This is a genomic window from Burkholderia sp. BCC0397, from assembly GCF_902832865.1.
Taxonomy (GTDB): domain Bacteria; phylum Pseudomonadota; class Gammaproteobacteria; order Burkholderiales; family Burkholderiaceae; genus Burkholderia.
This window is the reverse complement of the sequence record NZ_CADFDL010000015.1, coordinates 54,570-169,912: the sequence shown is the minus strand read 5'-3', so window position 1 is coordinate 169,912 and position 115,343 is coordinate 54,570. Positions and strand designations below refer to the sequence as shown.

89 protein-coding genes and 3 pseudogenes (2 of these 92 cut by a window edge) are annotated in these 115,343 nt (G+C 67.1%); 63 read left to right on the top strand and 29 right to left on the bottom strand.

Annotated elements, in window-relative coordinates:
* From HWX03_RS31535 to HWX03_RS31515, 5 genes are all read left to right on the top strand, one after another.
* On the top strand, positions 1-514 hold the 3' portion of the coding sequence (locus HWX03_RS31535; RefSeq protein WP_175873951.1) for an electron transfer flavoprotein subunit beta/FixA family protein. The gene continues 272 nt to the left of window position 1, outside the view; only the last 514 of its 786 coding nucleotides appear in the window; the start codon falls outside the window, past its left edge; the stop codon is at positions 512-514.
* Positions 515-566: 52 nt separating this feature from the next.
* Positions 567-1,808, top strand: coding sequence for an aromatic ring-hydroxylating dioxygenase subunit alpha (locus HWX03_RS31530; RefSeq protein WP_174385330.1), 1,242 nt, complete (start codon positions 567-569; stop codon positions 1,806-1,808).
* A 29-nt stretch (positions 1,809-1,837) separates the two neighbouring features.
* Entirely contained in the window at positions 1,838-2,986 is a 1,149-nt protein-coding gene (locus tag HWX03_RS31525; RefSeq protein ID WP_175873950.1) for a hybrid-cluster NAD(P)-dependent oxidoreductase, read from the top strand.
* A 134-nt stretch (positions 2,987-3,120) separates the two neighbouring features.
* On the top strand, positions 3,121-3,984 hold the full coding sequence (locus HWX03_RS31520) for a glycine betaine ABC transporter substrate-binding protein (protein ID WP_175873949.1): 864 nt from the start codon (positions 3,121-3,123) through the stop codon (positions 3,982-3,984).
* Between the two features lie 225 nt (positions 3,985-4,209).
* Positions 4,210-5,865: an APC family permease gene (locus HWX03_RS31515; protein WP_175873948.1), complete on the top strand. Its 1,656-nt coding sequence runs from the start codon at positions 4,210-4,212 to the stop codon at positions 5,863-5,865.
* A 189-nt stretch (positions 5,866-6,054) separates the two neighbouring features.
* On the opposite strand, the gene HWX03_RS31510 is transcribed toward HWX03_RS31515, so the two are convergent.
* Entirely contained in the window at positions 6,055-7,119 is a 1,065-nt protein-coding gene (locus HWX03_RS31510) for a LacI family DNA-binding transcriptional regulator (protein WP_175873947.1), read from the bottom strand.
* A gap of 204 nt (positions 7,120-7,323) precedes the next feature.
* Between HWX03_RS31510 and HWX03_RS31505 the strand changes: the two genes are divergently transcribed.
* Genes HWX03_RS31505 through HWX03_RS31480 form a run of 6 tightly spaced genes read left to right on the top strand, consistent with a single transcriptional unit; the run spans position 7,324 to position 13,530 of the window.
* Positions 7,324-8,316, top strand: coding sequence for a substrate-binding domain-containing protein (locus HWX03_RS31505; protein WP_175873946.1), 993 nt, complete (start codon positions 7,324-7,326; stop codon positions 8,314-8,316).
* Between the two features lie 52 nt (positions 8,317-8,368).
* Positions 8,369-9,931, top strand: coding sequence for a sugar ABC transporter ATP-binding protein (locus HWX03_RS31500; RefSeq protein ID WP_175873945.1), 1,563 nt, complete (start codon positions 8,369-8,371; stop codon positions 9,929-9,931).
* Complete coding sequence (locus HWX03_RS31495; RefSeq protein WP_175873944.1) at positions 9,924-10,937, top strand: ABC transporter permease; 1,014 nt, start codon at positions 9,924-9,926, stop codon at positions 10,935-10,937. The genes HWX03_RS31500 and HWX03_RS31495 overlap by 8 nt, the downstream gene beginning before the upstream one ends.
* Positions 10,934-11,986, top strand: coding sequence for an ABC transporter permease (locus tag HWX03_RS31490; protein WP_175873943.1), 1,053 nt, complete (start codon positions 10,934-10,936; stop codon positions 11,984-11,986). Before HWX03_RS31495 ends, HWX03_RS31490 begins: the two co-directional genes overlap by 4 nt.
* The gene (locus tag HWX03_RS31485) at positions 11,987-12,880 is read left to right on the top strand and encodes a sugar phosphate isomerase/epimerase (RefSeq protein ID WP_175873942.1); all 894 of its coding nucleotides are present in this window, start codon (positions 11,987-11,989) and stop codon (positions 12,878-12,880) included. It begins immediately after the preceding gene.
* Positions 12,877-13,530: a nucleoside/nucleotide kinase family protein gene (locus HWX03_RS31480; protein ID WP_175873941.1), complete on the top strand. Its 654-nt coding sequence runs from the start codon at positions 12,877-12,879 to the stop codon at positions 13,528-13,530. The genes HWX03_RS31485 and HWX03_RS31480 overlap by 4 nt, the downstream gene beginning before the upstream one ends.
* Before the next feature lie 47 nt (positions 13,531-13,577).
* Here HWX03_RS31480 and purU read toward each other — a convergent pair whose 3' ends face one another.
* Both purU and HWX03_RS31470 read right to left on the bottom strand, forming a co-directional pair.
* Positions 13,578-14,462 carry a formyltetrahydrofolate deformylase gene (purU, locus tag HWX03_RS31475; RefSeq protein WP_175873940.1) on the bottom strand — a complete coding sequence of 295 codons (885 nt, stop codon included), beginning with the start codon at positions 14,460-14,462 and terminating at the stop codon, positions 13,578-13,580.
* Between the two features lie 197 nt (positions 14,463-14,659).
* The gene (locus tag HWX03_RS31470) at positions 14,660-15,565 is read right to left on the bottom strand and encodes a LysR family transcriptional regulator (RefSeq protein WP_175873939.1); all 906 of its coding nucleotides are present in this window, start codon (positions 15,563-15,565) and stop codon (positions 14,660-14,662) included.
* Between the two features lie 252 nt (positions 15,566-15,817).
* Between HWX03_RS31470 and betC the strand changes: the two genes are divergently transcribed.
* The 4 genes from betC (at position 15,818) to HWX03_RS31450 (ending at position 21,274) form a co-directional block, all read left to right on the top strand.
* Positions 15,818-17,368, top strand: a complete 1,551-nt coding sequence (gene betC / locus HWX03_RS31465) for a choline-sulfatase (RefSeq protein ID WP_175873938.1) — start codon at positions 15,818-15,820, stop codon at positions 17,366-17,368.
* Positions 17,369-17,413: 45 nt separating this feature from the next.
* A complete protein-coding gene (gene choX, locus HWX03_RS31460; RefSeq protein ID WP_175873937.1) occupies positions 17,414-18,382 on the top strand; it encodes a choline ABC transporter substrate-binding protein in 969 nt (322 codons plus the stop codon).
* A gap of 260 nt (positions 18,383-18,642) precedes the next feature.
* Positions 18,643-19,782 carry a porin gene (locus HWX03_RS31455; protein WP_175873936.1) on the top strand — a complete coding sequence of 380 codons (1,140 nt, stop codon included), beginning with the start codon at positions 18,643-18,645 and terminating at the stop codon, positions 19,780-19,782.
* A 241-nt stretch (positions 19,783-20,023) separates the two neighbouring features.
* On the top strand, positions 20,024-21,274 hold the full coding sequence (locus HWX03_RS31450; RefSeq protein ID WP_175873935.1) for an MFS transporter: 1,251 nt from the start codon (positions 20,024-20,026) through the stop codon (positions 21,272-21,274).
* Positions 21,275-21,287: 13 nt separating this feature from the next.
* Here HWX03_RS31450 and HWX03_RS31445 read toward each other — a convergent pair whose 3' ends face one another.
* The 6 genes from HWX03_RS31445 to HWX03_RS31420 all read right to left on the bottom strand — a co-directional run bounded on the left by HWX03_RS31445 (position 21,288) and on the right by HWX03_RS31420 (position 28,940).
* Positions 21,288-21,650, bottom strand: coding sequence for a YbjQ family protein (locus tag HWX03_RS31445; protein WP_175873934.1), 363 nt, complete (start codon positions 21,648-21,650; stop codon positions 21,288-21,290).
* A gap of 132 nt (positions 21,651-21,782) precedes the next feature.
* Positions 21,783-23,036 (bottom strand): M20/M25/M40 family metallo-hydrolase, encoded by a 1,254-nt coding sequence (locus tag HWX03_RS31440; RefSeq protein ID WP_175873933.1) that lies wholly within the window; start codon positions 23,034-23,036, stop codon positions 21,783-21,785.
* 79 nt (positions 23,037-23,115) lie between these two features.
* A complete protein-coding gene (locus HWX03_RS31435; RefSeq protein WP_175873932.1) occupies positions 23,116-24,828 on the bottom strand; it encodes a M36 family metallopeptidase in 1,713 nt (570 codons plus the stop codon).
* A 490-nt stretch (positions 24,829-25,318) separates the two neighbouring features.
* Positions 25,319-26,263, bottom strand: coding sequence for a GlxA family transcriptional regulator (locus tag HWX03_RS31430; protein WP_175873931.1), 945 nt, complete (start codon positions 26,261-26,263; stop codon positions 25,319-25,321).
* A 280-nt stretch (positions 26,264-26,543) separates the two neighbouring features.
* Positions 26,544-28,322 carry a SulP family inorganic anion transporter gene (locus tag HWX03_RS31425; protein WP_175873930.1) on the bottom strand — a complete coding sequence of 593 codons (1,779 nt, stop codon included), beginning with the start codon at positions 28,320-28,322 and terminating at the stop codon, positions 26,544-26,546.
* A gap of 60 nt (positions 28,323-28,382) precedes the next feature.
* Positions 28,383-28,940, bottom strand: coding sequence for a hypothetical protein (locus tag HWX03_RS31420; RefSeq protein WP_175873929.1), 558 nt, complete (start codon positions 28,938-28,940; stop codon positions 28,383-28,385).
* A 533-nt stretch (positions 28,941-29,473) separates the two neighbouring features.
* Between HWX03_RS31420 and HWX03_RS31415 the strand changes: the two genes are divergently transcribed.
* The 6 genes from HWX03_RS31415 (at position 29,474) to HWX03_RS31390 (ending at position 35,212) form a co-directional block, all read left to right on the top strand.
* The gene (locus HWX03_RS31415) at positions 29,474-30,427 is read left to right on the top strand and encodes a choline ABC transporter substrate-binding protein (RefSeq protein WP_175822035.1); all 954 of its coding nucleotides are present in this window, start codon (positions 29,474-29,476) and stop codon (positions 30,425-30,427) included.
* A gap of 61 nt (positions 30,428-30,488) precedes the next feature.
* The gene (locus tag HWX03_RS31410) at positions 30,489-31,418 is read left to right on the top strand and encodes a 3-keto-5-aminohexanoate cleavage protein (protein ID WP_175873928.1); all 930 of its coding nucleotides are present in this window, start codon (positions 30,489-30,491) and stop codon (positions 31,416-31,418) included.
* Positions 31,419-31,504: 86 nt separating this feature from the next.
* Positions 31,505-32,470: an L-carnitine dehydrogenase gene (locus HWX03_RS31405; RefSeq protein ID WP_175822034.1), complete on the top strand. Its 966-nt coding sequence runs from the start codon at positions 31,505-31,507 to the stop codon at positions 32,468-32,470.
* A 10-nt stretch (positions 32,471-32,480) separates the two neighbouring features.
* Complete coding sequence (locus HWX03_RS31400) at positions 32,481-32,969, top strand: thioesterase family protein (RefSeq protein WP_175873927.1); 489 nt, start codon at positions 32,481-32,483, stop codon at positions 32,967-32,969.
* Positions 32,970-33,032: 63 nt separating this feature from the next.
* Complete coding sequence (locus HWX03_RS31395; protein ID WP_175873926.1) at positions 33,033-33,989, top strand: alpha/beta hydrolase; 957 nt, start codon at positions 33,033-33,035, stop codon at positions 33,987-33,989.
* Between the two features lie 23 nt (positions 33,990-34,012).
* Positions 34,013-35,212, top strand: a complete 1,200-nt coding sequence (locus HWX03_RS31390; RefSeq protein WP_175873925.1) for a TauD/TfdA family dioxygenase — start codon at positions 34,013-34,015, stop codon at positions 35,210-35,212.
* A 192-nt stretch (positions 35,213-35,404) separates the two neighbouring features.
* On the opposite strand, the gene HWX03_RS31385 is transcribed toward HWX03_RS31390, so the two are convergent.
* From HWX03_RS31385 to HWX03_RS31375, 3 genes are all read right to left on the bottom strand, one after another.
* Positions 35,405-35,701 (bottom strand): DUF4148 domain-containing protein, encoded by a 297-nt coding sequence (locus HWX03_RS31385; protein ID WP_175822030.1) that lies wholly within the window; start codon positions 35,699-35,701, stop codon positions 35,405-35,407.
* A gap of 215 nt (positions 35,702-35,916) precedes the next feature.
* On the bottom strand, positions 35,917-36,903 hold the full coding sequence (locus tag HWX03_RS31380) for an oxidoreductase (RefSeq protein WP_175873924.1): 987 nt from the start codon (positions 36,901-36,903) through the stop codon (positions 35,917-35,919).
* A 166-nt stretch (positions 36,904-37,069) separates the two neighbouring features.
* Positions 37,070-37,360 carry a DUF3331 domain-containing protein gene (locus tag HWX03_RS31375; RefSeq protein WP_174434306.1) on the bottom strand — a complete coding sequence of 97 codons (291 nt, stop codon included), beginning with the start codon at positions 37,358-37,360 and terminating at the stop codon, positions 37,070-37,072.
* Between the two features lie 666 nt (positions 37,361-38,026).
* Here HWX03_RS31375 and HWX03_RS31370 point away from each other — a divergent pair.
* The 10 genes and pseudogenes from HWX03_RS31370 to HWX03_RS31325 all read left to right on the top strand — a co-directional run bounded on the left by HWX03_RS31370 (position 38,027) and on the right by HWX03_RS31325 (position 48,652).
* On the top strand, positions 38,027-38,791 hold the full coding sequence (locus HWX03_RS31370) for an SDR family oxidoreductase (RefSeq protein WP_175822029.1): 765 nt from the start codon (positions 38,027-38,029) through the stop codon (positions 38,789-38,791).
* 113 nt (positions 38,792-38,904) lie between these two features.
* Entirely contained in the window at positions 38,905-39,747 is an 843-nt protein-coding gene (locus tag HWX03_RS31365) for an ureidoglycolate lyase (protein WP_175873923.1), read from the top strand.
* Positions 39,748-39,770: 23 nt separating this feature from the next.
* On the top strand, positions 39,771-41,048 hold the full coding sequence (locus HWX03_RS31360; RefSeq protein ID WP_175873922.1) for an L-fuconate dehydratase: 1,278 nt from the start codon (positions 39,771-39,773) through the stop codon (positions 41,046-41,048).
* A 79-nt stretch (positions 41,049-41,127) separates the two neighbouring features.
* Positions 41,128-41,904: an SDR family oxidoreductase gene (locus HWX03_RS31355; RefSeq protein ID WP_175873921.1), complete on the top strand. Its 777-nt coding sequence runs from the start codon at positions 41,128-41,130 to the stop codon at positions 41,902-41,904.
* Between the two features lie 12 nt (positions 41,905-41,916).
* On the top strand, positions 41,917-43,455 hold the full coding sequence (locus HWX03_RS31350; protein WP_175873920.1) for a sugar ABC transporter ATP-binding protein: 1,539 nt from the start codon (positions 41,917-41,919) through the stop codon (positions 43,453-43,455).
* A gap of 28 nt (positions 43,456-43,483) precedes the next feature.
* Positions 43,484-44,521, top strand: coding sequence for an ABC transporter permease (locus HWX03_RS31345; RefSeq protein ID WP_174434312.1), 1,038 nt, complete (start codon positions 43,484-43,486; stop codon positions 44,519-44,521).
* A 72-nt stretch (positions 44,522-44,593) separates the two neighbouring features.
* The gene (locus HWX03_RS31340) at positions 44,594-45,535 is read left to right on the top strand and encodes an ABC transporter substrate-binding protein (RefSeq protein ID WP_175873919.1); all 942 of its coding nucleotides are present in this window, start codon (positions 44,594-44,596) and stop codon (positions 45,533-45,535) included.
* Positions 45,536-45,601: 66 nt separating this feature from the next.
* Complete coding sequence (locus tag HWX03_RS31335; RefSeq protein WP_175873918.1) at positions 45,602-46,492, top strand: amidohydrolase family protein; 891 nt, start codon at positions 45,602-45,604, stop codon at positions 46,490-46,492.
* Positions 46,493-46,559: 67 nt separating this feature from the next.
* A complete protein-coding gene (locus tag HWX03_RS31330; protein ID WP_175873917.1) occupies positions 46,560-47,327 on the top strand; it encodes a FadR/GntR family transcriptional regulator in 768 nt (255 codons plus the stop codon).
* A gap of 181 nt (positions 47,328-47,508) precedes the next feature.
* Positions 47,509-48,652 (top strand): annotated as a pseudogene (locus HWX03_RS31325) (alpha-hydroxy acid oxidase).
* A gap of 49 nt (positions 48,653-48,701) precedes the next feature.
* Here the strand turns inward: HWX03_RS31325 and HWX03_RS31320 are convergent.
* The 4 genes from HWX03_RS31320 to HWX03_RS31305 form a co-directional block, all read right to left on the bottom strand.
* Positions 48,702-49,943: an FAD-binding oxidoreductase gene (locus tag HWX03_RS31320; RefSeq protein ID WP_175873916.1), complete on the bottom strand. Its 1,242-nt coding sequence runs from the start codon at positions 49,941-49,943 to the stop codon at positions 48,702-48,704.
* A gap of 120 nt (positions 49,944-50,063) precedes the next feature.
* Positions 50,064-51,407, bottom strand: a complete 1,344-nt coding sequence (locus HWX03_RS31315; protein ID WP_175873915.1) for an amidase family protein — start codon at positions 51,405-51,407, stop codon at positions 50,064-50,066.
* A 14-nt stretch (positions 51,408-51,421) separates the two neighbouring features.
* Positions 51,422-52,762 (bottom strand): MFS transporter, encoded by a 1,341-nt coding sequence (locus HWX03_RS31310; protein WP_175873914.1) that lies wholly within the window; start codon positions 52,760-52,762, stop codon positions 51,422-51,424.
* Positions 52,763-52,834: 72 nt separating this feature from the next.
* Positions 52,835-54,271, bottom strand: a complete 1,437-nt coding sequence (locus HWX03_RS31305; protein WP_175873913.1) for a D-aminoacylase — start codon at positions 54,269-54,271, stop codon at positions 52,835-52,837.
* Positions 54,272-54,418: 147 nt separating this feature from the next.
* Between HWX03_RS31305 and HWX03_RS31300 the strand changes: the two genes are divergently transcribed.
* Positions 54,419-55,471, top strand: coding sequence for an RNA-guided endonuclease TnpB family protein (locus HWX03_RS31300; RefSeq protein WP_175873912.1), 1,053 nt, complete (start codon positions 54,419-54,421; stop codon positions 55,469-55,471).
* A 132-nt stretch (positions 55,472-55,603) separates the two neighbouring features.
* Here HWX03_RS31300 and HWX03_RS31295 read toward each other — a convergent pair whose 3' ends face one another.
* Entirely contained in the window at positions 55,604-56,491 is an 888-nt protein-coding gene (locus HWX03_RS31295) for a LysR family transcriptional regulator (protein WP_175873911.1), read from the bottom strand.
* 89 nt (positions 56,492-56,580) lie between these two features.
* Between HWX03_RS31295 and HWX03_RS31290 the strand changes: the two genes are divergently transcribed.
* The 9 genes from HWX03_RS31290 (at position 56,581) to HWX03_RS31250 (ending at position 70,351) form a co-directional block, all read left to right on the top strand.
* Complete coding sequence (locus tag HWX03_RS31290; RefSeq protein ID WP_175873910.1) at positions 56,581-57,633, top strand: RNA-guided endonuclease TnpB family protein; 1,053 nt, start codon at positions 56,581-56,583, stop codon at positions 57,631-57,633.
* A 421-nt stretch (positions 57,634-58,054) separates the two neighbouring features.
* Positions 58,055-58,762 (top strand): YfiR family protein, encoded by a 708-nt coding sequence (locus tag HWX03_RS31285; protein WP_175873909.1) that lies wholly within the window; start codon positions 58,055-58,057, stop codon positions 58,760-58,762.
* Complete coding sequence (locus HWX03_RS31280; protein ID WP_175873908.1) at positions 58,759-60,027, top strand: diguanylate cyclase; 1,269 nt, start codon at positions 58,759-58,761, stop codon at positions 60,025-60,027. The genes HWX03_RS31285 and HWX03_RS31280 overlap by 4 nt, the downstream gene beginning before the upstream one ends.
* An 86-nt stretch (positions 60,028-60,113) precedes the next feature.
* Positions 60,114-60,623, top strand: coding sequence for an OmpA family protein (locus HWX03_RS31275; RefSeq protein ID WP_175873907.1), 510 nt, complete (start codon positions 60,114-60,116; stop codon positions 60,621-60,623).
* A 279-nt stretch (positions 60,624-60,902) separates the two neighbouring features.
* Positions 60,903-62,783, top strand: a complete 1,881-nt coding sequence (tssF, locus tag HWX03_RS31270; RefSeq protein WP_175873906.1) for a type VI secretion system baseplate subunit TssF — start codon at positions 60,903-60,905, stop codon at positions 62,781-62,783.
* A gap of 133 nt (positions 62,784-62,916) precedes the next feature.
* A complete protein-coding gene (tssI, locus tag HWX03_RS31265) occupies positions 62,917-65,037 on the top strand; it encodes a type VI secretion system tip protein TssI/VgrG (RefSeq protein WP_175873905.1) in 2,121 nt (706 codons plus the stop codon).
* A 21-nt stretch (positions 65,038-65,058) separates the two neighbouring features.
* The gene (locus HWX03_RS31260; RefSeq protein WP_175873904.1) at positions 65,059-65,481 is read left to right on the top strand and encodes a DcrB-related protein; all 423 of its coding nucleotides are present in this window, start codon (positions 65,059-65,061) and stop codon (positions 65,479-65,481) included.
* 7 nt (positions 65,482-65,488) lie between these two features.
* Entirely contained in the window at positions 65,489-70,078 is a 4,590-nt protein-coding gene (locus HWX03_RS31255; protein ID WP_244132827.1) for a DUF6531 domain-containing protein, read from the top strand.
* Between the two features lie 9 nt (positions 70,079-70,087).
* Positions 70,088-70,351 (top strand): hypothetical protein, encoded by a 264-nt coding sequence (locus HWX03_RS31250; RefSeq protein ID WP_174385288.1) that lies wholly within the window; start codon positions 70,088-70,090, stop codon positions 70,349-70,351.
* Between the two features lie 210 nt (positions 70,352-70,561).
* Here the strand turns inward: HWX03_RS31250 and HWX03_RS37105 are convergent.
* A pseudogene (locus tag HWX03_RS37105) lies at positions 70,562-70,853 on the bottom strand (glucarate dehydratase); the annotation flags it as partial.
* 554 nt (positions 70,854-71,407) lie between these two features.
* Between HWX03_RS37105 and HWX03_RS31245 the strand changes: the two are divergent.
* Positions 71,408-71,854, top strand: a complete 447-nt coding sequence (locus HWX03_RS31245; RefSeq protein WP_175873903.1) for a hypothetical protein — start codon at positions 71,408-71,410, stop codon at positions 71,852-71,854.
* A 223-nt stretch (positions 71,855-72,077) separates the two neighbouring features.
* Here the strand turns inward: HWX03_RS31245 and HWX03_RS31240 are convergent, their stop codons facing one another.
* The gene (locus tag HWX03_RS31240; protein ID WP_175873902.1) at positions 72,078-72,728 is read right to left on the bottom strand and encodes a hypothetical protein; all 651 of its coding nucleotides are present in this window, start codon (positions 72,726-72,728) and stop codon (positions 72,078-72,080) included.
* Between HWX03_RS31240 and HWX03_RS31235 the strand changes: the two genes are divergently transcribed.
* From HWX03_RS31235 to HWX03_RS31205, 7 genes are all read left to right on the top strand, one after another.
* Positions 72,700-73,089, top strand: coding sequence for a hypothetical protein (locus tag HWX03_RS31235; RefSeq protein ID WP_175873901.1), 390 nt, complete (start codon positions 72,700-72,702; stop codon positions 73,087-73,089). The two genes, HWX03_RS31240 and HWX03_RS31235, sit on opposite strands and share 29 nt — an antisense overlap.
* 425 nt (positions 73,090-73,514) lie before the next feature.
* Entirely contained in the window at positions 73,515-74,633 is a 1,119-nt protein-coding gene (locus tag HWX03_RS31230) for a branched-chain amino acid ABC transporter substrate-binding protein (RefSeq protein ID WP_175873900.1), read from the top strand.
* Positions 74,634-74,816: 183 nt separating this feature from the next.
* Positions 74,817-75,743: a high-affinity branched-chain amino acid ABC transporter permease LivH gene (gene livH, locus HWX03_RS31225; protein ID WP_175873899.1), complete on the top strand. Its 927-nt coding sequence runs from the start codon at positions 74,817-74,819 to the stop codon at positions 75,741-75,743.
* An 11-nt stretch (positions 75,744-75,754) separates the two neighbouring features.
* Positions 75,755-77,026 carry a high-affinity branched-chain amino acid ABC transporter permease LivM gene (locus HWX03_RS31220; RefSeq protein ID WP_175873898.1) on the top strand — a complete coding sequence of 424 codons (1,272 nt, stop codon included), beginning with the start codon at positions 75,755-75,757 and terminating at the stop codon, positions 77,024-77,026.
* Positions 77,023-77,796, top strand: coding sequence for a high-affinity branched-chain amino acid ABC transporter ATP-binding protein LivG (gene livG, locus HWX03_RS31215; protein ID WP_174430254.1), 774 nt, complete (start codon positions 77,023-77,025; stop codon positions 77,794-77,796). Before HWX03_RS31220 ends, livG begins: the two co-directional genes overlap by 4 nt.
* Entirely contained in the window at positions 77,796-78,497 is a 702-nt protein-coding gene (locus tag HWX03_RS31210; RefSeq protein ID WP_175873897.1) for an ABC transporter ATP-binding protein, read from the top strand. Before livG ends, HWX03_RS31210 begins: the two co-directional genes overlap by 1 nt.
* A 712-nt stretch (positions 78,498-79,209) precedes the next feature.
* Positions 79,210-80,529 carry a right-handed parallel beta-helix repeat-containing protein gene (locus tag HWX03_RS31205; protein WP_175873896.1) on the top strand — a complete coding sequence of 440 codons (1,320 nt, stop codon included), beginning with the start codon at positions 79,210-79,212 and terminating at the stop codon, positions 80,527-80,529.
* Positions 80,530-80,656: 127 nt separating this feature from the next.
* Here HWX03_RS31205 and HWX03_RS31200 read toward each other — a convergent pair whose 3' ends face one another.
* On the bottom strand, positions 80,657-81,289 hold the full coding sequence (locus HWX03_RS31200; protein WP_175873895.1) for a response regulator transcription factor: 633 nt from the start codon (positions 81,287-81,289) through the stop codon (positions 80,657-80,659).
* A 601-nt stretch (positions 81,290-81,890) separates the two neighbouring features.
* Between HWX03_RS31200 and HWX03_RS37285 the strand changes: the two genes are divergently transcribed.
* Complete coding sequence (locus HWX03_RS37285) at positions 81,891-82,022, top strand: hypothetical protein (RefSeq protein WP_279608038.1); 132 nt, start codon at positions 81,891-81,893, stop codon at positions 82,020-82,022.
* Here the strand turns inward: HWX03_RS37285 and HWX03_RS31190 are convergent.
* The 4 genes from HWX03_RS31190 to HWX03_RS31175 form a co-directional block, all read right to left on the bottom strand.
* Positions 82,019-83,845, bottom strand: a complete 1,827-nt coding sequence (locus tag HWX03_RS31190) for a hybrid sensor histidine kinase/response regulator (protein ID WP_175873893.1) — start codon at positions 83,843-83,845, stop codon at positions 82,019-82,021. The two genes, HWX03_RS37285 and HWX03_RS31190, sit on opposite strands and share 4 nt — an antisense overlap.
* A 320-nt stretch (positions 83,846-84,165) precedes the next feature.
* Entirely contained in the window at positions 84,166-84,573 is a 408-nt protein-coding gene (locus tag HWX03_RS31185; RefSeq protein WP_175873892.1) for a DUF2000 domain-containing protein, read from the bottom strand.
* Positions 84,574-84,617: 44 nt separating this feature from the next.
* A complete protein-coding gene (locus HWX03_RS31180) occupies positions 84,618-85,475 on the bottom strand; it encodes an AraC family transcriptional regulator (protein ID WP_175873891.1) in 858 nt (285 codons plus the stop codon).
* Between the two features lie 73 nt (positions 85,476-85,548).
* Positions 85,549-86,466, bottom strand: a complete 918-nt coding sequence (locus HWX03_RS31175; RefSeq protein WP_175873961.1) for an AraC family transcriptional regulator — start codon at positions 86,464-86,466, stop codon at positions 85,549-85,551.
* An 89-nt stretch (positions 86,467-86,555) separates the two neighbouring features.
* Between HWX03_RS31175 and HWX03_RS31170 the strand changes: the two are divergent.
* Both HWX03_RS31170 and HWX03_RS31165 read left to right on the top strand, forming a co-directional pair.
* A pseudogene (locus HWX03_RS31170) lies at positions 86,556-87,591 on the top strand (transposase).
* Between the two features lie 119 nt (positions 87,592-87,710).
* Positions 87,711-88,460 carry an SDR family oxidoreductase gene (locus tag HWX03_RS31165; RefSeq protein ID WP_175873890.1) on the top strand — a complete coding sequence of 250 codons (750 nt, stop codon included), beginning with the start codon at positions 87,711-87,713 and terminating at the stop codon, positions 88,458-88,460.
* A gap of 68 nt (positions 88,461-88,528) precedes the next feature.
* On the opposite strand, the gene HWX03_RS31160 is transcribed toward HWX03_RS31165, so the two are convergent.
* Positions 88,529-89,833 (bottom strand): aspartate aminotransferase family protein, encoded by a 1,305-nt coding sequence (locus tag HWX03_RS31160; RefSeq protein ID WP_175873889.1) that lies wholly within the window; start codon positions 89,831-89,833, stop codon positions 88,529-88,531.
* Positions 89,834-89,910: 77 nt separating this feature from the next.
* Here HWX03_RS31160 and HWX03_RS31155 point away from each other — a divergent pair, with 77 nt between their 5' ends.
* Positions 89,911-90,795, top strand: a complete 885-nt coding sequence (locus tag HWX03_RS31155; protein WP_175873888.1) for a LysR family transcriptional regulator — start codon at positions 89,911-89,913, stop codon at positions 90,793-90,795.
* A 13-nt stretch (positions 90,796-90,808) separates the two neighbouring features.
* On the opposite strand, the gene HWX03_RS31150 is transcribed toward HWX03_RS31155, so the two are convergent.
* The 4 genes from HWX03_RS31150 to HWX03_RS31135 are packed head-to-tail and all read right to left on the bottom strand — an operon-like array spanning position 90,809 to position 94,960.
* On the bottom strand, positions 90,809-92,242 hold the full coding sequence (locus HWX03_RS31150; protein ID WP_175873887.1) for an isochorismate synthase: 1,434 nt from the start codon (positions 92,240-92,242) through the stop codon (positions 90,809-90,811).
* Positions 92,239-92,544, bottom strand: a complete 306-nt coding sequence (locus tag HWX03_RS31145; protein WP_174430265.1) for an isochorismate lyase — start codon at positions 92,542-92,544, stop codon at positions 92,239-92,241. Before HWX03_RS31145 ends, HWX03_RS31150 begins: the two co-directional genes overlap by 4 nt.
* Positions 92,541-93,314, bottom strand: coding sequence for an alpha/beta fold hydrolase (locus HWX03_RS31140; protein ID WP_175873886.1), 774 nt, complete (start codon positions 93,312-93,314; stop codon positions 92,541-92,543). Before HWX03_RS31140 ends, HWX03_RS31145 begins: the two co-directional genes overlap by 4 nt.
* Positions 93,311-94,960: an AMP-binding protein gene (locus tag HWX03_RS31135; protein ID WP_175873885.1), complete on the bottom strand. Its 1,650-nt coding sequence runs from the start codon at positions 94,958-94,960 to the stop codon at positions 93,311-93,313. Before HWX03_RS31135 ends, HWX03_RS31140 begins: the two co-directional genes overlap by 4 nt.
* Before the next feature lie 216 nt (positions 94,961-95,176).
* Between HWX03_RS31135 and HWX03_RS31130 the strand changes: the two genes are divergently transcribed.
* The 10 genes from HWX03_RS31130 to HWX03_RS31085 all read left to right on the top strand — a co-directional run.
* A complete protein-coding gene (locus HWX03_RS31130) occupies positions 95,177-96,118 on the top strand; it encodes an AraC family transcriptional regulator (RefSeq protein ID WP_174385267.1) in 942 nt (313 codons plus the stop codon).
* 123 nt (positions 96,119-96,241) lie between these two features.
* Positions 96,242-100,621, top strand: coding sequence for a non-ribosomal peptide synthetase (locus HWX03_RS31125; RefSeq protein ID WP_175873884.1), 4,380 nt, complete (start codon positions 96,242-96,244; stop codon positions 100,619-100,621).
* Positions 100,618-106,095, top strand: coding sequence for a non-ribosomal peptide synthetase (locus HWX03_RS31120; protein ID WP_175873883.1), 5,478 nt, complete (start codon positions 100,618-100,620; stop codon positions 106,093-106,095). The genes HWX03_RS31125 and HWX03_RS31120 overlap by 4 nt, the downstream gene beginning before the upstream one ends.
* On the top strand, positions 106,092-107,144 hold the full coding sequence (locus HWX03_RS31115) for a Gfo/Idh/MocA family oxidoreductase (protein WP_175873882.1): 1,053 nt from the start codon (positions 106,092-106,094) through the stop codon (positions 107,142-107,144). The genes HWX03_RS31120 and HWX03_RS31115 overlap by 4 nt, the downstream gene beginning before the upstream one ends.
* Positions 107,141-108,862 carry an ABC transporter ATP-binding protein gene (locus tag HWX03_RS31110; RefSeq protein WP_175873881.1) on the top strand — a complete coding sequence of 574 codons (1,722 nt, stop codon included), beginning with the start codon at positions 107,141-107,143 and terminating at the stop codon, positions 108,860-108,862. The genes HWX03_RS31115 and HWX03_RS31110 overlap by 4 nt, the downstream gene beginning before the upstream one ends.
* Positions 108,862-110,625 (top strand): ABC transporter ATP-binding protein, encoded by a 1,764-nt coding sequence (locus tag HWX03_RS31105; RefSeq protein WP_175873880.1) that lies wholly within the window; start codon positions 108,862-108,864, stop codon positions 110,623-110,625. Before HWX03_RS31110 ends, HWX03_RS31105 begins: the two co-directional genes overlap by 1 nt.
* Before the next feature lie 113 nt (positions 110,626-110,738).
* Positions 110,739-112,955, top strand: coding sequence for a TonB-dependent siderophore receptor (locus HWX03_RS31100; RefSeq protein WP_175873879.1), 2,217 nt, complete (start codon positions 110,739-110,741; stop codon positions 112,953-112,955).
* On the top strand, positions 112,955-113,218 hold the full coding sequence (locus tag HWX03_RS31095; protein WP_175873878.1) for a hypothetical protein: 264 nt from the start codon (positions 112,955-112,957) through the stop codon (positions 113,216-113,218). Before HWX03_RS31100 ends, HWX03_RS31095 begins: the two co-directional genes overlap by 1 nt.
* A gap of 1 nt (position 113,219) precedes the next feature.
* Positions 113,220-114,731 carry a PepSY-associated TM helix domain-containing protein gene (locus tag HWX03_RS31090; RefSeq protein WP_175873877.1) on the top strand — a complete coding sequence of 504 codons (1,512 nt, stop codon included), beginning with the start codon at positions 113,220-113,222 and terminating at the stop codon, positions 114,729-114,731.
* A 22-nt stretch (positions 114,732-114,753) separates the two neighbouring features.
* A protein-coding gene (locus HWX03_RS31085) for a RhtX/FptX family siderophore transporter (protein ID WP_175873876.1) crosses the window boundary here: on the top strand, positions 114,754-115,343 show its 5' portion. The gene runs 658 nt beyond the window's last position; only the first 590 of its 1,248 coding nucleotides appear in the window; it begins with the start codon at positions 114,754-114,756; the stop codon falls past the right edge of the window.

Genomic DNA, 115,343 nt, shown 5'->3' with positions numbered 1-115,343 from the left:
TCTCGACGGCTACGACCTCGTGCTGACCGGCACGCGCGCCGAGGGCGCGTACGACACCGGGATGCTGCCGTACCGCGTCGCCGCGGCGCTCGGCTATCCGCTCGTCGGCTCGGCCGTCGACGTGACGGTCGACGGCGGCCGCGCGGCGGTGCGGCAATTTTTGCCGAAAGGGCTGCGGCGGCGTGTCGACGCGGCGCTGCCGGCCGTCGTCGCCGTCCATCCGCTCGCCGGTGTCGAGCCGCGCTATGCGTATGCGCGGCTGCGCGCCGGCGCGATCCGGCCGGCGCTCGCGGCGCCCGGCACGGACGCCGACGCGGCCGCGTGGACGGTCGGCCCGGTCGAGCGTAAACCCGTAAAACTGGTCGCCGCCGAGAAGCGCTCCGGGCATGCCCGGATGCTGTCCGCGACGACGACCGAAAGCCGCGGCGGCAACGTCGTAAATGAAGGGAGTTCGGTCGAAAAAGCACAAGTGATCCTCGCGTATTTGCGCGAGCATCAGCTCATCGACTACTGATTTTGATGCCTGTCGGCAAGAACCCAGGGATGCAAGGAATCCGGAGCAAACGATGAAAGTATCGGCAGACATTCGTGCATTGATCGAGCGGCGCAAGGAAGGGCACAGCCTCGACGCACCGTTCTACACGAGCGAGGACATCTTCGCGCTCGACATGGAGGCGATTTTCCGCCAGCACTGGATCCAGGTGGCGATCGAACCGGACATTCCCGAGCCGGGCGATTACGTGACCGTGCAGTTGGGCAGCGATTCGATCCTGATCGTGCGCGACGACGACATGGCGATCCGCGCGTTCCACAACGTTTGCCGTCACCGCGGCGCGCGCCTGTGCAACGAAGATAAGGGCTCGGTCGGCAACATCGTGTGTCCGTACCACAGCTGGACCTACAACCTGACGGGCCAGCTGATGTTCGCCGAGCACATGGGCGAGAAGTTCGACCGTTGCAAGCACAGCCTGAAGTCGGTGCACGTCGAGAACCTCGCGGGCCTGATCTTCATCTGCCTCGCGGACGAGCCGCCGGTCGATTTCGCGCAGATGCGCGCCGAGATGGAGCCGTACCTGCTGCCGCACGACCTGCCGAACACGAAGATCGCCGCGCAGATCGACATCATCGAGGAAGGCAACTGGAAGCTGACGATGGAGAACAATCGCGAGTGCTATCACTGCGTCGCGAACCATCCGGAGCTGACGATCTCGCTGTACGAATACGGCTTCGGCTACCAGCGTTCCGACGCGAACGCCGAAGGCATGGACGCGTTCGCGGAAACCTGCGTGCGCCGCGGCAAGGAGTGGGCCGAGATGGGCCTGCCGTCCGCCGAAATCGAAAAGCTGTCCGACGTGACGGGTTTCCGCACGCAGCGGCTGCCGCTGGACCGCCACGGCGAATCGCAGACGCTCGACGCGAAGGTCGCGTCGAAGAAGCTGCTCGGCGGCTTCGACAAGGCCGACCTCGGCGGGCTGTCGTTCTGGACGCAGCCGAACTCGTGGCACCACTTCATGAGCGATCACATCGTGACGTTCTCGGTGATCCCGCTGTCGGCCGGCAAGACGCTCGTGCGTACGAAGTGGCTCGTGAACAAGGACGCGAAGGAAGGCATCGACTACGACGTGAAGAACCTCACGGCCGTGTGGAACGCGACCAACGACCAGGATCGCGCGCTCGTCGAATTCTCGCAGCGCGGCGCGACCAGCAGCGCGTACGAGCCGGGCCCGTATTCGCCGTACACGGAAGGTCTCGTCGAAAAATTCTCGGCCTGGTACATCGGCCGGCTCGCCGAAAAAACCGGCGCGTAGTACCCAGCAGCGTATAAGCGGAGCAAGACATGATGCGAGATGCGGCCAATTTCGAGCCGGTGGACAGCCGGGTGACGCACCCGGCCTTCTGGAACGCGCTGCCCGAGCGCTGGACGAGCGACGTCGAGGAAACGCTGGTGTGCTGCCACGTGCGGCAGGAAACCCACGACGTGAAGAGCTTCTTCTTTCGTTCGCCGCAGGGCCGCACGTTCTCGTTCGAGCCCGGGCAGTTCATCACGCTCGAGCTCGACATCGACGGCGAAACGATCAACCGGTGCTACACGATCTCGTCGTCGCCGGCGCGGCCGCACACGATCTCGATCACGGTCAAGCGCGTGCCGGGCGGCAAGGTGTCGAACTGGCTGCACGACAACCTGCAGCCGGGCGCGTCGATTCGCGTGCTCGGCCCGGCCGGGGAATTCACGTGCGCACGGCATCCGGCGCGCAAGTACCTGTTCCTGTCGGCCGGCTCGGGCGTCACGCCGCTGATGTCGATGAGCCGTGCACACCATGATCTCGCGGAAGATCGCGACATCCTGTTCGTGCACAGCGCACGCACGCCGGACGACATCATCTTCGCGCGCGAGCTCGACCTGATCGCGTCGAACCATACGAATTTCCGCACGTCGTTCGTCGTCGAGCGCGTCGGCGCACGCACCAACTGGCCGGGCGTCACGGGCTTCCTGACGCTGCCGCTGCTGAAGCTGATCGCACCGGATTTCATGGAACGCGAGATCTTCACGTGCGGCCCCGCGCCGTACATGAAGGCGGTGCGCGACCTGCTCGACGAAGCCGGTTTCGATCGCAAGCAGTATCACGAGGAAAGCTTCTCGTTCGAGACGCTCGCGCAGACCGCGAGCGACGAACTGCTCGCCGAGCTTGCGCCGCCGGCCGAAGGCGGCGACGCCGGCACGAAGCAGTACACGGTCAGCTTCGCGAAGAGCAACCGCGAGATCTCGTGCGGCTCGGCGCAGCACGTGCTCGACGCGGCGCGCCAGTCGGGCGTGCGGCTGCCGGCATCGTGCACGCAGGGCATGTGCGGCACCTGCAAGGTGAAGCTCGTGTCGGGGCAGGTCGAGATGAAACACAACGGCGGCATCCGCCAGCGCGAGATCGATCAGGGGATGGTGCTGCTGTGCTGCAGCAAGCCGCTGTCGGATCTCGTGATCGACAAGTAGTCGAAACTCGCCATCGGCTGTCCGGGCGCGTCGCGTCCGGACAAGCATCCGTCGGAAAACAACGATACCGCGGATTTGTGGTTGAAGAACCTAGAGAGACAACGCGCACGGTGCGCAGACCCAGGAGATCGACCATGAAACTGTTTGGAAAACTGCTTTGGACCGGCGCCCTGTCGGCGATGGTGGCATTGAGCGCATCGGCGCTCGCCGATACGAAGCCGACGCTGAAAATCGGCTACGTCGAAGGCTGGGACGACAGCGTCGCGACGTCGAACGTCGCGGCCCGTGTCATCGAGAAGAAGCTCGGCTACGAGGTGAAGCTCGTGCCGGTCGCTGCCGGGATCATGTGGCAGGGCGTCGCGCGCGGCGATCTCGATGCGACGCTGTCCGCGTGGCTGCCCGTCACGCACGGCTCGTACTGGAGCGAATACAAGAGCAAGGTCGTCGACGTCGGCGCGAACTTTCCCGACGCGAAGATCGGCCTGATCGTTCCCGATTACGTGAAGGCGAAGAGCATCGAGGACCTGAACGCCGAGAAGAGCAGCTTCGGCGGCCGGATCGTCGGCATCGATGCCGGTGCGGGCGTGATGCGCAAGACCGACGAAGCGATCAAGAACTACGGGCTGAGCTACACGCTGATGCCGAGCTCGGGCAGTGCGATGACGGCCGAGCTGTCCCGCTCCGTCGGTGCGAACAAGCCGGTCATCGTGACCGGCTGGGCGCCGCACTGGATGTTCGCGAAGTGGAAGCTGCGCTTCCTCGAAGATCCGAAGAAGGTGTTTGGCGGCGCGGAGCACGTCGACAGCGTCGTGAATCCGGGGCTCGAAACGAAGGCGAAGCCGGTCGTCGCGTTCCTGAAGAAATTCCAGTGGAAGCCGGGTGAAATCGACAGCGTGATGCTCGCGATCCAGAACGGATCGAAGCCGGAAGCGGCCGCCGACGCGTGGATTGCGGCCCATTCGGATCGTGTGAATTCGTGGACTGAAGGCGTCCAGTAATCACCGAAAAGTACGTTATACGAATCGACAAAAAAATGCACCGAGAATGGCACGCAGGAATCCGAAACAATTGTGATTCACTGCGGCCATATCTCGGAATTGTTTTGCGAATTCTGCAAAAAAGCGCGTAAGTTGTTACACTAGCGCCCTTGTGCGGAGTCATCTGCTTTGCATCGGAACAGAGTAAGCGCTGAAGCGCTAACACTGATCGAGAGGAGGAATTGGATGAGTCAGGCAGGACTGCGTGCTAATCGCACCAGTGATGTTGAGGCAACCATCTCACATGATTCGACGGGCCATACGCTGCATCGTGGCCTCACTTGGAAAGACGCTTTTTGGGTGACGAGCGGCGTGCCGGCAGGCGTGCTGTTCACGATCGGCGGCGTATGCGCGACGATCGGCCAGCCCGCGTGGGCGATCTGGATCGCCGCGATCACGATGGGGCTGGTTCAAAGCGCGACTTATGCGGAAATATCCGGGCTATTTCCCCATAAATCGGGCGGCGCGTCGGTGTATGGCGCGATCGGCTGGGTGCGTTACAGCAAACTGATTGCCCCGGTTTCCGTGTGGTGCAACTGGCTTGCGTGGTCGCCGATGCTCGCGCTCGGCTGCGGCCTCGCGGCGAGCTATGCGCTCACGAGTCTCTTTCCTGCCAATGCGGCGGTGCTGCACTGGCAGCTCAGGATTGCGGATCTGGGGTTCATCAAGCCGGGTCTTTCCCTGCGAATCAACGCGACGTTCATCATCGCGACGATTCTGCTTCTCATCACGTTCAAGCTTCAGCACAGCGGTGCGTCGAAGGCTGCACGGACGCAGCGCATTCTCGGCATTGCATCGCTCACGCCGCTGTTGATCGTCGGCATCGTGCCGTTCGTCACCGGCGACGTGCCGATGTCGAACCTGCTCCCGCTGCTGCCGCTGGGTCACGACGCGCAGGGCAACCTCACGGCCGCGACCTTCGGCTCGTGGAACGGGCAGGGCGTGACGATGGCGCTCGGCGCGATGTTCATGGCTGGCTGGGCCTCGTACGGTTTCGAGACGGCCGTCTGCTATACGCGCGAGTTCCGCGATCCGCGGCGCGATACCGCCAAGGCGATCTTCTGGTCGGGTGCGCTGTGTCTGGTCGTGATGACGCTCGTGCCGATGGCGTTCCAGGGCGCGCTCGGCACGCAGGCGATGCTCGATCCGTCGATCGGCGACGGCACCGGCGTCGCGGCCGCGATGGCGAAGATCGTCGGCGGCGGTGCATGGGTCGCGAATGCGGTCGTCGTGATGCTGATGCTGTCGATCCTGCTGATCGTGATGACGTCGATGATGGGCTCGTCGCGCACGCTGTACCAGGCATCGGTCGACGGCTGGCTGCCGAAGTACCTGTCGCACGTGAACGAGCACGGCTCGCCCACCCGCGCGATGTGGACCGACCTCGGCTTCAACCTCGTGTTGCTGATGATGTCGGACTACATGACGGTGCTGTCGATCTCGAACGTCTGCTACATGCTGTTCGTATTCCTGAATCTTCAGTCGGGCTGGATCCACCGGATGGATCGCGGCAACTGGGATCGGCCGTTCCGCTGCCCGACCTGGCTGCTCGTCGGCGGCGCGATCTGCGGCTATGCGAACCTCGTCTACGTCGGCGCGGGCGCGAACCTGCAGGGCGAAGGCACGCTGCGCAACGGGCTGATCGCGATGCTGCTGATCGTGCCGGTGTTCCTGTTCCGCCACTACTGGCAGGATCGCGGCCGCTTCCCCGAGCAGATGCAGCGCGACATGGAGCTGGAAGTACCGAAGCGCGCGCTGTGGCTGAACTTGATGCCGTATGCGGCGCTGATCGGTGCGGGGTTGACGATCTGGTTGTCGTATTACTTCGCGTGGGTGAAGTGAGCCACTGAAGCGTCGACCGACGGGAGCGACCATCGCGTCGCAATCCCGGCGAAACGACGCGAAGTTGCGCGACACGGCGCAAGCCGGGCCGGTGCCGTGGCGTGTCCGCGTAGCCTCGCTCAACGAAGCCCGGTCGGCCGATGCCGCCGGGCTTTCGTCATTCGACGGTCGGCTTGCGGCATGCGGTCGTCATTCGGTGCGCGTGTCGTCGAGTGCCGTCGTGTCGTCGTCGAGCGTGCGCATGAAACGCGTCGGCACCATAACCGTCGGATGCGGCGTGGCGTCGGCGGCATCGAGCAGCGCGAACGCTTCCGCAATCATTTTCTGCACGTCCTGACGCAGCATCGTCACGTCGAACGGCAGGCGTGCGGCGAATGGATCCCAGTCGAAGCAGCCGACGGCGGTGCGCTGCCAGATGTCCCACGTCAGCTCCGACGCGAAGCAGACCAACCCTTCGAACGCCGTGATCGAGTTCATCAGCATGCCGGCCGGGAGCCGGCCGAGCGCCGCATAGCGTCGAGCGAGCGCCTGCCGCGCTGCGTCGGGGCTATAGCCGCAGCACTCGATCGCATGAGCGGGCGGCGGCTTCAGTTGGCGGGCTTTGAATGCGTCGCGAAATCCGGCGATGCGCATCTCCGTCGCGTATTCGTCGGCAATTCCGCCGAGCAGAATCAGCGCGTGAGGCGAATCGCCGCGCGCGAGCATCTTGTCGATCAGTCTGTCGGTCAGCGCGCGGGCGCCGCTGCGGTTGTCCGATACGACCGACGGCGCGCCGGGGCCGGGCAGATCGAGGTTGATCGACGGCACGCCAGCCTTGTCGCACAGCGCGTTCAGCGGCGCGGGGTCGTGCACGCCGGCGACGAACAGCCATTCAACCCGTTGCGCGAGCAGCGTTTGCGTAACGCTCAATTCGATGGCCGGATCGCGCTGCGTGCCGACGACGATCGGACACAGGCCGCGACGACGCGCTTCGTCCTCGAACGTCTCGGCTAGCCCCGCGAAGAAACGGTTGCGATAGTGCGGGATGATCATCCCGGCCAGCCCCGAGCGCGACAGCCGCAGCCCGCGCGCGCTCAGGTTCACGTTGTAGCCGAGCGCCTGCGCGCACGCGAGGATGCGGTTCGCAGTGTCTTCCTTGATCCGGTAGCGCGCCCACGTGCCGTTGAGCACCATGCTGACGGTCGCCGTAGACGAGCCGGTCGCTTTCGCGATGTCGTAGATCGTGGACTTGCGTCCGGTGGTGTTGCGGGCCATCTGCGTCGATTCTCCTGGCGTCGTTTTTCTGTCCCCGACGGTATGCGCTTTGCGTTGCATGTCCATATTCGGGTTTTCCCGTGCTTCTCAGTCGAGCTGAATCCATTCAGCATAAAGCAAATAAATTGCTGAATGGATTTAGCAACTGGCCGTACGCGCCCTCTCTCGATGTCGGTGCGACGGTCGCCTTCCGATGGAGGAGACATGTCAGGAAATTTCGTGCGCACGCTGTGCGCGGGCTTTATCGCATTCGTGCTCGCTACGGGGCTTGCCGTGGCGTCGCCGGACAAGCCGGTGATCGGGATCGTCGTGAAGATCGGCGGTATCCCGTGGTTCAACGCAATGGACGCCGGCATCCGCAAGCGGGCGGAGCAACTCGGCGTGAAGGCGTTCATGGTCGGGCCGACGAGCGCCGACCCCGCGCTGCAGGTGCGCGCGATCGAGGATCTGATCGCGCAGCGCGTCGACGTGATCGGCGTGGTGCCGAACGACGCGAAGGTGCTCGAACCGGTGCTGCAGCGCGCCCGCGCGGCCGGCATCAAGGTCGTCACGCACGAGTCGCCGAACCAGCAGAACGTCGACTGGAACTTCGAGCTCGCGTCCGCGAAGGGCTTCGGCGAAGCCTATGCGAAGAGCCTCGCGAGCGCAGTGGGCAGCAAGGGCGAATATGCGGTGTTCGTCGGTTCGCTGACCGTGCCGTTGCACAACGCGTGGGCCGATGCGGCAATCGCATACCTGAAGGCGAACGCGCCGGACATGAAGCTGGTCGGCGATCGCTACGGCGTCGCCGAGGACGTCGACGCATCGCGCAAGACCGCACTCGACCTGATGCGCGCGCATCCGAACCTGAAGGCGATTCTCGCATTCGGCAGCCAGGGGCCGATCGGCGCCGCGCGTGCCGTCGCGGAGCGGCAGGCAAAGGGCAAGGTCGTCGTGCTTGGCCCGTTCTCGCCGGGGCAGGGCCGCCGGCTCGTGCACGAGGGAGTGCTGACGGGCGGCTACATGTGGAATCCCGAACAGGCCGGCGAAGTGTTCGTTACGCTCGGCACGATGCTGGCGACGGGGCAGCCGGTGAAGGGCGGCGCGACCATTCCGGGGCTCGGCGTCGTGTATCCCGAAGGACACAACCTGATCGTCAACCAACTCGTCGAACTCAACGAAAAGACCGTCGACACGCTCGCGAAGCAGGGGCTCTGAGCGACGCGACGCAAACGGGCCGTGTCGACGCGGCTCGCACAGGAGGGTTGCAATGATGTCAGTCCATTCACCCAGTCGCGCTGCGTCCGCGCGATCGGATGTGTCGCCGGGTGCGGATGCGGTCGACGCGCCGGCGTTGCTCGAACTCGAACGCGTGTCGAAGGTGTTCGGCGGCGTGCATGCGTTGCAGAACGTGCGTTTCGACGTGCGGCCCGGCGAAGTGCTGTGCCTCGCCGGTGAAAACGGCTGCGGCAAGAGCACGCTGATCAAGATCGTCAGCGGCGTGTATCGACCGGAGCCGGACGCGTCGATCCGCTTCGACGGGCGGCCGGTCGCGGAGCTGAACCCGGTGCGGGCGCGCGAACTCGGCATTCAGGTGATCTGGCAAGATCTCGCGCTGTTTCCGGAGATGACGGTGGCCGAGAACATCGCGTTCGAACAGAACCTCGGCGCGCGTCCGCGGCTCGTCGACTACGGCAGGATGAAGGCGGCCGCGCGGCAGATTCTGTCGCGGCTCGGCGTGCCGCTCGATCTCGACCGGCCGGTGCGCCGGCTGTCGATCGCGCAACGCCAGGTGGTGGCGATCGCGCGCGCGCTCGTCGCCGATGCGCGGCTCGTGTTCATGGACGAGCCGACCGCGTCGCTGAGCCATGCGGAGACCGAAGCGCTGCTCGCGATCGTGCGGCGCCTGTCGGCCGACGGCATCGCGGTCGTGTTCGTCAGTCACCGGCTCGCCGAGGTGCTCGACGTGTGCAGCCGCGTGACCGTGATGCGCGACGGCCGCTACGTCGGCACGTTTCCGACGGCCGGCATGACGCAGACGCGGCTCACCGAGCTGATGACCGGGCGCACGTTCGACTACGCGGTGCGCACGACGGACCTGTCGGCCGAGCCGCTCGTGCTGCGCGTCGAGGGCCTGTCGCGGCGCGGCGAATATGACCGCGTGTCGCTGACCGTACGGCGCGGCGAGATTCTCGGCATCACGGGCCGGCTCGGCGCAGGGCGCACCGAATTCGCGCTGTCGCTATTCGGGATGTCGCGGCCACACGCGGGCACGATCGAGCTCGACGGCAAGCGGCTCGCGTGCCGTTCCAATCGCGACGCAATTCGGGCGGGCATTGCGTACGTGTCGGAAGACCGGCTGCAACTGGGGCTCGTGCAGCCGCAATCGATCGGCGACAACACGGTGATGACGGTGCTCGACGAGTTGCTCGACGCCGCGCGGCTGATTTCGCCGCGCAGGCGCGATGCGCTGATTCGCGACTGGGTCGACCGGCTCGCGATCAAGATCGGCCAGCCCGGCGACGCGGTGTCGACGCTGTCCGGCGGCAACCAGCAGCGCGTCGTGCTCGCCAAATGGCTCGCAACGCGGCCGAAGCTGCTGATTCTCGATGCACCGACGGTTGGCGTCGACGTCGGCGCGCGGGCCGGCATCTTCGCGATCATTCGCGAGCTGGCCGCGGCGGGCATGGCGATCGTGCTGATCTCGGACGAGATTCAGGAAGTCTATTTCAACGCAGACCGGATCCTGCACATGCGCGATGGCTGCATCGTCGCCGACTATGTGCCGGGCTGCACCTCCATCGACCAGATCGAGCGAGACATCCATGCGTGACCTGCACAAACTCGGAATCGGCTCGGTCGAGGCGCTGCTGCTCGCCGTCATTGCCGCGATGGCGATCGGCCTCGGCCTGTCGACGTCGACATTCCTTACACTGCCGAACCTGTTCGACCTGTTGAACCAGAGTTCCGTGAACCTGATCTTCGCGGCCGGCCTGCTGGTCGTGCTGGTGGCGGGCGGCATCGACATTTCGTTCGCGGTCGGCGCGTCGGTGGTTCAGTACCTGACCGCGCTCGCGATGCTCCGGCTCGGCGGCGGCAACTGGGCGCTGGGCGTCGCCGTAGCAGCCGGCTTCGGGTGCCTGCTCGGCGCCGTGAACGCGACGATCATCCATCGGTTTCGCGTCGTGTCGATCGTCGCGACGATCGCGACGTTCAACGTGTTCTTCGGCGGCCTGATGTTCGTGACCGGCGGCGTGTCGATCTACGACCTGCCGGACTGGTGGATGAACCGGATCTCGCTGGTGCACGTCGACACGGCCAGCGGCGCCGCCGATCTCGCGCTGCCGGTCGCGGCGATGATCGTCGCGGTTGGTGCGACCTGGTTTCTCCTGCGGCGCACGACGCTCGGCCGTCAACTCTATGCGGCCGGCGACAACGCCGAAGCTGCGCGTCGCGTCGGCATCGATCTCGGCACGATGCACTACGTCGCATACGGCTGGCTCGGGATGATGGCCGGCATCGCCGGCTTGATGCAGGCGCACTACGTCCAGGAAGTGGTGCCCAATGCGCTGTACGGCCGCGAACTCGACGTGCTCGCCGCCGTCGTGCTCGGCGGCGCGCGGCTCGGCGGTGGCCGCGGCACGGTGCTCGGCGCGATTCTCGGGATCGTGCTCGTCTCCATCGCCGCGAACGGCCTGAACCTGCTCGGCGTGTCGCCGTATGCGTTCAAGATGATCGTCGGTGCGGTGATCCTGATCGCGATCACGCTGTCGAGCGATCGTGTCGCGCGCCTCATCGGTTCGCGCTTTCCATCGTCGAATGCGAGGACGCAATCATGACCACCCGTCTTCCCCGGCCCGCAGCGGGGCCGCTGATTCCGGCCGACGTGGTCGGCCTGCTCGGTTTGCTCGCGTTCGTCGCCGCCGCGATGAGTATTGCGTCGGACCGGTTCCTGACGGGCGGCACCTTCGTGTCGATCGCGTTCCAGCTTCCCGAACTGGGGCTGTTCACGCTGGCGATGCTGATGCCGCTGATCTCGGGCGGCTTCAACCTTGCGGTGACATTCACGGCCAACCTCGCCGGGCTCGCGATGGCATGGGTCATCCAGTCGCACGGCGGCGCGGACGCCGGCGCCGGCACGATCGCGCTCGGCATGCTCGCGGCGCTGGCGACGGGGGCGGCGGCCGGCTGGCTGATCGGCGCGGTGATCGCGCATACGGGCGCGAGCCCGATCCTCGTGTCGTTGTCGGCGATGATCTTCCTGCGCGGGCTCGGCGAATTCCTGACGCGCGGCGGCGACATCTCCGGGTTCCCGCCGCTCGTCCGCGCGATGGGCAACGGCCTCTGGCTCGGCGTGCCGATACCGCTGTGGATCTTCGCGGGCTGCGCGCTCGGCTGGCATGTGCTGATGGCGTATTCGCGGCTCGGCTTCGCGACGCGGATGATCGGCTCGAACGTCGAGGCGACCCGCTATTCGGGGATCGCGACCGCGCGCGCAATCACGCGCATCTACATGCTGTCCGGGCTGATGTGCGGCGTCGCCGGCATCGTGATGCTGTCCCGTTTCAATTCGGTGCGGGTCGGGCACGGCGAAGCGTTTCTGCTGATTTCGGTACTCGCCTGCTTTCTCGGGCGCGTCGATCCGTTCGGCGGGTTCGGCCGCGTCGTGCCGGTCGTGATCGCGCTGGTGATCCTCCAGGTAATCGCGTCGGGGCTCAACCTGCTCGGCGCGAGCCAGCACCTTGCCACCGCGCTGTGGGGCGCGTTCCTGCTTGCCGTGATGCTGGCCCGCTGGGCATGGGCGCACGGCGTTTACCGGTCCGTTCGCCGGCTACGTGCCGGATGGCGCGTTCGGCGGCCCGGCACACCATCGACGAAAGGAGAATGAATGAACAAGCTTGGCGTACATGCACTGGTCTGGGAGGCCGGCTGGAGCCGCGACGAATGCGCGCGCGCGATCGCCAGCACCGCCGAAACCGGATTCGACTTCATCGAGGTGCCGGCGCTCGATCCGGCGTCCATCGACGCTGAATTCACGCGGCGCGAACTCGAGCGGCACGGTCTCGGCATCACGTTTTCGCTCGGGCTCGATGCACAGACGGACATCTCGAGCGGCGACGCGGCTCGCGCGGCGCGCGGCAAGGCGAAGCTGGAGGACGTGCTGCGTGTCGCACACGACTGCGGCGCCACGCACGTCTGCGGGATCCTGTATTCCGCATTCCAGAAAAACGCGGTGCCGACAACGCACGCCGGCGTTGCGATGGCCGCGGACATCCTCGGGCAGGTCGCGGACACGGCCGCGCAACACGGGATCACGCTAGGGCTGGAGGTCGTGAACCGCTACGAGTCGAACGTGCTCAACACCGCGTCGCAGGGCGTCGAGCTGTGCCGGCGCATCGGTCGGCCGAACGTCAAGGTGCATCTCGACACCTATCACATGAACATCGAGGAGTCGGACGTGATGTCGGCGATCCGCGATACTGGCGATTACCTCGGCTATTTCCACATCGGCGATTCGCATCGCGGCTATCTCGGCTCGGGCAACGTCGATTTCACCGCCGTGTTCCGCGCACTGGTGTTCAGCGGCTATACGGGGCCGATCACGTTCGAGAGCTTTTCGTCGCGCGTCGTCGGCCAGCCGCTCGAGGGCATACTCGCGATCTGGCGCAATCTGTGGGAAGACAGCCGCGATCTGGCTTCGCATGCGCTGGCGTATACGCGTGTGCAATTGAAGTCCGCGCAGGAGGCGTTGAAGCAGGCCGAACGGAGCCGTTTGCCATGAACGACGCGACGGCCGCCGAGCAACACGTCGATTTCGACGCATTGGCCGACCATCTGCATCGCACGCAACGCGCGGTGCGGCGCGTCGTTGCGCTTGCGGGGCCGCCGGGCGCAGGCAAGAGCACATTCGCGAAGCGCTTGCGCGCCGATCTCGACGCGCGCGCGCCGGGCTCGGCGGCCGTGCTCGCGATGGACGGCTTCCATTTCGACGATCGCGTGCTGAACGCGCGTGGCGATCGCGCCCGCAAGGGCGCGCCGCATACGTTCGATGTGGATGGCCTTGCGGCGCTGCTCGGCCGGTTGCGCGTCGACGATGGCCGCGATATCGCTGTGCCGGTGTTCGACCGCGATCTGGAAATCGCTCGGGCCGGTGCCGCGATCGTGCCGGCGGCGGCCCGGCTCGTGCTCGTCGAAGGCAACTACCTGCTGCTCGACGCGCCGCCGTGGCATACGTTGCGTGCGCTGTTCGACGTTGCGGTGATGCTGGACGTGCCGCGGCCCATACTCGCCGAGCGGCTGGCCCGCCGGTGGCAGCGGTACGGGATGGATGCCGCCGAAGTCCGCGCGAAGCTCGACGGCAATGATCTCGTCAACGTCGACACGGTGTTGTCGCACCGTGCGCCGGCCGATTTCCTCGTTCGCAACAACTGAGGCGGGGCCGGGCGCCGTGGCCCGCGAGCCGCACACGCGCGACGCGCTTACGAAAACACCACCGTCCGATCCCCGTTCAAGAACACCCGCCGCTCGATGAACGCCTTCACCGCGCGCGCGAGCGTGAGGCTTTCGACATCGCGCCCCACCGCAAGCAATTGCTCCGGCCGCAGCGCATGATCGACGCGCTCGACGACCTGCTCGATGATCGGGCCTTCGTCGAGATCGTCGGTGACGAAGTGCGCGGTCGCGCCGATCAGCTTCACGCCGCGCGCATGCGCCTGGTGATACGGCTTCGCGCCCTTGAAGCCGGGCAGGAACGAGTGATGGATGTTGATCGCGCGGTGCGCGAGCTTCGCGCTCGTCTCCTGCGACAGCACCTGCATGTAGCGCGCGAGGATCACGAGCTCGGCGCCGCTCGATTCGAAGAAGTCGAGCCATTGCGCTTCCTGCTGCGCCTTGGTATCGGCCGTGATCGGGAAGTGCCGGAACGGCAGCCCGTGCTGCGCGGCGAGCGGCTCGAAGTCGGGATGGTTCGACACGATGCCGACGATGTCCATCTTCAGCTCGCCCATTCGCCAGCGGAACAGAAGATCCGCGAGGCAGTGCTCGAGCTTCGACACCATGATCAGCACCTTCGGGCGTGCATTGACGTCGTGGATCGCCCATTGGATGTCGCCCTCGTGGCCGCCGAGTCCGGACGCGATCGGCGCGAATTCCTGGCGCAGCGCGTCGATCTGCAGCGTTTCATCCGTCGGATGAAAGACGCAGCGCACGAAGAAGCGGTTGCTGAGATCGTCGTCGAACACGTTCAGCGCATCGACGTAGCAGCGATGGCGATCGAGAAAGCCGACGACGGCGGCGACCTGGCCGGCCGCGCTCGGGCACGACAGTGTCAGGACGAATTGATCGGGGCGGTGCTCGGCGGTCATGAGACTCCTCGGATGGCATGGGGCGCACGGCCGCGCGGCGGCGCACGACAGCGCCGCGCCGCGCGGATAGCGGGAGGCTCAAGTAAATCAGGACGATTTCGGCGCGGATAGAACCAACGCGCCGTGTGGCTGGTATCGGTGCGCCAGCGGGCCGGGAGCGGGGAAGGGGGAACGGAAACGAGGGCGGGCGCGCTGCGTCAGGCCGCCGCGCACGCATCGAGCAGCCAGCGCCGGAACACGTGGGTCGCGTCCGGCTCGGGCCGCTGCGGCGGCCGTACCAGGAAGTAGCCGCGCGGCGTGACGACGGGCGCGTCGACCAGCTTCACGAGCTGGCCGGCCCCGACGAGCTCGTCGACGAGCGGCGACCAGCCGAGCGCGACGCCTTCGCCGAGCAGCGCCGCATGGATCACGAGCGCATAGCTGTTGAAGGTCACGCCGCGGGCGGCGGGCGGCGGTTCGAGCCCGTGCGCGTCGAACCAGCCCGACCACGACAGCCAGCGCTCGGGGCGCGTCGGCTGCACGTGCAGCAGCGGCAGCGCGAGCAGGTGGTCGGCCCGCGCGACGCCCGGGTGCGCGTCGCGGAACACGGGTGAGCAGACGGGCGTGACGGATTCCGGAAACAGCCGCGCGGCCGTGCACGACGGCCAGTGGCCGTCGCCGAACAGGATCGCGATGTCGCCGTGGTCGCGCTGCGCGTCGTAATCCTGTGACGTGACGACGCGCACGTCGACGTCCGGCATCACGCGCTTCAGTCCGGCCAGGCGCGGCATCAGCCAGTAGGTCGCGAAACCGAAATCGGTGACGATCGTAAGCGCACCGTGCTCGCGGCGCGCGCGCAGCGTCGCGGTCGCGCCGCGCAGCGTGTCGAGGCTCAGCCGCACGGCTTCGTACAGGCACTCGCCGTCGGCCGTCAGCGTGACGCCGCGCGGGCTGCGTTCGAACAGCGGCACGCCGAGCTCGGCTTCGAGCTGGTACACCTGCTGGCTCACGGCCGGCTGTGTCGAGCCGAGCTCGCGCGCGGCGGCCGTGAAGCTCATGAGCCGGGCGGCCGATTCGAACGCGCGCAGCGCCTGCATCGACGGTAACGGTTCGGATTTCGACATAAGTCCCGACATAAGCCCCTCTAATGGCCCCATAAGGGCCGGACGCCTACCCGCGCGAATTCGGGCGGGCGATAGTGCGGCGGACGGTGCGGCACATGCGCTTCATGCGCCGCCGCGCAACGCATTCCGCGATTCTAGCCAGCGCGGCCCTTACGCGCGGCAGTTTCTGCGGACCGCCTCCGTCATGCCGGACGTCTCGCTGCCCGGGCGACGAGCCGTTCCATTCGAACACCGCTTTCCCCACGACCGCCGATGACGAACCCGACACCCAACATCCTGATCCTGATGGCCGACCAGCTCACGCCGTTCGCGCTGCCGGCGTACGGCAACCGCGTCGCCCGCACGCCGACGCTCGACCGGCTCGCCGCCGAAGGCGTGGTGTTCGACGCCGCGTACTGCGCGAGCCCGCTGTGCGCGCCGTCGCGCTTCTCGCTGCTGACCGGCAAGCTGCCGTCGGGGATCGGCGCCTACGATAACGCGGCCGAATTGCCCGCGCAAACGCTGACGTTCGCGCACTACCTGCGCGCGGGCGGCTACCGGACGATGCTGTCCGGCAAGATGCATTTCTGCGGGCCCGACCAGTTGCACGGCTTCGAGGAACGCCTCACGACCGACATCTATCCGGCCGATTTCGGCTGGGTGCCCGACTGGGACAGCCCGACCGAGCGGCCGAGCTGGTATCACAACATGAGTTCGGTGCTCGACGCCGGCCCGTGCGTGCGAACGAACCAGCTCGACTTCGACGACGAAGTGACGTTCGCCGCGAAGCAGAAGCTGTACGACGTCGCGCGCGAGCGCGCGGCCGGGCACGATGCGCGGCCGTTCTGCATGGTCGTGTCGCTGACCCATCCGCACGACCCGTATGCGATCACGCGCGAATACTGGGATCGCTACGACGATGACGAGATCGACATGCCGGCCGTGCGGTTCGATGCGGCCGACAGCGATCCGCATTCGCAGCGGCTGCGCTTCGTCTGCGAGAACGATCGCACGCCGCCGACCGACGCGCAGATCCGCGCCGCACGCCGCGCGTATTACGGCGCGACGTCCTACGTCGACACGCAGTTCGGCAGCGTGCTGGCCGCGCTCGAGCAATGCGGGTTCGCCGACGACACGATCGTGATCGTCACGTCCGACCATGGCGACATGCTCGGCGAGCGCGGGCTCTGGTACAAGATGACGTTCTTCGAAGGCGGCTGCCGCGTGCCGCTGATCGTCCACGCGCCGGGCCGCTTCGATGCCGCGCGGGTGCGCGGGCCCGTGTCGCACGTCGACCTGCTGCCGACGCTCGTCGAGCTGGCCGGCGCCGCGCCCGCCGGCGGCTGGCCGGACCCCGGATGGCCGGACCCGGTCGACGGCGCGAGCCTCGTGCCGCACCTGCACGGCACGCCCGCGCACGATGTCGCGCTCGGCGAATACCTTGCGGAAGGCGCGCTCGCGCCGGTCGTGATGATCCGCCGCGGCGACTGGAAATACGTGCATTGCCCGGCCGATCCCGACCAGCTCTACAACCTGTCGGACGATCCGCGCGAGCTGACGAACCTCGCCGGCCGGCCGGAAGCCGCCGACGTGCTCGCCGCGTTCCGCGCGGAGGCCGCGCAGCGCTGGAACCTGCCCGAACTGGACCGGCAGGTGCGCGCGAGCCAGCGGCGCCGGCGCTTCCATTACGCGGCGACGACGCAGGGCCGCATCCACGCGTGGGACTGGCAGCCGTTCACCGACGCGAGCCAGCGCTACATGCGCAATCACATCGAACTCGATACGCTCGAAGCGATGGCGCGTTTTCCGCGCGTCGGGCGCTGAACGTACCGCATCGCGGTCATTGAAGAACGACGGAGGAAGCGAACCATGAAACGGCAATGCAATGCAGCAATCCGAAGGATCGGCGCGGCGCTCGCCGCCGCCGCGTGCGTGGTGGCGGCGCTGCCTGCGTATGCCGCCGATCCGCAGACGTGCGGCGACGTGAAGATGGCGGCGCCCGGCTGGACCGACATCGACGCGACGAACGCGATGGCGGGCGTCGTGCTGAAGGCGCTCGGCTACCGGCAGGATGTGGCGAACCTGTCGGTGCCGATTACGTACCAGGGGTTGAAGAAAGGGCAGGTCGACGTGTTCCTCGGTAACTGGATGCCCGCGCAGGGGCCGCTCGTGAAGCCGTTCGTCGACGAGAAATCGATCGACGTGCTGCACGCGAACCTGAGCGGTGCGAAGTTCACGCTCGCGGTGCCCGACTATGTGGCCGCCGCCGGCGTGCATACATTCGCCGATCTCGCGCGCTACGCGGACCGCTTCGGCGGCAAGATCTACGGGATCGAGCCCGGCGCGCCCGCGAACCAGAACATCAAGCGGATGCTGTCCGACCATGCGCTGGGGTCCGCGAACTGGTCGCTCGTCGAATCGAGCGAGACGGGCATGCTCACGCAGGTCGAGCGCGCGGTGCGCGACAAGCGCTGGATCGTGTTTCTCGGCTGGGAGCCGCATCTGATGAACACGAAGTTCCATCTGACGTATCTGTCGGGCGGCGATGCGTATTTCGGCCCGAACTACGGCGGCGCGACGGTCAACACGGTCACGCGTGCCGGGTTCGCCGGCCAGTGCGCGAACCTCGTGCGGCTGTTCCGGCAGATGACGTTCTCCGTCGACGTCGAGAACCGGATGATCGCCGACATGCTCGAGCACAAGACGTCGCCCGCGCTCGCGGCGCAGCATGCGCTGAAAGCCGAGCCCGCGCTGGTCGCCGGCTGGCTCGACGGCGTGACGACGGCGGCCGGCGCGCCGGGCCTGCCGGCCGTGCGCACGGCCCTCGACGGTCGCTAATTTCCTCCCTCCGGGCGGCCGGTTTTTACCGTGCCGCCTGTCTACGTGTTTTCCCGACCCGTCGCATCGTGACCATTTAGTGTCGCCTTCAGACGGGTGACCTGAAATATGGGTTTGTATTTTTCGCCAATGGCTGCGTTATTGCGGAAAACGAAATACCGGGGCCAGCGGGGCGGTCTGAATTCGAATCCACCGGCGCATCGCGGCACGCGCCGGGACGAGATTCTATCCATCGAACGGTTCAGGGAGGGTGGTCGACAATGAAGCAAAAGAAAGTTGCCGTAGCCGCCGCGCTTGCATGCGCGGCCTGTATTCCCGCCATCGGGCATGCGCAAAGCAGCGTGACGCTGTATGGGATTCTCGACGCGGGCATCACGTACGTGAACAACACGGGCGGTTCGCACGTGGTCAAGTTCGACGACGGCGTTGCCTACGGAAACCGTTTCGGCCTCAAGGGCACCGAAGACCTGGGCGGCGGCCTGAAGGCCGTGTTCGTGCTCGAGAGCGGCTTCCACCTCGGCAACGGGCAACTCGGCTTCGGCGGCGCGGAATTCGGCCGGCAGGCGTATGTGGGCCTGCAGAACGACTGGGGCACGCTGTCGTTCGGCAACCAGCTCGACATCACCAACGAACTCGTGTCGATCTACAACATCTCGGCGTGGGGCAGCGGCTACGCGATCCACCAGGGCGACTTCGACCGCTTCAACGGCGACCGCCTGCCGAACTCGGTGAAGTTCCTGTCGAACGACATGAGCGGCTTCAAGTTCGGCGCGATGTACTCGTTCGGCAACGTCGCGGGCAACTTCCATCGCAACAGCGCATGGAGCGCGGGCGCGAGCTTCACGAAGGGCGACTTCTCGATCGGCGCCGCGTACACGCGCCTGAACAACCCGAACGGCATCTACGCGTTCGACCCGTACGCGATGATCGGCACGCACACGTTCCTCGGTCAGCAGACCGTCACCGTCGATCCGGCGACCGGCGCGCGCACCGACCTGTTCGCGAACACCGCGATGGACGTCGACAGCCAGGGCACGTTCGGCATCGGCACGAGCTATACGATCGGCAAGCTGACGCTCGACGCCAACTACTCGTACACGACGATCAAGGGCTTCGGCCAGTCGTCGCACATGCAGGTGTACGAAGGCGGCGGCCTGTACCAGTTCACGCCGGCGCTGAGCTTCATCGCGGGCTACCAGCACACGCGCTTCGAAGGCCATCACTGGAACCAGGGCACGGCGGGCCTGCATTACCTGCTGTCGAAGCGTACCGACGTATACATCTCCGGCGACTACCTGCGCGCGTCGCAGGGCGTCGATGCGGTGGTCGGCTACAGCTTCACGCCGTCGACGACGCAGACGCAGGCCGACGTGCGGATCGGGATGCGGCATTCGTTCTAAGCGGGGCAGTGCGGTGGTGTGACGTCTTCAGCGAGGTCTCTCTTTGGCGCGAACTGTGGTTCGCGCTTTTTTTTTGTGCGATGCGCCGGCTCGACGGGACTCGCGACGGGTGGCCGGCCGGTTGTCGGCGGTTGGCATATCATCATGGTTTGGCCGCGTCTGCACCGTTGCCGCGCGCACCGGTGTGCGTCGTCGTTTCCCCGAACGGTTGCGGTGCGCAGCGCCAATCGCCGAGACCCCGATGACCACCCCCGTGCCCGATTCCAGTCCGTTATCCCCGTTACCCGCCAACCTGTTCCGCCACGCACCGTTCCAGCGTTTCTGGGGCACGCGCGTGATGTCGTCGCTGGCCTTCCAGATCCTGTCGGTTGCGATCGGCTGGTACGTGTACGCGCTCACGCACAGCGCATTCGCGCTCGGTCTGGTCGGCCTCGCGCAGTTCGTGCCGATGTTCGCGCTGACGCTCGTCGTCGGGCAGGTGGCCGACCGCTACGACCGCCGGCGTATCGCGACGATCTGCCAGAGCGTCGAGGCGCTGGCCGCCGGCGTGTTCCTGCTCGGCGCGGCGAAAGGCGCGCTCACCGCGCCGGCCGTGTATGCGCTTGCGGCCATCGTCGGCACGGCCCGCGCGTTCGAGTCGCCGTCGGTGTCGTCGCTGTTGCCGGCCGTCGTGCCGCGCACCGACCTGCCGCGCGCGACCGCGCTGTCGACGTCCGCGAACCAGGCCGCGCAGATTCTCGGGCCCGCGTTCGGCGGGTTGCTCTACGGTGTCGGCGCGCCCGTTGCGTTCGGCACGAGCGCCGCGGCATTCGCGGTCGCGGCGATGCTGAGCGGCACGATTCCGCTGCGCAGCGCGCCGCCCGCCCGCGAGCCGGTCACGCTGCGCTCGGTGTTTTCGGGCATCGCGTTCATCCGGCGCGAACCGGCGATACTCGGTGCGCTGTCGCTCGACCTGTTCGCGGTGCTGTTCGGCGGCGCGACCGCGCTGCTGCCGATCTATGCGCGCGACATCCTTCAGGTTGGCCCGTGGGGGCTCGGCGCATTGCGCGCGGCGCCGGCCGTCGGCGCGCTCGCGGGCACGCTGTGGCTCACGCGTTTCCCGTTGAAAGGCCGGCCGGGCCGCGCGATGTTCGGCGGCGTGATCGCGTTCGGCATCGCGACGATCGTGTTCGGGTTGTCGCGGCATTTCACGTTGTCGCTCGTGGCGCTGGCCGCGCTCGGCGCATCGGACGTGATCAGCGTCGTCGTTCGCCTGTCGCTCGTGCAACTGCGCACGCCCGACGACATGCTCGGCCGCGTGAGCGCGGTCAACTCGCTGTTCATCGGCACGTCGAACCAGCTCGGCGAATTCGAATCGGGCGTGACGGCTGCGTGGTGGGGCGCGCCGGCCGCGATCGTCGTCGGCGGCGCGGCGACGATCGCCGTCGCGCTGGCGTGGATGCGGCTGTTTCCGCAGCTCACGAACATGAAGTCGCTCGAACGCGACGCGTGACGTGCATCACACGTCATGCATCCTGCGTGACGCGCACGGCCGTGCCGTAGCAGATGACTTCGGTCACGCCCGAGCCGATCTCGGTCGAGTCGTAGCGCATCGCGACGATCGCGTTCGCGCCGAGCGTGCGCGCATCGGCGAGCATCTTGTCGAAGGCGTGCTCGCGCGCCTTCTCGCACAGCGACGTATAGAGCGTGATGTTGCCGCCGAAGATCGTTTGCAGCGACGCGCCGAACGAGCCGACGATCGAGCGCGAGCGCACGACGATGCCCTGTGCGACGCCGAGCGAACGAACGGTCGTATGGCCGGGCAGGTCGAAGGCGGTCGTGACGCGGGCGGGCGACAGGTCGTCGATGGAGCGGGTGGATTCGGTCATGGTGGGCAAGCGCGTAGCGAGTGGTCGAACGACGATTCTAGCCGGACCGAGAAAAGGCATTCGAACGGGCGTACCCACGCGGGTGAACGCCCGTTTCATTGCCGAACGCGCGAACCGCTCGACGCGGAACGCTCAGTGCTTGACCGTTGCGCCGGCAATGCCGCCGAGATCGACCGCATAGGCCAGCGCCAGCTTGCCGAATTTCAGCGCATGGTTGGCCTGTCGATCCGAGTTTTCCAGCGTGTCGTTCACCGTGTGGATGTACGGGCTGTCATTCTGGTCGGCCTCGAACGGGAACGATGCCGGATACCCCTGCGCATTCCACGACGCGTGATCCGAGCATGCATAGCCGCACTGCGACGTGCCGATCGCGAGCTCCGGCAGGTAGGTCGCCGCCAGGTTCTTCACGTAGGTGTTCTGCGCCGCGTTCGTGTAGTCGGTGATCAGGTAGATATCCTTCGGATCGCCCTTGTAGTTCGTCATGTCGAGCTGCAGCACGCCGACCACGTTCGCATTCTGCGTGCGGAACTGCTTCGCGATCGCCTTCGATCCGAGCAGGCCGGCTTCCTCGGCCGCATACCCGACGAACTTGATCGTCCGTTTCGGCCGGTAGCTGTTCGCGAGCAGCACGCGCAGCGCTTCGGTCAGGCTGGCGATGCCTGACGCATCGTCGTCGGCGCCGGGCGAGCGCGTGTTCTCCGTCGTGCGGCCGACGGTCGAATCGAGGTGGCCGCCGAGCACGACGGTGCTCGCGGCCGGATCGCTGCCGCGAATCGTCAGGATCACGGATTTCTGCGGAAAGCCCGTATGCGCGAATTGCTCGACGGTGATGTCGGCGCGCGAACCCGCCAATTGCTTCCACTGCAACGCGAGCCAGTCGGACGCGGCGACGCCGTGCGACGTCGTGTAGTAGCGGTTCGTGAAGCCGGACAGCGACGTGATCGTGCCGACGATGTTGCTGGCCTGCAGTTGCTGGACCCACGTGCCGATCTGCGGCACGTTCGACACCGTGTACGCGGGGGCGGCGGCCTGTTTTGCGAGCGTCGCCGGCAACGGCTGCAGCGCCTGCCGCGCGTCGTCGAACGAATCGTGCACGACGTAGCCGGGCCCGTGGCCGCGCGTGTGGTGGACGGCGTGCGCCAGTTCGCCGAGCCGGGCATCGTCGATCTCGACGACGTGAACGGTTTCGCGGCGCGCGGCGCCGTCGGCCGCCTTGCCGGCGTCGACGGTCGTGCTGTACTGCGCGGTTGCGGTCGCATCGATGCGTTGAAGCTGGCGGAACGCGGGGTCGCCGAGCGTGATCCAGACGGGCGTCGCGTGCGCGGCGGCGCTCAGCAGCATGCCGCCCAGCGCGGCGCTCAGGCGGGTCGGTTTCAGAGTAGGCATGTTCGATCTCGTGAGGATGGCGATGTCGATGAAGGGAGCGCGCCGCAGATCGTGCGATGCGCTCCCGCCTGCTGCGCTATTACGACTTCTGCGGGACGGTCACGCCGTACGTGCAGCTCTTGTTGTACGCGTTGCCGATCGCGGTGAGCTGCGCGCTGCTGTAGCCGAGCGCGGAGGCGGCCGTCAGCACGGCCTGCGCGGCGGCCTTCTGGTTGGTCGAGCTGTTGGTCATCGACAGCCCCTTCAGGAACGCCTTGTCCATCGCCTGCGCGCCGATCGCATCGCGTGCGACGAGGTTGCACGACGCCCAGTACTGGCCGGCCGTGTGGATTTCCGCGCCGCGCGCCTGCGCATAGGTGCGCCCCACGTTCCAGTTGGTCACGCGGCCGCCCCAGAACTCGTTGTGACCGTCCCAGTTGTAGACCCAGTGATACTGCGCGTCCGACGGGCTCCACTGGTTGAAGTCGCGGCTGTACGCGGCGGCGAGATAGTCGCCGGTGCCTTCCGACAAGCCTTCCTGTTGCGACAGGCCGCCGTTGGTGACCCAGTCGTGGATGCCGTGGCCGAGCTCGTGGATCACGACGTCCGCGTCTTCCGCGTCGTCGACGCCGCCTTGCCCGAAGGTCAGCCGGCCGCTGCTCGACGAGTACGACGAGTTGTCGTCGCCCGATTCGCCGTGCGGGTCGTACTGCACGCCGCCCGTGTACTGGTACGGCAGCGCCTTGATGCCGAGCGTCTGGTTCACGTAACGCAGGAACGTGTCGATGTGGTAGTACGTGTTCACGGCCTCGAAATACAGGTTGCCGCGCGTGAATTCGAACGCGGGCGTGGACTGCGACGGGCAGGCCTTGTCGAGCGGCGCATCGAAGTCGACGCACGCCGCGTACGGTCCCGTCAGCGTGTAGCGCGTGCCCGACTGCGCGAGTTCCTTCAGCGTCACGCGCACGCGCGCGGCCGTGAGCTGCGTCGAATCGGCGTCGTTGCCGTCCTTGTAGCCCGTGCTGCCGTAGCTGCTCTTCGTCGGTGACAGCGGATCGGGGCGGAACACGAAGCCGGTGCCGTCGGTCGCGTAGAACGCCTTGTCCTCGGCGCGCAGCACTTCGCCGCTGCCCGAATCGATCAGCAGTTCCCAGTCACCCTTCGGGCCGTCCTGCGGACGGCCGCGCACCTTCCACGCGGTATGCGTGCCGGCCTTGTCGACGAATGCGACGAGCTGCGCATCGAGATGCGTGAAGCCGCTCGCGCCGAGATACGCGCGGGCGCGGTCGAGCGCCTGCTGCTGGTCGACGGCCTGCGACTTGCGCGTCGTCGCGATCACGCCGTTGATCGTGTTGCTCGCGACGTACAGGATGCGGCCGTCCTTCGCGACGGTCACCGCGATGTCGCTGCCGTACACGGGCAACCCGGCGGCCTGCTGCTGCAGGCGCACGACGGTGAAGTCGGCGTCGTTGCGTTCCGACGTGACGACGAGGCTCGCGAGCGCGGCCGCGTCGAGCCCGAGCTGCGCCGCCTGCGACGCGACGAAGTCGCGCGCGGTGGCGGCGGGCGTCGCGGCGGCCTTCTTGACGCGATAGGCCGGGTTGTACAGCGTGACGGCGACGCCGTCCGCGCGGAATTGCCCGGCGGCCGTGTCGGCCTTCGCGGCCGGCGGCGCGACGCCGCGCGTCAGGCTTTCGCGCAGGCTCGCGGCCTGCGGATTCGACACTTTCGTATCGGCCAGGGTGCCGCCGACGATGCCGAAACCGAGCGCGAGACCCAGGGCGAGCGGCAATGCTTTGCGTGATGTCTGCATACGTGATCCTCATCTCAACGGTTGGACACGCCCGCGCGCTCGTGGCGAGCAGGCACGACACGGCCCGCGCGCCGGTTCGATGGAACCGGTGCGGCGAAGCGGTGTTGGGAGTCTCGACTGACTAAGGAAACCTAAATGTCAGGTCGAAAAGAAGCGAGCAGGCGAAGAGGGGGACGCGCGTGAAGGGATGCGAACGGCAGGCAGGTGCGGCGACGGCGAAGCGAGCATCGTCATGTCATACCCCTCGGATCGGATCGATATCGGTTGGCAGCCTGCGTGGCTCGACGCACGTCGAGATGAAGCATGCGTGTCGTTAGGCTGCCTATCTAACTTTTTTTGGTATGTTACAGAATATTTTCAGCGACATTCCAAATTATTTTCGACGACCACTTCGGTTGGTCGATCAATCGCCGGCATTGTTCAGCGAGCAGCGGGAAACGCTGCTGGAACGCGCAATACCGCGCCGGATTGTGATTAAAAGCCGCGACGATCAGCGCGTCGCACGCCGGTCGCTGCGCGGGCTCATCCCGAATCGCGCGCGATAGGTGCGCGAGAAATGCGACGGCGATTCGAAGCCGCACGCGACGCAGACCGACGTGATGCTCATGTCGGTCTGCTGCAGCAGTTCGCGTGCGCGCTCGAGGCGCAGGTTCAGGTAGAAGTGCGTCGGCGTGTCATTCAGCGTCGCGCTGAACAGCCGTTCGAGCTGGCGCCGCGTGATCGAGACCTCCTGCGCGAGCGCATCGGAGCCGAGCGGGTTCTCCATGTGCCGCTGCATCGTGCCGATCACCTGGATCAGCTTGCGGTTGTGCACGCCGTAGCGCGCGGCGATCTCGAGCCGCTGGCTGTCCGAGCGCTGCCGAATGCGGCTCACGACGAACTGCTCGGAGATCGCCGCCGCGAGATCGGCGCCGTGCCGGCGGCCGATCAGGTCGAGCATCATGTCGATCGACGCGGTGCCGCCCGCGCACGTGATGCGCCGGTCGTCGATCTCGAACAGCTCCTGCGTCGCGTTCAGGCCGGGATAGCGCTCGCGGAACGCGGCCAGCGCCTCCCAGTGCAGCGTGAGCGGTTGCGACGCGTCGAACAGCCCGGCTTCTGCGAGCACGAAGCTGCCCGTATCGATGCCGCCGAGCGTTGCGCCATGCCGGTGCTGGCGGCGCAGCCAGTCGCCGAGCGTGCGCGTGTAGCACACGAGCGGATCGAAGCCCGCGACGACGAACACCGTATCGACCTGCGGGACATCCGCGCACGCGGCTTCGGCGGCGACCGGAATGCCGTTGCTCGCGGCGACGGGCGCGCCGTCCGCGCTGATCACGTGCCAGCGATACAGCTCGGTGCGAAAACGGTTCGCGACGCGTAGCGGCTCGACCGCGGACATGAAGCCGAGCGCGGAGAAGCCGGGCAGCAACAGGAAGTGGAAATCCTCGGGCATCGGGGCGTGGGGTGGAAGCGGGTGGTCGTCGCGCACCGCGCGACGCGGCGAGCGGGCCGGCGCGGGCCGCGCCCGGCTCGCGGGCGCCGAACGTTCAAGCTCGGATTATCGCGGGTTTTGCCGGCGCTCAGCGCGTTTTTGCACCATGCACCGTCCGGCGCGCCGTCGTCGACGGTACGTCGTGACGATACGCGCCGGGCTGGTCCGCACATTGCAGGCGCGCGGGATCGATGGCGTGTCCGACCGGTACTGATCTCCACTGGCGGCGAGTGATCCGTTTTCACCCCGGATCTTCGTCTTCCCAGTCATGCCATGCGACCCGATGCGTTTTCAGATATCGGCTTACCGCGGCGCCAACCGTCGGAAAGAAGTTGCCGTCGCCAAATATGCCAAACATGCCGTAATGCTTGAGGCTATCTTTTACGGGGCCTTTCAGTTCCGCGAAGACCAGCTTGACCTGCCGCGCCGCCAGTTCGCCGTGCAGCCGTTCGAGTACATCGGCGGCGGTCAGGTCGATATCGGTCACGGGCTCCGCCGCGATGACGATCCAGCGTGCCGGCTCGGGCGACTCGTCGACGGCGCGCAGCACGCGTTCACGAAAGATTTCCCCATTGGCGAAAAAGAGCGGTGCATCCCAGCGCAGCAGCACGAGCCCGGGCACGCGCCGCGCTTCCGGATGGCGCGACACGTCGTGATAGCCCTTCATGCCGTCCACTCGCCCGAGCACGGCATCGTACGGCCGCCACGCGCGCCATAGAAACGACAGCACGGTGAGCAGCAGCGCCAGTGCAATGCCGTTCACGACACCCAGGATCGCAACGCCGACGAAGCACACCACCGCCTGAACGAACTCGCTTTTGCGCAGACGATAAAGCCGCATGACGCCCCGTACCTCGACCATGTTCAGGCATGCCGCAATCACGACGGCGGCCAGCGCGGATTGCGGCGTGTGCGCAAGCGCGCGTGGCGCGAACAGGAGCAGCGCGGCGACGACAGCGGCAGCCGCCACGCCCGTCGCCTGCGTCTTTGCGCCCGCGGCTTCCGCGACGGGCGTGCGGGATCCGCTCGCGCTCACCGCGAACCCCTGCACCAGGCCGGCGGCGATGTTCGACAGCCCGAGCGCGACGCATTCGTGATTCCGGTCCACGCTGGTGTCGTTGCGCAGTTCGTAGGTACGTGACAGCACACTGATATCCGTGAACGAAACGAGCGCGATCGCCGCCGCGCTACCGGCGAGATGCAGCCAGTCGCCGAGGGCCACGCGGGGTATGCGTGGCACGGGCAGGCCCTGCGCGACCGCGCCGACGGTTGCGACGCCCGCGCGCCCGGACAGATCGAACCACATCACCACCACCGTCGCGCCCGCCACGGCGAGCAGCACGCCCGGCACCTTGGGCCAGAGCCGTTTGAAGGCGAGTATCAACGCGAGCGCGGCGACGCCGATCGCGAACGAGGCCGCGTTCACCCTCGATGCCGAGATGCCTTCGATGATGTCGCGCGCCTGCTCGACAAACGATTCGCCGGTGCCTTTGTATCCAAGCAGCCGTGGCAATTGTCCGATGCCGATCGTCAGCATGATGCCGTTCAGAAAACCGTACCGGATGGGCAGCGACAGAAGCTCGGTGACGAATCCGAGCCTGAGCGCCCCTACCGCGATGCAGATCGCGCCCGTGAGTATGGCGAGCGCACCAGCGAGGGCCAGCGCATGGGTGGCGTCGCCGTGAGCAAGCGGCATGATACTTGCGGCGATCAGCGCGACCAGCGCGGAGTCCGGTCCGAGGACGAGGATGCGGCTTGGGCCGAAGAGCGCATACGCGAGCATCGCGGCAAACGATGCATAGAGCCCGTTGACGGCGGGCAGGCCCGCTGCCTGCGCGTATGCCATGCCGGCAGGCACGAGAACAGTGCTGAGCGTGACGCCGGCAAGCAGATCGTGAGGCAGCCACGGCCATTGATAGCCACGCGCCACGGCCAGTCCGTTGATCCACCGCAGCGGACCGGCAGCGGGCTTGCGGGTCGGTTGGACCGTGTGCTGGCGGGTACGGCTTTTCATGTTCATCGCAGCGAAGCTGATACGTTTCGGTTTCCGCACACGCTCGCGAAACTGGCGAACCGAACGTTACCGATGTCGTCTCTTCCAGTCGAACGATGGAATGTCGATGCGAGTGGTAACGGACCCATTCCAGGCTGCTCCGAACCCGGCCCGCGATAGCGCTTCCACGACCTGACGGCCCACCGCGGCACTACGTTCCTTATCGTCGGCCAGGTCGCCGAAGGCGATCGTCAGGCCGTGTCCATCCAAGGCCCTTTCGACATCCTGCCCGTGATAGAAGCAGTACCCGTGGTAGCGGCCGTGCGGCGTATCCCGCACGACTTCCGAAACGTCCGAGCGACCGTCCGACATCGTGTATCCGGCGTTCGACAGCGCGCAGATGCCGTCGCCGTCCAGCTCGTCGAACACGCGGTCCAGTCGATCGCAATCGGTCTCTCGAGGCCACGATGCTTCTGCGTCGAGCTTGCGCTGGAATTCTGTCTCGATGAAGCCTTCCAACCGATCGACATCGCAGTCGGGCTCCAGAATGTCGTCCATCATTTCCCGGACGTCGTCGGGGTCATGAAAGCCTGACCAAACCCATCGGGTGATGCACTCCATCACGTATTTTTCGGTGTCGGTCACGGTATAGCCTCCACGTGTTTTCGATGTTCAACGCCGCCGATTGCCCGTAACCGCAGGCCGTGAGTGTCCATCCAAATGCCGGTTCGTCGATGGTTGCAATCGTTACCTTCATCGCTACGTTCTCGCGAACGGGGAAGGCTGCAGAATCGGGAGCCGATTGCCGACGATTCTAATACCAACGCTCGCGAAGATCGCTTTTCAGCGGACTGTGCCACTCCCTTGAGCGACGACATCGGCAGCCGCCGGAAACTGCATCGGGCCCGTTCGCCCCCCCGTCTCCGAAGCACGTCCGGTCTACCTCCCGCAACGCCGCATCCGGACAAGGCCATCCCCGTCGAAACCCGCCCGCAACCCACGTCACACGTGCCACAGACCGCGCGTAGTGGTTTCTACTCATAGTCGCAAACAGGCAAGAACAGGTCGCCGCCGGTCTTCTCGCGGCGAATATGGCTCGTTACTTTTACTCCCACGATGCAGGCCGGCGCACACTCCGCGCGCCGGCTGCCGCGAGACCAATCGGGAGGAATCGAACCATGAAGTCGACGAAGATCGCCGCGCTCGCCGCGGCCATGCTGGCGACCGGCGCGTTCACGCAAGCCGCGCTGGCCGAGACGGAGGCCGCGACCTGCCGCACCGTGCGTTTCGCGGATATCGGCTGGACCGACATCACGTCGACCACGGCGCTCGCGTCGACCGTGTTCGAGGCGCTCGGCTACAAGCCGACCACGACGATCGCGTCGGTGCCGATCTCGTTCGCCGGCCTCAAGAGCAAGCAGCTCGACGTGTCGCTCGGCTACTGGTGGCCCGTGCAGCAGAAGCAGTTGCAGCCGTTCCTCGACAGCAAGTCGATCAACGTCGTCGAGCCGCCGAACCTGTCCGGTGCGAAGGCGACGCTCGCGGTGCCGAGCTACGCATACCAGGCCGGCCTGAAGACCTTCGACGACATCGCGAAACACCGTGCGGAACTCGACGGCAAGATCTACGGGATCGAGCCGGGCAGCAGCGCGAACGCGACGATCCAGAAGATGATCGACACGAACCAGTACGGGCTCGGCGGCTTCAAGCTCGTCGAATCGAGCGAGGCCGGGATGCTGGTGACGGTCGAGCGCGCGGTCCGCGAGAAGAAGTGGGTCGTGTTTCTGGGCTGGGAGCCGCATCCGATGAACATCCAGCTCAGCATGAACTACCTGTCCGGCGGCGACGCGTCGTTCGGGCCGAACTATGGCGAAGCGCGCGTGTACACGCTCACCGCGCCCGACTTCATCGCGCGCTGCCCGAACGCGGGCAAGCTCGTGACGAACCTGCGCTTCTCGACGCAGCTCGAGAACCAGCTGATGCAGACGGTGATGAACAAGACCAAGCCGGCCGATGCCGCGAAGGCGTACCTGAAGAAGAACCCGCAGGTGCTCGACCCGTGGCTCGCGGGCGTCAAGACGTTCGACGGCAAGGACGGCCTGCCTGCCGTGAAGGCGTATCTCGGCCTGTGATGGCCCGCGCCCATACGCTATCAGCAATGCGACACAACCCGAATCAAGCGAGGCATCCATCATGAATCACGAAGTCATCATCACCTGCGCCGTCACCGGCGCGGGCGATACGGTCGGCAAGCATCCGGCGATTCCGGTCACGCCGAAGGAGATCGCGGCCGCCGCGATCGAGGCCGCGAAGGCCGGCGCGACGGTCGCCCACTGCCACGTGCGCGATCCGCAGACGGGGCGCGGCAGCCGCGACCCGAACCTGTATCGCGAAGTAGTCGACCGCATCCGCTCGGCCGACGTCGACGTGATCATCAACCTGACGGCCGGCATGGGCGGCGATCTCGAGATCGGCCCGGGCGAGGACCCGATGCGCTTCGGCAAGGGCACCGATCTGGTCGGCGGCCTCACGCGCCTCGCGCACGTCGAGGAGCTGCTGCCCGAAATCTGCACGCTCGACTGCGGCACGCTGAATTTCGGCGACGGCGACTACATCTACGTCTCGACGCCCGCGCAGTTGCGCGCCGGCGCGAAACGCATCCAGGAACTCGGCGTGAAGCCGGAACTGGAGATCTTCGATACGGGCCATCTGTGGTTCGCGAAGCAGTTGCTGAAGGAAGGGCTGCTCGACGATCCGCCGCTGTTCCAGCTGTGCCTCGGCATTCCGTGGGGTGCGCCGGCCGATACCGGCACGATGAAGGCGATGGTCGACAACCTGCCGCCGGGCGCGCACTGGGCCGGCTTCGGGATCGGCCGCATGCAGATGCCGATGGTTGCGCAGGCGATGCTGCTCGGCGGCCACGTACGCGTGGGCCTCGAAGACAACATCTGGCTCGACCGCGGCGTGCATGCGAGCAACGGCACGCTCGTCGAGCGCGCCCGCGAGATCGTCGAACGTCTCGGCGGCCGCGTGCTGACGCCGGCCGAAGGCCGCCGCAAGCTCGGCCTGCCGGCGCGCGGCGAGCGTGCGCTCGAACGTCGCGCGATCGCCGAATTCGCGTGAGCTTTTTCACTGACTGACATGGCACGGCGGCACGCGTCCACGCGCGGCCGTCCACCAATTTCCCTTGAATTGAAGGATGCGTTGACATGGCTGTGAAGACCGACATCAAGACGTTTGCCGCCATCGGTACCGGCGTGATCGGCAGCGGATGGATTGCCCGCGCGCTCGCGCACGGCCTGGACGTGGTCGTGTGGGATCCGGCGCCCGGCGCCGAAGCGCGGCTGCGTGCGAACGTCGCGAACGCGTGGCCCGCGCTCGAACGCGTCGGCCTCGCGCCGGGCGCCGATCCCGCGCGGCTGCGTTTCGAGCCGACGATCGAGGCCTGCGTCGCCGATGCCGATTTCATCCAGGAAAGCGCGCCCGAGCGCGAGGCGCTGAAACTCGAACTGCACGAGCAGATCAGCCGCGCGGCGAAGCCCGACGCGATCATCGCGTCGTCGACGTCGGGGCTGCTGCCGACCGATTTCTACGCGCGGGCGACGCATCCGGAGCGCTGCGTGGTCGGCCACCCGTTCAACCCCGTCTACCTGCTGCCGCTCGTCGAGGTGCTCGGCGGCGCGCGCACGTCGCCGGAAGCGGTCGAAGGCGCGATGGAGATCTATCGCAAGCTCGGCATGCGGCCGCTGCACGTGCGCAAGGAAGTGCCGGGCTTCATCGCGGATCGTCTGCTCGAGGCGTTGTGGCGCGAGGCGCTGCATCTCGTCAACGAAGGCGTCGCGACGACCGGCGAGATCGACGATGCGATCCGCTTCGGCGCGGGCATCCGCTGGTCGTTCATGGGCACGTTCCTGACCTACACGCTGGCCGGCGGCGACGCGGGCATGCGACACTTCATGCAGCAATTCGGCCCGGCGCTCGAACTGCCGTGGACGAAGCTGGTCGCGCCGACGTTGACCGACGCGCTGATCGACAGCGTCGTCGAAGGCACGACCGAACAGCAGGGCACGCGCAGCATCAAGGAGCTCGAACGCTATCGCGACGAGTGCATCACCGAGGTGCTGAAATCGATCGCCGCGGTGAAGGCGCGGCACGGGATGCGATTCGAGGACTAAAGGACAGGCGATGACGGGCGATACCCCGCTGACGATTTACCGCGACGTCGTGCGGCCCGAATGGGTCGACTACAACGGCCACCTGCGCGATGCGTTCTACCTGCTGATCTTCAGCTTCGCGACCGATGCGTTGCTGGATCGGATCGGCCTCGACGACGCCGCGCGTCGCGAGCGGGGCCGCTCGGTCTACACGCTCGAAGCGCACGTGAACTACCTGCACGAGATCAAGGAAGGCACGGCGGTGCGCGTCGATGCGCGCGTGCTCGCGCACGACGCGAAGCGGCTGCACCTGTATCTCGAACTGTTCGCCGACGGGCATGACGACGCGGTATCGGCGAGCGAGCAGATGCTGCTGCACGTCGATACGCGCGACGGTGCGAAATCGGCACCGTTCGACGACGACGTGGCCGCGCGCGTGGCCGAACTGCATGCGTTGCAGCGCGATTGCGCGGCGCCTGCGTATGCGGGCCGCGTGATCGGGCTGCCGCCGCGCCGCTAGCGGCGCGCTTCACCTTTCGATCTTCGATCTTCGACCTTCACCTTCGACCGCGGAGCGCACACGATGCTCGAACCGGAAATCGCGGCGTTCGTCGCGGCCGTCGACGCGTGGTATCCGGCCGATGCGGCGGCGCGCTCGCCCGACGAGCAGCGTCGCCTCTACGACCGCTTCGCGGCCGAATGGACGCCGGCTGCGCTGCCGGCCGGCATCGTGCAGCAGGACGCCGTGTGGCGCGCGCCGGACGGTCGTGCGATCGCGCTGCGACGCCATACGTCCGCGCACGGCACGCCGCGCGGCACGGTGCTGTTTTTTCATGGCGGCGGTTTCGTCGTCGGCTCGCTCGACAGTCACGCGCTGATCACCGCGCAACTGGCGGCCGATACGGGCCTCGACGTGATCGCCGTCGACTATCGGCTGGCGCCCGAACACCGCGCGCCGGCCGCCCTTGAAGATTGCGTGGCAGTTACACGCGCCGCACGCGATGCGCGCTGGCCGTTCGGGCCGTGCATGCACCCGTTGACGCTTGCAGGCGACAGCGCGGGCGGCATGCTCGCGGCGGCGGTGGCGACCGCGCTGCGCGATGCGGGCGAAGCTAGCGTGGACGGCATCGCGCTGGTTTATCCGATGCTCGGTTTCGAACCGCAATCGCCCGCGCGCGAAACGGAAGCGCACGCGCCGATGCTGACGCTCGACGACGTGCATCGCTATCGAGAACTGTACTGGGATGGTGACTTGTCCGACGCGCTACGGAGCGGCAACCCGCTGTTGCGCGCGTCGGTGCCGCTCGAGGCGGCGCGTTTCGACGGCTTGCCGCCGGTGCTCGCGATCGGCGCTGAGCACGATCCGCTGCGCGACGATGCGCGCGTGTACGTCGAACGGATTCGCGCAGCCGGCGGGGTCGCGCGCTACTGGATGGGAGAGGGGCTGGTGCACGGCTGCTGGCGCGCGCTCGGGACGAGTCCGCAGGCCGCACGGATGCACCGGATGGTCGGCCATTTCTTGCTCGCACCGCACGAGTAGCGGGCGTTTTCCGGGAGGCAACGATGCAGGCGGCAGCGCAACACCGTATCGAGGACTGGCGGACGTTTTCGGCCGACGCGGCCATCGCGGCGGCGACGATCGGCGATGATGCGATCGACGTCGAGTGGAGCGACGCGCGACGATCGCCGTTCCATTTCGACTGGCTGCGCGACAACTGCGCGTGTGCCGCGTGCGTGCATGCGGCCACGCGCGAACAGGTGTTCGAGATCGCCGATGCGCGCGAGGATCTGTCCGCGCTCACCGTGCACGTCGAAACCGACGGCGCGCTGCAGGTGGAATGGAACGACGGGCACCGCAGCGCGTGGTCGTCTGGCTGGTTGCGTGCGCATGCCTACGACGATGCGTCGCGCGCGGAGCGCATGGCCGCGCACGGGCGGCACGTGTGGACCGGCGACGACGCGACGGCGATCGGCGTGTTCGCATGGCGCGACGTGATGGAGGACGACCGCGCGTTGCTCGCATGGCTCGGCGCATTGCAGCGCACGGGGCTGACGCTCGTCGAGGGCGTGCCGGCCGAGCGTTGCCGCGTCGACGGGATCGCGCGCCGCATCGGCCTGATCCGCGAAAGCAATTTCGGCGTGCTGTTCGACGTCGAATCGAAGCCGCGCCCGGACAGCAATGCGTATACGTCGTTGAATCTTCCGCCGCACACCGACCTGCCGACGCGCGAATTGCAGCCGGGCGTGCAGTTCTTGCACTGCCTCGCGAACGACGCGACGGGCGGCGACAGTATCTTCCTCGACGGCTTCGCGCTCGCGGATGCGCTGCGGCGCGAACATCCGGACGATTTCGAGCGACTCGCGTCGACGCCGTTCGAGTTCTGGAACAAGAGCGCGAATAGCGACTACCGCTGTTCGGCGCCGGTGATCGGGCGCGATGCGCGAGGCAACGTGACGGAAGTGCGCGTCGCGAACTTCCTGCGCGGGCCGCTCGATGCGCCGGCCGGTGCGGTGGCGGCCGTCTATCGCGCATACCGACGGTTCCTCGCGCTGGCGCGCGAGCCGCGTTTTCGCGTGCAGCGCCGGTTGCGGGCGGGCGACATGTGGGCGTTCGACAACCGGCGCGTGCTGCATGCGCGCACCGAGTTCGACCCGTCGACGGGCCGGCGGCACTTGCAGGGCTGTTACGTCGATCGCGACGAATTGCTGTCGCGGTGGCGCGTGCTGTCGCGGTCGGCATCGGCCGAAGCTGCGGCACGCTGATCGACACACCCGGCGCATTCACGCACACCTCGTCGGGAAAAAGCACCCGGACGCCAGGCGTCCGGGCGAAGCCACCCGCTGCCGGGCGGCGGAGGTATGCGTTTCACAAAAAAGACGAGCCCCGCGAAGGGGCTCGTCCGGACTGCATGACTTCATCGCGCGATGCGCGGCGCCCGCCGAGGGCGCGTCGGCTTACTGGCCGAAGAAGATCGAGTCGCGTGCGTTCGACGACGTGGCCGGCGCGCCCGAGTGGACGAGCGGAGCCGGTTGTGCGCCGTAGCCGCTGGTGTCGGCGCCATGAACACGCGCTTCGGCGCTCTGGATGTCGTTCGGGTAGTACGGGCTCGACAGGCCAGGCTTGTAGCCGGCTTGTTCGAGCTGGACCAGTTCGTTGCGCACTTGAGCGCGCGTCACGGTGCTTTGCGCGAATGCGCCGAACGAAGCGGACAGGGCGGCAGCGGCAACGACTGCGGAAACGAGCGATTTCATGGTGACCTCCGGTGTTTTATTGAGTTCGCTCTCGACACCCTTGTCTTGAGCGATTGATCAAATCTTAGTCACCGGCGTGTTCAGGGTAAACGCTGATTTTGACGATAAATTGTTTCCTGACCGGTAACAGTGCTGAGTCGAATCAGTCTTTCAACTGGCTTTCTTTTCAGCATGCGTAATAAGTATGAAGAATATTGCGATTACCGGCGCGCGGCTCAGCGTGCTTCGGCCGCCGTATCGAACGGCCGGTCCGGCGCGCGTCCGGCGGGCGCGCCGGCGCTGAGGAAGCGCACGCCCGTCGCGGCTTCCGAGGCTTCCCACAGCAACGCCGCCGCCGCCACGCTGCGTGCCGCGCGCGGCACGCTCGCCGGTGCCGGCAGGCCGCGCGATTCGAACCAGCCGGACGGGCCGATGTACGCGCCGCCGGCTAGATCGGGCGACGTTGCCGCATGAATCGCGGGCAGCGCGCCCTGGTCGGCCGGTTGCGCGAGATAACGGTTCGCGGCGCGCATCAGCGCGGCGCGGGCCGGCGAGCGCTCCATCGCCGGGCCCGCGAACTGCAGGTTGGTCGCCGCATAGCCGGGATGCGCGGCGACGCTGATGCCGGCGAATGCCGCGCGCTCGAAGCGGCGCTGCAACTCGATCGCGAACACGAGGTTCGCGAGCTTGCTGTCGCAATAGGCGAGATAACGGTTGTAGCGATGCGCGGCGCGCAGGTCGTCCACGCGAATCCGGCCGCCGCGGTTGAAGCCGCTCGACATCGTGACGACGCGCGCCCGGCGCGCGGCGCGCAGCGCCGGCAGCAGATGGCCGGTCAGCGCGAAATGGCCGAGGTGGTTGGTGCCGAACTGCATCTCGAAGCCGTCGCGCGTGTGCCGCAGCGGCAGGAACATCACGCCGGCGTTGTTGCAGAGGATGTCGACGCGGCCGTGGCGTTCGCCGACGTCGGCCGCGAAGCATGCGATCGACGCGAGATCGGCGAGGTCGAGCGGATCGACTTCGACGCGTGCATGAGGATGAAGCCGGCGGATCGCGTCGGCGGCCTGCGCGCCGCGTGCGGCGTCGCGGCAGCCCATCACGACCGTCGCGCCTTTCGCGGCCAGCGTTTCCGCGAGCTGCCAGCCGAGACCGCTGTTGGCGCCGGTCACGACCGCGACCTTGCCGCCTTGCGCCGGGACGTGGCGTGCGCTCCATGCATGCATGTCTGCCTCCATCGGCGCGGCCGGTCGGCCGCGGCACGTAATCGTTACATTGAGTGGTGTAACGATAGTGCGGGCGGACGTAGCAGACAAGCGGGGGAATTAGACCGGCGCTTCTAGGGCTGGCGTAGGGCGTGGCGCCGCCAGCCCGGCGCGCGGCCGGCAGGTTTTACCTGCTGCCGGCCAGCGCGAGCACCTCGGCGGCGGAGATCATGGCGGCGGCGTTCGCGGGGGCCGGGCGCTCGGCCGGGCGGAACACTTCGTCGCCGCGGTGGATGACCTGGCGCGACAGCGCGCAGGTGCCGGTGCGCTGCGCGAAGCGGCGTCGCCAGCGCTGTTCACCGTAGTGACAGCGGCCGGGTTCGACCCAGCGGACGACGAGCAGCGTATCGGAACGTTCGAGGATTTCGACGTGGACGTCGTCGGGATCGAGCGCAGGCAGGGATTTGGAGGCCTTCATTTTGCCGTTTCCTAAAGCTCGTGCGGTTTCGGCCGTGGCAGTGGATGTCACTACCCGATGGCGAATCCGTAGCGGTTTCCATGAGTGGTGCGCTAAATGTAAGCGTCTGTGACCGGAAAAAACATCCTGTCCGGCTCGAATTACCTTTTGCCGATTTAGAAACAATCCACGCTTATTTTCTTGGAAAACCAAGAACAAAAAGCCCCGGACGGACAGTCCGGGGCGGAAAATCGGGCCGCGCGCCGTGTCTGCTCGCCCAGTCACGGGATATATCGCCGGGGGACGGAGGTGCCCGCAGGGATCCAGCGCGGGCGGGGAGGCGATATACCGGAAGCGCGGTCCGGCAACGCCATGATGGCGCGTGCCACCCGTTGACACCCTGACGCGAACATGACTTTTTTGTCAGTTTGCCCCGTCCGTCGTGCCGAACGTTGCGGAAGAATCGGCTGGAAGGCCCGCCGGTATCGGGTTTGAGCGGATCGCGGGGCGAGGCCTCAACGCCGCTTTCACGCCGAATTTTGTGCGCCAGACGGATTCATCCGCCCCGGGTAAATACTGAATCCCAATTTCGTGACAAACGCACGCTCCCTTTCTATGATTGGTTGGACCTTTAGTCCTTTGTGCCAATCGGCCGACTGGCGGCCGGCTTTTTCGGGAGAGTTGCTCATGAGATTGCAGGGCAAACGCGCGCTGGTGACGGCGGCCGGGCAGGGCATCGGCCGCGCGACCGCGCTGCGGTTCGCGAGCGAGGGCGCCGACGTGCTGGCGACCGACATCAACGAAGCCGCGCTGGTGCGGCTCGAAGCCGACGCCGAGCGCGCGGGCGGCCGGCTGGTCACGCGGCGACTCGACGTCACCGATTCGAACGAGGTGGCCGCGCTCGCCGCGAGCGAACGCGCGTTCGACGTGCTGTTCAACTGCGCGGGCTACGTGCATCACGGCTCGATCCTCGATTGCGACGACGACGCGTGGGCGTTCTCGCTGAACCTGAACGTCACGTCGATGTACCGGCTGATCCGCGCGCTGCTGCCCGCGATGCTCGAAGCCGGCGGCGCGTCGATCGTCAACATGGCGTCGGCCGCGTCGAGCGTGAAGGGCGTGCCGAACCGCTTCGTGTACGGCACCACCAAGGCGGCCGTGATCGGGCTGACCAAGGCGGTGGCGGCCGATTTCGTCGAGCGGGGCATCCGCTGCAACGCGATCTGCCCGGGCACGATCGAATCGCCGTCGCTGGCGCAGCGGATCGCCGATCAGGCGCGCACGCGCCACGTGTCCACCGACGAGGTGCGCCAGGCGTTCGTCGCGCGCCAGCCGATCGGCCGCATCGGCACCGCGGACGAAGTGGCCGCGCTCGCGCTGTACCTGGCGTCCGACGAAGCGTCGTTCACCACCGGCACGATTCATCTGATCGACGGCGGCTGGTCAAACTGACCGTGTCTAGCCGACCGCGTCGAACTGACCGTGTCTAGCCGACCGCGTCGAACTGACCGTGTCGAACTGACCCAGCCTTCCCATTCCCTTCCCATTTCCATTCAGACAACGCTATGAAACTGCTGAGATTTGGCGACAAACACCATGAAAAGCCGGGCCTGCTCGATGCGCACGGCCAGATTCGCGACCTGTCCGGCGTGATCGACGACATCGCCGGCGACGCGTTGACCCCCGTGTCGCTCGCGCGGCTGCGCGACATCCCGCCGTCGTCGCTGCCGCTCGTCGAAGGCACGCCGCGGCTCGGCGCGTGCGTCGGCCGCGTCGGCAAGTTCATCTGCATCGGGCTCAACTACTCGGATCACGCAGCCGAATCCGGGATGGAGGTGCCGAAGGAGCCCGTCGTGTTCGGCAAGTGGACGAGCGCGATCTCGGGCCCGAACGACGACGTCGAGATCCCGCGCGGCTCCGAGAAGACCGACTGGGAAGTCGAGCTCGGCGTGGTGATCGGCCAGGGCGGCCGCTATATCGCGGAAGCCGATGCGCAGTCGCACGTCGCGGGTTACTGCGTGGTGAACGACGTGTCGGAGCGCGAATACCAGCTCGAACGTGGCGGCACGTGGGACAAGGGCAAGGGCAACGACACGTTCGGCCCGCTTGGGCCCTGGCTCGTGACGGCCGACGAAGTGCCCGATCCGCACGCGTTGCGGCTGTGGCTGGAAGTGGACGGCCACCGCTACCAGAACGGCACGACCGCGACGATGGTGTTCCGCGTGCCGCACCTGATCAGCTACCTGAGCCGCTTCATGAGCCTGCAGCCGGGCGACGTGATTTCGACCGGCACGCCGCCGGGTGTCGGCCTCGGGCAGAAGCCGCCCGTGTACCTGCGCGCCGGACAGGTGATCACGCTCGGCATCGACGGGCTCGGCGAGCAACGCCAGCGCACCGTGCAGGCCTGATTCCCTTCAACGGACGGTTCGTCATGCCTATCATTCGATCGATGCGCGTCCTCGACGTGCGCTTTCCGACCTCCCGCCAGCTCGACGGCTCCGACGCGATGAATCCGGACCCCGATTATTCGGCGGCCTACGTCGTGCTCGAAACCGACCACGATGGCCTCGAGGGCCACGGGCTCACGTTCACCATCGGGCGTGGCAACGAAATCTGCTGCGCGGCGATCGACGCGATGCGCCACCTCGTCGTCGGTCTCGACCTCGACTGGATCCGCGAGGACATGGGCCGCTTCTGGCGGCACGTCACGTCGGACAGCCAGTTGCGCTGGATCGGCCCCGACAAGGGCGCGATCCACCTGGCGACGGGCGCCGTCGTCAATGCGGTGTGGGATTTGTGGGCGAAGGCCGTCGGCAAGCCGTTGTGGCGGCTCGTCGCCGACCTGAGCCCGGAGGAGCTGGTGCGGGCGATCGACTTTCGCTACCTGACCGACTGCCTGAGCCCGGACGAAGCGCTCGACCTGCTGCGCCGGCAGGCGCCCGGCAAGGCCGCGCGGATCGCCGCGCTGGAGCGCGACGGCTACCCGTGCTACACGACGTCGGCCGGCTGGCTCGGCTACAGCGACGACAAGCTGCGCCGGCTGTGCCTCGAGGCGGTGGAAGAAGGTTTCGACTACGTGAAGCTGAAAGTCGGCGCGAACCTCGAGGACGACATCCGCCGCGTGACGATCGCGCGCGAGGTGATCGGCCCCGACCGCAAGCTGATGATCGACGCGAACCAGGTGTGGGAAGTCGACGAGGCGATCGACTGGGTGCGCGAACTCGCGTTCGCGCGGCCGTGGTTCATCGAGGAGCCGACGAGCCCCGACGACGTCGAAGGGCATCGCAAGATCCGCGAGGCGATCGCGCCGGTGCAGGTCGCGACCGGCGAGATGTGCCAGAACCGCGTGCTGTTCAAGCAGTTCATTGCGCGCGGCGCGATCGACGTCGTGCAGATCGATGCGTGCCGGCTCGGCGGCGTGAACGAGATTCTCGCGGTGATGCTGATGGCCGCGAAATACGGGCTGCCGGTGTGCCCGCATGCGGGCGGCGTCGGGCTGTGCGAATACGTGCAGCACCTGTCGATGATCGACTACGTGTGCATTTCCGGCACGAAGGAAGGGCGCGTGACCGAGTACGTCGATCACCTGCACGAGCATTTCGTCGAACCGTGCGTGGTGCGCGGCGCGGCGTACATGCCGCCGACGGCGCCCGGTTTCTCGATCGAGATGAAGCCCGAATCGCTGGAGCAGTACCGGTTCCGCGGCTGACGTAGGGCAACGCGCGACGGCGCACGATGCGCGTCGTGTGCATCGTGCGCGGCGACAACATGAACGACGGAGACGCGAAGTGGATTTGAATCTGCAAGACAAGGTCGTGATCGTGACCGGCGGCGCGTCGGGCATCGGCGCCGCGATCTCGATGCGGCTGGCCGGCGAAGGCGCGATCCCGGTGGTGTTCGCGCGCCACGCGCCCGACGACGCGTTCTGGCGTGCACTCGCGCAGCAGCAGCCGCGCGCCGCGTGCGTCACTGTCGAACTGCAGGACGACGCGCAGTGCCGCGACGCGGTTGCGCAGACCCTCGCGCGCTTCGGCCGCCTCGACGGCCTCGTCAACAACGCGGGCATCAACGACAGCATCGGGCTCGACGCCGGGCGCGACGCGTTCGTCGCATCGCTCGAACGCAACCTGATCCACTACTACGTGATGGCGCATTACTGCGTGCCGCACCTGAAGGCGGCGCGCGGCGCGATCGTCAACATCTCGTCGAAGACGGCCGTGACCGGGCAGGGCAACACGAGCGGCTATTGCGCGTCGAAGGGCGCGCAGCTCGCGCTGACGCGCGAATGGGCCGTCGCGTTGCGCGGCGACGGCGTGCGCGTGAACGCGGTGATCCCCGCTGAGGTGATGACGCCGCTCTATCAGAACTGGATCGCCGGTTTCGACGATCCGCAAGCGAAAGTCGCGGAAATCGCGGGCAAGGTGCCGCTCGGCCAGCGCTTCACGACGGCCGACGAGATCGCCGACACGGCCGTGTTCCTGCTGTCGGATCGCGCATCGCACACGACGGGCCAGTGGCTGTTCGTCGATGGCGGCTATACGCATCTCGATCGTGCGATCAGCTGAGGGCCGCGATTCATGCAACCCGACCAGAACCCGAACACCGCGCCGCCGCTGATCGCACTGACCGGCATCGGCAAGCGCTTTCCGGGCGTGCAGGCGCTCGACGATTGCCGTTTCGACCTGCACGCGGGCGAAGTGCATGCGCTGATGGGCGAGAACGGCGCCGGCAAGTCGACGCTGATGAAGATTCTCGCGGGCGTCTATCAGCGCGACGCAGGCGAGATCCGGATGGACGGCCGCCCGGTGGAGATCGCCGATCCGCGTGCCGCGCAGGCGCTCGGCATCGGCATCATTCATCAGGAGCTGAACCTGATGAACCACCTGAGCGTCGCGCAGAACATCTTCATCGGCCGCGAGCCGCGCGGCCGCTTCGGCGTGTTCGTCGACGAAGACCGGCTGAACCGCGACGCGGCCGCGATCTTCCAGCGGATGCGGCTCGATCTCGATCCGCGCACGCCGGTCGGCCGGCTGACGGTCGCGAAGCAGCAGATGGTGGAGATCGCGAAGGCGCTGTCGTTCGACTCGCGCGCGCTGATCATGGACGAGCCGACCGCCGCGCTGAACAACGCGGAGATCGCCGAGCTGTTCCGCATCATCCGCGACCTGCGCGCGCACGGGGTCGGCATCGTCTACATCTCGCACAAGATGGACGAGCTGCGCCAGATCGCCGATCGCGTGACCGTGATGCGCGATGGCAAGTACGTCGCGACCGTGCCGATGGCGGGCACGTCGATGGAGTCGATCATTTCGATGATGGTCGGCCGCCAGCTCGATACGGAATCCCGCACGCCGCCCGATACGTCCGCGAACGAGATTGCGCTCGAAGTGCGCGGGCTGTCGCGCGGCCGCGCGATCCGCGATGTCGGCTTCACGCTGCGGCGCGGCGAGATCCTCGGCTTCGCCGGGCTGATGGGCGCGGGCCGCACCGAGGTTGCGCGCGCGGTGTTCGGCGCGGACCCGGTCGACGCGGGCGAGATTCGCGTGCACGGCCGGACCGTGACGATCCGCACGCCCGCCGACGCGGTGAAGGCCGGCATCGGCTACCTGTCAGAGGATCGCAAGCATTTCGGGCTCGCGGTCGGGATGGACGTGCAGAACAACATCGCGCTGTCGAGCATGCGCCGCTTCGTGCGCCGCGGCGTGTTCCTCGATGCGCGCGGGATGCGCGAGGCCGCGCAGTCGTACGTGCGGCAGCTCGCGATCCGCACGCCGTCGGTCGCGCAGCCCGCGCGGCTGCTGTCGGGCGGCAACCAGCAGAAGATCGTGATCGCGAAGTGGCTGCTGCGCGACTGCGACATCCTGTTCTTCGACGAGCCGACGCGCGGCATCGACATCGGCGCGAAAAGCGAGATCTACAAGCTGCTCGACGCGCTGGCCGCAGCCGGCAAGGCGATCGTGATGATCTCATCCGAGTTGCCCGAGGTGCTGCGCATGAGCCACCGGATTCTCGTGATGTGCGAAGGCCGCGTGACCGGCGAACTGCGCGCGGCCGACGCCACGCAGGAAAAGATCATGCAGCTCGCGACGCAGCGCGAGTCGACCGTGTTGTCCTGATTGTCCCGATTCAGACGCCTACCCAATCATGTCCAACGATACGCATCCCGTTCCGCCCCTTGCCACCGGCGACACGCCGGCCGGCGCGTCGAGCCTGAAATCGCGCTTCTTCAACCCGGCCGCACGGCAGAAGCTGCTCGCGTTCGCGAGCCTCGTGCTGTTGATCGTGTTCTTCAGCTTCGCGTCGTCGAACTTCCTCGACGTCGACAACCTCGTGTCGATCCTGCAGGCGACCGCCGTGAACGGCGTGCTGGCCGTCGCCTGCACGTACGTGATCATCACGTCGGGCATCGACCTGTCGGTCGGCACGCTGATGACGTTCTGCGCGGTGATGGCCGGCGTCGTGCTGACGAAGTGGGGGATGCCGCTGCCGCTGGGGATCCTGGCCGCGCTGGCGTTCGGCGCGCTGTCGGGCTGCGTGTCGGGCTTCGTGATCGCGAAGATGAAGGTGCCGCCGTTCATCGCGACACTCGGCATGATGATGTTGCTCAAGGGGCTGTCGCTCGTGATCTCGGGCACGCGACCGATCTACTTCAACGACACGCCGGGTTTCACGTCGATCGCGCAGGATTCGCTGATCGGCAACCTGATTCCCGCGCTGCCGATCCCGAACGCGGTGCTGATCCTGTTCCTCGTCGCGATCGGCGCGTCGATCGTGCTGAACCGCACCATCTTCGGCCGCTACACGTTCGCGCTCGGCAGCAACGAGGAGGCGCTCCGGCTATCCGGCGTGAACGTCGACGCGTGGAAGATCGCGGTCTACACGTTCAGCGGCGCGGTGTGCGGGATCGCCGGCCTGCTGATTGCGTCGCGGCTGAACTCGGCGCAGCCGGCGCTCGGGCAGGGCTACGAACTCGATGCGATCGCGGCCGTCGTGATCGGCGGCACGTCGCTGTCGGGCGGCGCGGGCAGCATCGTCGGCACCATCATCGGCGCGTTCATCATGAGCGTGCTGACCAACGGGCTGCGCATCATGTCGGTCGCGCAGGAATGGCAGACGGTCGTGACCGGCGTGATCATCATCCTCGCCGTCTATGTGGACATCCTGCGCCGGCGCCGCCGCTGACGCACGCAGGCATGCGCTTCACCGCCGGTTTCGGCCGGCATTTCATTCGATACGAAAAAAAGGAGACGCGAAGTGATCAGGAGCACGGTGTTGAACGCGATCGTCGGGCTGACGTTCGCCGTCGGCGTCACGGCCGGCGCGCAGGCGCAGGAAACCTATATCCCGCTGATCTCGAAAGGCTTCCAGCATCAGTTCTGGCAGGCCGTGAAATCGGGCGCGGTGCAGGCCGCGAAGGACTACAAGGTGAAGGTGACGTTCGAAGGGCCCGAAACCGAGGCGATGGTCGACAAGCAGATCGACATGCTGTCGGCCGCGATCGCGAAGAAGCCAGCCGCGCTCGGCTTCGCGGCCCTCGACAGCAAGGCCGCGCTGCCGCTGCTGAAGAAGGCGCAGGCGGAGAAGATTCCGGTGATCGCGTTCGACTCGGGGGTGGACAGCGACATCCCGGTGACGACGGCCGCGACCAACAACAAGGCGGCTGCCGCGCTCGCCGCCGACAAGCTCGCCGCGCTGATCGGCGACGAAGGCGAGGTGGCCGTGGTCGCGCACGACCAGACGAGCCGCACCGGCATCGACCGCCGCGACGGCTTCCTCGACCGGATGAAGTCCGCGCACCCGAAGGTGAAGGTCGTGACCGTGCAGTACGGCGAAGGCGATCAGCTGAAGTCGACCGAAGTGACGAAGTCGATCCTGCAGGGCTATCCGAAGCTCAAGGGGCTGTTCGGCACCAACGAAGGCTCGGCGATCGGCGTGGTCAACGGCGTGCGCGAGATGAAGCGCAAGGTCGTGATCGTCGGCTACGATTCCGGCAAGCAGCAGAAGGACGCGATCCGCAGCGGGCTGATGGCCGGCGCGATCACGCAGAACCCGATCGGCATCGGCTACAAGACGGTCGAGGCGGCGGTGAAGGCGATCAAGGGCGAGAAGCTGCCGAAGGTCATCGATACCGGCTTCTACTGGTACGACAAGACCAATATCGACGATCCGAAGATCGCGGCGGTGTTGTACGACTGAACGTGGCGGATGGCGGTGGCGGCGAGGCGGGCCGTCGCCGCCGCGGTGATCGAACACGAGGGCATCATGGGCGCAGTGCGTATCGATTCGCATCAGCACTTCTGGCGTTATCGCGCGGCCGACTATCCGTGGATCGGCCGCGGCATGGGCGTGCTCGCGCGCGACTACCTGCCCGACGCGCTGTGGCCGCAGATGCATGCGCAGGCGCTCGGCGCGTCGATCGCGGTGCAGGCGCGCGCCGGGCGCGACGAGACGGCGTTCCTGCTCGATCTGGCGCGCGACGACGCACGCATCGCGGCGGTGGTCGGCTGGGAGGATCTCGGTGCGCCGGCGCTGGCCGACCGTGTCGCCGAGTGGCGCAGCCCGAAGCTGCGCGGTTTTCGTCATCAGGTGCAGGACGAAGCCGACGTCGGCGCGTTCGTCGCGGATCCCGGCTTCAATCGCGGCGTCGCATGGTTGCAGGCGAACGGCTATGTGTACGACGTGCTCGTGTTCGAGCGCCAGTTGCCGGACGTGCGGGCGTTCTGCGCGCGGCACGATGCGCACTGGCTCGTGCTCGACCACGCCGGCAAGCCGGCGCTCGCCGAGTTCGAGCGCGACGACACGGCGCTCGCGCGCTGGCGCGCGTCGCTGCATGAGTTGGGCGCGCTGCCGCACGTCGCGTGCAAGCTGTCGGGGCTCGTGACCGAAGCCGACTGGCGGCGCGGCCTGCGCGCGCAGGACCTCCGGCATATCGAGCAGTGCCTCGATGCGGCGCTCGACGCGTTCGGCCCGCAGCGGCTGATGTTCGGGTCGGACTGGCCCGTGTGCCTGCTCGCGGCGTCGTATGACGAGGTGGCGTCGCTCGTCGAGCGCTGGGCCGAATCGCGGCTGTCGGCGGCCGAGCGCGGCGCATTGTGGGGCGGCACGGCCGCGCGTTGCTACGCGGTGCCGGGCGATGTGAAGCGCGGCATATAAAATAGGCGCGAGCGGTCTGTCGATTCGTCAGGCCGTCCGGAACGAAACCGATTACCAGCGTCAACGTATGTCCATCCAGCCGATTCAGAACCGCCGCCTCTACCAGCAGATCGCCGACAAGCTCAGTGCGATGATCGAGTCCGGCGATTTCCCGCCGGGCAGCTATCTGCCGCCCGAGCGCGAACTCGCCGAACGGTTCGGCGTGTCGCGCACGTCGGTGCGCGAGGCGCTGATCGCGCTCGAAGTGAACGGGCTCGTCAGCGTGCGCGTCGGCGACGGCGTGAAGGTGCGCCATCCCGAAACGGCCGCCGCGCCCGAACCCGCCTCGGCACCCGATGCGACGGTCGCGCCGTTCTCGATCGTCGAGATCGATCCCGAGCTCGGCATCGCGCTCGATCTCGACACCGAAATCCCGCCGTTCGCGCTGCTGCAGGCGCGCCGGCTGATCGAGCCGGAAGCCGCGTCGCTGGCCGCGAAGCACGGCTCGGACGCGCAGATCGAAGGCATTCATGAAGCGTTCCTGCGCAACCAGGACGACAACCGCAGCGGCTCGCTCACGCACCCGGGCGACCGGCTGTTCCATATCCGCATCGCGGAAGCGAGCGACAACGCCGCGTATGCGCTGATGATCAAGCAGTTGCTTGCGCACAAGTACGACCTGATGTTCCAGCGGCTGCAGTCGCTGTACATGCCGAACGACATGCCGCACCGCTCGGAGCGCGAGCATCGCGCGATCCTCGACGCGATCCGCGCGCGCGACCCCGATGCCGCGCGCCGCGCGATGGCCGAGCATCTCGACGAAGTGATCCGCATCTTCGGCCGTGCGCTCGACTGAGCGCGCGAATCGATTTCCAGCAGGTTCGGCGGTTGTCGACGCGATGCGGACCCGCCCAGGTGCCGACGCGGCATCCGTCCCGCACGAGGCACCGGCTGCCGGGACCGAACGAACGCTGCGATGCGAGCGACGCGCGCCGGCCCACCGGCATGCCGCTCGCGCGCCGAATGGAGTGTGACGAATGCGCGTGAACGATTGCCACAATTTCCACGACTTCCGTGAGCTGGCGAGACGGCGGTTGCCGGGACCGATCTTCAATTACATCGACGGTGCGGCCGACGACGAAGTCACGTATCGACGCAACACGAGCGCATTCGAAAGCTGCGATCTGGTGCCGAACGTGCTGCGTGGCGTGCGCGATGTCGATCTGTCGGTGACGGTCATGGGGCAAAAGCTCGGCATGCCGGTGTATTGTTCGCCGACGGCGCTGCAACGCCTTTCATCACGACGGCGAGCGCGCCGTCGCCGCCGCGGCCGCGAAATTCGACACGATGTTCGGCGTGTCGTCGCTCGGCACCGTGAGCCTGGAGGAAGCCCGCGCGATCAGCCCGGGGCCGCAGGTGTACCAGTTCTACTTTCACAAGGATCGCGGCCTCAACCGCGAGATGATGAACCGCTCGAGGCAGGCCGGCGTGAACGTGATGATGCTGACGGTGGACAGCATCACCGGCGGCAATCGCGAGCGCGACAAGCGCACCGGCTTCTCGATTCCGTTCCGGCTGACGCTCGCGGGGATGACCGAGTTCGCGTTGAAGCCGGCCTGGGCGTTCAACTATCTGACCCACGAGCGGTTCCGTTTGCCGCAACTCGACCGGCATGTCGACATGGGCGGCGGCGCGATCTCGATCAGCCGCTACTTCACGGACATGCTAGATCCGTCGATGTCATGGGACGATGTCGCCGCGATGGTGCGCGAGTGGAACGGGCAGTTTTGCCTGAAAGGCGTGATGTCGGTCGACGACGCCCGCAGGGCGGTGGATATCGGCTGCACGGGGATCGTGTTGTCGAATCACGGCGGGCGGCAACTGGACGGTTCGCGCGCCGCATTCGACCAGCTTGCCGAGGTGGTCGACGCGGTGGGCGACCGGATCGACGTGATGATGGATGGCGGCGTGCAGCGGGGTTCGCACGTGCTGAAAGCGCTGGCGCTGGGTGCGAAGGCCGTCGGCCTGGGGCGTTATTACCTGTTCCCGCTCGCCGCCGCCGGGCAGCCCGGCGTCGAGCGCGCGTTGCAACTGATGCGGGCGGAGATCGAGCGGGACATGCGGCTGATGGGCTGCGCGTCCGTTTCGCAGCTCGGGCGGAATCAGCTGCGCTTTCGCTGACGGCGGGTGCGACGCCATTCAGGCCTGCGTGCCGGCCGGTATCGCGCGCTCAGAAGCGATCCGCGCGATACGGCGCCGGATCGGTGAGCGGCGCTTCGCCGGTCATCATCTCGGCCAGCAGGCGGCCGGTGACGGGGCCGAGCGTCAGCCCGTGATGGTTGTGCCCGAACGCGAACCACAGCCCGCGATGCGCGGGCGCGGGGCCGATCACCGGGCGCATGTCGGGCGTGCACGGCCGGAAGCCGAGCCACGGATGCGGGTCGAGCCGCTCGCCGAAACCGAACACCGGCCGCGCGATGCGTTCCGCGCGTTCGAGCTGCACACCCGTTGGCGGAAGCCCACGCCGCGCGATCTCGACGCCCGTCGTCAGCCGCAGCCCGCGCCGCATCGGCGCGATCACGTAGCCGTATTCGCGATCGACGATCGGCGCCGACGGCACACCGCGCGCGGACGGCGCGTAGTGCATGTGATAGCCGCGCTTCTCGCGCAGCGGGATCTTGTAGCCGAACTTGCCGAACACCGTGTCGGACCACGGGCCGAGCGCGACGACGACGGCCGGCGCGGCCGCCGGGCCGTCATCGGTGCGGACCTGCCAGCCGGGCGACAGCGCGTCGAGGCTCGCGGCGTCGCCCGTCAGCAGCGTGCCGCCGCCCTGCACGAACAGGTGCGCATACGCTTTGACGAGCGCGGCCGGATCGACGACGCTTTTCGGGTCGAGCCAGTGCAGCGCGCCGCAAAAGCCCGGTGCGAGGCTCGGTTCATGCGCGAGCAGCGCGGCCGCGTCGAGCGGCGTGATGCCGAGCCCGTGGCGGCGCGCGGTGAGGCCGGCCTCGGCCACGCCGCGTTCGAATGCGGCCGGCGTGCGGAACGCTTCCAGCCAGCCACTCGCGCGGATCAGTTCGCCGGCGCCGGCGCGCGAGATCAGCGCGTCGTGTTCGACGATGCAGCGCTCGATCAGCGGCAGCATGTCGCGCGAAGCCGCCGCGTGACGCAGCGGCGCCGATTCCCACCAGAACCGCGCGAGCCACGGCGCGAACGCGGGCAGCGACGCGCTGTGCCAGTAGAGGTCGGTCGAACGGTTCAGCGCATAGCGCATCAGCGTGAACGGGCTGCGCGGGAACGGATACGGCTCGACCGACGAGCGCTCGATCAGCCCGGCATTGCCGAAGCTCGTGCCTTCGCCGGGCGCGCCGCGATCGACGAGGGCGACCTTGCGGCCGCGATCCTGCAGGTGCAGCGCGGCGCAGACGCCGACGATGCCGGCGCCGAGAACGATGACGTCGAAATCCATCGATGGTGAGTGACGGTTGGCGGGGCATCGGTGTCGCGTCTACCGTGCCGCCGCGTGTTGGAGAGCGTGCGAAGCACAAGCATACTCGCGGCGGAGCGGGGCACCAAGAGGGGCGTGTCGCTACCGGCTCATGTCGTCGCGCCACGCGGCCGAGAATTGCTGCGCGGCGTGGAAGCACACCGCGTCATCGCCGGGCGCACCGATCAACTGGACCCCGACCGGCAACTCGCCCGATACGAAACACGGCGCGCTGACGACCGGCAGCCCCGCGAATGAAATCGGCTGCGTCAGCAGGCCGAGCGTCTTCGCGGGTTCGAGCGCGACGCCGTTGACGTCGACGGTCGCGTCGGTGAAGCGCGGCGCCGCACAGGGCGTCGCGGCCACGAGCAGCAGGTCGTAGCGCGCGAACAGCGCTGCAATGCGCGCACGCCAGGCGGCACGACAGGCAAGCGCGTGCCGATACGCGGAGTCGGACGTCGCGAGGCCGGCCGCGACGCGCGACCGCAGGCGCTCGGAGACGAGCGCCGCCGGGACGTCGAGCAACCCGCGATGGGCGCGCGCGAGCTCCACGTTCGAGATCACGAGCGCCGCTTCGCGCACGCGTGCGACTTCGTCGCTGGCGACGGGCACGGCTTCGCCCGCCCGCAGGCACGCCGCTGCACGCCGGACAGCGCGTTGCGCATCCGCATCGGCATGTGTTTCGAAATCGCCGGTCAGTACGGCGACGTGAAGCGGGGCGGCCGGATCGCGCGGCGGTTGCGCGCGCGGTGCCTGTGCTTCGCCCAGCGTGTCATACAGCACCGCAAGATCGTCGATATCGTTCGCGAACCCGCCGACGGTATCGAGCGAGTCCGCATACGGCACGCAGCCGGCTCGCGACAATCGCCCGTCGCCGGGACGAAACCCCCATACGCCGCACAGCGCCGCCGGCGCGCGGATCGATCCGTTGGTATCGCTGCCGAGCGCGAGCGGCACGTATCCGGCGGCGACCGCGGCGGCCGAGCCGCTCGACGAGCCGCCCGTCATGCGCGTCGGATCGGCCGGCAGACGCACCGGGCCATAGTACGGATTCACACCGGTGGCGCCGCACGCGAGTTCGTCCATCTGTGTCGCGCCTATGGGGACCGCGCCGGCCGCGCACAGTCGCGCAACGATCGGCGCATCGGTGCGGGCGGCCGGCAATGCAGCGCGCGCCGGCGATCCGGCAACCGTCGTATAACCGGCCACGTCGATGTTCCACTTCACGAGGAACGGCACGCCTGCCAGCGGGCCCGCGTCGCGCCCGTCCCGCACGAGGCGGTCGATGCGCAGCGCATCGCGCCGTGCCCGCTCGTCGAAGGTGTGTGCGCACGCGTTGATCGCACTGTCGCGCGCGGCGATGTCGGCGAGCACGGCTTGCACGAGCGACGCCGCGCTCACCCGCCCGCTGCGCACCCCGGTCGCCAACGCCAGCGCGCTGCGCATCGACGGCGCCGCGTTCACGTGCGCACCATGAGCCGGCGCGGAATCGACAGGATCAGCGCGGCGGCGGCGAACAGCGTGAAGGCGAGCAGCGCGACGCCGAGCTCGGTGCTGCCTGTCAATCCGGTTGCGTAGCCCATCAGCGTCGGGCCGACGAACCCCGCGACGGCCGCGCCGATGTTGACGAGCCCGGCGCCGCCCGCGGCCGCTTCTCCCGCGAGAATTCGCGACGGCAGGCTCCAGAACATCGCGAGCGTGCTCATGATGCCGGCCACGCCGGCGGTCAGGCACGCGACCGCGAGCACGGGATGCGCGCGCATGCCGAGGCTCGCGAGCAGCGCGACGCCGCCGATCGCGACCGGCAGCGCCGTATGCCAGCGGCGCTCGCCGGTTCGCACCGAATGCTGCGCGTTCGCGACCATCGCGACCGACGCGACCAGGTACGGGATGGCGCTGACCAGGCCGATTTGGAGGTTGCTCAACGATCCGAGCGCCTTGATCATCGTCGGCATCCAGAACACGAGCCCGTAGTTGCCGACGTTGTAGAGGAACGACGTCGCGAACAGCAGCCACAGGGTCGGCTCGCGCAGCGCGGCGCTGAGATGGGTGCGCTTGCCGGCCGCTTCCTGAGCCATCTCCGCGTGAATCATCCGCTTTTCCGTATCGGTCAGCCAGGTTGCATCGTCGATCCGTTCCGTCACACGCACGAGCAGGTACAGGCCGAGCACGATGGCCGGCAGGCCTTCGATCACGAACATCCACTGCCAGCCGCGCAGCCCGAAGCCGCCGTGCGTGGCGTCCATGATCCAGCCTGACAGCGGCCCGCCGACGATCACGCCGAGCGGCATCGCGAGAAACAGGAAGGCCATGACCTTCGCGAGCCGGTGCGACGGAAACCACACGCTGAAGTACGCGATCACGGCCGGAAAGAAGCTCGCTTCGGTCACGCCGAGCAGGAAGCGCAGCGCGTAGAAGCTCGCGGTGTCGCGGGTCGCGAGCGTGGCGACCGACACGACGCCCCACGTCAGCATCGAGCCGGCGAGACAGCGCTTCACGCCGATCCGCCGCACGAGCCAGCCGGCCGGCACCTGCAGCAGCAGGTAGCCGACGAAGAACAGGCCCGCACCGACGCCGTAGGCGGCGTCCGTGAGGTGCAGGTCCGTCACCATCTGCAGCTTCGCGAAGCCGACGTTGACGCGGTCGAGATAGCCGAAGAAATAGCAGACCAGGATCAGCGGAATGATGCGCCGGCTCAGGCGTGCATACAGCGCATCGAGGCCGGGGGCGACGGCCTCCGCGTGCGCGGGCGGGCCGGCTTGCATGCCGCGCGGCGTGGCGGCACCGTTGGGATTCGTCATGGTGACTCCGTGCAGGTGGACTCCGGGGCGGCTGCCGCGACCACGCGACCGCGCGCCGTCGATCGGCCGGTTCTAGATGTCGCGGCGCAGCGCCCGGCCGGGACGCGTGCCGGTGTGCCGGCCATGTTCGAGCACGGCCCGCCCGTTGACGAACACGTGCTCGATGCCTTCGGGGCGCAGCGTCGGGCTCGCGAACGTCGCGCGGTCGATCACGCGCGCCGGGTCGAACACGACGAGATCGGCGTAATGACCGACCGCGAGCCGTCCGCGCTCCGCGATGCCGAACTGCTCGGCGGTGAGGCCCGTCATCTTGCGCACGGCGGTTTCGAGCGGGAACAGGCCGCGCTCGCGGGAGAATTCGCCGAGCACGCGCGGGAACGTGCCCCACAAGCGCGGGTGCGGGCGCATGTCGTTGGGCAGGCCGTCGGAGCCGACCATCGTCAGTTCGTGACGGATGATGCGCTCGACATCCGCTTCGTCCATCACGAAGTAGATCGCGCCGGCGGGGCGCAGCGCGTCGATCGCGGCGTCGACGGAATCGCCGAACAGCGGCAGCAGTTCATGGAAATCGCGGCCCGCGAGTTCGGGATGCGGCTTCGACCATGCGAGGATCACGCGCGACGACTGGCGGATGCGATCCGCGCGCAGCATCGTCGACGTGGCCGGATACGGATGGCAGTCGAGACACAGCGGTTGTCGCGTGCGCTGCGCGTCGATATGCGCAAGCGTTTCGACCGAGCGGCCGTGATTGGCCTTGCCGGCCACCTTGTGATGCGACAGCACGACGCGCACGTCGAGCGCGCGCCCGATCGAGAACGCTTCGTCGAGCGACGCGATGATCGCGTCGGTTTCGTCGCGCAGGTGCGTCGCGAACACGCCGCCCGTCTCGCGCAGCGGCGCGCACACGTCGATCAGTTCGTCCGTCGTCGCGGCTGCGGCGGGCGGGTAGAAGGTGCCCGACGAGACGCCGAACGCACCGGCCGCCATCGCTTCGCGCACGTCGGCCGCCATCGCCGCGATTTCAGCCGCGTTGGCCGCGCGGTCGAGATCGGCCATGTGCCGCACGCGCAGCGTCGAGTGGCCGATCAGGGCCGCCGTATTGACGGCGGCGGGCGTTGCGTCGAGTGCGTCGAGATACGCGCGAAAGGACGGGAAGCGGAACGACTGCCAGGCGCCCAGCAGGTCGAGCGGCTGCGGCACGTCGCGTTCGGCGAGCAGCGGCGCGAGGCTGATGCCGCAATTGCCGGCGATCACCGTCGTGACGCCCTGGGCGACCTTCGGCTCGACGTCGGGATCGGTCAACACGAACGCGTCGTCGTGCGTGTGGCTGTCGATGAAGCCCGGCGCGACGACGAGCCCGCTCGCATCGAGCGTGTGCGTGGCCGTCGCACCGCCCAGGTCGCCGATCGCCGCGATGCGCTCGCCGGTCACGCCGAGATCGGCTTCGAAGCGTGCGGCCCCGGTGCCGTCGATCAACTCGCCGCGACGCAGGATCACGTCGAAATGCATGGTGGTTCCTCCAGAATCCGTCGGATCCGGGGCGCTACCCGTTTCCGTCGTTCATCAGAATTTGCTCCGAGAAACCCCGCCATTGATGGCGGGAAGGAAAGGCGTGCTGTTGACAGGCAGCTTCTTCCACGGGTTAGGATCACCGGCATGATCCTTGTCTACCGCTACCGGGTGAAATCGCTCAACGGACTGCTCAACAAGCAGAGCCGTGCGGTGAACTACGTCTGGAACTTCTGCAACGACACGCAGAAGCACGCGCTCAAGTGGAGCAGGAAGTGGCCGACCGGTTTCGACTTGAATGTGCTGACGACCGGCAGCAGCAAGGAACTCGGTATTCACTCCGGCACGGTCAACGCGACGTGCGAGCAATATGCGAAATCGCGCAGTCAGCACCGACGCCCGTACCTGCGCTATCGCGGCAGGAAATCGCTGGGCTGGGTGCCGCTGAAGGGGCGTGACCTGAAGCGCGAGGGCGACGCGTTCCGCTTCGCCGGGAACACCTTTCGCGTGTTCAACAGCCGTCCGCTTCCCGAAGGCAAGATCAAGGACGGCACCAACTTCGCGCAGGATGCGCGCGGCAACTGGTTTCTCAACATCGTGATCGAAGTACCCGACGTTCAGGCCCGACCTATCCGTTCCGGTGTGGGCATCGATCTCGGCCTGAAAGACTTCGCCACACTTTCGACCGGCGAGAAGCTGCCTAATGACCAGTTCGGTCGACGCGCGGCGGAAAAGCTCGCGAAAGCGCAACGAGCACGAAAGCACAAGCGGCAAATCGCGAAGCTGCACGCCAAGGTCGTGAACGCCCGTGCCGACTTCCAGCACAAGCTCGCGCTCGATCTGGTGCGGCGCTTCGATTACATCGCGGTCGGCAACGTGTCGGCCGCAAAACTCGCCAGAACCAGGATGGCGAAGAGCGTCTACGACGCATCCTGGTCGTCTTTCCGAAACAAGCTCCGCTACAAGGCGATCGCGCACGGAGCCACGTTCGAGGAAGTCGACGAAAGCGGTTCGACCCAGTCCTGTTCGTCGTGCGGATCGAAAGACAGCACAGCGCGGCCGAAAGGTATCGCGGGACTGCGAATAAGAGAGTGGGCCTGCAGTGACTGTGGTGTCGAGCATGATCGAGATACCAACGCTGCGTTGAACATTCTCCGATGCGGACGTGCATCGCCAGGTGTGGGAATCCTCCGCCTTTAGGCGGACGAGGACGTCAAGTTCGCCCCCATCGTCCCCAGCCATTTTTCGGGTGTCCAATGCCGTTCGGCTCGCGATTCATGCGAAACCGGCATCAATGCCGCGCGCTGCCGTGCCGCCCCGCGGCGCGTGGCGTCACGCGAACGACGCCTTCACCAGCGCATGGAGGTCGCTCGCGAAGCTGGACATCGAGATGGCGCGATGCCGAACGATGCCGACCGTGCGCTCGATCGTCGGGCTCGCGATCGGCACCGCGCGCACCGCGGGCGAGCCGTACGCACGCAGCGCGCTCTCGGGCAGGATCGCGCAGCCGACCCCGGCCGCCACCAGCGCCGCAACGCACGAGATGTGCTCGACCTCGTAGAACCAGCGGGTTCGCACCGCTTCCTGGCCCATCAGCATTTCGAGCAGCAGGCGGTTGCCGCTGTCGCGACCGCCGATGATCAGCTTCGCCTGGCGCAACTCGCCGAGCGTGACGGCGTCCGCGCGCGCCAGCGGATCGTCGTCGTGCGCCGCGAGCACGTAACGGTCGGTGAAGAGCGGTTCGAACAGGAGATCGTCGTCGTCGCCGGGATGCAGGCTCACGCCGAATTCGGCGATGCCCGCGCGCACCTGCGACAGCACGAAGTCGTGATTGCCGTCGAGGATCTGCACGGCGACGTGGGGATACTTTGCGGCGTAGCGAAGCAGCACGTCAGGCAGCGCCTGCGCGACGATCGTCGGGATCGACGCGAGCCGCACCTTGCCGTAACGTTTTTGCGCGATGTCCTGGATCGACGACAGCATCATCCCGAGCTGCGCGATCTGCTCGCGCGCCATCGGCAGGAACTGGCGGCCGACGCCCGTCAACGTCACGCTGCGCGTGGTGCGCTGGAACAACTCGACGCCGAGCGTCTGTTCGAGTTTCTGGATGCGGCGCGACAGCCCCGGCTGGGTGAGGTTCAGCTTTTCCGCCGCGCGATGGAACGTGCCGAGTTCCGCGACGGCGACGAATGCTTCGAGTTCCGAGTTTTCGACTTTCATCAATTGCTCCGAGAAACCCCGTCCGTCAGGACGGGGAGGAAAGGCGTGCTGTTGACAGGCTGCTTCTTCCACGGGTTAGGATCACCTGCATGATCCTTGTCTACCGCTACCGGGTGAAGTCGCTCAACGGACTGCTCAACAAGCAGAGCCGTACGGTGAACTACGTCTGGAACTTCTGCAATGACACGCAGAAGCACGCGCTCAAGTGGGGCAAGAAGTGGCCGACCGGTTTCGACCTGAACGTGCTGACGACCGGCAGCAGCAAGGAACTCGGCATCCACTCCGGCACGATCAACGCGACGTGCGAGCAATATGCGAAGTCGCGCAGTCAGCGCCGTCGGCCCTACCTGCGCTATCGCGGCAGGAAATCGCTCGGCTGGGTGCCGCTGAAGGGGCGCGACCTGAAGCGCGAGGGCGACGCGTTCCGTTTCGCCGGCAACACCTTTCGTGTGTTCAACAGCCGGCCGCTTCCCGAAGGCAAGATCAAGGACGGGACCAACTTTGCGCAGGATGCACGCGGCAACTGGTTTCTCAACATCGTGATCGAGATGCCGGATGTGCAGGCCCGCCCGATCCGTTCCGGCGTCGGCATCGATCTCGGTCTGAAAGACTTCGCCACACTTTCGACCGGCGAGAAACTGCCCAATGACCAGTTCGGTCGACGAGCGGCGGAAAAGCTGGCGAAAGCGCAACGGGCGCGAAAGCACAAGCGGCATATCGCGAAGCTGCACGCGAAGGTCGCGAATGCCCGTGCCGATTTCCAGCATAAGCTCGCGCTCGATCTGGTGCGGCGTTTCGATTACATCGCGGTCGGCAACGTGTCGGCTGTCAAACTCGCCAGAACCAGGATGGCGAAGAGCGTCTACGACGCGTCCTGGTCGTCCTTCCGAAACAAGCTCTGTTACAAGGCGATCGCGCACGGGGCCCTGTTCGAGGAAGTCGACGAAAGCGGCTCCACCCAGTCCTGTTCGGCGTGCGGGTCGAAAGACAGCACGACGCGGCCGAAAGGTATCGCGGGACTGAGAATAAGAGAGTGGACCTGCAGTGACTGTGGTGTCGAGCATGATCGAGATACCAACGCTGCGCTGAACATTCTCCGATGCGGGCGTGCATCGCCAGGTGTGGGAATCCTCTCCCTTTAGGGAGAAGAGGACGTCAAGGCGCTCCGGTGTGCAGGCTGGATCCTGCATGCGGGCATTCCGACGGTTGGCCGCAGGACAAGCGGATATTCTCGTCGATATCGATTCACTGTCTACCGCGTGGCCCGTACGGCAGTGGAGCGTACACACATGGCGGATCGAGCCGTTCGATGCAGGCGTATGAAGTTCGCCGTGACCCGGCGTTCAATCCGCAGATCAATTTGCCCACGTCGACACCGGGCCGCCGTTGGTTGCCGCAGCGCCGATTCAGCATGGTTTCCGACATGATGCGCGGGTGTATCCCACTGGTTTGGGATACGAATTTTTACCTAAGATGGAAGGACTCGTGCGCGTGATACGGTGCCTGCACGCGCATGGCAGGCAGGAGGCAGGGCCGGGAACGACTGCAGCAGATGTTTCCATCATGGATGCGAATGTGTGCGTGGCGGCTGCGGATCTTGCAGTCGCATCGACGCCAGCGTGTGCGGCGGCAATCGCCGCGCGAAAGGCGTCCGGCCGGCGCGACCGAGTCGCCACGTTCCGCCATGCGATTGCCGCAATCGTTTGCGTCCTGAGCGCGACACCTGCCGTCCTCGCCGGAGCGACTGCCGTGACGGAGCGTCCGGTCGACACGGTGCAACTTGCCGCCGCCACCACGCCGGTTAGTCCAACGGGTCCCGCCTTTTCGTCACACGACTCCGCCGTGCGTCAGGTGGTGCTCGGCATCATCAGCTTCACGCGGTGGCCGTCGACGCCCGTCCGCCTGCATCTGTGCGTGACGGGCAGGCCGGACTACGCGGGTGGCCTGACCGATACGCTGCAGGCCGGCTCGACCGTGCTCGACGTGCAGCGCATCCGTTTCGACGATCCCGCGCTCGGCATGGCGTGCGACGTCGTCTATCTCGGCACCCTCGGCAACGATGAGCGAGCACGGGTGAAGAGCGCGCTGTCCGGCCGCCCGGTGCTGACCATCGCCGAACACGATATGTCCTGCACCGCGGGCGCGATGTTCTGCGTCACTGTCGAGGGTGAACGCGTCACCTTCGACATCAATCTCGATGCCGTCGCGCGCAGCGGCGTGCGCGTGCATCCGAACGTCCTCAATCTCGCACGACGGCCGGTGACGCCATGACACGCTCCGCGCCCCCTGTTTCCGCTTCGCGCCTGCGGCGCCCGACGCTGCAAAGCGTGTTGCGTCGCGCGCACCTGCGCCTCGCATTCGTCGCGGTGACGATGGCCGCGGTGTCGTTGATCGTCGTCGCCGTGATTGCGTTGCGCGCGTATGCCGGCAACAACCTGAACCTGCTGGCGCGCTCGCTCGGTTATACGGTCGAGGCCGCGCTCGTGTTCGGCGATCGCGTCGCGGCGAACGAGGCGATCGGGATGATCGCCGGCGACGAGGACGTCGCGCAGGTGGTCGTCACCGACAGCAAGGGACAACTGTTCGCGACGTGGCAGTTGCCGGCCCGAAACGGGATCGCGCGGCTCGAGCGCGCCGTCGCCGATGTGGCGCTGCCCGGGCCGGTCACCGCCCCGGTGATGCATGACGGCATCATCGTTGGCCACGTCGTCGTGCGCGGGCGCGGGCACCAGTTCTTCGGCTTCCTGCTCGGCGGCGTCGGCGGCATTCTCGGCTGCCTCGCCGTCAGCGTGTTCGGTGCGTATGTCAGCTCGAAGCGTCTGCTGCGCGACATCGTTTCGCCGCTGCGCGCGCTGGCGGGCGTCGCGCACGCAGTGCGGCGCGAGCGTGCGTTCGCGCGGCGCGTCGAGCCCGCGGCGATCGCCGAACTGAACCAGCTCGGCGACGACTTCAACGCGCTGCTCGACGAACTCGAAGACTGGCAGAACACGCTGCGCGACGAGAACGCGTCGCTCGAACACAAGGCGACGCACGATGCGCTCACCGGGTTGCCCAACCGCGTGCAGTTCGAATCGCGCCTCGCGCTTGCGCTTTGCGAGGCCACGTTGACGGGGCAGCGGGTCGCCGTCCTCTATCTCGACTGCGACCGCTTCAAGGAGATCAACGATTGTCTCGGCCACGACGCCGGCGACGCGGTGCTGATCGGCATCGCGTCGCGGCTGCGCACGCGGGTGCGCGAGACCGATCTCGTCGCCCGCCTGGGCGGCGACGAATTTGCGGTGATGCTGGCGGCGCTGCCTGAAGCGGGCAGCGTGGGCCGGATCGCCGACGAGATTTTGTCCGGCATGGCGCCGTCGATCGAGTTGTCCGACGGCCGCGTGGTGGCCACCATGATGAGTGCCGGCGTTGCGCTGTATCCCGATCACGCGTCGGACGCGAGCGGCTTGCTGCGCGCGGCGGATATCGCGATGTACCGCGCCAAGCGCGCGCGGCCGGGATCGTGGCAGCTCGCGGAGAGCGTTGCAGGGCCGGTGTGAGGTTGATCGACTCGCGCTGCGGGCGAGGCCGCAGCGGCGGTTAAAAGAAGCGCTTGCGGAGCGGGCGCGATAGAAGGGGATGTGACATGAACCACTCGTTTCCTGTGAGCATGGGGCGGATGTGCGTCGGGAGTGCGCTGCTGCTGTGCATGCTGCTGGGGGGCTGCAAGGCGCCGCCGCTTCATCGCGGGCTGACGCAGACGCAGGTTACGGCGCTGAAGTCGGCCGGGTTCCAGGAGACCGGGCAGGGATTCGAGTTCGGGTCGACCGGGCCGATTCTGTTCGATTTCGACCGGTACAACCTCAAGCCGGATGTGCGGCGGATCGTTGAACGGATCGGACGGACGTTGAGTTCGGCGGGGATCAACGGGGTGCGGGTTTATGGGTACTCGGACGAGGAGGGGGAGGCTGCTTACGATCTCGAGTTGTCGAGGCGGCGGGCTGAAGTCGTTGCGGTTGAGTTGGTTGACGTCGGACTCGATGCGAAGCAGATCGCGATCGTCGGGAAAGGGAAGCGCGATCCGGTAGGGGATAACCGCACACCGGCCGGGCGGGCGCAGAATCGGCGGGCGGCGATTGTGGTTTCGCCGCGGTGAGGCGACGCGGTGCGCGTGGCTACCGGCGCCGACAAGCACGCTGTGCCGTCTGTTGTAACGGTTCGTCACCATTGGCGCGAAAATGTCCGAGCGGCCGTTCGTAAGCGGCGAGCCTTGATGTTCGCGGAATTCAGGATCGCCATCGACTGAATTCATCATCGCCAAAATGGCGATTTTCGATTCATCGGAAATGAAACGATCGGTCATCCAAATAAAATCGTTCCGCCTTTTTGAACGCTGCATCGTGCGTACGCATATGCGGCGACGGACGGAACGAGTATGGCCATCGAACCCAATGATCTGCTGCCGCACTTCGAACGCGAGATGACGCTGCTGCGCCGTTCGATGCAGACGTTTGCTCAACGCTTTCCAAAAATAGCCGCTCGCCTGGCGATCGCCGGCGGGCATTCGGACGATCCGCACGTCGAACGCCTGTTGCAGTCGTTCGCGTTGATGGCGGCGTGTCACGACATTCGTCTCGAAGATGATGTGCCTGCGTTTACGCACGGTTTTCTCGATACGCTGCACGGCGCATTCCTGCGCCCGTTCCCGTCGTGCGCGATTGCGCAATTTCATGGCGACCGCAGCAGCGAACTGACTGCGCCCCGCGTCGTTCCTCGCGGCGACCGGCTGATCGCGCCGATCGGCAAGGAAGTATTTCGTATTGCAGATGACATCGCGATCGTGCCGCTGATGGTGTCGTCGGTGCGTTACACGACATCGTCGATCGCGCCGCGCGACATCGCGTTGCTCGCGGAAACGACCGGCTTGCTGACCTTCACGTTCGAGCTCACTGCGCCGACGGCGACGTTCGCCATCGTGCCGGACAGATTGCGCCTGCATTTCACCGGTGCGAGGGAAATCGTCGCGGCGCTCACCGATGCCGCGTTGCTTCTTGCCGGCCGAGGCTTCGCCGAAGCAGGCGATTCAACGCGCTGGAAGCGTCTGCCGGACGCGACGTTCACGGCCGTTGGATTCGAGCCTGCCGATGCGCTGCCCGACGTGCGGCCGGACGATGCCCTCTGGCCGTTCCACTTGCTGATGGCGTATTGCGCGGTGCCGGAGCGCTTCGACTTTGTCGACCTGGACATGCAGGCGATCAAGCGAATCGCCGGCGGCAGCCGTCGCGTCGCGCTCCACCTCGCGATCGCGGGCGTGCATCCGGATTCGCACCGCGCCCAGCGCCTGGCCGCCGCAACGGCCGATCACGTCCGGTTGTTTTGTGCGCCGATCATCAACCTGTTTCCGGACGACGCCCAGCCGATCGAGACGCGCGCCGGTTGCGCCCACTATGCGGTGAGAGCGCTCGCGCAGGCGGGAGCGTCGCGCACGGCTATCTGGTCGATCGACACCGTTCGGCATGTTTCCGACTCGGGAACGTCGACGCTGGCGCCGTTCCGGTCGCTGCGGCATGGCGCGGATAGGCGTTCCGGGTTGTTCTGGACGGTGTTGCGCGACGAGGCAAGGCGGGCACCGAGGGAACCTGTCGATTCCCGGTCCAAGAAGGCGGACACGCCCCCGACGCCGGCCCCGGCCGAGGCTGCCGAGGCGCTCCGCGGCGTCGAACTGGAGCTGGTTGACCGGGACGGACGACCTGCCGATCCCGGCCATCGCAAGCTGGAGATCCGGCTGTCCTGCACGCAGGGCGATCTGTCCGGGATGCAGGAGCGCGAACTGGCGTTGCCCGCGGGCGATCCGGCGGGAACGGTCAGGCTGCTGAACCGGCCGACTCCGAGCCGGCCGCCCGCTTTCCGCGATGGGGAGCTGTGGGATCTGCTGTCGCTCCTCGTGCCGCAGGCGATCCGGCTGGACAAGGGCGGCCTGACCCAGCTCAGACGGCTTTGCGCACGCTGGGCGGAAGACTCGGTCGACGCGGGCCGGCGCTTCGATGCGCTCGTGTCGTTGTCGACGGCGCGCGTGCGGTGCTGGCTGCCCGGCAAGCCGGCATCGGCTTTCGTGCACGGGCTGGAGGTGCGGCTGGTCGTGGACGAACAGCGTTTCGCCGCGTTCAGCCTGAGCGGATTCGCGCACGTGATGGACCGGTTTTTCGCGCCATACGTGCCGGTAACCAGCTTCGTGCAGGTCGTGTTGTTTTCGGCCGCTACCGGCGCGCCGCTTCGGCGCGGCGCGCCGCGTCCGGGCACTCAGCCGCTGGTCTAGTTTTTCGATTTTCAGGGCCCGAACGAAAACGTTTGCGGACGTCTTTCAAGCGGTCGGGTTTTACCCTACATTATCGGGGCCGCGGACCGGCGATCCGGCCGATGGAACCTGAGATCACACGCAAGGAACAAGAATGAGTTTCGCTCCGAACGGGGGTATTCCCAATGGATTGGGCGGCGGTGCGCTCGGCTCCCTGAGCGCGCTCGGGGGCCTCGCCGGCCCGATCGCGTCGAGTGTGGCCGGCAGCCTCGGGCCGCTCGCGGGGCTGGCCGGGCACGTCGACACCGTCCAGCGCGCGATGCAACTCGCGCAGACCGGCTTCTCGCTGATGGACAAGACGCCCGGCGCGATTGCCGAAGCGATCAACGGCGCCGCCAACCCCGCGCGCCTGACCCAGCTCAACCGCTATGTGACGCTCGATACGCCGCTCGGCCCGGATGTGCTGCTGGTCAGCGCGGCCGTCGTCGACGAGCACGTGAACCGGTTGCCGGAAATCCACCTCGACCTGCTGTCGCACCGCCATGACCTGCGCCCGGAGGACCTGATCGGCCAGCAGGTCAAGATCCGCTTCGACCAGCAGGCGCGCCTGTCGACGCTCGAACGCGTCGTGGCGTCGGGCACCGGCGACAACGATCGTTACTTCGACGGCTACGTCGCGTCGTTCGACCGGGCCGGCAACCCTGGGAACGTCACGCAATACCACCTGACGGCCGTGCCGTGGTTCTGGTTCCTGACGCGCTCGACCGACTGCCGGATCTTCCAGAACAAGACCGCGCAGGACATCCTCACCGAGATCTTCCAGGAACACGGTTTTGCCGATTTCGTGTTCGACATCCGGACGAGCCAGAAGCCGCTCGAGTACGTCGTGATGTACCAGGAGAGCTACTACAACTTCTGCGCGCGGCTGATGGAGCAGGAGGGGCTCGTGTGGACGCACCGCTACGAGAAGGACAAGCACTTTCTCGTGATCGGCGACACGAACCTGCTGTTCCGCCCGATCGACGGGCTCGCCACCGTGCCGTTCGCCGCGACCGAGGCCAGCGAAGACAGCGGCATCGACCAGTTGCACGAAGGCCGGCGCTTCGGCGTCGGCAAGGTCACGTTCCGCGACTTCAACCACCAGAACCCGTCGTCGCCGCTGATGCTGGTGGAGGCCGGGCCGCAGAATCTCAAGCATGCGCGGCTCGATGCGACCGAGCGGTTCGAGCACCAGTCGCTGTACGACCACGGCGACGACGGCAACCGCTATGCGCGTTTCGCGATGGAGGCCGAGGAGGCGCAAGCCCATCGCTATACCGGCGGCGGTTACGCGTGGCGCATGACGACGGCCGGCGCCGTCAACGTGGCGAATCACCCGGTGCTCGAGAACAACCAGGAATACGTGATCCTGCACGTGCGTCACGAGGCCGTGAACGACTACACGCAGCACAGTGCGGAGCTGCCGTACCGCAACAGCTTCTCGCTGCTGCCGAAGAAGATTCCGTACCGTGCGCCGCGCGCGACGCCGAAGCCGGTGATTCACGGCACGCAGTCGGCGATCGTCGTCGGTCCGAAGGGCGAGGAAATCTATACCAACGGGAGCGCCGTGAAGGTGAACTTTCCGTGGGACCGGCGCGGCAAGAAGGACGGCTCCGATTCGATGTGGGTGCGCGTGTCGCAACCGTGGGCGGGCGACGGCTGGGGCGCGGCCGCGATTCCGCGGATCAAGCAGGAAGTGCTGGTGGCGTTCAATCAAGGCGATCCGGATAACCCGGTGATCGTCGGCCGCGTGTTCAACGGCGAGCAGGGCAACCCCTATCACGGCGCCGCCGGCCAGACGATGGGGATCAAGAGCCAGACGCACAAGGGGCAGGGGTCGAACGAGTTGCTGATGAGCGACGTCAATGGCGCGCAGATGCTCTACATGCATGCGCAGAAGGACATGCATACCGTTGTCGAGGACGCGCAGTGGACTCAAGTTCTCAAAGGCGACCGGACCGTCGAGGTTGGCAAGGGAAACCATACGACGGCTATCGCAGTGGGCAACCTGTCGGACGTTGTAGTGCAGGGCAATACGCTGCATCAGACTCCGCAGGGTGTGCACACCCTGGAAGCCAAGGAACTCTGGATCAAGATCGGCGGCGATGGCGGCACGCGGATCCACATGACAGCTGACTCGATCGACATCTATAAGGGCGAGTCGGTGATCCACCTGGATGACAGCAACATCAATATCCAGGCTGCTCGAACCGACATCAACCCGAAGAACGGCTAACACCAATAAGGATAACAAAGCATGTACCAGATGCAGGAAGGCACGTTGGCGCTGCCCGTGGAGTGGCAGGACAAAACGATGAACGTATTTGTGTCGGCAGCGACTGGCACGGAGGGTGTGAGTTTCGTGATCACGCGCGAGCGGCTGCCGTGGGGCATGAAGTTCGCCGAATATGTGTCAAGCGAAATCAGGAAGGTGGCGAAGCAGGTTCCGGATTATTCCGAGGTTGCAAATGAAGATGCCACCGTATCCGGGCGCGCCGCACACGTGCACGAGTTTACGTGGACGAACAACCAGGCGCCCATTCACCAGCGGCTGACGATGGTGGAATACGGGCAGGTCGTCCTGATGCTCACGTTCACAGCGCCCGGTACGCTGAGTGACACACAGCGCGAACAAATCCGGGCTGTGATTCAGAGCCTTCAGTTGCGCGATCCGATCTGAGGCTGCAATGTCGGACACGCCGAATTACGACGAGCCGAGCGGCAGCGCCCAGGAACGTCTCGATCAGATCGCCAAGCTGGAGGACGGTGAAGCCGCGAAAGCGGCCGAGCAGCCGTTTTACGAGCACCTCAACTATGGGATGCTCGGCGCCGACGCGGGCCTGACCGCCGTTGAGGGGACGGCCGCCGGGCTGGGTGCCGCCGGTACAGCGCTGGCGGGTGGTGCGACCGGCGGGGCGGCACTGGGTGCGGGCGCGATTGCGGCGGGCACCGTCATGCTGCCGCTGGCGATTGCAGTCGGTGGAGCTTGGGCCCTCGACAAGGTTGGCGTGACGGGCTGGCTGTCAAAGGAGTTCACGCAGGTTGGCGACGCACTGGGCCTCACAATCGGCCGAGGCGATCCGCACCCCGCATGCATTGGCGATCGGATCGCGCACTCGTCGGGCTTTATGGGGATTCTCGCCGGCATTGCCGTGGGGGTCGCGATTGGCGTGGCAGTGGCGGCGACCGTGGCAACAGGTGGACTCGCCGGGGCGCTGATCGTCGGGGCGTGCGTGGCGGGCGGCCTGACTCTGGGTAGTGCGCTCGCGTCGGCCAGTCAAAGTATGGGCAGCAACTGTGGCGAGATCGTCACCGGTTCGAGCAACGTGTATTTTGAAGGTAAGAGGGTGGCGCGTGTCACGGACCTGGTGAAATGCGATCACCATTCCGGCGTGCCGCAGGCACTCGTCGACGGCAGCAAAACCGTGTTCGTCAACGGCCTGCCGCTGGTGCGGATCGGCCACGAGACTCACTGTAGCGGCAAAGTCAATTCGGGGCGCAACAGCATCTGGATCGACAAGACGACTGGGCACTACGGTCCGAAGAACCCGGAGTTGTCCGCGACTCAGGAATTCCTCGCAGGTTTGCTCGGGGGGATCGTAGGAGGCGGAGTCGGAAAATTTGCCGGCAAGGGGTTGCGTGAACAATTCAGGCCCGAGCCCACCCGATCCGCTGAACAGAAGGGCATCAAGGACGAGAACCGGCCGACATGCAAGGATCCGGTTGATCCAGTCTCCGGAGAAATGCTCGAGATCCGTACGGATCTCGCCATTCCCGGAATCCTGCCGCTTGAGTTCAAACGACGCTATCGGACTCGATCGGACGATCATGGATTGCTCGGTCACCGCTGGTCGGACAACTGGTCGCAGCAATTGACGCTCGATGGTGGCCGCTTCGTGAGATTCCACGACGGCGCTGGCCTGGTGATCGGCTTTGACGCGCCGGATATGGCGCTCAACGGCATCAACTTGCGCGAGCCGCGTTATCGGCTGGTCGGAAGCCGACTCGAACCGCGCATTTTCGATCGCGATACGCGGCAACTGCGTATTTTTTCAACGCTCGTCGACGGGCGTTCATCTCGGCTCGAACGGATCGAGGACCTCGACGGTAACGCGATCGTTCTTTCCTACGATATTGCTGGCCGTTTGAGTGGCATGGCCCATAGCGATGGCTATCGGCTCGAGATTGTTTGTCACGGGCGCGACCGACGGCTGGAACGGATCGTTCTTCACGATGCGGATGGTGGTTCCCGAACACTCGTGGACTACGACTACCAGAACGGCATGCTTACCCACGTGGCGAGCTTCCAGTTTGGCCGGTTCCATTACGCGTACGACGAACATGGCTGGATGACCCAATGGCGCGATACGGACCAGACTGATGTCCGATATCGGTACGACACCGCCGGCCGTGTAGTCGAGACGGGTACACGGCAGGGCTATCACACGGGCCGATTCATCTACGAAGCCGGCCGCACACGCGTGATCGATGTCGACGGCGAATGGATCTACGCCTATAACGACGAAGGTCTTGTAACGGCCGAAACCGATCCGCTCGGCCATTGCACTTGCTCCGAATGGGAGCTTGGTCGCTTGATGGCTCGGATCGATCCGCTTGGTCGACGGACGGACTATCGATACGACGAGCGAGGCCAACTGACTTCGGTTACGGAGAGTTCGGGGCAGGCCATTAGCTTCGAATATGACGACGAGCAGCGCCTTACCGGCACGCGCTTGCCGAATGGCGGCCGGATCAGGCTCGAGTATGACCATCTGTATCGGTTGATTGCTCGCACCGAGCTGGACGGCAACAAAACGACCTATCGCTATGGGCCCCGTGGCGAACTGCTGCGAGTGGTTCAAGGTGATCGCGAGACGCGCCTGGACTACGACGACCGGTTGCGGCTGACCGATATCGAATTGCCGGGTGGAGCGCACTTCGGGCGCAAGGTCGACATATTGGGTCGGGTGTTGGAGGAAACGTCGCCCGACGGGCATATGACTCGTTTGGACTATGCCAACGGCCCGGAAAATCCGCGCGGCCTGTTGAGCACGGTCACGCGCCCCGATGGCTCGGTGTCGAGGGCACGCTATAACAGCGAGAGCTTGCCCGTCGAGTGGATCGATCCGCTCGGACGTACGATCCAGCGAACCTATGGCCCGTTCGATCTGCTCACGGCGTCGATCGACGCCGCCGGACATGCAACGCGTTTTGAGTACGACCACGCGACCCGGTTGACGAAGGTCATCAACGCGCTGGGCGAGACCTACACGTACCGCTACGACGCGGCCGGGCGTCTCGCGGCCGAGATCGACTGGGGAGGCCGCACGACCGAATACGAGCGCGATGCCGTCGGTCGCGTGCTGACGAAGACACTGCCCGACGGTGGCCGGTGGCGCTATACCTACGATGCATACGACCGGCTCATCGAGATCGATGCCGGCGACGTGAAGCTCGCCTACCGCTACGATGCGGGCGGACGACTGGCATCGGCGGAGGTCCAGGGTGAACACTCGCATGTGACGCGCTTTGCCTACGACAGGAACGGCCGCCTGATCGGAGAAGATCAGCATGGCGAACTGTTGCGCCACATCTACGACGCCGATGGACAACGCCGCCTGCGGATGACACCTAGGCGCGAGACCGCCTATGCATACGATGTATCGGGGGCTTTGACGCAAGTCGGGGAACTGACGATCCGGCGTGATGGGTTGGGGCGCGAGATCGGCCGAGAGGCGGGAGATTTTGTCGCGCAGCAACAGTATGATGCGCTCGGCCGCATACGCCGGCAGATCGCGGGGCCTGCCGTAGCCTTCGATGCCTTGCAAGCCGATCCGGCCCGTGCGCTCGCGCAATTGACGCGGCAGGTCTATCACTACGACGCAGCCGGACAACTGGAACGAGTCGACACCGACATAGATACGCTCACGTATCGGCGCGATACGCGCGGCCAGATCGTCTCCGCAGAAAGTCTGCTTCAGCCGACCGAGCACTTCCGCTACGACGCGGCGATGAACATTGCTGCGCACGGGCAGCAGGCGCCCGTAGATGCTCACCACTATGGCCGCGGAGGTCTGCCGGAACGGGTTGGCTACGCACGCTATCAGTACGACGCACGCGGCCGCACGATCGAGAAGACGGTTGAACAGCCCGGGTTCCGGCCGAAAACGTGGCAATACACGTGGGATGGCCTCAACCGGCTCGTAAAGGTCGTGACGCCCGAGCGCGGTGTTTGGCTCTATCGCTACGATGCTTTCAATCGCCGGATCGAGAAGCTCCAGCTCGGCGGCCGCGAAACCGTGAAATTTCTGTGGGACGGTACGACACTGGCAGAGCGGTGGGTCGAGCAGCGAGACGGCACGACCGGGCAGGCGGTGACGTGGCATATCGAGCCGGGCAGCTTTTCGCCGCTGGCGCAGGAGACCGACGACGGGCTGTATCCGGTTCTGACAGATCAGATTGGCTTGCCGAAGGCGGTGTTCGACGAACATGGCAGGCCGGTGTGGAAGGCCGCGTACTCCGTGTGGGGGAAACTACTGCCGGCCAAGCGAGCTGCGAATGATGCGCACAACACACCGATCGATACGACGCTGCGCTTCCCCGGTCAGTGGGCGGATGACGAGACTGGGCTGAGCTACAACTTCAATCGGTACTATGATCCGGAGTCAGGGTCGTATCTTTCCCCGGATCCAATCGGTTTGATGGGGGGCTTGAGAACTCAGGGTTACGTACATAAACCTGATGGATGGATTGATCCGCTGGGACTGGCGGGGTGTTGCTCCGCCGATCCGAGATATAAGGACGGATATACGGAAAAGGATATTCTGGCGATTCCTAAGGAAAAGCGTCCTCTGCCAAGTGAATATTTGCATGACTCATATATTCAAAGCCATCTGGCCCAGTTTGACAACGGGGCCGCGCGATACATGACAAAATCAAATTTCGAAAAATATGGTATTGGTCAGCGCGACGGCACATCATTTGTAATGACAAAAGCGGAGGCTGATCAATTGCTCAAGTCGGCAAATGGAGATGCTGGGGCAATGGAAAAGGCATTGGGGCTATCCCCAGATTTTCTTTCCTCTAATCAACTGTATCGAATCGACATACCTAATCCGAGGGAGTTGAACCTCCGCATGCCGTCCGGAAACGAGGCCGGTGCCAACGAGTTTTGGATTCCTGGTGGCAAACTGCCGACCGGAAACTTGGAGGCAGTGATAGATGCGGGCAACATATCTCCGTCGCAATATGTGGTAACTCCAGTTGATATAAATTAAGGTGTGAGCATGAAATTCAAGGATATTTTTTTTTCGAAGGAAGATAGGTATTCGGTAGGGGTTGAGCTGGACTCGGGTAGGTACTACTTGTCGATTCCCGTCAGCAATGGCATGGTGGATTACGAGGAGTATTACGAAATAACCGAATCTCAGGCGAAGGAATTTTCCGAAAACAAGGCGCTGGCCAATGATTTTGCGAATAAGTGCAGGAATCGACTTGCGGACGATAGTCTGCTTATCAAGCCTGGGGCAAATCGCGGGACGCCATCTTAATAGGACCGAAGTCGATATCGGAAGTGACTCGCAAGCTCATCGAGTCGATCGGCGGCATTGTCGAAATCGGCGAATACCGATAGCGCGGAGCGGTTCGGCACGAAGTGTTTCACCATCGTCTCGACTGTCGAACTGGCCGGGGCGGCGCGCCAAAAGAAACGATCCGCGCCAGCCGGTGCCGTTTTCGCGTGAGGCCGGCGGCAACCAACATCACCCCCGCCCGAAACTTGGCCGCTTCGGATCGTACGTCCACCCCCGCATCGACCAGATAGCGCATCGCGACAGCATCATCGCGCGCCGTGCCGCCGACTTCCCGATACGGCGCATGCGCAGTGCGCCATGTCGCGCTCGATCCCGAGCCCGGTCGCTTCGGTACCGCCGCCTGCCGGCCGACGCGCTCGAGCGGCTCGCGCGTGCGCCGCGCATCGCCTTCCTGCCAGATCCAGTGCGTATCGATCGCGGGGATCGTGCCGGGCGCCGCCGCGGCCGCATGCTTGTAAAGGTCGTGACGCCGGAGTGCGGTATTTGGCTCTATCACTACGATGGAAGCTGAACCCCAATTAGGAGATTCCGATGTCGTGTGAAAAGTGTCGCAATTTTGGTGGAACGAGCTCTAACTATGAATATTTAGGTATAAATATCTCCCGGCACGCAGAGTTGTACCGATGCAAGAATTGTGGTCAATTTCTAGAGATTGTTGCGGAAGCCCGATCTCCGTATTTCCTTACGTTCGAGCAGGCCAAAGAGCACTTTCCGGATGCTCGAAAAGAGCTTGATAATATTGTTCCGCTAAAGTGGCTGAATGAGTAAGCGTAGAAAAAATGCTGCGATGGAGTTGGTGGCTGGAGAAAATTTTCCGGATTTGAAAAATAAATTTCGGTGATTTTTTTTGAATTGGTCAACGATAAATCCGTAATCAGAAAGGTTGATCTTAACATAATGTCATCCGGGTCGAAGGCGCTGCTGATTTTTCAAGCTTCAGATTGAATATGAATAGGCAGCACCCAGCCGAATCTTTGCCGTTTGATGTAAATTGGAGAGATGTATCGCGCAGGTATGGGTGAAGATATTCTGAGAATGCTCTGTCGTTATCGTTATCGTGATCGAGATATTAATTTGCAGCAATTGCGCGCATGGTTAGATCACGAAGGCACGCGTATCGAAGCCAAAATTACACGAGGTCAATTGCTTAAGCTTAAACGGGGAGGCGAGGCGCAGAGCAATGGAGTGATCGCGCAATTGCTTCCGGCGTGCGAGTGCTGTTTTGGGGTTGGTTCGCCCAAACAGTTCGTATCGCGCCTGGAATATCAGCAATATTCACAACGTCGAGATGCTGCCGTTAGCAGCGAAGTCCTAGTGGAAGTGAGTTCGCCTCCTTTTGATTTCGACGGATTAGAGGCAGCGGGTTCCGCAATGTACTATTGCTGCGCTCGGTGCCATTCAATTTGGGTATTCATTGAGCCAGAGAGGATGGAGAACGGCTCATGGAATAGAATTATTTAGAAATTTATTGGCGAACGATGGTGCTCGCGAGTGATGTATCACTTTGATCAACGATGCGTGTTTTGTTCCGGGCCGCAAGGCGAGGATCGAGATTGAGCCGGGCAGGCTGATCATCACGCAGCTGTAAGCGCAACGCCGCGAGATGCGGCCGCGCTGCGCGACGTCGCGCAGCGCGCCGGACAGGGTAGAGCAGCCGTAAGCGGCAGCCGCCCAAAACCGCACATCACCAAGCGATATCGCAAGACGACCGCGACGTCCCCGCGCCACCAGTAGCCGTGCACTTCGTCCCCGATCCGTTGTCGTAGAACGTCCGCGTCTCCGGCTGCGGCACCGACGGATCGAACGGATTCGGCGCCCCGTGCGGGCCGCGCGGCGCATCGTACGGCCGCTGGGGCGCATACGAGCCGCCACTTCCAGCCGGCCGAGAGCCGTTCGCGCGCAGGTATTCATTCCAGTTCTGCTCGCGCTGCTCATACCCGGGCACTGCACGACCCAAACTATCGCTCCCGCCCGCGCCAAGCGCGACGCGGTTCGGGGCCAAGACAAAATCGGGTTCGTGTTTAAAAGAAGGCGGCGATGCCACCAGCGCGTCGCTTGTCACCCGCAACGGCCGCGTATCCGGCGTATCGAACGGGCTCCGTTCGTCAGGCGCAGCGAACTGCACCCGTCGACGGCTCATCCGCGCCGCATGTCCGTCATCCCGGGCAGCAGCACGCCGCTCCGAGCGAAACACGTTGGCGCCGGCCGCTCGATCGGTCAGCGTATCGCGTCCCGAAGCATGGGAAGCAGAAACAGAAAGCGCGCACGCAATCGCGGCGGCGGAAGACAAGCGGACGGGGCAATTCATGGGTGATCCGAAGCAGGTGATGTGCATTGAACAAAACGGCAGATCACTGGCTGGCGGCTGGGCGACGAGCGGGCGTCGAGGCGGCCCTGAAGCGACTGCGAGGCGCGGCGGGCGCGACTTGCAGGGAGGCTGGCTGGATTGCAGAAGCGAATTCGTATTATTTCATGGAAATATCAAAAAGCTTTCAAATTGTTTAGTTTTGGCGATAAACAGAAGAATTTACCGCCTCGCCGAGCGCCCCGTCCTGGTGCGTGCTCCCACAATCATCAGTCGATTGATTTCCGGCGACCGGGCCTTCAGCGGCCCAAAAAAATGCGCCACGGAGATTCCCCCCATCGCCGAACACCAAGCCCAGCAAGGAACCCGCCCCGATCCCCTCGCCGAATAGCAACCCGATTGCACCCAAAACAAACGTCCCCGCCTCCCAAAGGTTGCGCCCCCATCGCCACCCACCCCTCTCAAAAACCTACGTGTTTTCCCTCAGTCGACAGGCATTTTTGACAGACGATTGAAAAACGCTCATATAATTTCGGCTGCCTTGCCAATAGCTGTCGGACCATCCCTCCGAACCAGCAATTTGGCAAGCGGGGCAGGCGAAACGCTTGCGCAATGCAAGACGCATCACGATGTCTTTCCGAACCAGACGTCCCCTTCGGGGACTGCAAGAGCCGGGCCCCGCTACGCAACATTCCGCTGGAGTTCCGTCTTCTATGTGTCTCGGGCGTGTCCCATGTCCTCGCCCCGGGTGCTGTTCGATTGCGCAAGTCATGCCGCCTTTGCCCGTATGACTAAACAACATCGAGGAGCTCCCAGATGACGCTGTCCCGTCTTACGTCCATTTCCGTCGCCGCCGTGCTGTTCGCCGCCGGCGCCGCCGCCGCGCAAGCGGAAACCGTGAAGATCGCCATCGCTGGTCCGATGAGCGGCTCGGTCGCCCAATACGGCGACATGGTGAAGGCCGGCGCGCTGACCGCGATCGAACAGATCAACGCGGCAGGCGGTGCGGGCGGCAACAAGTTCGAAGTCGTGCTGATGGACGACGCGTGCGAACCGAAGCAGGCCGTCGCCGTCGCCAACAAGATCGTCAGTCAGAAGATCAAGTACGTGATCGGCCACGTGTGCTCGGGTTCGACGATTCCGGCATCGGACATCTACGAGAACGAAGGCATCGTGATGGTCACGCCGTCGGCCACCGCCCCGCAGCTGACGGAAGGCAAGAAGCGTCACTTCATCTTCCGCACGATCGGCCGTGACGACCAGCAAGGCCCGGCCGCCGCGCACTACATCATCAACAACGTGAAGCCGAAGAAGGTCGCGGTCCTGCACGACAAGCAGTCGTACGGCCAGGGCATCGCGTCGTCGGTGAAGAAGGACCTCGAAGCCGCGAAGATCCCGGTCGTGCTGTTCGAAGGCGTCAACGCCGGCGATTCGGACTACTCGGCGATCATCACGAAGCTGAAGTCGCAAGGCGTCGATTTCGTCTACTTCGGCGGCTACCACCCGGAAATGGGCCTGCTGATGCGCCAGGCGCGCGAGCAGGGCGTGAAGGCAACGTTCATGGGGCCTGAAGGCGTGGGCAACAAGGACGTGACGGCGATCGCCGGCCCGGCTTCGGAAGGCATGCTGGTCACGCTGCCGGCCGACTTCTCGGCCGATCCGGCCAACGCGGCGCTCGTGAAGGCGTTCGCGGACAAGAAGCGCGATCCGAACGGCGCGTTCCAGATGCCGGCGTACGCAGCGGTGAAGATCATCGCCGACTCGATCGCGGGAGCGAAGACGACCGACCCGACGAAGGTCGCCGCGTACATGCACAAGACGACGTTCGACACGCCGATCGGCAAGGTCGCGTATGACGCACAGGGCGACCTGAAGGCGTTCAAGTTCGTCGTCTACACGTGGCACAAGGACGCGACGAAGACCGCCGCCAAGTAACAACGAAGTATCCGCCCGCGCACCCGCCCTGTCCGAGACCCGGACGGGGCGCGTGCGTATTGGTCGCGCCTCTGACCCGTGCGCGCCAAAGGGCGGCCCGAGACGACACCGTGCGTTGCGCGCGGCCGACCGCCGTGATCCGGCGACGGCACGCGACCCAGCGCCAACGGGAGCTTCCCGCACATGACTGACTTCCTTCCTCAATTCGCCCAGCAGCTGGTCAACGGCCTGACGCTGGGTGCGATCTATGCGTTGATCGCCATCGGCTATTCGATGGTCTACGGCATCATCGGCATGATCAACTTCGCCCACGGCGAGATCTACATGATCGGCGCGTACGTGGGCCTCGTGACCCTCACGGCCATCGGCATCTCCGCCGGCTATCCGCTGCCGCTCGTGCTCGGCGCCGCGCTGATCGTGTCGGTGATCGTCACCGGCCTGTACGGCTTCGCGGTCGAGCGCGTCGCGTATCGCCCGCTGCGCGGCGGCCCGCGCCTCGTGCCGCTGATCTCTGCGATCGGCATGTCGATCTTCCTGCAGAACTACGTGCAGATCGGCCAGGGCGCGCGCGACGTGTCCGTGCCCGTGCTGATCTCCGGCGCATTCGAGATCCATCTCGGCGGCGACTTCGACGTGACGATTCCGTATGCGCGCCTGTTGATCGTCTGCGTGACGCTGGTGCTGATGATCGCGCTCACGCTGTTCATCTCGCATTCGCGGATGGGCCGTGCGTGCCGCGCGTGCGCCGAAGACATGAAGATGGCGAACCTGCTCGGCATCGACACGAACCGCGTGATCTCGTTCACGTTCGTGCTCGGCGCGATGCTGGCGGCCGTCGGCGGCGTGCTGATCGGGCTGACGATCGGCAAGCTGAATCCGTATATCGGCTTCGTCGCAGGCATCAAGGCGTTTACCGCCGCGGTGCTCGGCGGGATCGGCAGCATTCCGGGCGCGATGCTCGGCGGCGTGCTGCTGGGCCTGGCCGAAACCTTCGCCGCGGGCTACATGCCGGCCGAGTACAAGGACGTGGTCGCGTTCGGCCTGCTCGTGCTGATCCTGCTCTTCCGCCCGACCGGCCTGCTCGGCAAGTCGGACATCGAAAAGGTTTGAGGGAGACGCAGATGAGTCAAGTCATTTCCATTCGCCGCCCGGCCGCCGACGCTTCGATCGGCCAGGCGCTGAAGAATGCGGTGGCCGCCGCGATCCTGACGGCGATCCTCACGATTCCGGTGCTCGGGCTGCAACTGAAGCTCGACGGCTATCAGGTGGTGCTGACGCCGCACTGGCGGCCGGTGTGGATCGCGGTCGCGGGCGTGTTCCTGTTCCAGTTGTTCAAGCCGTGGCTGATGCGCGCAAAAGCGGCCGTGAAGCTGCCGGCGGCGCCCGCGATGGGCGCACGGCAGCAGCGCGTGATCATCTGGGTGCTGCTTGCGGTCGGCCTCGTGTGGCCGTTCTTCGGCTCGCGCGGCGCGGTGGACGTCGCGACGCTCGCGCTGATCTACGTGATCCTGGGCCTCGGGTTGAACATCGTCGTCGGTTTCGCGGGGCTGCTGGATCTCGGCTATGTCGGGTTCTACGCGGTCGGCGGCTATACGTACGCGATGCTGAACCAGTATTTCGGGCTGTCGTTCTGGGAATGCCTGCCGATCGCGGCGATCGCCGCGGCGACGTTCGGCTTCCTGCTCGGCTTCCCGGTGCTGCGCCTGCGCGGCGACTATCTGGCGATCGTCACGCTCGGCTTCGGTGAAATCATCCGCCTGCTCGCGAACAACCTGACGAGCCTCACCGGCGGCCCGGACGGCATCTCGAGCATTCCGAAGCCGACGGTGTTCGGCTTCGAGATGGCGCGCTCGGCGAGCGTCGAAGGCGCGAAGACCTTCCATGAGCTGATCGGGCTGGAATACAGCGGCGAGCACATGGTGATCTTCCTGTACCTGATCGCGCTGGTGCTGGTCGGCTTCACGCTGTTCGTGACGAGCCGCCTGATCCGCATGCCGATGGGCCGCGCGTGGGAAGCGCTGCGCGACGACGAGATCGCGTGCCGTTCGCTCGGCCTGAACCCGACGCGCATCAAGCTGTCGGCGTTCACGCTCGGCGCGGCGTTCGCGGGGATCGGCGGCGCGTTCTTCGCCGCGCGTCAGGGCCTCGTGAATCCTGAATCGTTCACCTTCATCGAATCGGCGCTGATCCTCGCGATCGTCGTGCTCGGCGGGATGGGCTCGCAGCTCGGCGTGATTCTCGCGGCGATCCTGCTGACCGTGCTGCCGGAAGTCGCGCGCGGCTTCGCCGAGTACCGGATGCTGATCTTCGGTCTGGTGATGGTGTTGATGATGATGTGGCGTCCGCAGGGCCTGCTGCCCGCGAGCCGTCCCCACGTGGAGCTGCCGCAATGAGCGCACATGCAGAACTGTTGAAGGTCGCCGGGCTGCAGATGCGCTTCGGCGGGTTGCTCGCGGTGGACGGCATCGATTTCGACGTGCGCCGCGACGAGGTGTTCGCGATCATCGGGCCGAACGGCGCGGGCAAGACCACGGTGTTCAACTGCGTCGGCGGCTTCTACAAGCCGACCGGCGGCGACGTCGTGCTCGACGGCCATGCGATCGCGGGGCTGCCGAGCCACAAGATCGCGTTGAAGGGCCTCGTGCGGACGTTCCAGAACATCCGCCTGTTCAAGTCGCTGACCGTCGTCGAAAACCTGCTCGTCGCGCAGCATCGCAAGGTGAAGGCGGGGCTGTTGCACGGCCTGTTCGCGACGCCCGCGTATCGTCACGCCGAGAAGGAAGCGCTCGAACGCGCGGCCGTATGGCTCGACCGGATGGGGCTGACGTCGGTCGCCAACCGTCCGGCCGGCACGCTGTCGTACGGGCACCAGCGGCGTCTGGAGATCGCGCGCTGCATGATCACCGAGCCGCGCCTCTTGATGCTCGACGAGCCGGCCGCCGGCCTCAACCCGCAGGAAAAGATCGAGCTGCAGCACCTGATCGACAAGCTGCGCCGTGAATTCGGCGTATCGGTGCTGCTGATCGAACACGACATGAGCCTCGTGATGGGCGTGTCCGACCGCATCCTCGTGATGGAGCATGGCCGGCCGATCGTGATCGGCACGCCGGAAGCGGTCCGCAACGACCCGCGCGTGATCAAGGCGTATCTGGGGGAAGAGTGATGCTGAAGCTGGAACAGATCCATACGCACTACGGCGCGGTCGAAGCGCTCGCGGGCGTGTCGATCGAGGTGAAGAAGGGCGAGATCGTCACGCTGATCGGCAGCAACGGCGCCGGCAAGACGACGTTGATGATGACGGTATGCGGCGCGCCGCGCGCGTCGTCGGGCCGCGTGCTGTTCGAGGGCAACGACATCACCGCGATGTCGACGCACCAGATCATGCGGCAGGGGATGGCGATTTCGCCGGAAGGGCGGCGCGTGTTCCCGAGTTTGACGGTGCTCGAGAACCTGAAGATGGGCGGCTTCTTCGCGAGCCGTCACGAGATCGACGACGGCATCGAGCACGTGTTCAAGCTGTTTCCGCGCCTGAAGGAACGCGCGGCGCAGCGGGCCGGCACGATGTCGGGCGGCGAGCAGCAGATGCTGGCGATCGGCCGCGCGCTGATGAGCAAGCCGCGTCTGCTGCTGCTCGACGAGCCGACGCTCGGCCTCGCGCCGCTCGTGATCGCGCAGATCTTCGACATCATCCGGACGATCCGCGACGAAGGCGTCACGGTGTTCCTGGTCGAGCAGAACGCGAACAAGGCGCTCGGTGTGGCCGATCGCGGCTACGTGCTCGAAACGGGGCGCGTGGTGCTGGCCGACACGGGCGCGAACCTGCTCGCGAACGACCGCATCAAGCAGGCGTATCTCGGCGGTTGATCGACGGGAAGCCGCCGGCCTGCAACGGGCCGGCGGCGGTGCTGATCTGATTGGCGTGGTCTTCGTCTTGTGACGCTTTGGACCACAGGTTTGCAGGCGGCGTGTAGCCGATTCAGCTTCGATCGTAGCCGAATCGGCTACATTCACTTGCCGATCCGGACCGACACGCGCATTCGGCAAGGCGATATCTCGTAGCCAGGCTTTGCATGCAAACGGCTTTCGCACGATGACGAGCCGGCCGGGCCATCACCAGACAGCGACGCGCCAGCATGGCCGATCCGGTCGTAAGCCTATCCAAATCGCGGATGCGACCGGGGCTCGCGACCCGTCCTACGACGTCGCGGGGCTTCTGTCCGATTTACGCGCGCCGACGGCGCAATAGACTTCCAATCGAGCGAAATGATCGTACGGGGCCGGACACGAAGCCGGCCGACCCACCTCGCTCGCGTCAGGGCTTCGGCATGTCGCTCGACGGTCGCACGCTGCCGGCACCGTCGACGTCGAGCCGCTCTTGGGGGAGCGGCCCGCCCGTATCGGCAGACGAACGGGGAGTTTCCTGAAGCGAGGCGCTGCCCGATTGCTTCCGCACGAAATCGTTCTGCTCCGATGCTCGACACGTGTCGCGCCGGCTCGCCGGCCGACCGTCGACGCGTTGCGACCGGATGCCGTCGCCTCGCGCCGCGTTGGACGGATGCCTATCGAGGGGGTCACCATGACCAGGTCATTTCGTATTGTCAGCGCCGGGATGGTCGCATTCGCGTGCGGCATTGCCGGCTTCCAGGTTCAGGTTGGCGCGGCGACGCTTGCCGGCTACACCGCGCCGTCGCGTATCGCGCACGCGCGATCGCGGCTGGCCGCGACTGCCGCACCGGCGGCCGTGACGGTCCGGCCGGCCAGCGACGGCAGCGACCAGACCGATGCATTGCAGGCGGCGCTCAACGCACTGCAGCCTGGACAAACGCTGATACTCGCGCCGGGACGCTATACCGTGAGCCGTTCGCTGTCGGTGGCGGGGTCGAACGTCGTGGTATCGGGCTACGGCGCGACGCTCGTCGCGACCAATCCGGCCGACCAGACGATCGTGATGCGCGGTGCCGGCTCGACGCTGGTCGGCGTCACGCTGATCGGCACCGGCACGACGCGGCTCACGACGCCCGAGTCGACCAAGGTCGAGGTGACGGGTACGGACGTCCAGGTGCTCGGCGTGACGATCCACGGCGGCGCCAGCGCCGGGATCTTCGTGTTCGGCGGCAGCAACGTCGCGGTCGTCGGCAATGCCGTGCGCGACACGCTGGCCGACGGCATCCACACGACCTACGGCTCGACCAACGTGCTGGTGCAGAACAATACGGTGACGGGCACCGGCGACGACCTGATCGCGGTGGTCAGCTATCTCGGCGACGGACGTCTCAGCAGCAACGTGCTGATCGACCACAATGCCGTGTCGGGGAATGACTGGGGGCGCGGCATCTCCGTGGTCGGCGGGCAGGCCGTAACGATCTCGAACAATACGGTCGACGGCGTGCAGAAGGCGGCCGGCATTCTCGTCGCGCAGGAGGATAGCTGGCATACCTACGGATCGTCGAACGTCGTGATCGACAACAACGTGGTGACCAACATCCAGAACGCGAACGTGAACAACGGGCTGCAGCCGACGCAGCAGGGCGCGATCGAACTGGATACGTGGTCGGGCTCGGTGTCGACCGTCAAGGTGATGCGCAACCGCGTATCGGGATCGGCCTACGCGGGGTTCCGGGCGCTCGGCAACGTATGCGCGTTCCAGGTCTCCGACAACACGTTCGCGTCGATCGTCGGCACACCGGTATCGCTGTTGTCGCGCGGTTGCACGGCCGGCCAGATCGTCGTCAACGGCAACGCGATGGATGGCATCGCGCTGGTTCCGCCGGTCGGCGCATCGTCGTCGGGAACGATCCCGGCTGCCGGCGCGGTGACGGCAGCGATGCCGCGCGTGCGAACCGCGCTGATGCAGTCGCCGGGCGGGGCGGCGTCGGTCACCGGCGCGGCGCGATGACGTGCACGTCGATGGCGCGGCGCCGCCGGCCTGGCCGGCGCGCGCCGCGTGTGAGCTGGCCGGTCCGTATCGTCGTGTCGTCGTGCAGCCGGCCGCGCACGCGTTGCATACGGCGCGACGAGGCCGGTCAGAGCAGCCCCAGGCGTTGGCCCATCGCTGCCGCCTGGGTGCGATTGCGCACGTGCAGCGCCTTGAAGATGGCGGTGATGTGTGCCTTCACGGTTTTCTCCGACAGACCGAGCCGGTCCGCAATGAGCTTGTTCGGCACGCCTTCGGCGATCAGGCGCAGCACGTCGAGCTGGCGCAGCGTCAGACGCGGCGCGTCGGGTTCGTGCGCGGGCAGGGGATCGCGATGGGTCGACTGCGTGTCGAGCAGCAGCGGCGGCACGTACCGCTCGCCGTTCATGACCATCCTGATCGCCGACAGCAGCGTGTGCGCGGTGGCGGACTTGGGAATGTAGCCGAGCGCGCCATGCGTGAATGCGGCGCGCACGTCCCGCGGATCCTCGGACGACGACAGCACGATGATCGGCAGCTCGGGCCGGATCTGCGTGATCGCGGCAATCGCGGCGAAGCCGTCCATGCCGTTCATTTTCAGATCGAGGACGATGACGTCGAGGTCGGTGTGCAGCTCGAGCAGCCGCATCGCATCATCGGCATTGCTTGCCTGAATGTCGACCATGCCGCCGTTATCCTGGCGCAGCAACGTTGCCACGCCGTCGCGCAGAACCGGATGATCATCGACAATGAGTATTTTCATGTAAATAAAAATAAAGTCGGGGGCGGATCTCTTCTGCTCTGGGAGAACCCGGCTTTTCGGAAAGTCTTAATACTTTGGTCGTATTCGACTTTGTTTTGCCATGGCCTAACGTCGGATTTACATCGGGAAATGCAAGGTCGACACTGGGCTGTCGCGGTTTTCTGTGCGCCAGGACACACAACGACGATCGCGACTGCAGGAGCCTGGGCGCATGGCGCGAGCCGAGAATTTCGGGGCACGATTGAACCTGGGTGCTGACTATACGATAAAAAGAACCGAACGTGCCAATACGGGGCGCACTGTCTATTGCGATTGATTTCCTTCCGGAATTCTGGCAATTGACGTTGAATCAGCCGATTCGCGCCATGAAATAACGCATGTTCCGGGGTACGAATTGGCGAGACGTCTCCATCGGCCTGATTCAGGATCAATCAAGGTGCAATATGGGAACTAGCAATGAAAAGGGTTCAATTCGAGATCTGAATTTATCTTGTCTGTGGCGGGCGCAGCGATTGCTGCTGACGGACCGGGCGATCGGCATGTTTCGTCTCGGCGCGACGCCGGAAGTCGCCGGCATCTCGAAAGCCTGTCGATGCGACCGATGATGACCGTGGCATCGTCGGAGCAGTTGCTCTGCGTGCTGCGCCTGAACCGTTGCGGGACGGTCGCGGCGCTCGCGCGGCCCGATCCGCTGGAGCCGGCCGCGGCATCCGGACGCACGCCGTGCTGCTAGATTTCGATGCCGTGCGCGTCCGTGTCGGCTGTCGAGCGTCGTCGCGCACCGGCGGCGACGAGATTGCCGACGGCCGCCCGCAGCTTGCCGTTCGGCAACGGCCGGTGGAGCAGAACCAGCCCGTGCGCATGCGCGGCGGCCAGTTGTTCGTCGGTCGTATCGCCGCTGATCAGCAGCGCCGGAAGCGCCGGATCGACTTCCTCGCGCAGCCGCTCGATCACGGCGATGCCGTTTTCGCCGCGCGGCGGCAGGTAATCGCAGATCAGCAGGTCGGGCCGACGCGCGCAGGCCGCCAGCCGCTCCAGTGCATCTTTCCCCGAGCGCGCCGCGATCGTTTCGTAGCCCCACGTCGCAAGCAGTTCGGACAATCCGGTGCGGGTCGCGCGGTTGCCGTCGATCACCACCACGAGCCCCGTCGACGCCGGCACGTCGTAGTGGCCGGCGAGCGGCATGTCGAGCGGGGCCGGCCTGCGCGTGGCGAGCGCGACCTCGACTTCGAAGCACGATCCGCGTCCGGGCTCCGAGTGCACGCTCAACCGGCAATCGAGCAGCGCGGCGAGTCGCCGCACGATCGCGAGCCCGAGGCCGAACCCTTTTTCATGGTCGCGCTCGGCGTTGCCGATCTGGTAGTACTCGTGGAACACGAGCTTCTGCAGATGATCGGGAATGCCGCAGCCCGTGTCCCAGACCTGGACCGCGAGGTGCGTGCCGCGGCGCCGGCAGCCGACGACGACCTTGCCGCGATCGGTATAGCGCACCGCGTTGGACACGAGATTGCGCACGATGCGTTCGATCAGCACCGGATCCGAGTGAACCACTGCGCGGCACGGAATGCGCGTCAGCGCGATGCCTTTGGTCTGGGCATCGAGCAGGCAGTCGTTGCAGACGTATTCGAGCACGGTGTCGATCGCGAACGGCCGGCATCGCGCTTCGACGCCGCCGGCGTCGAGCCGGGACAGGTCGAGCAGCGCGCCGAACAGACGGCCGAGCGCATCCGACGCGCGTTCGATGCGCTCGACGAGCCGCTGCCCTTCCGACGGCATCGGGATGCCGTGCAGTGCGCCGATCAGCAGATTCAGCGCATGCGCGGACTGCCGGAGATCGTGACTGGCCGCCGCGAGGAATTGCGATTTCGCGAGACTGGCTTCATCGGCGAGCCGCCGCTGGCAGCGGAGATCGACGGCGAGCCGCTCGATCCGTTCGTTCTGCAGTTGCAGATCGCCCGCGGTGTGTTCCGCACTGAAACGCAGGCGGATGTTTTGCGTTGCGGCCCAGTTCGCCTGCCGGCCGAGATAGCCGACCACGCACGCGATCATCAGCATCATCGGCGCGGTGGCCTGCTGGCTCGCATTCGGCGAAACGATCGCGGCGCCGATGGTCGGGAGGGTGGCCGGCAACAGAAAGGCGATGAACGCAGGGAAGTACGTACTGAGCGCCGGTATCGCGCCGGCAACCATGCTGAAGGTCGCGATGGTGACGAGGCTCGCGATCCGGAAGTCGGCGCCCGTCGCGAGATGAATCGATGCCCATCCCCAGCCCATGCCGGCGGCCGTGCTGAAGGCCAGCAGCCAAAGGGCCCAGCGCTGCCAGTGGGCGGCGGATGTCGGCGACCGGCGGTACAGGCGCGACAGGAAAACCTGGCCCGCCGAACACACCGCGATGCAGATCATCCATGCATAGCCGGACATGGGGTCCAGCTGGCCGAGCGCGTCGATCGAGAGGGTCGCGGAAACGGCAAGCAGCGTCCCGCCGATGACGTAGGGCGTGACGGCGTCGTAGACGATCCTGACCTGCTCGGAGGCTATCTGGTCATGCGGCTGCATGTGCGCTCGCTGAGATCACGGCGGATTGCTGCGGGGAGTATCGGCGCGCCCGGCACAGACGCGTATTCCCGTAGCACAAGCATAGTCGCTGTGAGCAGGCAAACGTCGTATTTTTTGCTGCAGCCGGAGAAATATACGGAGTGCGAATTGATTGACAATCGTCGTGTTGGATTTGTCCGTGTCGGGTTGTATTGTGTTTTGGCGGTGTTCAATCTGTTACACGTATCGCGGCAGCGCTTCCATGTACGCGACCCGTCCGGCAAGCTCGTCAACGTGCTCGCACATCGCTGAGCGGCGACGGCGAGCCGGGCACGCCGGCTTCACGCATGCAACGCCAGCCCCTTCACCGCCTTGTCGATGGCCTTCTTCGGCCCGTGCAACGCCAGGCCGACCAGATCGGGATGCTCCGCATCCTCGGCGCGAAACGCTTCGCGATTGGCCGCGTCGTGCCCGGTCGAAAACATCGCCCGCACGTAGGGCACGATCGTCAGTTCGCGCGACAGCGCCTGACGGTGCGCGGCCTGCAATCCGTTCAGATCGGCCGCGAACACCAGCATCGGTTGGCCGAGCATCCGGCCGTAGCGGCGCCCGGCCGCATCCTCGTAAGGCTCGCCGAGTGCGTCGGGCGCACCGGCCGCGACGCCCGTCGCGAGAAACGCGACGACATTGAGTTTCTGCCACGCGGCGAGATCGTCGCGCACGATCAGCGCTACTTTGGTATCGAACATGCTTGCTCCTGGTTGGAGCGCTCATGATCGGGCGTCGTGCGCGATCAGTCTGGAACGTTTGTGCAGAGTTGCCGGTACGCGGCTGGCGTGATCCGGTACGCGCGGCGGAACCAGCGGCCGAGGTGGCTCTGGTCGGCGAAGCCGACATCCGCCGCCGCCTGCGCGGGCGTGCGGCCGGCGGCCAGCAGCTTTCGCGCGGCACGCAGCCGCAAGCGCACGAGGTACGCGTGCGGCGACGTGCCGAACGCGCGCTGGAACATCCGCGTCAGCCGGAACCGGTCGATGCCGGCGACGCTCGCGAGTTCGTCGAGGCCGATGTTGCCGTCCATGTGTTCGTGCAGCAAATCGCGCACGCGTGCGATCGCGGGCGGCACGACGCCGCTTTCCAGCGCGAGCGGGCCGCCCAGTTGGCTGCCGAGCCGCGTCAGCAGGCGGTCGAGCGTCTGGTCGCGCGCGAGCCGGCCTTCGTTGTCGTGGATCGCGAAGAAGGCGTTCCGGATCGCATCGACGAGGCCGCGATCGTCGACGAGCGTATGGCCGAACGTGGCTTCGACGCTGCCGAGGCCCGGCAGGTCGAGCCGGCGCGCGGCGCGCTCGACCCACGCCTGCGGCAGGTACAGCATTCCGTACGTGAAGCCGCCGGCTTCGGGTGCATGGCCATCGTGCATCGCGCCCGGCTCGATCAGGATCGCGCGGCCCGGCACGCTGGTATGCAGCGAACGGTGGCACTGGAAGCGCTGCACGCCCTGTTCGGTGAAGCCGACCAGCATGTCGTCGTGATCGTGCGCATCGTACGCATGGCCGTTGAAATGCGCGTGCAGGCTTTCGATGCCGGTTTCCGCATCGCGGCGCGCGACGAGCCAGTGGTCGGTCGTGCCGACGGCTTTTGCGTCTGTCGTCATCGGGTGCCTCGTGCGTCGTCGTGGCGTGACGGAACGGGGTTGCAGGTAGGGGAACAGCAAAGGCGCGTGCGGTTCACGCTTCGTTCACCGTCGCCTGTTCGTCGCGCGCATATTGCGCGGGCGGCCGGCCGACATGCCGCGTGAACGCGACGCTGAAGGTGCTCGCCGAGCTGTAGCCGACGCGCGCCGCGATTTCGGCGATGCGGCCTTCGTTGCGGCGGAGCAGATCCTTCGCGAGCGCCATGCGCCACGTCAGCAGGTATTCCATCGGCGCGACGCCGACCGCTCGGCTGAAGCGTTCGAAGAACGTCGAGCGCGACAGCGCGGCTTCCTTCGCGAGTTCGACGATCGTCCACGGGTGCGCGGGGCGTTCGTGCATCCGGCGCAGCGCAGCCGCGAGCCGGCTGTCGGCGAGCCCGCGCACGAGCCCGGGCGACGTGTGCGTGCCGGTCGTGAACCGTATCGCCTCGATCAGCAGCACTTCCAGCAGGCGCGCCAGCACGATTTCGCGGGCCGGCCGCTGCGCGCGGGATTCGTCGCGCACCAGTTGCACGAGCGTGGTCAGCCGCGGCTCGCCGCGTACGTGCACGAAGCGCGGCAGCAGCGACACCAGCAGCGCTGCGTCGGGCGAACCGAAGCTGCAGTTGCCGGCCATCATCCGCGTGTCGACCGGGTTCGCGGGGTCGCCGATCCGGTATTCGCCGTGCTCGAGCATGACGGGCGGCGCGGTGTCGACGCCCGGCGGCGGCGGTTCGAGGCTCGACATCGCCACGCCGTAGGCCGCCGGAATCAGCATGAAGTCGCCGGCCAGCAGCTCGATCGGCGCGTGCCCGTCGATCGCGATCCGGCAGCCGCCGTCGAGGACCGCGCAATAGAACGGCTCGCCGGCGACCGTGCGGTTGATCGCCCACGGGCTCGCGCCGCGCACGTACTTCGAGTACCGCGCGCCCGGTTGCAGCAGCGTCACGACTTCGGTTAGCGGGTCGATCATCAATTGCTCCGAGAAACCCCGTCCGTCAGGACGGGGAGGAAAGGAGTGCTGTTGACAGGCTGCTTCTTCCACGGGTTAGGATCACCTGCATGATCCTTGTCTACCGCTACCGGGTGAAGTCGCTCAACGGACTGCTCAACAAGCAGAGCCGTGCGGTGAACTACGTCTGGAACTTCTGCAACGACACGCAGAAGCACGCGCTCAAGTGGGGCAAGAAGTGGCCGACCGGGTTTGACCTGAACGTGCTGACGACCGGCAGCAGCAAGGAACTCGGTATTCACTCCGGCACGGTGAACGCAACATGCGAGCAATATGCGAAGTCGCGCAGTCAGCACCGTCGCCCGTACCTGCGCTATCGCGGCAGGAAGTCGTTGGGCTGGGTGCCGCTGAAGGGGCGTGACCTGAAGCGCGAAGGTGACGCGTTTCGCTTTGCCGGCAACACCTTCCGCGTGTTCAACAGTCGACCGCTTCCCGAAGGCAAGATCAAGGACGGGACCAACTTTGCGCAGGATGCACGCGGCAACTGGTTCTTGAACATAGCGATCGAGATGCCGGATGTGCAGGCCCGACCTATCCGTTCCGGTGTTGGCATCGATCTCGGCCTGAAAGACTTCGCCACACTTTCGACGGGCGAGAAGCTGCCCAATGACCGGTTCGGTCGACGAGCGGCAGAAAAGCTGGCGAAAGCACAAGCGGCATATCGCGAAGCTGCACGCCAAGGTCGCGAATGCGCGTGCCGATTTCCAACACAAGCTCGCGCTCGATCTGGTGCGGCGTTTCGATTACATCGCGGTTGGCAACGTATCTGCCGTCAAACTTGCCAGAACCAGGATGGCGAAGAGCGTCTACGACGCATCCTGGTCGTCCTTCCGAAACACGCTCCGTTACAAGGCGATGGCGCACGGAGTCACGTTCGAGGAAGTCGACGAAAGCGGTTCGACCCAGTCCTGTTCGTCGTGCGGATCGAAAGACAGCACGACGCGGCCGAAAGGTATCGCGGGACTGCGAATAAGAGAGTGGGCCTGCAGTGACTGTGGTGTCGAGCATGATCGAGATACCAACGCTGCGTTGAACATTCTCCGATGCGGACGTGCATCGCCAGGTGTGGGAATCCTCTCCCTTTAGGGAGATGAGGACGTCAACGCCGGACTCTCGCAAAAGAAAAGCGGATTGCTGATTGTAGCGAATACGGCGCCGGCCATCTATCGTACGGACACGTGCTCAACACACCCCAAGGAGTTCGCATGAAAACCGTACTGATTACCGGCTGTTCCTCCGGCTTCGGCCTCGAAATCGCCCGCCATTTTCTCGCGCGCGACTGGCAGGTCGTCGCGACGATGCGCAAGCCGGCCGACGACGTGCTGCCGCCGTCGGCGCGTTTGCGCGTGCTGCCGCTCGACGTGACGAATGAGGACAGCATTCGCGCCGCGATCGACGCCGCCGGCCCGATCGACGTGCTCGTCAACAACGCGGGCTTCGGCGCGGCCGCACCGGCCGAACTCACGCCGCTCGGCACGGTGCGCGCGCTGTTCGACACCAACACGATCGGCACGATCGCGGTGACGCAGGCCGTGCTGCCGCAGTTTCGCGCGCGTGGCGCCGGCGTGGTCGTGAACGTCACGTCGAGCGTCACGCTGAAGGCATTGCCACTGCTCAGCGCGTACCGCGCGAGCAAGGCGGCAGTCAATGCCTATACCGAATCGATGGCGGCCGAACTCGAACCGTTCGGCGTGCGCGCGCATCTCGTGCTGCCGGGCCGCGCGCCCGACACGCGTTTCTCCGACAACGCACGGGCCAACATACACGGCTTCGAGCACGAAGCGTATGCGGAATTCGTCGGCAAGACCGTGGCGCGGATACTCGATGCGTCGGGGCCGATCACCCACGCGCAGGACGTTGCCGAAGCCGTGTGGCGCGCGGCGACCGATTCGTCGAGCCCGATGCGTATTCCGGCCGGCGCCGATGCGCTAGCGTGGGCGGCGGAAGCGGGTTGATCGAGCGGGAACCCGTCGCGCCGGTCGGTTGAGCCGGTACGACGGATCGCGTGAGGTCGAGAACGGCGTTACGTCAAAGCGCGCGTAATCGCCTGCTCCAGCAGCGACAGGCCGAGATCGATCTCGTCTTCGCTGACGGTCAGCGGCGGCGCGATCCGGAACACGCCGCCCATGCCGGGCAACTGCACGATGTTCATGCTGAGCCCGAGCTTCATGCATTCGCGCGTGATCTTCGCGCCGAGCCCGTCCGCCGGCTCCTTGGTGCGGCGATCCTTGACGATCTCGACGCCGAGCAGCAGCCCGCGCCCGCGCACGTCGCCGATGCAGTCGAAGCGCTCCATCAGGTCGAGCAGGCCGCGCCGCAGCCGCTCGCCCATCGTGTTCGCGCGCGCGACGAGACCGTCGCGCTGCACGACGTCGAGCACGCGCAGGCCGACGGCGGCCGGCAGCGGATCGGACACGTGCGTCGTATAGAACAGGTAGCCGAGCTCGTGCGCGCGTTCATCGATCGCCGCGGACGTGACCATCGCCGCGAGCGGCAGCCCGGCGCCGAGCGTCTTCGACAGCGTCAGGATGTCGGGCGTCACTCCGTCGCGCTGGCACGCGAACATCGTGCCGGTGCGGCCGACGCCCGTTTGCGCTTCGTCGAGGATCAGCAGCATGCCGCGCGCCTCGCATTTGCGCTTGAGGGCGGCCATATAACCTTCCGGTAACTCGATGATCCCGCCCGAACTGAGGATCGGCTCCGCGATGAACGCGGCGAGGTTGCCGCTCGACTGGCGATCGATCAGGTCGAACGCGTAGTCGAGTTCGGCGAGCGGGTCGTAGGCGCCGTTGCGTTCGAAGCGCGGCCGGTACGCGAACGGCGCCGGAATCGCGAACGAGCCGACCGACGCCGGGCCGACGCCCTTGCGGCCGGCGCTGTACGTGGCCGACGCGGCTGCACCCGTCATTCCGTGCCACGACTGCGCGAAGCCGACGATCTCGTACTTGCCGGTGACGAGCTTCGCCATCCGGATCGCCGCTTCGTTCGATTCCGCGCCGGTGCTGAGCAGCAGCGCGCGGTCGAGCCCGGCGGGCGTGATGTCGGCGAGGCGCGTCGCGAGATCGACGACCGGCCGCGACAGCATGCCGCTGAACAGGTGGTCGAGCTTGCCCGCGTACTCGCCGATCACGGAGACGATCTCCGGATGGCTGTGGCCGAGCACCGCGCTCATCTGGCCCGACGTGAAATCGAGGATCGCGCGGCCGTCGGCGTCGTAGACGAAGCTGCCTTTCGCGCGCTCGATGATCATCGGCTCGAACGTGCCGCCGTAGCGGACCAGGTGCTGCCTGGCGTTGCGCCAGAAGGTTGCGTCGTCGTTCACGGACATCGGGCGTCTCCGGGCAAAGGGCAGGGATCGCTTGCAGTCTAGGCGCGCGTCTGGTTTGATGGAAACGAATAGTGCTAATGCAAGCTAGAAAAGGAGCTAATACCTTGGCGCTTTCGCTCGAAATCGACCTGCTGCGCTCGTTCGTCGTGATCGCCGAGGTGCGCGCGCTGAGCCGCGCGGCCGCGCGGGTCGGCCGCACGCAATCCGCGCTCAGCCAGCAGATGAAGCGGCTCGAGGAGGCCGTCGACCAGCCGCTGTTCCAGCGCACCGGCCGTGGCGTGGTGCTGACGCACCCGGGCGAGCGTCTGCTCGTGCACGCGCAGCGCATCCTGCGGCTGCACGACGAGGCGATGGCCGACCTGTGCGGCACGGGGCTGTCGGGGACGATCCGGTTCGGCTGCCCGGACGATTACGCCGAAGTGTGGCTGCCGTCGCTGCTGCGGCAGTTTTCGAGCCAGCATCCGCAGGCGATCGTCGAAGTCGTCTGCGGGCCGACGCCGCGGCTCGTCGAACACCTGGAGAAGCGCGCGGTCGATCTGGCGATGATCTCCGTGCCGGACGACGGCGCGACCGACGACATCATTCGCCGCGAACAACTGGTGTGGATCCGCTATCCGGGGCTCGAACCCGCGCATTTCGATCCGCTGCCGCTTGCGCTGTCCGACCGCGATACGCTCGATCACCTCGCGGCTTGCGACGCGTTGAACCGCGCGGGCCGCGACTATCGCGTCGCGTATGCGAGCAGCAGCCTCGCCGGGCTGATTGCGCTGGTGCGCTCGGGGCAGGCGTTCGCGGTGATGACGCAGACGGCCGTGCCGGCCGACCTCGCGATCGTCAACGGCGATCCGCACTTGCCGCCGTTGCCGGCCGTGGGCATTACGCTGAGGTTCGACCGGAAGCGGCCGTCGCACCTGACGGCCGCATTCGCCGACCATATCCGGCAAACGCTGCCGTTGCTGTGACGGTCGACGCGAATCAGTCGGCCATCGACGAGGCCGATACCTGCGTGCGGCCAGGCCGCTCCGCCGCCGCCTCGCGCACGCGGATCGCTGCCTGCATGCCCGACAACTTCAGTTCGGTTTCCTGATATTCGTTGACCGGCTCGGACTCGGCGACGATGCCGCAGCCCGCGAACAGCCGGCACGCGCCGCCCGCGATCAGCGCCGAGCGCAGCGCGACGATGAAATCGCCGTTGCCGTGCGCGTCGATCCAGCCGATCGGCGCCGCATACCAGCCGCGATCGAAGCCTTCGTGCGCACGGATATGGTCGAGCGCCGGTGCGCGCGGATGGCCGGCCACCGCGGGTGTCGGGTGCAGCGCGGCGACGACCTGCAACAGCGATGCATCCGCATTCAGCGTCGCGCGGATCGGCGTGCTCAGGTGCTGAAGCTTCGGCAGCCGGTGCAGCGACGGTTGATCGGGCACGTCGAGCGCGCGCGATAGCGGCGCCAGCGCGGCACGGATGGCGTCGACGACGAGCGCATGTTCGAGCCGTTCCTTCGCGGAAGCCATCAGCGCGGCGCCGAGCGCGCGATCGTCGTCGGGCGTGGCGCCGCGCCGGATCGTGCCGGCCAGCGCATGCGTGCGCACGTCGCCGGCCGCGACCCGCGCGAGCCGCTCCGGCGTGGCGCCGACGAAGCACGCCCCTTCGCGGCGGACCGCGAACAGATGCGCATGCGCGTCGCGCCGCCGCAGCCGGCGCAGCAGCGGCGCGATCGCGACGGGCCGCGCGTACTGTTCGAGCACGTCGCGGGCGAGCACGACCTTGCCGAACGCGCCATCGTGAATCGCGTCCACCGCACGACGGACTTCGTGCTGCCATTCGCTTGCCTGCAGCGCCTGCGTGTGCAGCAGTTGCGGCGCATCGTCCTCCGCGGCCGGCGCAAGCGCGCCGAGCGACTCGATCCGCGCGAGACACGCATGCGCGAGCGCGGCCGGATCGTCGTGGGCGGCGACGATCTGCTGGCAGACGGCCCAGTGCGCATCGCCTTCGCGCACGATCAGCAGTTTTGCCAGCGTCATGCTCGCATCGGGAAACGGCGCCCAGTGCGCGCTGCGCGGGCCCTGCGAATCGAACCGGAAGCCGCCCACTAGCCGCGGCGGTTGCGGGCCGGCGATGACCGCGTCGCGCACGAGCGTGCGCCAGCGCGCATCGATCTGCGCGAAGCGCGTAGCGCCGGTGGCGCTCAGTTCGACTGCGCAGTCCCAGCCGAACAGCGTGACGGACGCATCGCCGGCTTCGTGGAAGCACCACGGCGTCACGCCGTCGTCCCACCCGGCGATCAGGTCGAAGAAGTCGAGCGGACGCAGCGGCACCGAGACCGACGCCAGCGTCGGTGTGCCGGTGGCGGCCGCGCGGCGGGCCGCACGCGCGAACGTGTCGTGCAGCAGCGGAAGGCCGGCGTTCATGCGAGCCCCCGCTGTTGTCGCCAGTATTGCGTTTGCTGCGCGATGTACCACGCAATGAGCTGGGCGAACAGCGTCTCGACGTAGTCGGCGTCGAGGCCGGCCTGTTCGGCCCAGCGGCGCCGGTCGGGCAGCATCGCGGCCACCCGTTCCGGCGCGGCGATGCTCGCTTCGTTCGGCTTGAAGCGCGACGCGGCCTTCACGTACTGCATGCGCCGGCCGAGCGCGTCGATGATGTCGGCGTCCAGGCGATCGATGGCTTCGCGAATGTCGGGAAGCCCCGTGCAGGCGTCCGGTGTTTTCATGTGTACTCCTTTCCGTAACGAAGGGATGGGTCGATCCGTTCGACCAGATGGGCGATCACCGCCGGGTATTGGTGTCGCAGGTAGAAGTGGTCGCCGTTGAACGTCTCGACGCGGATCGGGCGCGTCGCGACGTCCTGCCACGCATGTGCTTCGTCGTGGTCGAGCTCGGTATCGGCGAGCGGCAGCATCACGCCGAGCGGCGCGTCGATTCGCGGCGGGCGGTCGCGCCGATACGTTTCGATCGCGCGGTAGTCGTGGCGGATCATCGGCAGGTAGATCGCGCGCATTTCCGGATCGGCGAGCAGCGCGGCGTGCTCGCCGGACAGCCGGGCGACATCGCCGACGAGCGCGTCGTCGGATTGCAGGTGCAGATCCGACGGGCGCTGACGATGCGGCGGCGGCAGCGCGGAAACGGCCACGTACAGCGGCGCGGCGCCGCGCGCTTCGAGCCGCACCGCGACCTCGTAGGCGAGCGCCGCGCCGAGGCTGTGCCCGAACAGCACGAGCGGCGCGTGTGCATAGCGTTGCAGCGCGTCGGCAGCGGGGCCGGCGAGCGCGTCGATCGAGTGCAGGCACGGCTCGCCGAAGCGTTCCTCGCGGCCCGGATACTGCAGCGCCAGCAGATCGACGTCCCACGGCAGCGCACGGCTCCAGCCGCGAAAGAAATTCGCGGTGCCGCCCGCGTGCGGAAAGCAGACGAGCTGCGCGCGCGGGCACGGCGACAGCCGCAACTCGCGAATCCAGTTCGAATCGGTCGGGCTCGCGCTCATGCGGCCGCCTGCAACTGGCGGCGCAGCAGGTCGCGCAGCGATTTCTTGCTGGTCTTGCCGATGCCGGTTTCCGGAAAGCGCGGCATGAACTCGATGCGGTCGGGGATCTTGAAGGCCGCGAGCCCGCAGTCGCGCAGGTAGCGTTTCAGCACCAGTCTGGACGGGGCAGGCGCGCGTGCGACCACGAACGCGCAGGTCCGCTCGCCGAGTATCGGGTCGGGCATCGCGACGACCGCTGCGTCGTGCACCTGCGGATGCGCAAGCAACAGGTTCTCGACTTCCTCGGCGGAGACCTTCTCGCCGCCGCGGTTGATCTGATCCTTGTCGCGGCCTTCGACGACGAGGTCGCCGTCCGCGGTGCGCCGCACGCGGTCGCCGCTGCGGTAGAAGCCGTCGGCCGTGAACGCCGTCGCGTCGTGCTCCGCGAGCCGGTAGTAGCCGCGGATCGTGTACGGGCCGCGTACCTGCAGTTCGCCGATTTCGCCGGGCGCGACCGGTGCGCCGGTTTCGTCGACGATGCGCACTTCGTCGCCTTCGGATACGGGGCGCCCCTGCGTGTGCGCGATGCGCTCGGGCGCATCGTCGAGCCGCGTGCAGCAGATGAGTCCTTCGGCCATGCCGAACACCTGCTGCAATCGACAGCCGAGCACGGGCGTCACGCGTGCGGCCGCGTGGTCCATCAGCCGTGCGCCGCCGACCTGCAGTACGCGCAGGCTCGACAGGTCGGCCTGCCGTTGCGGCTGCTCGTCGAGCCACAGCAGCGCGAGCGGCGGCACGAGCGCGGTATGCGTGACGCGTTCCTGCGCGATCAGCGCGAAGCTCTGGTCGGGCTCGGGCCGTGCGGTCGTCACCACCCGGCCGCCCGCGAGCAGTGCGCCGATCGTGCCGGGGCAGCACAGCGTGAAGTTGTGCGCCATCGGCAGCGCGGCGAGATAGACGGTGTCGGCATCGAAACCGCTCGCGGCGCTGCAGGCGCGCACGTTGTACAGGTATTCGCGATGGCGGCGCGGAATCAGCTTCGGCGTGCCGGTCGTGCCGCCCGACAGCTGGAAGCATGCGATGTCGTCGGCGCTTGCCGCGCAGGCATGCACGGGCGGCGCATCGTACAGCGTATCGAACGACGTGAACGCGTGATCGTCGCCGGTCATCACGATGTGCTCGAGCGTCGGGCAGCCGGCCTGCAACGCGGCCGCGAGCGGCCGGCAGTCGAACTCGCCGAGTTGCGATGCGCCGAGGTACGCACGCGCGCCGGCGAAGCGGCAGAACGCGCCGATCTCGTAGTGACGGTGCGCGGGCAGTGCGAGCACCGGCCGCACGCCGAGCTGGAACAGCGCGAAGCACGTCTCGATGAAGCGCGCGCCGTTCGGCAACTGGACGACGATCGCGTCGCCGCGCGCCAGGCCGAGTCGCGCGAGGCCGCCCGCGAGGCGGCGGATGCGCGCCAGCAGATCGCGATAGTGGAGGCGGCAGGCGCCGTCGACGATCGCGAGCGCGTCGGGATGGCGCTGCGCGCACGCGTCGAGCGCGTCGAAGAACGTCGTGTCCTGCCAGTAGCCGGCGTCGCGGTAGCGGCGCGCGAAGTCGTCTGGCCAATCGGGCGCGTCGGCCGGCACGGCCGCCGCCAGGGAGGAAGGGGAGGATTGCATGCGCTGACCTGGGTTCCGGCAAGTTGTCAGAAAATGTAAATGAGAGGTATTATCATTTGTAACCGGTGCTGCGATAGCGCCGTTTCTTTTGATATCGCGGCAATTTCGTTCGATCGGGCGCCGGTCGCGCGGCACCCGCCCGATCCGGCCGGACAATCGGCCGGTCGCCGCCGGCGCGCGCCGGTCCGCGCGTGCCGCCTCACCAACGGACCTCCGATGAGATCGACCTCCTTCGCTTCGTCACGACGTCACCCGCCGGTGCTCGTGCCCGGCAACCATCCGGGCGTGGTGCACATCGACGCGGGCATGAAACTCATGAGCGGCACGCTGTGCTCGGACAGCCGCGACTGGTACGAGGAGCCGCTCGAAAAAGGGCTGAAGCTCGTCCTCGTGCAGAGCGGGCAGTTGCGCTGCCGCGTGCCGGGCCAGCCCGAGCAATGCATCAAGGGGCCGGGCCTGTGCGTGATCGCCAACGACGGTGAATTCACGACGCACCAGATCTACGACCGCGACGTGCCGCTGCGCTACACGATCGTGCAGCTCGGCCTCGACGCGCTCGACCGCAACCTGAGCCTGCTGCCGGAGAAGATGCTCGCGCCGACGGGCGGCGATCCGCGCATCGTCAGTTGCCCGGCGTCGAAGGCGCTGCAGGCGCTTGCCGTGCAGATCGCCACCTGCCCGTTCGAGGGCGCGGTGCGCGAGTACTACCTGAAGGCGAAGGCGTTCGAGCTGACCGCGCTGAGCGCGCAGTTGCTGGCCACGCAGCGGCAGTCCGCGCCGGCCGACGTGCGCGTCACGTCGTCGGATGTCGAGCGCGTGTATGCGGCGAGCGACATCCTGACGCGCGAGCTCCAGCATCCGCCGACGCTCGACGCGCTCGCGGGCCGCGTCGGGATGAATTCGCGCAAGCTGACGGCCGGCTTCCGCAAGGTGTTCGGCACGAGCGTGTATGCGTATCTGCAGGAATACCGGCTGCGGACCGCGCACGCGATGCTGTGCGCGGAGGATGCGAACGTGTCGACCGTCGCATACCGCGTCGGCTACAGCCCCGCGCATTTTTCGATCGCGTTCCGCAAGCGCTACGGGATTTCGCCGAGCGATATTCGCGTGTCGCCCAACGCGATCGACAGCGAGGAACGGGCGGGCGCGGCGATCTAAAACAACTGACCGGCAGCCTAAAGGAATCGACCGGGCTCTTGGGTGTTAATGAGATAGATTCTCATTAACCGGTGGCCGCCGCCGCGCGGACCCGCCGTCGAACGACCCATACAAGGCGTGCCCATGAGCCAGACCGTTGTCGATTCCACTACCGACCATTCCGATCCTTCCTGTTGTTCCCCCACTGACTTTCGCGCGCAGCTCGTCGCGCTGATCGCCGAGCTGCTCGACGAATCCGTCGACGAGATCGCGTCGCTCGACGATGACGAAGACCTGCTGAGCTGCGGCCTCGATTCGATCCGGTTGATGTATCTGCAGACGCGCGTGAACCGGCTCGGCTACGCGCTGACGTTCGACGCGTTTGCGCGCACGCCGACGCTCGGCGCGTGGGTCGCGTTGCTGGCGAATGCGCCGCGTATCGCTCGGGCGGAAGCCGGCGTCGCTGCCGAAGCGGTCGACGAGGTCGACGTGCATGCGCCGTTCGAGTTGTCCGCGGTGCAGCAGGCGTACTGGCTCGGCCGCGGCGACGGCGAAGTGCTCGGCAACGTGAGCTGCCACGCGTTTCTCGAATTCCGCAGCCGTGCGATCGATCCCGTTCGTCTCGACATGGCATGCCGGCGCGTGCGCGAGCGTCATCCGATGCTGCGCGCGCGTTTCGACGGCGGCCGCCAGCAGATCGTCGCGGCGCCGGATGCGCCGGTGTTCGCGCACGCGGACTGGCGCGACCGGACGGCGGCCGATGCGGAAACCGAATGGGCGTCGCTGCGCGCGTTCCGCTCGCACGAATGTCTCGACGTCGAGCACGCGCAAGTGTTCATGATGGGGCTCGTGCAGATGCCCGGCGGCGAGGATCGCGTGTGGCTCAGTGTCGACCTGCTCGCGGCCGACGTGGACAGCGTGCGGCTGCTGATGCAGGAGATCGGCGTCGCCTATGCCGAGCCGTCGGCGTTGCCCGCTGCGCCGTCGACGTGGTTCCCGGCCTGGCTCGCGCGTCGCGCGGCCGAGATGCGCGATGCGCGGGTCGCGGCGCGCGATGCATGGCAGGCGCGGCTCGCGACGCTGCCGGAAGGGCCGGCGCTGCCGCTCGCCCGTGCGCCGGAAACGATACGCGCGCCGCGTTTCAGCCGCGTCGCGCATACGCTGAGCACAGACGAGCTTGAGCGTCTGCAGGCGCGGGCCGCGCAGCATGGCGTCACGCTGTCGTCGGTGTTCGGCGCCGCGTTCGCGGCGGTGCTCGCGCGCTGGAGCGGCCGGCATGCGTTCCTGCTCAACGTGCCGCTGTTCGACCGGCACGGCGATGCGCCCGATCTGGGCCGCGTGATCGCTGACTTCACGACGCTGCTGCTCGTCGAATGCGACGTGCACGCCGAGGCGAGCGCGGCCGACGCGGTGCGCGCGTTCCAGCAGCGGCTGCACGGTGCGATCGCGCACGCCGCGTATCCGGCGCTCGACGTGCTGCGCGATGCGCGTCGGCAGGGCACGCCGCGCGCGGCGCCGGTCGTGTTCTCTTGCAATCTCGGCGACGCGCCGTTCGTGCCCGATGCGTTCGCGCAGGTATTCGGCGCGCTGCACGACATGATTTCGCAGACGCCGCAGGTGTGGCTCGACCATCAGCTCTATCGCGTGCCGGGCGGCGCGCTGCTCGCATGGGACAGCGTCGACGGCTTGTTTCCGGACGGGATGATCGACGCGATGTTCGGCGCGTATGTCGCGTTCGTGCAGGCGCTGTGCGATCGCGACTGGCGGTTGCCGATCGCGGTCGAGCTGCCGTCCGCGCAGCGGCGCGTACGCGATACGCTCAACGCGTTGCCGGCCCCCGGCCGCGCGCGCACGCTGCATCACGATTTCTTCGCGCTGGCCGCACGCGAGCCGGCCGCCGTGGCAGTGCGATGCGGCGATCGTACTGTGACGCGCGGCGAGCTGGCCACGCAGGCGCTCGCGATCGCAGGCGGGTTGCGGGCGGCCGGGATCGGGCACGGCGACGCCGTCGAGATCAGCCTGCCGCGCGGGCCTGCGCAGGTCGCGGCCGTGTTCGGCGTGCTGGCGGCCGGCGCGTGCTACTTGCCGCTCGACATCGCGCAGCCGGTCGCGCGCAAGGCGCTGATCGAGCGCGCGGCGGGCGTGAAGGCCGTGATCGGCGACACCGCGTGCGCGGACGGGCCGCTGCCGCATGTCGGCATTACCGCGCTGCTGCGGCATGCGCCGCTGGCCGCGCCGCTCGCGGTCGCGCCGCAGGCGACGGCCTACGTGATCTACACGTCCGGTTCGACCGGCGTGCCGAAGGGCGTCGAGATGACGCACGCGGCGGCGATCAACACGATCGACGCGATCGATGCGCTGCTCGGCGTGCGCGCGGACGACCGGCTGCTTGCGGTGTCGGCGCTCGATTTCGACCTGTCGGTGTACGACCTGTTCGGCGCGCTCGGCGCCGGCGCGGAACTCGTGCTGCCAACGCAGGATGAAGCGCGCGATGCGGCGCGCTGGATCGAACTGATCGCGCAGCACCGCGTGACGCTGTGGAACTCGGCGCCCGCGCTGCTGGAAATGGCGCTGGCCGTGCCGGCGGCGAGCGACGCGTGTCGCAGCGTGCGCGCGGCGCTGCTGTCCGGCGACTGGATCGCGCTCGACCTGCCGGCGCGTCTGCGCGCCCGCTGCGGCGACGCATGTGCGTTCCACGCGCTCGGCGGCGCGACCGAGGCCGGCATCTGGTCGAACGTGCAGACGGTGCGCGACGTGCCGCCGCACTGGCGTTCGATTCCATACGGCCAGCCGTTGCCGGGGCAGGCGTATCGCGTCGTCGATGGCGACGGGCGCGATGCGCCCGATTACGTGCCGGGCGAATTGCTGATCGGCGGCGACAGTCTCGCGCGCGGCTATCGGAACGATCCCGAGCTGACCGCGCAGCGCTTCATGCAGCACGCGTCGGGCCGCTGGTATCGCACCGGCGACCGCGGCCGCTACTGGCCGGACGGGACGCTCGAATTCCTCGGGCGCGAGGATCGGCAGGTGAAGGTGCGCGGGCACCGGATCGAACTCGGCGAGATCGAGGCGGCGCTGGCCGCGCATCCGCAGATCGACGGCGCGTGTGCGAACGTCGTCCAAGGCGAGGCCGCGCGCATCGTCGCGGCGTTCGTGCCGGCCGATTGCGCGGCGGACACCGCGCAATCGTCGCTTGCGGAGGCCGGCATGGCCGACATGATGCCCGCGGAAGCGGCCGTCGCGCGCGCCGTTGCCGGCCGGCTGCTCGATGGCGACGCGGGCTTGCCGCCGTCGCTGTATGCGCATTGGCACGCGAAGGGCGACGCATCGATCGCCATCGACGATGCGCTCGATCGGCTCGACTGGCAGGCAAGCGATCTCGACGATCTGACGGCGGCGCTGCGCGCGCTCGCCGCCGATCCGGATACCGCCGCGCAGCGCGTGTCGCTGGACCCGTGCGTGGCGCCGCTCGCGTTCGCGACGCGTTTGCCGGATGGCGCCCGCGCGCTGCGCGAATTCGCCGCCGCGCTGGACGCGCAGGCCGCGGCACACGCAGGTGCGTTGCGCGTCGCGGTGCTCGATGCGCGTGCGGGCCAAGCGCTCGATGCGGGGCTCGGCGTGCTCGACGATCCGCGTTTCGACGTGACGCTGTTCGACGTGTCGCCGGGCCTGCTGCACAACGCCCAGGCACGCTTCACGCGAACGATGCCCGCGCTTCAGACGATGCAGGACGGCTTGCTGCCCGCCCGTCATTTCGGCGCATTCGATTGCGTGATCAGTTTCGCGGCGGCGCACCTGCGCGACGATCCGCGCGACACGTTCCGGATCGCGGCCGCACTGCTCGCGCGGGACGGCCGCCTGCTGCTCGCCGACGTGCTGCGCGATTCGCCGCTGCGTGAACTCGTCGCGAGCGTCGCGGGCGATGCGTCGCTGCCGCGGCCGTTCGCCGACGATGCGCTCGCGGCGGCCGCTCACGCATGCGGCTTTGCCCTCGATGCACGGAGCTGGCGCTCGGCGGCGTTCGCCTGCATCGATGCGCGGCGGGTCGGCGAGCCGATCGCGCAGGCGGCGCTGGCCGATTGGCTGCGCGACCGGTTGCCCGACGCGATGCGCCCCGATGCGCTGTGGTGCATGCCGCGCTGGCCGCTCAACGCGAACGGCAAGATCGATCGCCGGACAGTCGGGGATGCGCTCGCGCGCGCACTCGGCGACGCGCCGGCCGCGCACGACGCGTTCGTGCCCGTCGGCGAACGGCACGCGATATTGCTCGCCTGCTGGGAGCAGGCGCTCGGCCGCGCGGCGAACGCGCGTGACACGACGTTCTTCGCGCTCGGCGGCGACAGCCTGCTCGCGACGCGCCTGCTCGCGCAACTGCGCGAGCGGCTCGGCGTGCGGATCGGAATGGCCGCGTTCTACCGGCAGCCGACGCTGGCCGGTCTCGCGGCGCAGCTCGACGAACTGACGCCGGCGGCGCCCGTCGATGGCGACGCATCGGTCGCGACGATCGAGGAGGGCGTGCTGTGAGCTTCGACGACGTGCTCGATCTCTGCCGCGAACGACGGATCGAACTGTGGTGCGACGACGGCGGCCAGTTGCGCTATCGCGCGCCGGCCGGCGCGCTCGATGCGGATCTCGCCGCGCGCATCAAGGCCGAACGCGACGCGTTCGTCCGTTTCCTTCAGGACGGCGCGTGGCGCAGCGATTCGGCGCACCGGCATGAACGGTTCGCGCTGACGCCGGTGCAGGCCGCGTACGTGCTCGGCCGGCACGAATCGTTCGAGTTCGGTGGCAGTGCCTGCCATCTGTACGTCGAATACGATGAACCCAGGGATCTCGACTGCGTGCGCTTCGAAGCCGCGTGGAATGCGTGCGTGGCGCGCCATCCGATGCTGCGCGCGATCGTCGAGGACAACGCATGGCAACGCGTGCTGCCCGACGTGCCGTGGCAGCCGCTCACCGTGCACGACCTGCGCGAGGCCGACGCGAACGCATTCGACGCCCATCTGAACCGCGTGCGCGAGCGTCTCGACCATGCGGTGCACGCGCTCGACCGCTGGCCGGTGCTGCAGCCGGAAGTGAGCCTCGGCCCGGATGGCGCGGTGCTGCACCTGTCCGTGGATTTCACGCTGATCGACTACGCGAGCCTGCAATTGCTGCTCGCCGAATGGCGGCGTCGTTACGGCGATCCGCAATGGCAACCCGCGCCGCTCGACGCGACGTTTCGCGACTATGTGATGCATGAAGCGCAGGCCGGCACGCGTGCCGATCATGCGCGTGACAAGGCGTGGTGGCTCGCGCGGCTCGACGATCTGCCCGCGCGTCCCGATCTGCCGGTCGTGCCCGCGATGCGTACCGACGGACGGCCGCGCTTCACGCATCGGCATGCGCGGCTCGATCGCGTGCAATGGGCCGCGCTGAGCGGCCATGCGAGCCGTTTCGGGCTCAGCGCGGCGAGCGTCGCGCTGGCCGCGTTCGCCGAGGTCGTCGGCCGCTGGAGCCAGGCGCCGGCGTTCTGCCTGAACCTGACGGTGCTGAACCGTCCGCCCGTGCATCCGCGCATCGATGCGGTGCTCGGCGATTTCACCGCACTGAGCCTGCTCGCCGTCGACGCGACGCACGGGCGCGATTTCGTCGAGCGTGCCCGCACGATCGGCGCGCGGATGTTCGACGATCTCGACCATCGCGCATTCACCGGCGTCGACGTGATGCGCGAACTCGCGCGGCGGCGCGGCAAGGACGCGGCGCTGATGCCGGTGGTGTTCACGAGCGGGATCGGCAGCGTCGGGCGCCTGCTCGGCGAGCACGCGACGCGCGCCGAACCGCCGCGCTACATGATCAGCCAGACGCCGCAGGTGTGGCTCGACTGCCAGGTGACCGACCAGTTCGGCGGGCTGGAAATCGGCTGGGATGTGCGTGACGACCTGTTTCCGGACGGCGTGCCGTCCGCGATGTTCGATGCGTATGTCGCGCTGCTGGGCCGGCTGGCCGACGATGCCGCATGGTGGTCGCGTGCGGGCGATATCGTATTGCCGTCCGCGGCGCCCGTCGCCGACGTGCATCCGGACGCGGATACGCATATCGCGGCCGGTTTCGCCGCGCAGGCGCTGCGCACGCCCGATGGGCCGGTCGTGATCGATGCGCAAGGCGCACGCACGTACCGCGAGGTCGCGCAACATGCGGCGGCGCTGCGTACCGCGCTCGAACAGGCCGGCGTCGGCGCGGGCGATACCGTCGCAGTGCTGATGCCGAAGTGCGCGCATCAGCTCGCGGCCGTGCTCGCGATCGTCCAGGCGGGCGCCGCGTACGTCCCGGTCGACAGCCGCCAGCCAGCGCTGCGGCAGCAGGCCATTCTGCGCAATGCGCGGGTACGTGCCGTCGTCAGCGTGCAGGCGCTCGCGTTCGAGCATGAAAGTTGCGCGCGCATCGATATCGATGCATTGCCGATCGATCGGCAATGGCCGCCGCGCGCCGCGTGCGACATCGCCCCCGACGCATTGGCTTACGTGATCTACACGTCGGGTTCCACCGGCGAGCCGAAGGGTGTGATGCTGAGCCACGCGGCGGTGTGCAACACGCTCGCCGACATCAGCGCGCGGCATGCGGTCGGCGCGGGCGACGTGGTGTTGGGGCTGGCCGAACTGAGCTTCGACCTGTCCGTCTACGACTTTTTCGGTGCGACAGCGCGCGGTGCGTGCATCGTGCTGCCCGATCCGGCGCGCGGCAACGATCCGTCGCACTGGGCCGAATTGATGGTGCGCCATCGCGTGACGCTGTGGAACTCGGTGCCCGCGCAGGGGCAGATGCTGATCGACTACCTCGAAGGCGAACCGGCGCTCGACGTGCCGGGCCCGCGCCGCGTGCTGTGGTCCGGTGACTGGATTCCGGTGACGCTGCCGGCCCGCTGGTGGCGCCGCTGGCCCGACAGCGCGCTGTTCAGCCTCGGCGGCGCGACCGAAGCGTCGATCTGGTCGATCGAGCATCCGATCCGTCCGGAAGACACGCGGCTCGCGAGCATTCCGTACGGCCGCGCGCTGACCGGGCAGACGATGGAAGTGCTCGACGCGCTCGGCCGGCCGTGCCCGCCCGGCGTGCGCGGCGAGATCCATATCGGCGGCGTCGGGCTCGCGACGGGCTACGCGAACGATCCCGTGCGTACGGCCGAGCGGTTCATCCGTCATCCGGACGGGCGCCGGTTGTATCGCACCGGCGATCTCGGGCGTGTGCGGGCCGACGGCTCGCTCGAATTCTTGGGGCGGCAGGACGATCAGGTGAAGATCCGCGGCTACCGGATCGAGCTGGCCGAGATCGACGCGGCGCTGACCGCGCATCCGCTCGTCGGCGCAGCGGCGACGATCGTGCTCGGCGACGGCGCGGAGCGCCGGCTCGCGAGCTTCGTGTCGCTGCACGACGCGGAAGCGCCCCCGCCAGCGCAGGACGACGCGCTGCACGAGATCGCGCCGCACGTGCGTACGGTGTTCGACGCCGCGCACTGGCCCGCGCAGGCAGACGTGTCGCGTTCGGTCGCGCAGCTCGAAACGGCGTGCGTGGCGTCGCTCGCTGCGTGGATCGTGCCGGCCGGCGGCCTGACGACCGACGCCTCGACCGGTTTCGCGACGCTGTGCGAGCGGCTGCGTGTGCCTGCGGCACGGCGACATCTGCTGCGCCACTGGCTCGCGATGCTGGTCGCGCACGGCGTGCTGGATGCGGACGCCGAAGACGGCTGGCGCGTGCGGCCTGATGCGAGCCGCGTCGACGCAGGTGCCTGCTGGGACGCATTCGCGCAGCACGCATCGCCCGAGCTGTGGCCAGCCGTCCTCGTCGACTACTTCCGCGACAGCGCGGGATGCCTCGACGCGCAGATCGACGGCAGCGTATCGCCGGCCGGCCTGATGTTCCCGGAAGGGGCTTCGCATATCGCCGAAGCGATGTACAGCGACGGCGAACACGCCCGCGCACTGCATCGCGGGATGGCGCAGGCCGTGCGCGCAGTGGTCGCACGCGAGCCTCAGCGCGCGTGGCGCATCCTCGAGATCGGCGCGGGCACGGCCGCCGCGACGCGCGCGATCGTCGATGCGCTCGCGCCGCTGGTCGAAGCCGGGACGCGCATCGATTACCTGTTCAGCGACGTGTCGAGCTACTTCCTCGCGGCCGCGCGTGAACGATTTGCTGCGTATCCGTGGATGCGCTTCGTGCGCTTCGACATGAACGCGCCATGCGATGCGCAGGGTATTGCACCGCATTCGGTCGACCTGACGATCAGCTCCGGCGCGCTGAACAATGCACGCGATACGGTCGCGCTGATCGCCGGATTGCGCGCGCTGTCGGCGGCCGACGCGTGGTGGGTGATCCAGGAACTGACGGACGAGCATCCGGAAATCAGCATCAGCCAGGGGCTGATGATGGAGACGCCGGACGATGCGCGGGTGGCGTCGGCGCGATTGTTCGTGCCGCACGCGCAGTGGCTCGAATGGCTGCAGGCGGAAGCGGGCGATCGTGCGCTCGGTTGCGTCGCGCCCGACACGCCGCTCGCCGCGCTCGGCTACGACATCCTGCTGGCCCACGTGAAGCGCGGCGCGGCGCGCATCGCGCCGGATACGCTGCTGGCGTTCGTGGCCGAGCGCGTGCCGGGCTACATGGTGCCGTCGCAACTGCGCGTGCTCGAACGTTTGCCGGTGACCGCGAACGGCAAGATCGACCGCCGTACGCTGGCCGGCATCGCCGATATCCGCGAACCGGCGCCGGCCGTGGTCCGGCCGGTGGCGACACCGGCCGTCGATCCGCTGCTGGCGCGATTGATCGGCTTGTGGGAAACCGTGCTCGATACGCGCAACGTCTCGCCGGATCAGGACTTCTTCGCCGCGGGCGGCGATTCGCTGCTGATCGCGCAGCTCGTGTCGCGGCTGCGCGGCGAGGAACCGCTCGCGCACGCGCATCCGTTCGACCGGCTGCTGCGCTGGGTGCTCGCGCAGCCGACGCCGGCCGCGTTTGCGCAATGCCTGCGCGACGCGGGCGAACAGCCGGCGAGCACGGCGCCGACGGCCGCGCCTGCCGCCTCGCGCACGGCGCATGCATCGGCGGTCGTCCATGCGCCGGCGCCGCGCGTGCGTGCCGACGTGCGGCCGATTCCGCTTGCGCCCGGCGACGGCGTGCCGCGCGTGATCGTGCACGAAGGGCTCGGCACCGTGCATGCCTATCGTCCGGTGCTTCCCGCGCTCGCGCGGCTCGGCCCGGTGCTCGGCTTCGCGGTGCGCGACGCGCAGGACTATCTCGACCTGCCGGTGCGGCACCTGAATGCGACGCTGGGCCGGCGTTACGCAGATGCGCTGTGGCGCAGCGGCGTGCGCGAGGTCGACGTGCTCGGCTATTGCTCGGGCGGGCTGGTCGCGCTGGAGATGGCGAAGTCGCTGGTGCAACTCGGCGTCGCGGTGCGCACGCTCGACATCGTGTCGAGCTACCGGATTCCATACCTGATCGAGGATGAACGGCTCGTGCTGTTCAACTTCGCGGCGACGCTCGGGCTGCCGCTCGACGCGCTCGGTTTTCCGGAAACGTACGTGCTGGCCGATGCGCTCGCCGACGCATTGAAGGCCGACCCCGCGCGGCTCGCGCCCGGCAGCCTGCAGGCGCAGCTCGAGATCTTCGGCGATCGTTGCGAGCCGCTCGACGGGCTGCGCCGCCGCGTGTTGCGCGCGGCGGCCGGCCTGTCGATGCAGGACGAGGTCGCGCATCCGCTGCTCGACGAGCGCGAGCGGCTTTACCGGCTCTTCATGCATTCGGTGCAGGCGTGCCACTGGGCCGGCGATGCGCCGTATGCGGGCGCGCTCCGGCTGTTCGTGCCGGAGCGCTGCAACCCGCTGATTCCGCAGCAGCGCGCGGCGCTCACCGACTACTGGACGGCGCAGGCGCTCGGCGGCATCACGGCCGTCGATATCCCCGGCGGTCATTTCGATTGCCTGAACGCCGCGTTCGTCGATACCCGCCTGAAGGAGGCACGATGAAGGTCCATCCGCTGCCGGTCGTCGTGGCCGGCTCCCGTTTCGGTCAGTTCTATGCGGCGGGCCTCGCGGCGTCCGGTTCGTATCACGTGGCCGGCATCCTCGGCCAGGGCAGCGCGCGCACGGTGGCGTTGGCTGCGCGCGTCGGTGCGCCGGTGTTCGACCGCGTCGACGCGTTGCCGGACGACGTGCGTGTCGCGTGCGTCGCCGTCGGCGGCGCGGCGCGTGGCGCGGAGGGCGCTACGCTGGCCTGCCGGCTGCTCGAACGCGGGATCGACGTCGTGATCGAGCATCCGCTGCTGCCCGACGAATGGGACCGCGTGCTGCGCACCGCGTCGCGCCAGGGCCGCCGCTGCCTGCTCAACAGCTTCTATCCGAACCTTCCGGTCGTCGCGCGCTTCATCGCGGTCGCGCGACGGCTGCGCGAGACGAACGCACCCGTGCATGCGGACGTGGTGTGCTCGGTGCAGGCGAGCTACGCGGCGCTCGACGTGCTCGCGGCCGCGTTGCAGGGCGTCGGGCCGTGGTCGGTCGAACCGATCGGGCCGGCGCTGTCGTCGATGCGCGAATGCGCGATGGTGCTCGCCGAAACGCCGGTGTCGCTGCGCGTGCACAACGAGATGGCGGCCGCCGACGACGGCCGGATGAGCCTGCTGTTCGGCATCACGCTGACGACGGACGCCGGCACGTGGACGCTCGCGTCGCCGCACGGTCCGCTGTGGTGGGCGCCCGCGCTGCGCGAGCCGGCGATGGACGAGGACGGCCTGTTCCCGATTTTCGGCGAACCGGCCGGCGACGACATGCCGAGCCTCCAGATCTGCGACGACGCACAGGACACGTGGGGCGAGATTCACGCGCGCTGCTGGCCGCAGGCGGCCGTGCGCGCGGTCGACCGGCTCGTGTCCGGCGAAGGGTTGCAGGCGTGCAACCAGCGCAGCATCGACGTGGCGCGCGTCTGGCAGCAGTTGACCGCGCAACTCGGTTTTCCGGAGCAGCCGCCGGGCGATGCGCGCGCCGCGACGCTCGGCATGCTGCTGGAGCGTGCCGCATGAACGGATCGTTGCTTTCGATGTTGCGGCCGTTCGCGGTGCCGCTCGTCACGGCGGTGGCGTTGCAGGCGCTGGCCGGCATCGCGTCGCTCGTGCCGTGGCTCGCGCTCGCGCATCTCGCCGACGCATGGCGCGTCGCGCCACAGCTCGACGCGGCGGCGCGCGGCTGGCTCGTCGCGGCCGTGGCGGCCGGGGCGTGCTGGCTCGGCGGCCAGACGATCGCGTTGCACCTGACGCACCGCGTCGACGCCGATCTCGGCGACCGCCTGCGCAAGCGCCTCGCCGATCATCTGCAGCGTTTGCCGCTCGGCTGGTTCGCGCGTGCGGGCAGCGACCGCGTCGCGCGCCATGTCGACCAGGACGTGCGCGCGCTGCACCAGCTCGTTGCGCATGCACCGGCCGATCTCACGCAGCTCGTGGTCGTGCCGTGCGCGGCGCTCGCGTGCCTGCTTTACCTGAATCCCGCGCTGCTGGCATTCGCGCTCGTGCCGCTCGTCGCTGGTGCGGCGCTGTTCCGCTGGATGCGGTCGGCACGATTCGCACCGGCCTTCACGGCACGCAACGCGGCGCTCGAACGGCTGATGGGCGACTACGCGCAGCTCGCGCAGAACCCGGCGCTGGTGCGGCAGTATCCGGGCGCCGGCATCGAGGCGGCCGCGCTGGCGTCGGCCGGGCATTTCTCGCGCGCGTTCTCGGCGTGGGTCGGCCGCATCGGCGGTCTCGGCGCCTGCACACAGGTGCTGCTCGGCACACCGTTCCTGCTCGCGTGGGTCGTGTTTGGCGCGACGTGGCTGACGGCCGGCCAGTTGCCGGTCGGCACGCTGTGTGCGTTTGCGCTGCTGATCTGGGCGGTCGCGGCGCCGGTGCGCGCGCTGGGCCACGGCGCCGATGCGTTGCGCGAGGCGCGCGCGGCCGCCGCGCGGCTCGATGCGTTGCTCGCGCAGCCGGGCCTGCAAGAACCCGTCGACGGCGCGGTACAGGTGCCGCGCGATGCGTCGGTCGAACTGCGCGGCGTGCAGGTCGACATCGACGGCGAGCCGATCCTGCGCGACATCGACGCGACGATCGCGGCCGGCACGACCACCGCGATCGTCGGGCCGTCGGGCGCGGGCAAGAGCACGCTGCTGATGCTGCTCGCGCGCTTCATGGATCCGGATCGTGGCACGGTGCGGCTCGGCGGCGCCGATCTGCGGCTGTTCGCATCGGAGACGCGCCGCGAACAGGTCGCGATGGTGTTCCAGCAGGCCACCGCGCTCGACGATGTGTCGATTGCCGCGAACATCGCGCTTTACCGGCCCGATGCCGATCGCGACGCGATTCGCGCCGCCGCGCGCGCGGCCTGTCTCGACGCACGCATCGACGCGTTGCCGGGCGGCTACGACTGCGTGTGCGGGCGCGACGTGCGCCTGTCCGGCGGCGAACTGCAGCGGCTGTCGATTGCGCGTGCGCTGCTGTCGCGCGCGCCGTTGCTGCTGCTCGACGAACCGGCGTCGGCGCTCGATCCGCAAACCGGGCGCGCGTTGCGCAATGCGCTGCGCGCCGACACACGTACGCGCGTGATCGTCAGCCACGATCTCGACGCGATCCGGCACGCGGACCAGATTCTCGTAATGGCGCGCGGCCGCATCGTCGAACGCGGCACGCATGCGGCGCTGCTGGCCGCGCACGGGCTGTATGCGCGGCTCTGGCGTGAACGCGGCGCCGCAGCGGAGGCAGCCTAATGACGCAATCGCTCAAACGTTTGCAGTGCCTGCCGCGCGACACGCGCCGCGCGCTGTGGCGCGGGGTGGGCTGGGCGATGGCCGCTGCGTTGCTCGACGGCGCGTGCGGGCTGCTGCTCGTGCCGCTGATCCGCGCATGGTTCGCCGGCGCGCAGGCGGCCGTGCTGCACTGGACGGTCGTGCTCGGCGCGCTGACGCTGTGCCATGCGCTCGTGCTGTACGTCGCGCAACGCGGCGGCTATCGCGCGGGCGGCGCGCTGGCCGTCGGTCTCGTCGAACGCCTCGTGCAACACCTGCCGCGCATCGCGTCGTGGCAGACCGTGCGCGACAGTCATCCGGCCGGGTTGCTGCGCGGGCCGGTCATGCAGGCGATGGGGATTCCCGCGCATCTGCTCGGGCCGTTGATCGGCGCGGTCGTCACGCCGCTCGCGGTGGTCGCGGGGCTCGCGTGGATCGACTGGCGCATCGCGCTGTGCGTCGCGGCGGCGGCCGTGCTGCTGTTCGCGCTGCTGGAGCGCGGCGGCGCCCGCACGCTCGCGTTCGAACAGGCGCGCGCTGCGGGCGATCGCGACATGGCCGTGCAGCTTCAGACCTTCGCCGCGCATCAGGGCTTGCTGCGCTTCGCGGGCCGGGAGGGCGACGCGCGCGCGGCGCTGCAGCGCGCATTCGACGAACAGCATCGCCGCACGCGTGCATTGATGCGGCGCTCGCTGCCGATCGAACTCGGCTTCGCGGGCGCGGTGCAGGGCGTGTTCGTCGCGATGCTGCTCGGCGGCGCGTGGGCCGTCGCGGCCGGCCGGCTCGACGCGGCGACGGCCGTTGCGGTGCTCGTGCTGCTCGTGCGCTTCATCGAGCCGCTCGCCCAGCTCACGCAGCTCGACCAGGCGTTGCGCGGCGGCTGGCGCGCGCTCGACACGGTGCTCGCGGTGCTGCATGCGCCGCGTTTCGACAGCCCCGAGCGCGGCACGCCGGTACACGACGCGAGCGTCGACGCGGTGCGCGTCGGCTATCGGTCGGCCAGCGGCGCGACGCTGCTCGACGGGATCGACCTGCATTGCCCGGCGGGCGGCTTCGTCGCGATCGTCGGCCCCACGGGCGCGGGCAAGAGCACGCTGCTCGGCCTGCTCGCGCGGCTCGACGATCCGTGCGCCGGGCGCGTGCTGCTCGGCCGCGCCGACGTGCGGCACCTGAGCGAGGCGACGCTCGCCGCGACGCGCAACCTCGTGTTCCAGGACAACGGGCTGTTTCGCGGCAGCCTGGCGTGGAACGTGCGGATGGGGCGGCCGGATGCGACCGATGCCGAGCTGCGCGCCGCGCTGGACGCGGTAGGCCTGCTGCGCGACGCCGAGCGTTTGCCGGACGGCCTCGACACCGACGTGGGGCCGGGCGGCCAGTTACTGTCGGGCGGGCAGCGTCAGCGTGCATGCCTGGCGCGTGCGCTGCTCGCGCGGGCGCCGGTGCTGATGTTCGACGAGCCGACCGCGAGCCTCGACGAACTGAGCGCGCGGCGCGTGCGCGACAGTCTCGTCGCGCTGCGCGGGCAGCGTACGCGTATCGTCGTCACGCACCAGCCGGTGCTCGCGGCCGCCGCCGATACGATCGTCGTGCTCGACGCGGGCCGCATGCGCGCGACCGGCACGCATGCGCAGCTGATCGAGGCCGACGCGTGGTACGCGACGTTCGCCCGCGCGGGGCGGCCGCACGACGAGGCGCCGCCCGCCAGCGCGGATGCGGAAACCCGTCCGGCCGAATCCGAGCACTGACGTGAACAATGCGGGCCGCCGTGCCCGGAATCGATAGGAAAAGCCCCTCGATCTAAAAATCGCCTGCCGGTTCTAATTGATAATGAGAATGATTATCAAATACGGGGGCGTGAATGCGGTACGAGGTACGGGAACCTGGGAGATCGATGATGAAGGGCGCACGCGCCGCCCGTTTCGGGCGCTGGCGTCCGTCGCTGTATCTCGGCCTGCTGATCGCCGCGCATCCGGCGGCGGCGTTCGCCGATGCGGCGCCGGCGGGCGGCACGGAAGTCCGCAAGGAAGAGGCGGCCGCCGCGCAGCCTGCCGGCGGCGAGCTGAAGGCGATTGCGGTGAATGCGTCGCGCGGTGTGGCCGACGATCCGTCGGTGGCGACGGTCGGCAAGATGCCGCTCGCGTTGCGCGAGATTCCGCAGTCGGTCAGCGTGACGACGCGCGAGCGGATCGACCAGCAGAACCTGTTCTCGCTCGACGAGGTGATGCAGCAGTCGGCCGGCGTGACCGTTCAGCCTTACGTGCTGCTCACCACCGCGTACTTCGTGCGCGGCTTCAAGGTCGATTCGTTCGAATTCGACGGCGTGCCGGTCGTGATCGGCGACATGGCGAGCGCGCCGCAGGACATCTCGGTGTACGAGCGCGTGGAAATCCTGCGCGGCGCGAACGGGTTGCTGCACGGCTCGGGCAATCCGGCCGCGACCGTCAACCTCGTGCGCAAGCGCCCGCAATACCAGTTCTCCGCGCACGCCACCGCAAGCGTCGGCAGCTGGGACCGCTATCGCGCGGAGGCCGACATCGGTGGCCCGCTCAATGCGGCCGGCACCGTGCGCAGCCGGCTCGTCGCCGCGTACGAGGATCGCCACTTCTTCTATGACCATGCGAAGCAGGACACGCGTTCGATCTACAGCGTCACGGAAGTCGACGTGACGCGCGACACGCTGCTCACGTTCGGTGCGCAGTACCAGACGACGACGTCGGTGCCCGACATGTCCGGCGTGCCGATGGCGGGCGACGGATCGAGCCTCGGCCTGTCGCGCTCGACGTTCCTCGACACCGCGTGGGGCCGTTTCAACTGGGACACGACGCGCGCGTTCGCGTCGGTCGAGCAGAAGCTCGGCGCCGGCTGGAAGGCGAAGGTCAGCGGCGAATACCAGAGCATGCGCTCGGACCTGAAGTACGCGGGTTCGTTCGGCGCGATCGATCCGGCGACCGGCGCCGGCGGCCGGCTGACCGGCGCCGCGTACCAGTTCAGCAGCTACAGCCGCAGCCTCGATGCGAACGTGCAGGGCCCCGTGCATGCATTCGGACTCACGCACGACCTGCTGTTCGGCGTCACCTACGCGAACAGCAGCAGCGGGCAGATGACGGCGCCGCTGCTCGGCGACGTGGCCGGCACGCCGGTGAACGTGTACCGCTGGAACCCGAGCAGCGTGCCCGAGCCCGGCATCGGGCCGTACCAGCAATCGCAGCAGAACGACGTTTCGCAGAAGGGCGTCTACGGGCTCGGCCGCATCAAGCTCGCGGAACCGGTGACGCTCGTGCTCGGCGGCCGGATGAGCTGGTGGAACCAGGACAGCCTCGGCGCGCACTACAACACCGGCCACCAGTTCACGCCGTACGGCGGGCTGATCTGGGACTTCGCGCGCGACTGGTCGTGGTACGCGAGCTATGCGGAAGTGTTCCAGCCGCAGACCAAGTCGATGTGGGGCGGCGGCATCCTGACGCCGGTGAAGGGGCGCACCTACGAAACGGGCGTGAAGGGCGAACTGGCGGGCGGCAAGCTCAACGTGTCGCTCGCGGCGTTCCGCATCGATCTGGACAACAACCCGCAGGTCGACCTCGCGCATCCGTGCGCGGGGCCGAGCTGTTACTACGTGAACGGCGGCAGCGTACGCAGCCAGGGCTTCGAATTCGAGGCGAACGGCCGCATCACGCCATGGTGGAGCGTGTGGGCGAGCTACACGTACGACACGATGCGTTATGCGGACAACCTCGCGAACGCGGGTTCGTTCGCGCCGCTGCTGAATCCGCGCCATCTGTTCCGGCTGTGGACCAACTACTACCTGCCGTGGCAGGAGCGGCGCTGGAGCATCGGCGGCGGTATGCAGGTGCAGAGCAGTTACTCGGCGCAGGCGAACGGCGTCTCGATGAGCCAGGGCGGCTACGCGCTCGCGAGCGTGCGGCTCGGCTATCGCTACGACAAGCACTGGAGCGCCGCGCTCAACGTCAACAACCTGTTCGACCGCAACTACTACCTGAGCTTGAGCCAGCCGGGCTGGAACAACCGTTACGGGGAACCGCGCAACGTGATGCTGACCGTGCGCGGGCAATTCTGATGGCGTCCGGCTGGGGCACGCGGGCGGCGATCGCGATCGGCGGCGTGCTGCCGGGTGCGGTCGCGCTCGCGCTCACGCTGGCCCGTCATTACCCCGACGACGGCCTGAACCGGCTCTATGCGGCCGTGTTGCTGACGCTCGCCGCGAGCGTCGCCGCGCTGCTGTGGGTGCTCGTCGCCCCCGGCTGGCGGCCGGCCGCCTGGCGCGCGGGTGTGTGGCTCGCGGTGCTCGTGCCGTGCGCGATGTTCTGGGGAGGGCACTGACATGGACGCTTCGTCGCGTTCGCGCTGGCGCGCGCTGCATCGCGGCGCCGGCGCGCTGTTCGGCGTGGTGCTGTTCGTCGTGCTGTTCAGCGGCACCTGGAGTCTTGCATTCGATTCGATGCAGGGCTGGTGGCGGCCGCCGGCGCTCGCCGTCGCGCGGCCGACGTTGCCGCTCGATGCGCTCGTCGCGCGCGCGGCGGCGCTCGGCGTGGCGTTGCACGACGCGCGCATCGTGCTGCCGCGGCCGGACGATCCGGCCATCCGTTTCTGCGATGCGCGCCAGACGTGCACGCTCGCGCTCGATCCGGCGACCGGCGCGCCGCTGCCCGACGCAGGGCGGGCGACCTTGATCGTCACGCTGCACAAGACGCTGTTCGCCGGTTTCCCCGGGCGCATCTTCGTCAGCCTGTGGGGCATCGTGCTGCTCGTGCTCATCGTCGCGGGCGTCGTCGTGCATCGCAAGCGCTGGCCCGACGCGGCGCGCATCCGCCGCGGCAACGGCTTGCGTGTCGCGCTGTTCGACCTGCACGCATGGATCGGCCTGTGGGGCACGCCGTGGCTCGTGCTGTTCGCGTTCACCGGCGCGTTGTCGGGGCTCGGCGCGCTCGGCACGGTATCGCTCGCGGGCGTCGCGTATCCGGGGCAGCCGCAGCGTGCGTTCGCCGAACTGCTCGGCGGCCCGCCGCCCGTCGAGGCCGGCGGCGCGTGGCGGCATGCGCCCGATCTCGATGCGCTGCTGCGGCGCGACGCGGCGCGCAAGCCGGATTTCCGGCCGGAAGCCGTCGTGCTGCATCGCTGGGGCGATGTGAATGCGCGCGTCGAGATTGCCGGCACGACCGCGGGCCTGCCGAGCACGGCCGTGTTCGAACGCCACTTGTACCGCGCGACGGACGGGCAATGGCTCGCCGATGCCACGTCGCGCGGCCGCGGCTTCTGGCTGCGCGCGTTCATCGCGGTGCAGCCGCTGCATTTCGCGCAATACGGCTGGGTGGGCGCGGCCGGTGATGTGCTGCGCGTGCTGCATTGCCTGATGGGGCTCGCCGCGTGTGCGCTGTGCGCGACGGGGCTGCATCTGTGGATCGAGCGGCGGCGCGCCCAGCGCGATCGTTCGGCGGACGTGCTGGCCGCCGCTGCGGTCGGCGTGTGCGGCGGGCTCGTGCTCGCGGGCGGCGGGCTGCTGTTCGCCGGCCGTGCGCTGCCCGACGGCGTGCACGTCGACCATGCGCTCGCGATGCTGTTCTGGGCGGTGTGGGGCGGCGCGATTGCGCTCGCCGCCTGTGTCGCCGATCGCGCGGCGTGGCTGCGCGTCCTGATGCGCGCGGCCGGCGTCGCGTACGGGCTGGCCGGCGCGGCCCATTGCGCGATCGCGCTGCTGGGCGCGCGCCAACCCGTGTACTGGCCGATCGACGCGGCGCTCGTCGCATTCGGCGCATTGCTGCTGCGGGCGGCGCGCCGTCCGCGGCGCGATGCAATGCAGCCCGCGCGCGTGCCGGCCGGCGCCGAACCTTTTTAACCTCATGCAACTGGAGACTTCGATGCGCGATCTGCTCGAACACCGCCGCCTGGTCATCACGATCACGCTGCTTTACCTGTCACAGGGCATTCCGATCGGCATCGCGATGGACGCGATGCCGACGCTGCTGCGCCACGACGGCGCGCCGCTTCATGCGCTCGCATTCCTGCCGCTCGTCGGGCTGCCGTGGGTCGTGAAATTCCTGTGGGCGCCCGTCGTCGACAACCGCTGGTCGCCCCGCATCGGCCGGCGGCGCAGCTGGATGCTGCCGATGCAGACCCTCGTCGTGCTGTGCCTCGGCGGCCTCGCGCAGATCGGGATGACGGTCGCGACGGCGGGCTGGGCGGTCGGGCTGCTGGCCGTCGCGTCACTGGCGAGTGCGACGCAGGACATCGCGAACGACGGGATGGCCGCCGAGCACTTCAGCGGCGACACGCTCGCGAAGATCAACGCGATCCAGATCGCGGGCGTGATGATCGGCTTCTTCGGCGGCGGCGCCGGCACGTTGACGCTGATCGGCCTGTTCGGCCAGCCAACCGCGTTTCTCGCGCTGGCGGCCGTCCCGCTCGCGAGCCTCGTCTGCGTGCTGTGGGTCTTGCCGCGCGACGCGGA

Bases quoted from the DNA above. Each gene is read 5' to 3' on its own strand.
- HWX03_RS31370 (WP_175822029.1), top strand. From the start codon at position 38,027: ATGAGATTGCAGGGCAAACGCGCGCTGGTGACGGCGGCCGGGCAGGGC.
- HWX03_RS31400 (WP_175873927.1), top strand. From the start codon at position 32,481: ATGACGGGCGATACCCCGCTGACGATTTACCGCGACGTCGTGCGGCCC.
- HWX03_RS31360 (WP_175873922.1), top strand. From the start codon at position 39,771: ATGCCTATCATTCGATCGATGCGCGTCCTCGACGTGCGCTTTCCGACC.
- HWX03_RS31330 (WP_175873917.1), top strand. From the start codon at position 46,560: ATGTCCATCCAGCCGATTCAGAACCGCCGCCTCTACCAGCAGATCGCC.
- HWX03_RS31090 (WP_175873877.1), top strand. From the start codon at position 113,220: ATGGACGCTTCGTCGCGTTCGCGCTGGCGCGCGCTGCATCGCGGCGCC.
- HWX03_RS31220 (WP_175873898.1), top strand. From the start codon at position 75,755: ATGAGTCAAGTCATTTCCATTCGCCGCCCGGCCGCCGACGCTTCGATC.
- HWX03_RS31430 (WP_175873931.1), bottom strand. From the start codon at position 26,263: ATGCCCGAGGATTTCCACTTCCTGTTGCTGCCCGGCTTCTCCGCGCTC.
- HWX03_RS31390 (WP_175873925.1), top strand. From the start codon at position 34,013: ATGCAGGCGGCAGCGCAACACCGTATCGAGGACTGGCGGACGTTTTCG.
- HWX03_RS31275 (WP_175873907.1), top strand. From the start codon at position 60,114: ATGAACCACTCGTTTCCTGTGAGCATGGGGCGGATGTGCGTCGGGAGT.
- HWX03_RS31500 (WP_175873945.1), top strand. From the start codon at position 8,369: ATGATGTCAGTCCATTCACCCAGTCGCGCTGCGTCCGCGCGATCGGAT.
- HWX03_RS31315 (WP_175873915.1), bottom strand. From the start codon at position 51,407: ATGCGCAGCGCGCTGGCGTTGGCGACCGGGGTGCGCAGCGGGCGGGTG.
- HWX03_RS31245 (WP_175873903.1), top strand. From the start codon at position 71,408: ATGGGTGAAGATATTCTGAGAATGCTCTGTCGTTATCGTTATCGTGAT.
- HWX03_RS31455 (WP_175873936.1), top strand. From the start codon at position 18,643: ATGAAGCAAAAGAAAGTTGCCGTAGCCGCCGCGCTTGCATGCGCGGCC.
- HWX03_RS31260 (WP_175873904.1), top strand. From the start codon at position 65,059: ATGTACCAGATGCAGGAAGGCACGTTGGCGCTGCCCGTGGAGTGGCAG.
- HWX03_RS31175 (WP_175873961.1), bottom strand. From the start codon at position 86,466: ATGATCGACCCGCTAACCGAAGTCGTGACGCTGCTGCAACCGGGCGCG.
- HWX03_RS31445 (WP_175873934.1), bottom strand. From the start codon at position 21,650: ATGACCGAATCCACCCGCTCCATCGACGACCTGTCGCCCGCCCGCGTC.
- HWX03_RS31375 (WP_174434306.1), bottom strand. From the start codon at position 37,360: ATGAAGGCCTCCAAATCCCTGCCTGCGCTCGATCCCGACGACGTCCAC.
- HWX03_RS31200 (WP_175873895.1), bottom strand. From the start codon at position 81,289: ATGAAAATACTCATTGTCGATGATCATCCGGTTCTGCGCGACGGCGTG.
- HWX03_RS31310 (WP_175873914.1), bottom strand. From the start codon at position 52,762: ATGACGAATCCCAACGGTGCCGCCACGCCGCGCGGCATGCAAGCCGGC.
- HWX03_RS31305 (WP_175873913.1), bottom strand. From the start codon at position 54,271: ATGCATTTCGACGTGATCCTGCGTCGCGGCGAGTTGATCGACGGCACC.
- HWX03_RS31415 (WP_175822035.1), top strand. From the start codon at position 29,474: ATGAAGTCGACGAAGATCGCCGCGCTCGCCGCGGCCATGCTGGCGACC.
- HWX03_RS31530 (WP_174385330.1), top strand. From the start codon at position 567: ATGAAAGTATCGGCAGACATTCGTGCATTGATCGAGCGGCGCAAGGAA.
- HWX03_RS31520 (WP_175873949.1), top strand. From the start codon at position 3,121: ATGAAACTGTTTGGAAAACTGCTTTGGACCGGCGCCCTGTCGGCGATG.
- betC (WP_175873938.1), top strand. From the start codon at position 15,818: ATGACGAACCCGACACCCAACATCCTGATCCTGATGGCCGACCAGCTC.
- HWX03_RS31205 (WP_175873896.1), top strand. From the start codon at position 79,210: ATGACCAGGTCATTTCGTATTGTCAGCGCCGGGATGGTCGCATTCGCG.
- HWX03_RS31510 (WP_175873947.1), bottom strand. From the start codon at position 7,119: ATGGCCCGCAACACCACCGGACGCAAGTCCACGATCTACGACATCGCG.
- HWX03_RS31285 (WP_175873909.1), top strand. From the start codon at position 58,055: ATGGATGCGAATGTGTGCGTGGCGGCTGCGGATCTTGCAGTCGCATCG.
- HWX03_RS31350 (WP_175873920.1), top strand. From the start codon at position 41,917: ATGCAACCCGACCAGAACCCGAACACCGCGCCGCCGCTGATCGCACTG.
- HWX03_RS31110 (WP_175873881.1), top strand. From the start codon at position 107,141: ATGAACGGATCGTTGCTTTCGATGTTGCGGCCGTTCGCGGTGCCGCTC.
- HWX03_RS31125 (WP_175873884.1), top strand. From the start codon at position 96,242: ATGAGCCAGACCGTTGTCGATTCCACTACCGACCATTCCGATCCTTCC.
- HWX03_RS31115 (WP_175873882.1), top strand. From the start codon at position 106,092: ATGAAGGTCCATCCGCTGCCGGTCGTCGTGGCCGGCTCCCGTTTCGGT.
- HWX03_RS31470 (WP_175873939.1), bottom strand. From the start codon at position 15,565: ATGTCGAAATCCGAACCGTTACCGTCGATGCAGGCGCTGCGCGCGTTC.
- HWX03_RS31210 (WP_175873897.1), top strand. From the start codon at position 77,796: ATGCTGAAGCTGGAACAGATCCATACGCACTACGGCGCGGTCGAAGCG.
- HWX03_RS31515 (WP_175873948.1), top strand. From the start codon at position 4,210: ATGAGTCAGGCAGGACTGCGTGCTAATCGCACCAGTGATGTTGAGGCA.
- HWX03_RS31320 (WP_175873916.1), bottom strand. From the start codon at position 49,943: ATGGATTTCGACGTCATCGTTCTCGGCGCCGGCATCGTCGGCGTCTGC.
- HWX03_RS31280 (WP_175873908.1), top strand. From the start codon at position 58,759: ATGACACGCTCCGCGCCCCCTGTTTCCGCTTCGCGCCTGCGGCGCCCG.
- choX (WP_175873937.1), top strand. From the start codon at position 17,414: ATGAAACGGCAATGCAATGCAGCAATCCGAAGGATCGGCGCGGCGCTC.
- HWX03_RS31255 (WP_244132827.1), top strand. From the start codon at position 65,489: ATGTCGGACACGCCGAATTACGACGAGCCGAGCGGCAGCGCCCAGGAA.
- HWX03_RS31485 (WP_175873942.1), top strand. From the start codon at position 11,987: ATGAACAAGCTTGGCGTACATGCACTGGTCTGGGAGGCCGGCTGGAGC.
- HWX03_RS31425 (WP_175873930.1), bottom strand. From the start codon at position 28,322: ATGAACATGAAAAGCCGTACCCGCCAGCACACGGTCCAACCGACCCGC.
- HWX03_RS31155 (WP_175873888.1), top strand. From the start codon at position 89,911: ATGCAAGCTAGAAAAGGAGCTAATACCTTGGCGCTTTCGCTCGAAATC.
- HWX03_RS31380 (WP_175873924.1), bottom strand. From the start codon at position 36,903: ATGCATGCATGGAGCGCACGCCACGTCCCGGCGCAAGGCGGCAAGGTC.
- HWX03_RS31105 (WP_175873880.1), top strand. From the start codon at position 108,862: ATGACGCAATCGCTCAAACGTTTGCAGTGCCTGCCGCGCGACACGCGC.
- HWX03_RS31435 (WP_175873932.1), bottom strand. From the start codon at position 24,828: ATGCAGACATCACGCAAAGCATTGCCGCTCGCCCTGGGTCTCGCGCTC.
- HWX03_RS31150 (WP_175873887.1), bottom strand. From the start codon at position 92,242: ATGAACGCCGGCCTTCCGCTGCTGCACGACACGTTCGCGCGTGCGGCC.
- HWX03_RS31160 (WP_175873889.1), bottom strand. From the start codon at position 89,833: ATGTCCGTGAACGACGACGCAACCTTCTGGCGCAACGCCAGGCAGCAC.
- HWX03_RS31385 (WP_175822030.1), bottom strand. From the start codon at position 35,701: ATGAAATCGCTCGTTTCCGCAGTCGTTGCCGCTGCCGCCCTGTCCGCT.
- HWX03_RS31130 (WP_174385267.1), top strand. From the start codon at position 95,177: ATGAGATCGACCTCCTTCGCTTCGTCACGACGTCACCCGCCGGTGCTC.
- livG (WP_174430254.1), top strand. From the start codon at position 77,023: ATGAGCGCACATGCAGAACTGTTGAAGGTCGCCGGGCTGCAGATGCGC.
- HWX03_RS31240 (WP_175873902.1), bottom strand. From the start codon at position 72,728: ATGCACATCACCTGCTTCGGATCACCCATGAATTGCCCCGTCCGCTTG.
- HWX03_RS31495 (WP_175873944.1), top strand. From the start codon at position 9,924: ATGCGTGACCTGCACAAACTCGGAATCGGCTCGGTCGAGGCGCTGCTG.
- HWX03_RS31145 (WP_174430265.1), bottom strand. From the start codon at position 92,544: ATGAAAACACCGGACGCCTGCACGGGGCTTCCCGACATTCGCGAAGCC.
- HWX03_RS31100 (WP_175873879.1), top strand. From the start codon at position 110,739: ATGCGGTACGAGGTACGGGAACCTGGGAGATCGATGATGAAGGGCGCA.
- livH (WP_175873899.1), top strand. From the start codon at position 74,817: ATGACTGACTTCCTTCCTCAATTCGCCCAGCAGCTGGTCAACGGCCTG.
- HWX03_RS31190 (WP_175873893.1), bottom strand. From the start codon at position 83,845: ATGCAGCCGCATGACCAGATAGCCTCCGAGCAGGTCAGGATCGTCTAC.
- HWX03_RS37285 (WP_279608038.1), top strand. From the start codon at position 81,891: ATGATGACCGTGGCATCGTCGGAGCAGTTGCTCTGCGTGCTGCGCCTG.
- HWX03_RS31410 (WP_175873928.1), top strand. From the start codon at position 30,489: ATGAATCACGAAGTCATCATCACCTGCGCCGTCACCGGCGCGGGCGAT.
- HWX03_RS31365 (WP_175873923.1), top strand. From the start codon at position 38,905: ATGAAACTGCTGAGATTTGGCGACAAACACCATGAAAAGCCGGGCCTG.
- HWX03_RS31335 (WP_175873918.1), top strand. From the start codon at position 45,602: ATGGGCGCAGTGCGTATCGATTCGCATCAGCACTTCTGGCGTTATCGC.
- HWX03_RS31300 (WP_175873912.1), top strand. From the start codon at position 54,419: ATGATCCTTGTCTACCGCTACCGGGTGAAATCGCTCAACGGACTGCTC.
- HWX03_RS31135 (WP_175873885.1), bottom strand. From the start codon at position 94,960: ATGCAATCCTCCCCTTCCTCCCTGGCGGCGGCCGTGCCGGCCGACGCG.
- HWX03_RS31345 (WP_174434312.1), top strand. From the start codon at position 43,484: ATGTCCAACGATACGCATCCCGTTCCGCCCCTTGCCACCGGCGACACG.
- HWX03_RS31235 (WP_175873901.1), top strand. From the start codon at position 72,700: ATGGGTGATCCGAAGCAGGTGATGTGCATTGAACAAAACGGCAGATCA.
- HWX03_RS31185 (WP_175873892.1), bottom strand. From the start codon at position 84,573: ATGTTCGATACCAAAGTAGCGCTGATCGTGCGCGACGATCTCGCCGCG.
- HWX03_RS31250 (WP_174385288.1), top strand. From the start codon at position 70,088: ATGAAATTCAAGGATATTTTTTTTTCGAAGGAAGATAGGTATTCGGTA.
- HWX03_RS31230 (WP_175873900.1), top strand. From the start codon at position 73,515: ATGACGCTGTCCCGTCTTACGTCCATTTCCGTCGCCGCCGTGCTGTTC.
- HWX03_RS31490 (WP_175873943.1), top strand. From the start codon at position 10,934: ATGACCACCCGTCTTCCCCGGCCCGCAGCGGGGCCGCTGATTCCGGCC.
- HWX03_RS31440 (WP_175873933.1), bottom strand. From the start codon at position 23,036: ATGCCTACTCTGAAACCGACCCGCCTGAGCGCCGCGCTGGGCGGCATG.
- HWX03_RS31480 (WP_175873941.1), top strand. From the start codon at position 12,877: ATGAACGACGCGACGGCCGCCGAGCAACACGTCGATTTCGACGCATTG.
- HWX03_RS31395 (WP_175873926.1), top strand. From the start codon at position 33,033: ATGCTCGAACCGGAAATCGCGGCGTTCGTCGCGGCCGTCGACGCGTGG.
- tssF (WP_175873906.1), top strand. From the start codon at position 60,903: ATGGCCATCGAACCCAATGATCTGCTGCCGCACTTCGAACGCGAGATG.
- HWX03_RS31095 (WP_175873878.1), top strand. From the start codon at position 112,955: ATGGCGTCCGGCTGGGGCACGCGGGCGGCGATCGCGATCGGCGGCGTG.
- HWX03_RS31525 (WP_175873950.1), top strand. From the start codon at position 1,838: ATGATGCGAGATGCGGCCAATTTCGAGCCGGTGGACAGCCGGGTGACG.
- HWX03_RS31165 (WP_175873890.1), top strand. From the start codon at position 87,711: ATGAAAACCGTACTGATTACCGGCTGTTCCTCCGGCTTCGGCCTCGAA.
- HWX03_RS31140 (WP_175873886.1), bottom strand. From the start codon at position 93,314: ATGAGCGCGAGCCCGACCGATTCGAACTGGATTCGCGAGTTGCGGCTG.
- HWX03_RS31405 (WP_175822034.1), top strand. From the start codon at position 31,505: ATGGCTGTGAAGACCGACATCAAGACGTTTGCCGCCATCGGTACCGGC.
- HWX03_RS31295 (WP_175873911.1), bottom strand. From the start codon at position 56,491: ATGAAAGTCGAAAACTCGGAACTCGAAGCATTCGTCGCCGTCGCGGAA.
- HWX03_RS31180 (WP_175873891.1), bottom strand. From the start codon at position 85,475: ATGACGACAGACGCAAAAGCCGTCGGCACGACCGACCACTGGCTCGTC.
- purU (WP_175873940.1), bottom strand. From the start codon at position 14,462: ATGACCGCCGAGCACCGCCCCGATCAATTCGTCCTGACACTGTCGTGC.
- HWX03_RS31290 (WP_175873910.1), top strand. From the start codon at position 56,581: ATGATCCTTGTCTACCGCTACCGGGTGAAGTCGCTCAACGGACTGCTC.
- tssI (WP_175873905.1), top strand. From the start codon at position 62,917: ATGAGTTTCGCTCCGAACGGGGGTATTCCCAATGGATTGGGCGGCGGT.
- HWX03_RS31505 (WP_175873946.1), top strand. From the start codon at position 7,324: ATGTCAGGAAATTTCGTGCGCACGCTGTGCGCGGGCTTTATCGCATTC.
- HWX03_RS31450 (WP_175873935.1), top strand. From the start codon at position 20,024: ATGACCACCCCCGTGCCCGATTCCAGTCCGTTATCCCCGTTACCCGCC.